Origin of the sequence: Flavobacterium sp. (assembly GCF_035195345.1) — a bacterium.
Classification (GTDB): Bacteria; Bacteroidota; Bacteroidia; order Flavobacteriales; family Flavobacteriaceae; genus Flavobacterium.
Genome location: NZ_CP136574.1, coordinates 57,672 through 173,014, shown reverse-complemented (window position 1 = coordinate 173,014; position 115,343 = coordinate 57,672). Strand labels below are relative to the sequence as shown.

The 115,343-nt window shown below is 31.9% G+C and carries 103 protein-coding genes, 1 other RNA gene and 2 pseudogenes (2 of these 106 cut by a window edge); 42 read left to right on the top strand and 64 right to left on the bottom strand.

What is annotated here, in order from left to right; genetic code table 11:
* The 23 genes from RSE15_RS00760 to RSE15_RS00650 form a co-directional block, all read right to left on the bottom strand.
* Positions 1 to 66, bottom strand: the 5' end (the start) of a protein-coding gene (locus tag RSE15_RS00760; RefSeq protein WP_324069087.1) for a hypothetical protein. It extends 495 nt beyond the left edge of the window; only the first 66 of its 561 coding nucleotides appear in the window; its start codon is at positions 64 to 66; the stop codon falls past the left edge of the window.
* A gap of 2 nt (positions 67 to 68) precedes the next feature.
* Positions 69 to 512: a hypothetical protein gene (locus RSE15_RS00755; protein WP_324069086.1), complete on the bottom strand. Its 444-nt coding sequence runs from the start codon at positions 510 to 512 to the stop codon at positions 69 to 71.
* Between the two features lie 12 nt (positions 513 to 524).
* A complete protein-coding gene (locus RSE15_RS00750; RefSeq protein ID WP_324069085.1) occupies positions 525 to 1,487 on the bottom strand; it encodes a hypothetical protein in 963 nt (320 codons plus the stop codon).
* Positions 1,488 to 1,512: 25 nt separating this feature from the next.
* On the bottom strand, positions 1,513 to 2,829 hold the full coding sequence (locus RSE15_RS00745; protein WP_324069084.1) for a S49 family peptidase: 1,317 nt from the start codon (positions 2,827 to 2,829) through the stop codon (positions 1,513 to 1,515).
* 76 nt (positions 2,830 to 2,905) lie between these two features.
* Positions 2,906 to 3,373 carry a hypothetical protein gene (locus RSE15_RS00740; protein WP_324069083.1) on the bottom strand — a complete coding sequence of 156 codons (468 nt, stop codon included), beginning with the start codon at positions 3,371 to 3,373 and terminating at the stop codon, positions 2,906 to 2,908.
* Positions 3,374 to 3,448: 75 nt separating this feature from the next.
* Positions 3,449 to 3,910 carry a hypothetical protein gene (locus RSE15_RS00735; protein ID WP_324069082.1) on the bottom strand — a complete coding sequence of 154 codons (462 nt, stop codon included), beginning with the start codon at positions 3,908 to 3,910 and terminating at the stop codon, positions 3,449 to 3,451.
* 624 nt (positions 3,911 to 4,534) lie between these two features.
* A complete protein-coding gene (locus RSE15_RS00730; protein WP_324069081.1) occupies positions 4,535 to 4,858 on the bottom strand; it encodes a hypothetical protein in 324 nt (107 codons plus the stop codon).
* A gap of 182 nt (positions 4,859 to 5,040) precedes the next feature.
* The gene (locus RSE15_RS00725; protein WP_324069080.1) at positions 5,041 to 5,253 is read right to left on the bottom strand and encodes a hypothetical protein; all 213 of its coding nucleotides are present in this window, start codon (positions 5,251 to 5,253) and stop codon (positions 5,041 to 5,043) included.
* Between the two features lie 180 nt (positions 5,254 to 5,433).
* On the bottom strand, positions 5,434 to 5,655 hold the full coding sequence (locus tag RSE15_RS00720; protein ID WP_324069079.1) for a hypothetical protein: 222 nt from the start codon (positions 5,653 to 5,655) through the stop codon (positions 5,434 to 5,436).
* 165 nt (positions 5,656 to 5,820) lie between these two features.
* Positions 5,821 to 6,357 carry a hypothetical protein gene (locus tag RSE15_RS00715; RefSeq protein WP_324069078.1) on the bottom strand — a complete coding sequence of 179 codons (537 nt, stop codon included), beginning with the start codon at positions 6,355 to 6,357 and terminating at the stop codon, positions 5,821 to 5,823.
* Positions 6,358 to 6,422: 65 nt separating this feature from the next.
* Positions 6,423 to 6,725 (bottom strand): hypothetical protein, encoded by a 303-nt coding sequence (locus RSE15_RS00710; RefSeq protein WP_324069077.1) that lies wholly within the window; start codon positions 6,723 to 6,725, stop codon positions 6,423 to 6,425.
* Between the two features lie 154 nt (positions 6,726 to 6,879).
* A complete protein-coding gene (locus RSE15_RS00705) occupies positions 6,880 to 7,065 on the bottom strand; it encodes a hypothetical protein (RefSeq protein ID WP_324069076.1) in 186 nt (61 codons plus the stop codon).
* A 17-nt stretch (positions 7,066 to 7,082) separates the two neighbouring features.
* Entirely contained in the window at positions 7,083 to 7,358 is a 276-nt protein-coding gene (locus RSE15_RS00700) for a DUF3127 domain-containing protein (RefSeq protein ID WP_324069075.1), read from the bottom strand.
* Positions 7,333 to 7,860 carry a hypothetical protein gene (locus RSE15_RS00695; RefSeq protein ID WP_324069074.1) on the bottom strand — a complete coding sequence of 176 codons (528 nt, stop codon included), beginning with the start codon at positions 7,858 to 7,860 and terminating at the stop codon, positions 7,333 to 7,335. Before RSE15_RS00695 ends, RSE15_RS00700 begins: the two co-directional genes overlap by 26 nt.
* A gap of 3 nt (positions 7,861 to 7,863) precedes the next feature.
* Positions 7,864 to 8,070 carry a hypothetical protein gene (locus RSE15_RS00690; protein WP_324069073.1) on the bottom strand — a complete coding sequence of 69 codons (207 nt, stop codon included), beginning with the start codon at positions 8,068 to 8,070 and terminating at the stop codon, positions 7,864 to 7,866.
* Between the two features lie 4 nt (positions 8,071 to 8,074).
* Positions 8,075 to 8,236: a hypothetical protein gene (locus tag RSE15_RS00685; protein ID WP_324069072.1), complete on the bottom strand. Its 162-nt coding sequence runs from the start codon at positions 8,234 to 8,236 to the stop codon at positions 8,075 to 8,077.
* A 126-nt stretch (positions 8,237 to 8,362) separates the two neighbouring features.
* Positions 8,363 to 8,632, bottom strand: coding sequence for a hypothetical protein (locus RSE15_RS00680; protein WP_324069071.1), 270 nt, complete (start codon positions 8,630 to 8,632; stop codon positions 8,363 to 8,365).
* A gap of 9 nt (positions 8,633 to 8,641) precedes the next feature.
* Positions 8,642 to 8,983 carry a hypothetical protein gene (locus tag RSE15_RS00675; protein WP_324069070.1) on the bottom strand — a complete coding sequence of 114 codons (342 nt, stop codon included), beginning with the start codon at positions 8,981 to 8,983 and terminating at the stop codon, positions 8,642 to 8,644.
* On the bottom strand, positions 8,928 to 9,242 hold the full coding sequence (locus tag RSE15_RS00670) for a hypothetical protein (protein ID WP_324069069.1): 315 nt from the start codon (positions 9,240 to 9,242) through the stop codon (positions 8,928 to 8,930). Before RSE15_RS00670 ends, RSE15_RS00675 begins: the two co-directional genes overlap by 56 nt.
* Before the next feature lie 2 nt (positions 9,243 to 9,244).
* On the bottom strand, positions 9,245 to 12,502 hold the full coding sequence (dnaG, locus tag RSE15_RS00665; RefSeq protein ID WP_324069068.1) for a DNA primase: 3,258 nt from the start codon (positions 12,500 to 12,502) through the stop codon (positions 9,245 to 9,247).
* 33 nt (positions 12,503 to 12,535) lie between these two features.
* The gene (locus RSE15_RS00660; RefSeq protein WP_324069067.1) at positions 12,536 to 13,030 is read right to left on the bottom strand and encodes a hypothetical protein; all 495 of its coding nucleotides are present in this window, start codon (positions 13,028 to 13,030) and stop codon (positions 12,536 to 12,538) included.
* A gap of 2 nt (positions 13,031 to 13,032) precedes the next feature.
* Positions 13,033 to 13,614, bottom strand: coding sequence for a response regulator transcription factor (locus tag RSE15_RS00655; RefSeq protein WP_324069066.1), 582 nt, complete (start codon positions 13,612 to 13,614; stop codon positions 13,033 to 13,035).
* A 164-nt stretch (positions 13,615 to 13,778) separates the two neighbouring features.
* The gene (locus RSE15_RS00650; RefSeq protein WP_324069065.1) at positions 13,779 to 14,033 is read right to left on the bottom strand and encodes a hypothetical protein; all 255 of its coding nucleotides are present in this window, start codon (positions 14,031 to 14,033) and stop codon (positions 13,779 to 13,781) included.
* A 247-nt stretch (positions 14,034 to 14,280) separates the two neighbouring features.
* Here RSE15_RS00650 and RSE15_RS00645 point away from each other — a divergent pair, with 247 nt between their 5' ends.
* A complete protein-coding gene (locus tag RSE15_RS00645; protein ID WP_324069064.1) occupies positions 14,281 to 14,541 on the top strand; it encodes a hypothetical protein in 261 nt (86 codons plus the stop codon).
* Entirely contained in the window at positions 14,507 to 14,659 is a 153-nt protein-coding gene (locus RSE15_RS00640) for a hypothetical protein (protein WP_324069063.1), read from the top strand. Before RSE15_RS00645 ends, RSE15_RS00640 begins: the two co-directional genes overlap by 35 nt.
* Before the next feature lie 742 nt (positions 14,660 to 15,401).
* Here the strand turns inward: RSE15_RS00640 and RSE15_RS00635 are convergent.
* From RSE15_RS00635 to RSE15_RS00595, 9 genes are all read right to left on the bottom strand, one after another.
* A complete protein-coding gene (locus tag RSE15_RS00635) occupies positions 15,402 to 16,421 on the bottom strand; it encodes a carboxypeptidase-like regulatory domain-containing protein (RefSeq protein ID WP_324069062.1) in 1,020 nt (339 codons plus the stop codon).
* An 8-nt stretch (positions 16,422 to 16,429) separates the two neighbouring features.
* The gene (locus RSE15_RS00630; RefSeq protein WP_324069061.1) at positions 16,430 to 17,050 is read right to left on the bottom strand and encodes an L-threonylcarbamoyladenylate synthase; all 621 of its coding nucleotides are present in this window, start codon (positions 17,048 to 17,050) and stop codon (positions 16,430 to 16,432) included.
* A gap of 79 nt (positions 17,051 to 17,129) precedes the next feature.
* Positions 17,130 to 19,457, bottom strand: a complete 2,328-nt coding sequence (locus RSE15_RS00625) for an ATP-dependent helicase (RefSeq protein WP_324070388.1) — start codon at positions 19,455 to 19,457, stop codon at positions 17,130 to 17,132.
* A gap of 701 nt (positions 19,458 to 20,158) precedes the next feature.
* Positions 20,159 to 21,199 (bottom strand): cysteate synthase, encoded by a 1,041-nt coding sequence (locus tag RSE15_RS00620; protein WP_324069060.1) that lies wholly within the window; start codon positions 21,197 to 21,199, stop codon positions 20,159 to 20,161.
* A 137-nt stretch (positions 21,200 to 21,336) separates the two neighbouring features.
* A complete protein-coding gene (locus RSE15_RS00615; protein WP_324069059.1) occupies positions 21,337 to 23,397 on the bottom strand; it encodes a S9 family peptidase in 2,061 nt (686 codons plus the stop codon).
* A 344-nt stretch (positions 23,398 to 23,741) separates the two neighbouring features.
* Positions 23,742 to 24,011 carry a preprotein translocase subunit YajC gene (gene yajC / locus RSE15_RS00610; protein WP_324069058.1) on the bottom strand — a complete coding sequence of 90 codons (270 nt, stop codon included), beginning with the start codon at positions 24,009 to 24,011 and terminating at the stop codon, positions 23,742 to 23,744.
* Positions 24,012 to 24,032: 21 nt separating this feature from the next.
* The gene (locus RSE15_RS00605; RefSeq protein WP_324069057.1) at positions 24,033 to 24,491 is read right to left on the bottom strand and encodes a DUF1573 domain-containing protein; all 459 of its coding nucleotides are present in this window, start codon (positions 24,489 to 24,491) and stop codon (positions 24,033 to 24,035) included.
* A gap of 12 nt (positions 24,492 to 24,503) precedes the next feature.
* A complete protein-coding gene (nusB, locus tag RSE15_RS00600) occupies positions 24,504 to 25,445 on the bottom strand; it encodes a transcription antitermination factor NusB (RefSeq protein WP_324069056.1) in 942 nt (313 codons plus the stop codon).
* Positions 25,446 to 25,528: 83 nt separating this feature from the next.
* Positions 25,529 to 26,632, bottom strand: coding sequence for a Glu/Leu/Phe/Val family dehydrogenase (locus RSE15_RS00595; protein WP_324069055.1), 1,104 nt, complete (start codon positions 26,630 to 26,632; stop codon positions 25,529 to 25,531).
* A gap of 193 nt (positions 26,633 to 26,825) precedes the next feature.
* Here RSE15_RS00595 and RSE15_RS00590 point away from each other — a divergent pair, with 193 nt between their 5' ends.
* On the top strand, positions 26,826 to 28,574 hold the full coding sequence (locus RSE15_RS00590) for an ABC transporter ATP-binding protein (RefSeq protein WP_324069054.1): 1,749 nt from the start codon (positions 26,826 to 26,828) through the stop codon (positions 28,572 to 28,574).
* A 71-nt stretch (positions 28,575 to 28,645) separates the two neighbouring features.
* On the top strand, positions 28,646 to 29,020 hold the full coding sequence (locus RSE15_RS00585) for a PUR family DNA/RNA-binding protein (protein WP_324070386.1): 375 nt from the start codon (positions 28,646 to 28,648) through the stop codon (positions 29,018 to 29,020).
* A gap of 50 nt (positions 29,021 to 29,070) precedes the next feature.
* Here RSE15_RS00585 and RSE15_RS00580 read toward each other — a convergent pair whose 3' ends face one another.
* The 4 genes from RSE15_RS00580 to trxA form a co-directional block, all read right to left on the bottom strand.
* Positions 29,071 to 29,403, bottom strand: coding sequence for a tRNA-binding protein (locus tag RSE15_RS00580; RefSeq protein ID WP_324069053.1), 333 nt, complete (start codon positions 29,401 to 29,403; stop codon positions 29,071 to 29,073).
* 44 nt (positions 29,404 to 29,447) lie between these two features.
* On the bottom strand, positions 29,448 to 29,588 hold the full coding sequence (locus RSE15_RS12855) for a YgaP family membrane protein (protein ID WP_416380762.1): 141 nt from the start codon (positions 29,586 to 29,588) through the stop codon (positions 29,448 to 29,450).
* 98 nt (positions 29,589 to 29,686) lie between these two features.
* Positions 29,687 to 30,076 (bottom strand): rhodanese-like domain-containing protein, encoded by a 390-nt coding sequence (locus RSE15_RS00575; protein WP_324069052.1) that lies wholly within the window; start codon positions 30,074 to 30,076, stop codon positions 29,687 to 29,689.
* 40 nt (positions 30,077 to 30,116) lie between these two features.
* Positions 30,117 to 30,419 carry a thioredoxin gene (trxA, locus tag RSE15_RS00570; RefSeq protein WP_324069051.1) on the bottom strand — a complete coding sequence of 101 codons (303 nt, stop codon included), beginning with the start codon at positions 30,417 to 30,419 and terminating at the stop codon, positions 30,117 to 30,119.
* A 141-nt stretch (positions 30,420 to 30,560) separates the two neighbouring features.
* On the opposite strand from trxA, the gene hemN reads away from it, so the two are divergent.
* The gene (hemN, locus tag RSE15_RS00565; protein ID WP_324069050.1) at positions 30,561 to 31,925 is read left to right on the top strand and encodes an oxygen-independent coproporphyrinogen III oxidase; all 1,365 of its coding nucleotides are present in this window, start codon (positions 30,561 to 30,563) and stop codon (positions 31,923 to 31,925) included.
* 34 nt (positions 31,926 to 31,959) lie between these two features.
* On the opposite strand, the gene RSE15_RS00560 is transcribed toward hemN, so the two are convergent.
* Positions 31,960 to 33,780 carry a hypothetical protein gene (locus RSE15_RS00560; RefSeq protein ID WP_324069049.1) on the bottom strand — a complete coding sequence of 607 codons (1,821 nt, stop codon included), beginning with the start codon at positions 33,778 to 33,780 and terminating at the stop codon, positions 31,960 to 31,962.
* Positions 33,781 to 33,934: 154 nt separating this feature from the next.
* Between RSE15_RS00560 and RSE15_RS00555 the strand changes: the two genes are divergently transcribed.
* The 12 genes and pseudogenes from RSE15_RS00555 to ribB all read left to right on the top strand — a co-directional run bounded on the left by RSE15_RS00555 (position 33,935) and on the right by ribB (position 47,628).
* Complete coding sequence (locus tag RSE15_RS00555) at positions 33,935 to 35,281, top strand: DEAD/DEAH box helicase (protein WP_324069048.1); 1,347 nt, start codon at positions 33,935 to 33,937, stop codon at positions 35,279 to 35,281.
* Positions 35,282 to 35,484: 203 nt separating this feature from the next.
* Positions 35,485 to 35,774: pseudogene (locus RSE15_RS00550) on the top strand (GIY-YIG nuclease family protein).
* Positions 35,775 to 36,007: 233 nt separating this feature from the next.
* Entirely contained in the window at positions 36,008 to 37,876 is a 1,869-nt protein-coding gene (locus tag RSE15_RS00545) for a vWA domain-containing protein (protein ID WP_324069047.1), read from the top strand.
* A complete protein-coding gene (locus RSE15_RS00540; RefSeq protein WP_324069046.1) occupies positions 37,873 to 39,135 on the top strand; it encodes a dihydroorotase in 1,263 nt (420 codons plus the stop codon). Before RSE15_RS00545 ends, RSE15_RS00540 begins: the two co-directional genes overlap by 4 nt.
* A gap of 18 nt (positions 39,136 to 39,153) precedes the next feature.
* A complete protein-coding gene (locus RSE15_RS00535) occupies positions 39,154 to 39,477 on the top strand; it encodes a hypothetical protein (RefSeq protein ID WP_324069045.1) in 324 nt (107 codons plus the stop codon).
* Positions 39,478 to 39,511: 34 nt separating this feature from the next.
* Positions 39,512 to 40,150 (top strand): alpha/beta hydrolase, encoded by a 639-nt coding sequence (locus RSE15_RS00530; RefSeq protein ID WP_324069044.1) that lies wholly within the window; start codon positions 39,512 to 39,514, stop codon positions 40,148 to 40,150.
* 74 nt (positions 40,151 to 40,224) lie between these two features.
* A complete protein-coding gene (gene tpx / locus RSE15_RS00525) occupies positions 40,225 to 40,722 on the top strand; it encodes a thiol peroxidase (RefSeq protein WP_324069043.1) in 498 nt (165 codons plus the stop codon).
* A 154-nt stretch (positions 40,723 to 40,876) separates the two neighbouring features.
* Complete coding sequence (locus tag RSE15_RS00520; RefSeq protein WP_324069042.1) at positions 40,877 to 41,251, top strand: diacylglycerol kinase; 375 nt, start codon at positions 40,877 to 40,879, stop codon at positions 41,249 to 41,251.
* Positions 41,252 to 41,284: 33 nt separating this feature from the next.
* A complete protein-coding gene (locus RSE15_RS00515) occupies positions 41,285 to 43,801 on the top strand; it encodes a DNA translocase FtsK (protein ID WP_324069041.1) in 2,517 nt (838 codons plus the stop codon).
* The gene (locus RSE15_RS00510) at positions 43,788 to 44,453 is read left to right on the top strand and encodes an outer membrane lipoprotein periplasmic chaperone LolA1 (protein WP_416380761.1); all 666 of its coding nucleotides are present in this window, start codon (positions 43,788 to 43,790) and stop codon (positions 44,451 to 44,453) included. The genes RSE15_RS00515 and RSE15_RS00510 overlap by 14 nt, the downstream gene beginning before the upstream one ends.
* Positions 44,454 to 44,463: 10 nt before the next feature.
* Positions 44,464 to 45,894: pseudogene (locus RSE15_RS00505) on the top strand (LptF/LptG family permease); the annotation flags it as partial.
* Between the two features lie 600 nt (positions 45,895 to 46,494).
* A complete protein-coding gene (ribB, locus tag RSE15_RS00500; RefSeq protein WP_324069039.1) occupies positions 46,495 to 47,628 on the top strand; it encodes a 3,4-dihydroxy-2-butanone-4-phosphate synthase in 1,134 nt (377 codons plus the stop codon).
* A 237-nt stretch (positions 47,629 to 47,865) separates the two neighbouring features.
* On the opposite strand, the gene RSE15_RS00495 is transcribed toward ribB, so the two are convergent.
* Positions 47,866 to 49,359: a hypothetical protein gene (locus RSE15_RS00495; RefSeq protein WP_324069038.1), complete on the bottom strand. Its 1,494-nt coding sequence runs from the start codon at positions 49,357 to 49,359 to the stop codon at positions 47,866 to 47,868.
* Between the two features lie 207 nt (positions 49,360 to 49,566).
* On the opposite strand from RSE15_RS00495, the gene RSE15_RS00490 reads away from it, so the two are divergent.
* Both RSE15_RS00490 and RSE15_RS00485 read left to right on the top strand, forming a co-directional pair.
* On the top strand, positions 49,567 to 49,800 hold the full coding sequence (locus tag RSE15_RS00490; RefSeq protein WP_324070382.1) for a TIGR03643 family protein: 234 nt from the start codon (positions 49,567 to 49,569) through the stop codon (positions 49,798 to 49,800).
* A 4-nt stretch (positions 49,801 to 49,804) separates the two neighbouring features.
* Positions 49,805 to 50,203 carry a DUF2452 domain-containing protein gene (locus RSE15_RS00485; protein ID WP_324069037.1) on the top strand — a complete coding sequence of 133 codons (399 nt, stop codon included), beginning with the start codon at positions 49,805 to 49,807 and terminating at the stop codon, positions 50,201 to 50,203.
* Positions 50,204 to 50,291: 88 nt separating this feature from the next.
* On the opposite strand, the gene RSE15_RS00480 is transcribed toward RSE15_RS00485, so the two are convergent.
* Complete coding sequence (locus RSE15_RS00480; RefSeq protein WP_324069036.1) at positions 50,292 to 50,498, bottom strand: exonuclease/endonuclease/phosphatase family protein; 207 nt, start codon at positions 50,496 to 50,498, stop codon at positions 50,292 to 50,294.
* A gap of 589 nt (positions 50,499 to 51,087) precedes the next feature.
* On the opposite strand from RSE15_RS00480, the gene RSE15_RS00475 reads away from it, so the two are divergent.
* Positions 51,088 to 61,224: a DUF8696 domain-containing protein gene (locus RSE15_RS00475; RefSeq protein ID WP_324069035.1), complete on the top strand. Its 10,137-nt coding sequence runs from the start codon at positions 51,088 to 51,090 to the stop codon at positions 61,222 to 61,224.
* A 13-nt stretch (positions 61,225 to 61,237) separates the two neighbouring features.
* A complete protein-coding gene (locus RSE15_RS00470) occupies positions 61,238 to 62,251 on the top strand; it encodes a PorP/SprF family type IX secretion system membrane protein (RefSeq protein ID WP_324069034.1) in 1,014 nt (337 codons plus the stop codon).
* Between the two features lie 82 nt (positions 62,252 to 62,333).
* Here the strand turns inward: RSE15_RS00470 and RSE15_RS00465 are convergent, their stop codons facing one another.
* Both RSE15_RS00465 and RSE15_RS00460 read right to left on the bottom strand, forming a co-directional pair.
* The gene (locus RSE15_RS00465; protein ID WP_324069033.1) at positions 62,334 to 62,579 is read right to left on the bottom strand and encodes a hypothetical protein; all 246 of its coding nucleotides are present in this window, start codon (positions 62,577 to 62,579) and stop codon (positions 62,334 to 62,336) included.
* Between the two features lie 18 nt (positions 62,580 to 62,597).
* Positions 62,598 to 63,026, bottom strand: a complete 429-nt coding sequence (locus RSE15_RS00460; protein WP_324069032.1) for an HNH endonuclease — start codon at positions 63,024 to 63,026, stop codon at positions 62,598 to 62,600.
* A gap of 360 nt (positions 63,027 to 63,386) precedes the next feature.
* Between RSE15_RS00460 and RSE15_RS00455 the strand changes: the two genes are divergently transcribed.
* Entirely contained in the window at positions 63,387 to 64,355 is a 969-nt protein-coding gene (locus RSE15_RS00455; protein WP_324068928.1) for an IS110 family RNA-guided transposase, read from the top strand.
* 94 nt (positions 64,356 to 64,449) lie between these two features.
* Here RSE15_RS00455 and RSE15_RS00450 read toward each other — a convergent pair whose 3' ends face one another.
* The 18 genes from RSE15_RS00450 to RSE15_RS00365 all read right to left on the bottom strand — a co-directional run bounded on the left by RSE15_RS00450 (position 64,450) and on the right by RSE15_RS00365 (position 86,560).
* Complete coding sequence (locus RSE15_RS00450) at positions 64,450 to 64,800, bottom strand: hypothetical protein (protein ID WP_324069031.1); 351 nt, start codon at positions 64,798 to 64,800, stop codon at positions 64,450 to 64,452.
* A 170-nt stretch (positions 64,801 to 64,970) separates the two neighbouring features.
* Positions 64,971 to 65,831 carry an HIT family protein gene (locus RSE15_RS00445; RefSeq protein WP_324069030.1) on the bottom strand — a complete coding sequence of 287 codons (861 nt, stop codon included), beginning with the start codon at positions 65,829 to 65,831 and terminating at the stop codon, positions 64,971 to 64,973.
* Positions 65,824 to 66,885, bottom strand: coding sequence for an HNH endonuclease domain-containing protein (locus tag RSE15_RS00440; RefSeq protein ID WP_324069029.1), 1,062 nt, complete (start codon positions 66,883 to 66,885; stop codon positions 65,824 to 65,826). Before RSE15_RS00440 ends, RSE15_RS00445 begins: the two co-directional genes overlap by 8 nt.
* A 45-nt stretch (positions 66,886 to 66,930) precedes the next feature.
* Entirely contained in the window at positions 66,931 to 69,306 is a 2,376-nt protein-coding gene (locus tag RSE15_RS00435; RefSeq protein WP_324069028.1) for an ATP-dependent helicase, read from the bottom strand.
* Between the two features lie 755 nt (positions 69,307 to 70,061).
* Positions 70,062 to 70,445, bottom strand: coding sequence for an HU family DNA-binding protein (locus RSE15_RS00430; RefSeq protein WP_324069027.1), 384 nt, complete (start codon positions 70,443 to 70,445; stop codon positions 70,062 to 70,064).
* A 914-nt stretch (positions 70,446 to 71,359) separates the two neighbouring features.
* The gene (locus RSE15_RS00425; protein ID WP_324069026.1) at positions 71,360 to 71,860 is read right to left on the bottom strand and encodes a hypothetical protein; all 501 of its coding nucleotides are present in this window, start codon (positions 71,858 to 71,860) and stop codon (positions 71,360 to 71,362) included.
* A gap of 12 nt (positions 71,861 to 71,872) precedes the next feature.
* Complete coding sequence (locus tag RSE15_RS00420) at positions 71,873 to 72,985, bottom strand: efflux RND transporter periplasmic adaptor subunit (protein WP_324069025.1); 1,113 nt, start codon at positions 72,983 to 72,985, stop codon at positions 71,873 to 71,875.
* Positions 72,986 to 72,992: 7 nt separating this feature from the next.
* Positions 72,993 to 77,330 (bottom strand): CusA/CzcA family heavy metal efflux RND transporter, encoded by a 4,338-nt coding sequence (locus tag RSE15_RS00415; RefSeq protein WP_324069024.1) that lies wholly within the window; start codon positions 77,328 to 77,330, stop codon positions 72,993 to 72,995.
* A gap of 92 nt (positions 77,331 to 77,422) precedes the next feature.
* Positions 77,423 to 77,797: a hypothetical protein gene (locus RSE15_RS00410; protein ID WP_324069023.1), complete on the bottom strand. Its 375-nt coding sequence runs from the start codon at positions 77,795 to 77,797 to the stop codon at positions 77,423 to 77,425.
* Between the two features lie 83 nt (positions 77,798 to 77,880).
* The gene (locus RSE15_RS00405; RefSeq protein ID WP_324069022.1) at positions 77,881 to 79,212 is read right to left on the bottom strand and encodes a sensor histidine kinase; all 1,332 of its coding nucleotides are present in this window, start codon (positions 79,210 to 79,212) and stop codon (positions 77,881 to 77,883) included.
* 62 nt (positions 79,213 to 79,274) lie between these two features.
* Complete coding sequence (locus RSE15_RS00400; protein WP_324069021.1) at positions 79,275 to 80,159, bottom strand: cation diffusion facilitator family transporter; 885 nt, start codon at positions 80,157 to 80,159, stop codon at positions 79,275 to 79,277.
* A gap of 1 nt (position 80,160) precedes the next feature.
* Positions 80,161 to 80,826: a response regulator transcription factor gene (locus RSE15_RS00395; RefSeq protein ID WP_324069020.1), complete on the bottom strand. Its 666-nt coding sequence runs from the start codon at positions 80,824 to 80,826 to the stop codon at positions 80,161 to 80,163.
* 11 nt (positions 80,827 to 80,837) lie between these two features.
* Positions 80,838 to 82,280, bottom strand: coding sequence for a DUF3570 domain-containing protein (locus RSE15_RS00390; RefSeq protein ID WP_324069019.1), 1,443 nt, complete (start codon positions 82,278 to 82,280; stop codon positions 80,838 to 80,840).
* Between the two features lie 9 nt (positions 82,281 to 82,289).
* Positions 82,290 to 82,499, bottom strand: a complete 210-nt coding sequence (locus RSE15_RS00385) for a DUF4266 domain-containing protein (protein WP_324069018.1) — start codon at positions 82,497 to 82,499, stop codon at positions 82,290 to 82,292.
* Positions 82,500 to 83,483, bottom strand: coding sequence for an FAD:protein FMN transferase (locus RSE15_RS00380; RefSeq protein ID WP_324069017.1), 984 nt, complete (start codon positions 83,481 to 83,483; stop codon positions 82,500 to 82,502).
* The gene (locus RSE15_RS00375; RefSeq protein ID WP_324069016.1) at positions 83,480 to 83,917 is read right to left on the bottom strand and encodes a thioredoxin family protein; all 438 of its coding nucleotides are present in this window, start codon (positions 83,915 to 83,917) and stop codon (positions 83,480 to 83,482) included. Before RSE15_RS00375 ends, RSE15_RS00380 begins: the two co-directional genes overlap by 4 nt.
* Before the next feature lie 222 nt (positions 83,918 to 84,139).
* Entirely contained in the window at positions 84,140 to 86,098 is a 1,959-nt protein-coding gene (locus tag RSE15_RS00370) for an LTA synthase family protein (RefSeq protein ID WP_324069015.1), read from the bottom strand.
* Positions 86,099 to 86,212: 114 nt separating this feature from the next.
* Entirely contained in the window at positions 86,213 to 86,560 is a 348-nt protein-coding gene (locus RSE15_RS00365) for a DUF1801 domain-containing protein (protein WP_324069014.1), read from the bottom strand.
* 86 nt (positions 86,561 to 86,646) lie between these two features.
* Here RSE15_RS00365 and RSE15_RS00360 point away from each other — a divergent pair, with 86 nt between their 5' ends.
* The 6 genes from RSE15_RS00360 to creD are packed head-to-tail and all read left to right on the top strand — an operon-like array spanning position 86,647 to position 90,348.
* Entirely contained in the window at positions 86,647 to 87,270 is a 624-nt protein-coding gene (locus RSE15_RS00360) for a hypothetical protein (RefSeq protein ID WP_324069013.1), read from the top strand.
* Position 87,271: 1 nt separating this feature from the next.
* Complete coding sequence (locus RSE15_RS00355; RefSeq protein ID WP_324069012.1) at positions 87,272 to 87,898, top strand: YiiX family permuted papain-like enzyme; 627 nt, start codon at positions 87,272 to 87,274, stop codon at positions 87,896 to 87,898.
* 18 nt (positions 87,899 to 87,916) lie between these two features.
* A complete protein-coding gene (locus RSE15_RS00350; protein WP_133606851.1) occupies positions 87,917 to 88,213 on the top strand; it encodes a winged helix-turn-helix domain-containing protein in 297 nt (98 codons plus the stop codon).
* Positions 88,214 to 88,267: 54 nt separating this feature from the next.
* A complete protein-coding gene (locus tag RSE15_RS00345) occupies positions 88,268 to 88,732 on the top strand; it encodes a hypothetical protein (protein WP_324069011.1) in 465 nt (154 codons plus the stop codon).
* Positions 88,732 to 89,025 carry a hypothetical protein gene (locus RSE15_RS00340; protein WP_324069010.1) on the top strand — a complete coding sequence of 98 codons (294 nt, stop codon included), beginning with the start codon at positions 88,732 to 88,734 and terminating at the stop codon, positions 89,023 to 89,025. The genes RSE15_RS00345 and RSE15_RS00340 overlap by 1 nt, the downstream gene beginning before the upstream one ends.
* Before the next feature lie 27 nt (positions 89,026 to 89,052).
* Positions 89,053 to 90,348, top strand: a complete 1,296-nt coding sequence (creD, locus tag RSE15_RS00335) for a cell envelope integrity protein CreD (protein ID WP_324069009.1) — start codon at positions 89,053 to 89,055, stop codon at positions 90,346 to 90,348.
* 62 nt (positions 90,349 to 90,410) lie between these two features.
* Here the strand turns inward: creD and RSE15_RS00330 are convergent, their stop codons facing one another.
* The gene (locus tag RSE15_RS00330; RefSeq protein ID WP_324069008.1) at positions 90,411 to 91,847 is read right to left on the bottom strand and encodes an MFS transporter; all 1,437 of its coding nucleotides are present in this window, start codon (positions 91,845 to 91,847) and stop codon (positions 90,411 to 90,413) included.
* A gap of 208 nt (positions 91,848 to 92,055) precedes the next feature.
* Positions 92,056 to 93,279 carry an NAD(P)-dependent oxidoreductase gene (locus tag RSE15_RS00325; RefSeq protein WP_324069007.1) on the bottom strand — a complete coding sequence of 408 codons (1,224 nt, stop codon included), beginning with the start codon at positions 93,277 to 93,279 and terminating at the stop codon, positions 92,056 to 92,058.
* Positions 93,280 to 93,447: 168 nt separating this feature from the next.
* Here RSE15_RS00325 and ssrA point away from each other — a divergent pair.
* The 5 genes from ssrA (at position 93,448) to RSE15_RS00300 (ending at position 98,283) form a co-directional block, all read left to right on the top strand.
* Positions 93,448 to 93,845: a transfer-messenger RNA gene (ssrA, locus tag RSE15_RS00320) on the top strand.
* A 248-nt stretch (positions 93,846 to 94,093) separates the two neighbouring features.
* Positions 94,094 to 95,329, top strand: a complete 1,236-nt coding sequence (locus RSE15_RS00315) for a site-specific integrase (RefSeq protein ID WP_324069006.1) — start codon at positions 94,094 to 94,096, stop codon at positions 95,327 to 95,329.
* A gap of 108 nt (positions 95,330 to 95,437) precedes the next feature.
* Positions 95,438 to 96,346: a helix-turn-helix domain-containing protein gene (locus RSE15_RS00310; RefSeq protein ID WP_324069005.1), complete on the top strand. Its 909-nt coding sequence runs from the start codon at positions 95,438 to 95,440 to the stop codon at positions 96,344 to 96,346.
* A 97-nt stretch (positions 96,347 to 96,443) separates the two neighbouring features.
* Entirely contained in the window at positions 96,444 to 97,931 is a 1,488-nt protein-coding gene (locus RSE15_RS00305) for a MauE/DoxX family redox-associated membrane protein (RefSeq protein ID WP_324069004.1), read from the top strand.
* Positions 97,932 to 98,010: 79 nt separating this feature from the next.
* On the top strand, positions 98,011 to 98,283 hold the full coding sequence (locus RSE15_RS00300) for a DUF6520 family protein (RefSeq protein ID WP_231843888.1): 273 nt from the start codon (positions 98,011 to 98,013) through the stop codon (positions 98,281 to 98,283).
* A 60-nt stretch (positions 98,284 to 98,343) separates the two neighbouring features.
* Here the strand turns inward: RSE15_RS00300 and RSE15_RS00295 are convergent, their stop codons facing one another.
* The 3 genes from RSE15_RS00295 to RSE15_RS00285 all read right to left on the bottom strand — a co-directional run bounded on the left by RSE15_RS00295 (position 98,344) and on the right by RSE15_RS00285 (position 105,438).
* Complete coding sequence (locus RSE15_RS00295) at positions 98,344 to 100,905, bottom strand: S9 family peptidase (RefSeq protein WP_324069003.1); 2,562 nt, start codon at positions 100,903 to 100,905, stop codon at positions 98,344 to 98,346.
* A gap of 112 nt (positions 100,906 to 101,017) precedes the next feature.
* Complete coding sequence (locus RSE15_RS00290; protein WP_324069002.1) at positions 101,018 to 102,409, bottom strand: RagB/SusD family nutrient uptake outer membrane protein; 1,392 nt, start codon at positions 102,407 to 102,409, stop codon at positions 101,018 to 101,020.
* Between the two features lie 17 nt (positions 102,410 to 102,426).
* Positions 102,427 to 105,438, bottom strand: coding sequence for a SusC/RagA family TonB-linked outer membrane protein (locus RSE15_RS00285; RefSeq protein WP_324069001.1), 3,012 nt, complete (start codon positions 105,436 to 105,438; stop codon positions 102,427 to 102,429).
* Between the two features lie 619 nt (positions 105,439 to 106,057).
* Between RSE15_RS00285 and RSE15_RS00280 the strand changes: the two genes are divergently transcribed.
* The 9 genes from RSE15_RS00280 to RSE15_RS00240 all read left to right on the top strand — a co-directional run.
* Positions 106,058 to 106,297, top strand: a complete 240-nt coding sequence (locus RSE15_RS00280; protein ID WP_231843884.1) for a helix-turn-helix domain-containing protein — start codon at positions 106,058 to 106,060, stop codon at positions 106,295 to 106,297.
* Positions 106,298 to 106,389: 92 nt separating this feature from the next.
* Complete coding sequence (locus RSE15_RS00275) at positions 106,390 to 107,346, top strand: HipA domain-containing protein (RefSeq protein ID WP_324069000.1); 957 nt, start codon at positions 106,390 to 106,392, stop codon at positions 107,344 to 107,346.
* Position 107,347: 1 nt separating this feature from the next.
* A complete protein-coding gene (locus RSE15_RS00270; protein ID WP_231843882.1) occupies positions 107,348 to 108,016 on the top strand; it encodes an HIRAN domain-containing protein in 669 nt (222 codons plus the stop codon).
* 610 nt (positions 108,017 to 108,626) lie between these two features.
* Complete coding sequence (locus tag RSE15_RS00265; RefSeq protein ID WP_324068999.1) at positions 108,627 to 109,301, top strand: hypothetical protein; 675 nt, start codon at positions 108,627 to 108,629, stop codon at positions 109,299 to 109,301.
* 171 nt (positions 109,302 to 109,472) lie between these two features.
* Complete coding sequence (locus tag RSE15_RS00260) at positions 109,473 to 110,129, top strand: hypothetical protein (RefSeq protein WP_324068998.1); 657 nt, start codon at positions 109,473 to 109,475, stop codon at positions 110,127 to 110,129.
* A gap of 796 nt (positions 110,130 to 110,925) precedes the next feature.
* Entirely contained in the window at positions 110,926 to 112,833 is a 1,908-nt protein-coding gene (locus tag RSE15_RS00255; protein ID WP_324068997.1) for a DUF262 domain-containing protein, read from the top strand.
* A 170-nt stretch (positions 112,834 to 113,003) separates the two neighbouring features.
* Positions 113,004 to 113,594, top strand: coding sequence for an anti-phage protein KwaA (gene kwaA / locus RSE15_RS00250; RefSeq protein ID WP_324068996.1), 591 nt, complete (start codon positions 113,004 to 113,006; stop codon positions 113,592 to 113,594).
* The gene (kwaB, locus tag RSE15_RS00245; RefSeq protein ID WP_324068995.1) at positions 113,575 to 114,531 is read left to right on the top strand and encodes an anti-phage protein KwaB; all 957 of its coding nucleotides are present in this window, start codon (positions 113,575 to 113,577) and stop codon (positions 114,529 to 114,531) included. Before kwaA ends, kwaB begins: the two co-directional genes overlap by 20 nt.
* A gap of 182 nt (positions 114,532 to 114,713) precedes the next feature.
* Positions 114,714 to 115,343: the 5' portion of a phospholipase D family protein gene (locus RSE15_RS00240; RefSeq protein ID WP_324068994.1), read on the top strand. The gene runs 228 nt beyond the window's last position; 630 of the gene's 858 nt are visible here — the first part of the coding sequence; its start codon is at positions 114,714 to 114,716; its stop codon lies off the right edge, out of view.

Genomic DNA, 115,343 nt, shown 5'->3' with positions numbered 1-115,343 from the left:
AAATACTTGCGACAAACCAGCAACTGGCTCGCAAACTTCTGCTCCGATATCTTCTAAAGCTACCATAGTTATACTTTTTTAAAGATGAATGATTTTCTTTCGTACAATTCCTGTAAACCTTCAGGAATTTCCGCTACAGCTTCTTCAACTGTATATTTTCTTTTTTTAAAGATGAAATGCTGAACAGCAAATTCAACTTCTGTTCCGTCTTCTGCAACAAAAATGTTTGAAGGAATTACTTCTGCTTCATTTGTTACCACTACTAATGGTTCCTGTATAACTTCAGGAGCAAATACTGGAGCTTCAACTACTTCTGTTTCTACAACAGCAGTTTCAACTACTTCTGGTTCTAAAACAGGAGTTTCAACTACTTCTGTTTCTACAACAGGAGTTTCAACTACTTCTGTTTCTACAACAGGAGTTTCAACTACTTCTGTTTCTACAACAGGAGTTTCAACTACTTCATTTGAAGTAGCTCCTTCCGTAGAAGGAGCGTTCTTATCTTTTGCCATAACTAAATTCAATTAAGCTGGTTTATAAGCGAAAACCAATTGGTTGTGCAAGAATCCAATTCCTTCATACCAGTCAAGTAAAACTTTAACTTGGCGATCAAACAATTGAACGTTTGGAGTTGTCATTCCGTTTACTTTTCGTAAATGAACCATATTGTCTGCTGGAGTTGCAAAAATATAGTTAGTTCCTTCCATAGATGGTAAAGCCACTAATTTGAAGTTTGGTGTGAAATCAATTGATTCCATTCCTGTACCTGTGTAATTAGTATCTGCACCATGCGTATTTCTTTTGTCTCTGAAATAAGCTCTCATCCAACTTGGAGAAACACACACATTCATTGGAATTCCTTCTAATGCTGGGTTAGCAGTTAACACATCATCAGCCACTTCTTCAATAATATCAAAGATATTTGAAGCACTTGGTGTAGCAGAAAGCGTTAATGCTTGAACTGTTCCAGCAGTTAATCCATCATCAATTAATTTTTTCAAACCATCTAATGAAGCAGATGCAGCACCAGCAGTTCCAGTTGTAGGAGCAGAATAAACACCTTTGAAATATGCAGCCGTTTCCATATCGTGTGGAATACGTGTTGCAATGTGTTTTTCAAGGATGTAACGAACAATAGGCCATTGCGTTCTATCTGCTTCAGTTAATGAAGCCAAGAAGCCTAACCATTTACCTTTTACATCATCTGGGTCGATAGTAATATCGGCTTTGATGTTTCTCAAACGAATTTCGTTTGGAGTAAAAGTAACATCACCTTTTGGTGTGAAACCTTTTTGAAAACCTTGAACAATTTCTCCTAACGAAACGTTAGCAGAACGATATACATCACTTTCTGTGATGATAGGAACACAAACTTCTGGAGTTACCGATTTTTGGCGCAAAGCATCCTTTAATCTATCCATGTTTTGTCCTTCTTCTAAGTAGTAAGCTCCGAATGCGGTAACTATTCCTGTAGCAATGATTGACATAATTTTTGTTTTTATGAATTAATAATTAACAATTTAAAGCTTCCGCCACATCAACTCCTGCAATGTTTAAACTTGCTGTTGATTTTTTTCCTTCTCCATCTACTCCAATTTTTGGAGCCGTTGGTGCTGCACCGTCTTTTTTACCTACTTCAATGCTTTTTGCATCAATAGCGGCTAATTTTTCGGTTAAAGTTCCTGCAACTGGTAAACCTAAGTTTTCCATAATTGCATTTACAGAAGTTTCCATTGCTGTTGCAGTGTTGGTTGCTTCTGTTAATTGTGCAGTGATTGCATTTACAGCCGTTTCTTTTTCGGTGTTTGCTTCACTTACTTGCGTTTGAAGTGTAGAATTTTCAGATTCTAAAGCATCAAAACGCGCTTCGATAGTATCTAACTGCTCTTCGTTTAAAAAGCTCCCATTCTCATTAAGAGCCAACGGAGCTTCTAAACTCAAAACAGCTTCCACTTTAGGTAGCGATTTTGTGTTCATATTTGTATTTGGTTTTTGATTATTAGAGTTCATGGATAATTCAAATACATGATTAATTGCATCTTGAATTGTTCCGTTTTCATCAACTAATCCCATTTCAACAGATTGTTCTCCAGTCCATGTTCCACCTTTGAAAGCTTCTTCTGAAATGTTTGGTCTGGATTCTTTCATATCTGTTATGAAAGTTTCCACAATAGGATCTAATTGATTTTTGATATATGGTTCGTAATTGGAGTTATCAATTACTTCTCTATACTCTGAATTTTTTTCAGTTGATTTTGTAGCATAAATAGTGTGAACCTTTGCACCGAAGTGTTCCCAAATTCCATTGCTATCTACAATTGTAGCATAAGCACCAATAGAACCAATTGCATCGGCTCTTTTATTTGCAAATATTCTTTGTGTTGCAGCTGCAATGTAGTAAGCACCTGAACACATATAACCATCTGTATAAGCAACAATAGGTTTTGGATAATTTGAAATGTAATCATAGAATTCAGGAGTTCCATAAACTTGTCCACCTCCAGAATCCATATTTAAAACAACACCAGCTACAGTATCATCATTTGCTAATTGATTTAAAATTTTGGTATAAGTTTTAGTACCTAACCAATAACCATAATCAAATTTTAATACAGGCTGATTGAAATCAACTACAACTACTTTATTAGCAGATGAATTAACAGAAGTTTTTTCGGTAGCTGATTGCTTTTCAATCATTAATTGTTCAATGGATTTATCTTCAATTGAATTGCCAATTAATGTTCTGTAAATAGAAGGAACCAAAGAAGCTCCATACATTTCATTAATGTAAAGAGGTCCAGCTAATAATGTGTGTAAGTTCTTGTTCACAAAAAAAAATATTGTATTGTTACTACTATTTCACAATACAATATTATTTTAATGCTGCTTCTTAAAATAGGACAGTTTATAAATCCGTATAAAACACTGGTCTTTTTGCGGTTCTTCCTTTTATTTCTATAGTGGTAGCACCGTCTCCATCTATTTTTGTTCCTGGTACATCTTCGTAAAGCAAATACAATGGTTCGATGTTGGTTCCATAAATTTTTTGGAATTCGTTATTGAATTTTCCTTTTACAACTCCTGGTTTATTTTCATATTGCTCCAATAGTTGTTCCAATGCTTCTGATCGGGTTAAGAATTCCATTTTTATGGAAATATCATTTACAATTCCTGATGCAGTAGTGGTTTTGTTCACGTTTACCGAAATACTATCGGGTTTAATGGAAGCTTCCACAGAATGAACCGAAGGCGAAAATACAATTTGTGCCGAATTTGCATCAGAAACAATTCGTGGCCAGTTGGAAGTTTCTTCTAATAGATAAAAATCTAAGCTTGCAACTCCGGAAAGTTGCTCATCGCAATTGAATGTCATATTTTTTAAAATTTATTTTTATAGAACTGTCGCTTTTTGCCAACACTATTTACAAGGCTTTCAGCGGTTTTTTAACTATATTTTTACTATATTTTGTTTTTTGTGTTTGATATTTTCACCGCAATAACGTTGGTAATTTCGGTACATCGAATCCAAATTCAAATCGTTTTCAGATAGATCATAAATGCTAAAAAATAGCTTTATCGATTTTTTTGCATTCATTTCACCCTTCATAAGCTCGTTATCAATGAAGGAATAGAAGTCTTCAATGAATAACTTCTCCAGGCAAATGCCTAAAAACTTCAATTTATGCTTGTCGATGCTGTAACCTTTGGTGTTAAAATAATATTCCGGAACCTCGATGTCGTATGTAAAATTTGTAGCGACTTCTTTTTCTGGCTTGTCAATCTTTTTTTCGAGTAGCTGGAGCAGAAACAAACCAATAAATGTCTTTTTGCTCACCTGATGCACGTTTCCATAACGCTTGATCAGGTATTTTTTTACGTGTGGCTTTACAGGAATTGAGATAACTATCATATTTTCAAAGGTTTAATAGTAAAAATACGCATTTTTTAGAATACAACAAACAAAAATGTTTGTAAAAACATAAAATATTGTAGCCTTTTTTTAAAAAAATAGTTCCACAATTCCACAACGTTGAAAATCAAGGTTTTAAAGTTCCACAAGTAGAAGGAACTTGTGGGAACATGGTGTTTTTTGTTGGAACTCAAAAAAATAGTTCCACAAATCCCACAAAAATCCCACAGAATTTTGAAAAGTTCCACAAATCTTATTTAGACTTAATATATTGATTATTAAATACATAGTATAGATTATATCTATAGTAAAGTAACTTTGTGGGAATGTGGAACTTTTGGAACTGAAAATCTCTATATTTTTTAGAAAAAAAAATTTTGAAAAAATTTTTATATTTTCGGGGGTGCGGGGGTGACGAAGTGGCGTTGTGTCGGTGGTGTGTTGGGTAGTGTTGCGAATTACTGCACTGTGTTCGATTTAAGCGGTTGTTATTTGAATTTGATAGTTCCATTTGTCCATCGTATTGGAATAAAAAAAACCGCCTTGTGTGGCGGTTTAAATTTAAGTTATAACAAATGATTGGCGAGATTAAAACCATCGCCAATCAGACTGTTAGTAGATAGCTTATGAACGACATTGCTTAAACTCTACTTTTGGAGCAAAGTATATACTTCCATCATCTAATCTAATTTGCATTGTTAAAGGTTTACCTGTTGGTCTGTATGTTTTAATAAATTCACCAGTATTTCCAGTTTCTATATGAGTAAATCTCAAACCTTCTCTCAAACCATAAAATTCATCGTTTCCACAATTTGGACATGTTAGTAGCTGATAAAAGCCATCCATTTTACGTTGACTTTTTGCATTATCAGTTCCTTGCCACTTACATTTTCTTTTAGTACACTCGTACTTTTTTGGAGTTTCTCCGTTTGTTGTATATTTTGACATAATTTTTGATATTTATTTATTTTTGAATATAAAGCCATCTACTAACACACGTTTGCAAATATGGCTTTGGTTGTTTTTTCCTTCGGAAAAAACTCTGTTGACTTCAATATTGGTTTTGTATTTGTAATGGTTCTCGCTCATTCACGCCACATCTGCAAGCGTGGAAAACGTTGGCAGTAATGCTACTCGAAAACGTCTAAATCTTTGTCTATAATTTCTTCAATTTTCGTTAGAAATTCTTCGTGAAAATCACTTCTAAAAGATTTTTCTATTTTTTCAAGTAGATACATATATCCACCACGCCAAGATTCTGAATGCTGTTCTAAATTACAATAACCAGCGTTTAAGGATTTAACCTCTTTTTTTGATAAGTCAATAAATTCATTCTGTTGCATAATATTGTTTTTTAATTGTTAATTTATAAAAGCACTACTGCCAACAAGTGTTTGTGTCAATAGCTTTGGTTGTTTTTTCCTGCGTAAAAAACTCTGACAACCTCAATCTAGTTTTGTACTTGCAAGGTTCAGTCTTGAATTTTCGCTACTGAACACAAGCACCAAACGTTAGCCGTCAGTTTAAGAACCGACAGCAACATCATAATTTTTAACCGATTGGTCAACTAAAATATTGTCACGGCTGGATAATTGAATCGGTCTTAAATTCATTGGAACACGAATATTATCGTAACCATTATTCAAGTTGTCAGTGTTATCTAAATCTTGAAAAGAAATGTGTGCAAATGTTCCTTTTTCTGTAATTTCGATGTTAAATACTTCGATGTTTGCTAAATTTTTCATTTTAATTTGTGTTTAAAAACCGAACGGCTAACAAGTGTTTTACGCCATTGTGGGTTTAGGTTTAATATTAAGTTTGTTTTGCATCAGTTTAATTTCGTGATAACAGGAAAGTTTAGTGCTTATTTAACCACAATGGCGTAAAGCACTCGAACGTTATAACTGATGCTATCCGAAAATGTGCTTAATTGCAACGTCAGTTAATTGAATATTATAAGGAATTAAATCTTCAATAGTTGTAAATCCATCACAAATGAAATTTTTATCGTGAGATTCGTTTTTTGAAGCAATATCTAATCCATCTTGGTTATTCAAATAAAGCGTATCTCTATTTGCTTGAATATATCCACTTTCAATAATGAATCCTTTAAATAAAACTTTTTCCATTGCTTCATTAAAAATTTTTAAATCATGCTTATAACATTCTTGAGGATATTTTTGACAACCAAAATTAGGTTGATAATAAATTTCTAAAGGAATTTCTAAAGGATTACCTTCTTCATCAAATGGGAAAAACATTTCTAATTTTAATGGTTGTTTTAAAAAGTAAGAGTAATTAACAACTTTTTTTACAAAATTAGGAGATGCTTCGTCACAAGTTAGGTAGTCATATTGCTTCAAAACATAATCTGTCATCGGAATTAAAGCACCAGTTATAACATCGGTTTTATTCAATGCCTTATCTTCTGTATTATCGTTTTTCATGTTATTTAATTTTTAAAAATTACGTTTAGTTTTCATAAGTCGGCACTAAACAAAGCCGAGAAACGTTAGCGGTCAGTTTCCATAACCTTACGTTCAATCCAAACATCTTCATTTGTTTCAGAAAAAAGAATATCGTGTATTGATTCATCATATTTTTCAATTGAATAATTGAAATTATCTTGATACTTTTCAGGATGCCAATTTATATCCACAGTTGATACATTTAATTCTTTAGCGACAATTTTTATTACTTCTTCAGTAACAATTTCCTTTCTAACTTTTTTTGATGAATATTCACACCAAATTCTACCAATGAAATTTTTCTCAATTCCATCATTTACTACTTTTAATTCTACAAAGTGATTCATAATTTATGATTTTTAAAAACCGAACGGATAACAAGTGTTTTACGCCATTGTGGGTTTAGGTTTAATATTAAGTTTGTTTTGCATCAGTTTAATTTCGTGATAACAGGAAAGGTTAGTGCTTATTTAACCACAACGGACGTAAAGCACTCAAGCGTTATTTAATTAATTCATCTGTCATTTTTACTAATGCTTTCCAATTTTCTACACTCATAGAAAGTTCATCGCCTTTGTGCATAACAACTATCCAAGGTTCTGGATCTCTTTTGTCTAAAGTTGCTGATTGCACAATTAAATCAGTATCATCTTTAAACTCCTTAACTCTTTGTTCTAATTCTTGCATGTTCTAATTTTAAAATATTACACCTTCTCAATCTTCCAACCTTGAATGGTATTGAAAACAACGGTTTCTCCTTTTTGGTTGGTGGCTTCTTTGCCTTTTAGGTTGATGTCGATTTTTGCTTTTTCTCCTGGTTTAAAGTTATCCAGGAGCGCGCATTTATCTTGCGTAAACTGAATGGCTAAACGTTGTGTGTATTGCTCTTCGGTGTCTGCGTGGATTTCTCTTACTTTGAATTGTTTCTCTCCGATTTCTTTGGTTTCTAAAATTCTAACGATTGTTACTTGTATTTGCATGATATTTTTGTTTTAATTGTTCTATACTTTGTCCTGGTTTAACTTCTATTCGGGTTTTTGCGTTTAAATAAAAATAGGATTTTGGTGGTGGTGGATTGTTCTTCGGATTTCTTTTACCAAAACAGCCATTGTCTCGGTTGCGTTCTTTGATTACAAACCAGTCTAGCTTTGTTCTTTTCAATCCTAAATAAGCCATTTTCTTTTGAATGTGTCTTGATGTCCAATTCTTATTTTTTGGAAAATGCTCATTGAATATTTTTGAAAGTTCTCGATCTCCTATTTTGTGGAAGTTTTCTTTTAAAAATTGTATTGCTGCTTCACTCCAGTATTCCAATTCCATTTTTTGTAATCCTAATTCGTAGGCTTTCATTCTAACAATTGTTATCTTCAAACCTAAAGCTTCGGCAATTTGCTTGTTTGTCATGCTTTGAAAATTAGCTTTCAAAAATTGTATTTCTTCATCAGAGAAAATCACCTTACCATATTTACCTATTGTTGCCAAAATTTATTCCGTTTTAGGTTTTAAAAACAATTCTTTCCATCTTGCTCCGTAAAAATTAGCTCCACCGTATAAGTAGCCATTGCCTTTTTTAATTTGATAAGTAATATCATCTTTCATTGATGCAATCATTCTTTGAAAGTCTTCATCTTCTTGCTTTTGTTTGATTTGCTTTGCTATTCTGTTTGCGCGTTGCTTTTGTGCTTTTCCCATGATGTTATTCGAAGTATTTATTAAAAATTAAATATCCAGATGCGTGTTTTGATAAAGCAATGTGTGCTGTTACAAAAGGAACTGTGATTAATATTTGGCCATATTCGTAGCTTATATTAAAACCGAATGACCATTTTGTGTAAATTGAAAATCTGTACTCTCCCATTTTGATAATTTGTTTGATAATGAATGAATTTTAAAAATAATCAGGCTACACTCTCAAACCTGATTGTTTGTTTGACTAAGGCGTTGGTCTATTTAAGAACGTTAGAGTTTTTCTTTTGAGATTTTACTATGCAGCTGCTTCTTCGCTTACGGCTTTTGAAGGTGCTACATACTCGGTTCCAGTAATGCGGTAGTTTTTATCGTATCTGCCTTTGATGTACAAATGCGAAACTTTAGCATTATGGTAAACCATTTTGATTTCGGGAAAGTTTTCGTTTTGCAACTTTGCTAATTTTTCAAGTGCATCTAAACGATCATTTGATTCCGCTTTTAATTCTGTGCCTACAAAAATTTGAATGCTTTTTGCTTTGGCTGGCTTTTCGACTTTCTGTGTCATATTTAAAATTTAATGGTTTACTTTTTCGAATAATGGATATTTTACTTTTTTTAATCTGCGTCTTCCGTTGATGGTGGCAAAAATGGTGGATTCTGTTATTCCTGTTTTTCTGGAACATTCTGCAACTGATTTGTAAACTATTTCTTTTCCTTTTTCATCAATCACTTTTACAGGTTGTGTTCCTACTCTATTGCCCGGAAGCTTTATGTTTTGATTGGAGTTGATTCCGTTTAACAAATTAGCTTCATCTTCTTCTGTCCATTTATTATATGGCACGTTCCACAAATAGTGTTTTTTATTCTGCATTAACAGCTCGTGCGCTTCTGTCCTGGTTAACTGATTCTTTTTCATAAATCATTTTATATAAGGTTCTTATTTGTTGCGATACTGAAGGTGTTACAATAGTCCTTTTTACTATTTTATTTCTTACAACTTCTTCAGTTACTTTTGCGATTGGTTTTTCATTAAAAATTAAATTTCCTTTACTTGCTTTTCCGTTTCGCTCCACTACAATGTGATAGTTTCCGGTATTGGATGCCGAAACTGGAACTGGATAAATTCTAATTCCATTTTCGGTACACCATTTAAAATGAATTTCTTCAGGCTTCATAATTAATACGGTAAATCATCCTCTTTGTCTTCTTGTGAAAGATTGAAATCTTCTTTATTTCGTATCAAATTCAATATTCCTGAAGCTTCCATCATGTCATAATCAAAAATGTAAGCCGATGTTGCTGTGTCGCTAAATCGGTGGCTTCTGACTGCTCCAATGAAGTATTTCTTTGATTTGAAATAATTACGAAGTGTATTTTCTCCAATCACATCCACGCCTTCACGTGTTGAAACTTCTTTGTGATACAATTGATGCACTGCGTTTAATCGTAAAAACAAAACTCGTTTTCGGTTGTCGTTTGTCCACTCGATTTCCTTTTCTCCTTTTCTGCCTTGAAGCTTTAAACTTGCTGGCTTGTCGATAATAAAATGAGTGTCTTTCACTAAAAGCGGATAAGGTTGTCGGTCCAATAAATACTCCAGCGTTTTCCAGAATTCTGCCAATCCTTCACTTTCCACAATTAAATCAGAAGAATCAATTATCGCATTTTTACACAATTGGTACAACTCTTCATATTCAAATGGAAAAGTGAAGTGTCTCCATAAAATCGTGATAGGTGTCATTATTACCACATAATTTTGCAACATACGTTCCTGGTAATCGTGACCTTTTAAATCCTTTTTGAATCGGTTAATGATGTCGGCATACGTTTTCACATAACCTTTTTCAACTTCTTCTCTGTGCTCCACGATGTCTAATACTAACGAAGTCAATCCTTCTTCTTCCCACGATTTTAGCAAGTTGTATTCGTTAATTTCTTGCTGAGTAAAGTTTTCCTGCGGTTTAATAAAATGCTGAATTACCGAACGCGAGGTGATGGCGTTATCATCCCAAGATGACAAATACTGCGAAAGCATTACTAAGAAGCAATTCACTTTTGCAACTTTGGTTCTGTTGTCTCCTGTTGCCATTCCCAATTCACGACCACGATTATCGTATGATCCTTTTATCGATTGTAAAATTTTCAAGTCGATATTGTCGTGAAACTCTTCTAAAAGTGTGATTGCGTTTCGGGTTCTTCCAATTCTTCGTGAAAATGCTACCAATGTGGAACCGTTCAAATCGAATGCTGGTTGCTTGTAAGTGAAAAGCGAAGCCAAAGATTCGGCATACTTTGATTTTCCAGAACCTTTTTCACCTGATAAGAAAAGCAAAGGCGATACAGCGTGCGTTTTCACAAACAAATCACGAAACAAGGAAAAGAAAACCGATGATATTCCAATGATTGCCTTTTCGTTGTACACTTTTTGCATTTGCTTCATCCACGTGTCCATTGTTACAGGTGATTTTTTGAAAACAAAGTAGCGGTCATTTTCGTAAGGATCATCATCATCACGTGTGTGCTTGTATATTTCAGAAAATGCAGGAGAATAGTAATGTTTTACTTCTTCAAAATATTCTGATTTGTCCGCTGCTTCGGTTTCTACTTGCACGATTCCGTATTCGTTTACGTTTTTTACATAACCTTTGTAATACACGCAGTTAGCAAAAGCGAAAAAGCCTTCACGTTGCCAGCCTAACGTTTTCAATTCGAATGCCATAATGAAATCCGACAAAATTCTGTTTCTCATTAGCGTGAAATGTTGAGCCGAGAAGCTTTCATTCTTCACAAAATAACCTTCGTTAATCAAAGCTTCATCGAATTTGTTTTGCGAAACGAAATCCGAAGAATCAAAGTCAATCAGTTTTTTAGAGCCGTTTTCGTTGACTACTTCGCACAAACGTTTGTTGTCATTTTTACCATACACGTGGAAAAGTGGCGTGATTCGGTAGTTTGTTCCTTTCAAAAAACTTCCGTTTCTACCTTGAAACCAGCAGGAGTTTCCAATAGTGCAAAAGCGATACTTTTTAAACTCTTCAAAGTCGGCACCAGGAGGCAAACCTAAATCAATGGAAGTGGTATCATCTGCCGTTCCTTTTTCTATTTTTTCAATGGCTTTTGATGCGAAGTCGTTAATTCTTTGTTTCAAAGAAGCCAATTGTGTTTTTAGAATTTTGTTGCAATCCTTAACGTAGGTGTTGTGCTTAATATCATCTTTAATTTGATACAACATTTCAGCCACCGAAGTAACCGCTTCCGAAAGTTTATCAGGGTCGTTTGCCGCTTGATTTTTCAAAAACGTAGTTTTCCAAAGCACAGCATCTTGTGCGTTTTCAAAAATGAAATCTTTGATGTTTTCGTGCTTTCTTGAATACGAATCAGGGTCTTCTCCTTCAGGGAAAATAACTACCGAAACTTTAAAGCCATTAGCCAATAATTTGTTGATGTCTTCCAGTGCGGCTTTTGTTCCTGCTTTTGGATTTCCTTGCGCATCAAAGCCGTCATTGTCTCGGCAGATGATTACGTGAGCTGCAAACTTTTTAAGCAATAAGCATTGTTCATTTGTCAAAGCCGTTCCGCCTGATGCTAATGCCATATCACAACCGTATTGATGCAATGCAGTTACATCAGTATAACCTTCCGTTAAAACAGCGGTTTTGGTTTGCACCATACTTCGTTTGGCTTGGAAAATTCCATACAACGAACGTGATTTTGAATATACAATCGATTCTTTCGAGTTGATGTACTTTCTTCCGTTGTCTTTTGCTGGGTCATCATCGGCACATCGGCCACCAAAACCAATAACATTTCCGTTTACATCTTCAATTGGAAACATTAATCGGTTTTTGAAGAAGTCAAACGAATTGCCGTCTTTCACATTTACCAATCCTGAAGTTTTTCCAAGTTCTAATTTGGCAGTTTCAATAATTGGATTCGTTAAAGTTTTCCAATCATCAGGCGCAAAACCAATACCGAAAGTCAAAAGTGTTTCTTCTGAAATTTCACGTGCTGCAATCATTTTTTTAGTCCAATGATCAGCAGGCATTTGTTGCAATGCTTTTTGGTATTTTTTAGCTGCCCAATCCATCAAACGAAACAATTCTTCTTTCTCTGAGCGTTTCTTTTGTGCTTCTTCGGTTTCTTCTTCACGCTCCAGGACAATACCACAGATATGCGCTATTTTTTGAATGGCTTCATAAAACGTGCAGCTTTCTTTTTCCATTACGAACTTGATACCGTCACCTTTCTTTTGCGTGCTGTAACAAACAAAATTATTTTTAGCAGGCGACACTTTAAAACTTGGTGATTTTTCGTTTGGATTAAAAGGAGATTTACATTCGTATAGCGAACCACGACGTTGTAAATCAGCATAACGTGAAATTATGGTAATGATGTCGGCTTCTCTTACTTGATCTATTGAGGATTGTTTATACATACATTGTTTGCTATAAATTTTTCATGATATTCTTTAATTGTTAATTCCTGCGTCAAACAATCCGGGTTGGTGGATGATGAGTTGTGGCTCAATAACTTCGAAGGACTTAATGAGTTCGTCAATTTCTTGGCTTGTTTCTTGTTGAAGTCGTGAGTAATACCCACTCAACATTTTTTTATCTTCATAACTTATTGTATTTGAAATACTTTCTAAACCAATGATTTGTTGGATAACTTGTTCTCTTTTGGCTTCTAATGCTAAAACTCTTTCGCTTTTTTCTTTAGGTTGCATTTTATTCATTTTGATTAATTCAGAAAGAGCTGCAAAAAACACAATGGATTCTTCCTGTTCTGCTCTTGGTAGAATGAATTTCTTATAGGCTTTTTCAATAGAAACTTTGTGTACACTAGAAAGCTTGATTAATTTTTGTTTTTTGCTTTCAATACGTTGTTTGTAGTCATTTGGATAGTAGGTTTTTAAGATTTCTACTGCTTCTGTTCCTGTATATTGTAGTTTAATCGTTCCCATGATTATTGAATGATTTTATTAGAAATTGCTTTTGTTATTAATCCCGATTTTGAAAGCACATGAAACTTATCGAATAAGTGTTTTTTGTGGGTGTTCAAAGTAGATTCTGTAATTCCTAATTCATCAGCAATTAGTTTATCTGGTTTGTCAGAAGCTAAAAGCGTAACAATTTCAAATTCACGTGGAGTTAGTTTATTTCCGTCAATCGAAATACTTTTTGAAAGCCATTTAAGGCATTGGCAGTTATTTGAGCAGATGAAGTTATCGGCTTGTTTTAAATTACCGTTGGCATCAAAATCAGGTTCATGATCTGCTGCACCATAAATGCAAAAAGCAAAACGCTCTATTGCTTCGGATTGTGGTAAATTTTTTAAATCTTGGATAGCCACATCATCTGTAAGTAATTTTTCAAAAATGAGTGCTCTTTTGGTAGGGCTCAAATCTTCAAACTTGATAGTTTGTCCATTTGAAAGCGCATACACACGTTTTGTTTCAATACAACCAAAAAGTTCAGTTGATTTATCACCAATCATCAATCCTGCTGGAATTTGGTGAATTCTTTGATTTGTTGTACATTTGTCCATGATAATTTGTTAATCTTTTAAAGGTTAATGAGTGAATTTTAAACCCGAAGTGACCGCTTCGGGTTTTTTTATTTTAGTAAAAGCAGTTGTCCCAGATTTCGAGTTACACATTTTCATGCTTTGTACTATTCCCTACTTCTCACGATAGTAGGCAACTGCTTTTATTATTTTTCTAATTGTTTTCTTTTTTCTACATACATTTTTTGTTGTTCTAATCTTAAATTATAGACTTCCATAATAGCTAATTCAATGTCTATGTTTTCATTTTTTCCATTAAAAACTAATGAAATATACATTTTAGAAAAAGGTTCGCCTTTTTTATTAAAAACATTATCGTCATTAAGTTTTTTTAAAACATCCGCTATAAATGAGTGTTTTAAGACTTTTTTTAACTTTCTTCTTCTAGTTTTATTAATCATATATAAGTGCTATTTTATTAAGATTTTTAGTTTCGTATATTTACTTTATAATTGCTTTACAAATGCTTTACAAATGCTTTACAAACTTAACATACTTTTTTGTAAGTTACAAAACAATTTGTATGTTTTTTTAATAAATTTTATGGGACAAGGAAAAAGGCTGACTTATTATGTTGAAAAACAAGGTTTTACAAAAAAGAGTTTTTGTGAAATATATTCTCTTGAGTATAATAGTATGATAATGATAATGGCAGAAAAAAGAGGTTTAGGAATTAATGTATTGAATAGAATACATGAGATATTACCAAAATTGAATGTTCATTGGTTATTATATGGAGAAGGACCAGAAGAATTATTAGATGAACATGTTCATTTAATAAACGAATCACCTGAAATGTACATTACAAAAAATGATGCGTTTGAATATATGCTTTTGAAGTATATGGACAATCCAAAAATTAAAAATAAAATATATGAAATCATCCAACAAAAAAAAATTGGAAAATGAAAATGAATTAGTACTTGAAATAAGTATTTCAGAAGAAGACAGTGCACTTTTTAAAAGATTAAAAAAAATTGCTACTACTCACAAACTACCCAATAACTCAGGGAAAATAATAAAATAAAGGAATGTCTGATTACAGTCGAGGTCACTTTTTAAAAGCTTAACTAATTGAAAATAAATAAGTTAAGCTTTTTTATTTCTACTATTTAGTCTACATTGCTACTCAAAAACTAACCAATACGCCTTATTTTCCAGCCCACTCAGTAATAATTATCAATTTCCTGAATAAAAAAGGCATGCTTAACTTGCTTATGCTTCATAAATAATAAAGTTCAAATCCTTAAATCTAACCACGCAACAGATACATGCTTCGCTTTCGTGTATTTAACAACATGTCCGAAGTCAGATTGGTCGGAATTTTTAAAAAAATAATGCTTTAAGCTATTTTGGAGTGATTTTTTTAAAAATTGAGTAGGCTATTTCTAAGACTTCGTTGGTAAACAAAGTTAATTGGTGCTATATTGATTATAGTTCCGACTAACTCTTAAACTGAAACATTTTCTATTTCAACTATTTTTTTGTTTGCCATTGCTTAAATAATTATTTACACAATTCCTCTCATCCAAATTTAACTTCATACCTAATTCATTTCGATAAAATTTGAGTATTTTTCAAATAATACTTTTAATATCGCAACAAATTGATTTCAGCTTCAATAATATTTAAACTATAATTCATAATAAATGAATATATAAAATTGAAAAATCAAAAATTATTTTTGACAAAATTACTTTAAAAAAACAAATAGAAGTAAATATAAATTAAAAGAAGTCGTTTCAATAGTTATATTTTGAAACGGTTTTTTATTTTAAAAAATTGGTAGGAAGTAAATCGCCTATTCGTTTTGAAACGATAGCACCAGAAAATATAATGCTTTCATAATTAGTAAATACTCCATATGAATCTACATAAAATTCTGAGGTATAAAACTGAATTTTAGATTGTTCATTGTTATCAAACAACATATTAAATTGATTAACAAATTTTGTTTTTATTCCAATGCTTTTTTTAGGAACTACTTCTATTTTATACATCCCATTTTCTATTTGGGTTTGCTTAAAATGTAATTGAGGATTGGTAATAAAACTACCTTCGTAAAGAGTAAATTCTTTTTTATTCCAATTATTAGATATTAGATTTCTAAAAAAATGTAAAGTAGAACCGTTGTATGATTTTTGTCTTCTTTTATTTATTTTGCTCGAAGAATCAATCTCTGTAAACAATGAATTACCCGCATACTGAAACTGTGTAACGAATTCAGAATTCATACTAAACTTTCCAAAATTACATTGAAAATCAATCAATTGGTATTCAATTTTATAACCTAAATAGTTATTAATAATGATTAATGGTTGGTCAGAATAAGCAATTAAAGTCAACGTTTTTCTATCATAATCAAAATAAATCTCATCTTCATTTTCTATTATACAATTTTTTCCAGCAACATTAATTCCTAAAAATTGTTCTCTAAATAATTTTAGCATTTGCTTTCTTGAAAAAAAGTTTTGTCCTACAACAACCTCTTTCAATTCTTTTACTTCTTCTTTTAATATAACATTAAAAGAAGAAGTAATTTTATTGATCTGATAGAACTCTGATTTAAAACCAATGTTTCTAAAGACTAAAATTGAATTACTTTCTGATGAAATTAATAAAGAAAAATATCCGTTTTCATCTGTAATTGTTCCTATAGTAGAGCCATCAACATAAACTGAAACACCAAAAATAGGTTCTCCTTTTTCATCTTTAACAAAACCATCTATTTTGGATTGTGAAAATAAGAATAAGGGGAAAAGTAATAATACTTGAAGAAAAATTTTCATATAAACATTTATAAAACATCCAAACTTCCTTTTCCTTCACGAATGACTTCGGGTTCGTAACCTGTTAAATCGATAATTGTTGAAGCTACATTGTCTCCGTAACCACCATCGATAACCAAATCCACTTTGTTATTCCATTTTTCGAAAATTAATTCGGGATCGGTTGAATATTCAATTACCTCATCTTCATCATGAATAGATGTAGAAACGATAGGATTTCCAAGCATTTCTACAATCTGCAAAGCAATAATATTAGCTGGTACACGAATACCGACCGTTTTTTTCTTTCTGAATTCTTTTGGTAAATCGTTATTTCCTGGTAAAATGAATGTGTACGGTCCAGGCAAAGCGCGTTTTAAAATTTTAAAAGTCGATGTATCAATTTGTTTCACATAATCAGAAAGATTACTTAAACTCGAACAAACGAAAGAAAAATTTGCTTTTTCTAACTTAATTCCTTTGATTTTAGCCAATTTTTCAAGTGCACGAGAATTAGTAATATCGCAGCCTAAACCATAAACCGTATCGGTTGGATAAATCACTAAACCCCCATCTTTCAAAACGGCAACAACTTTTTTAATAGCCGCTTCGCTGGGTTTGTCTTCGTATATTTTTATAATTTCTGACATCTTAATTTTTGTTTAAAATTATTTTGTTTCACGTTTCAAGTTAACAAAAAGAACTTGAAACCTTAAACTTAAAACTTTCCTACCCAATCACCTCTAACTTAGCAAATCTCAATAACAATTTTTTCAATCCACCCACATCAAAACGAATTTCTGCTTTTTTATCGGCTCCAATTCCTTCAATGTTTACAATTTGTCCTTTTCCAAATCGTTCGTGCATTACGATATTTCCAACGTTTAAATTCGCATCTACGACATTAGAACTTCCTGAATTGCTCGAAACCGGTTTTAATCTTCTAATATTGGCTGAAGAAATAGGTTCATCTCGCGTTAAATATTTTGGTGGTGTTCCTGCGGTTGGTTTTGCTAAACGTAACTTCGATTTATCAATATCACCAAAAACATCAATATCCATAACCGGTTTATAACGATAACCTGAATCTACTGGATTCAAATATTCTAAGTATTCATCATTGATTTCTTCAATAAAACGTGAAGGTTCACTATCTACCAATTTCCCCCAACGGTAACGCGATTGTGCATACGTTAAATACGCTTGATGTTCGGCACGAGTTAAGGCTACGTAGAATAAACGTCGCTCTTCTTCTAATTCACTTCGTGTGTTCAAACTCATCGCACTTGGAAATAAATCTTCTTCTAAGCCTACAATAAACACATGGGGAAATTCTAATCCTTTGGCTAAGTGAATCGTCATCAGTGCTACCCTATCATCATCTCCAGTATCTTTATCTAAATCAGTGGCTAAAGCTACGTCTTCCATAAATTCGGATAACGCACCTCTAGCACCGTCGATTTCAATTTGTCCTTCAGTAAAATCTTTAATACCGTTCAATAATTCTTCGATATTTTCAATTTTGGCGATTCCTTCAGGCGTTCCGTCTTTCTTAAGCTCTTGAACCAATCCCGTTTTCTTCGTTACATGATCGGTTAAGAAAAAAGCATCTTGATTTTCGTTAATGACTTGAAAACTTTTAATCATCGTGACAAAATCATTCAATTTGGCTTTTGTTCCCGAATTCAGTTTCAAATCAATTTTATCAATGTGTTCCATTACTTCAAAAATAGAACGCTTGTAATGATTGGCCGCAACCGTTAATTTCTCAACCGTTGTGTCACCAATTCCTCTTGCCGGATAATTAATCACACGCACTAAGGCTTCTTCATCTTTCGGATTAATCACCAAACGCAAATACGCTAGAACATCTTTGATTTCCTTACGTTGATAAAACGACAAGCCTCCATAAATTCGGTACGGAATGTCGCGTTTACGCAAGGCATCTTCCATAGCACGCGATTGCGCATTCGTTCGATACAAAATAGCAAATTGCCCGTTCAACATTTGGTTTTGCATCTTTTGTTCAAAAATAGTTGCCGCTACAAAACGACCTTCTTCTCCATCGGTTAAACTGCGGTGGACTTTAATTTTTGGCCCATCATCGTTAGACGTCCAAACAATTTTATCTAACTTGGTTTTATTCTTGTCGATTACGTTATTTGCTGCTTCTACAATGTTTTTAGAAGAACGATAATTTTGTTCCAAACGATACAATTGTACATTTTCGTAATCTTTCTGGAAATTTAAAATATTATTGATATTCGCACCACGAAATGCATAAATACTTTGCGCATCGTCTCCCACCACGCAAATATTTTGAAATCTATCCGACAATGCACGAACAATTAAATACTGCGAGTGATTTGTATCTTGGTACTCATCTACTAAAATGTATCGAAAACGATCTTGATATTTCGCTAGTACATCTGGATAAAGATTTAATAATTCATTGGTTTTCAACAACAAATCATCAAAATCCATTGCACCCGATTTAAAACAACGCTCCACATATTGCTGGTAAATTTCACCCATACGTGGTTTTTTACTCATCGCATCGGCTTCTTGTAGTTCTGGATTATTGAAATAAGCTTTTACTGTAATTAAAGAGTTTTTATACGATGAAATTCTGCCTAAAATTTGTTTTGGTTTGTATATTTCTTTGTCTAATTGCATTTCTTTGATAATACCTCCCAAACAACGCAAAGAATCTTGCGAATCGTAAATAGTAAAATTAGAGGGATAACCTAATTTATCAGCTTCACTACGTAAAATTTTAGCGAAAACGGAATGAAAAGTTCCCATCCAAAGATTCTTAGCTTCGTTAGTGCCTACAATATCTGCAATACGCTTTTTCATTTCACGCGCAGCTTTGTTAGTAAAAGTTAAGGCTAAAATATTAAATGCATCAACTCCTTGACTCATTAAATTAGCTATACGAACCGTTAACACCCGAGTTTTACCAGAACCTGCGCCCGCAATAACAATCATGGGGCCATCTTTCTGCAAAACAGGTGCTTGCTGTGCTTCATTTAATTGGCTGATATAACGGTGCATTTCTTTCATAGGATAAATAACTTTTAACTAATTTACAAAAATACATTATGAAAAGGGTTAATACAAAAGAAGTTATTAACTCTTATTAAAACAACTAGAATAAATTGAAAATAAAATAAGTTTATATAAATAAATAATTTACTCAGCCAACTCTAAATTACTTTATATGACTAAAACATAAGTAACAAAAAAGACAAATAATTAGTGGGATATTTGACATATACATATGTAGTGGTTAAGTGAATTCCCATTGCAAAAAAACCAAGGACCACCGCTGACACTTAAGGATTAAAAGTAAAGCCAAGGCCAACACATAATGAAAGTACAAATCCTATTGAACTTACTAACATTGTAACTATACGCTTTCCAAAGGAAGCATTAGGTTGATAATACAAAATAACCAATCCTCTTAAACTAGCTTTTAAACCCATGGCCAATGCATCAAAGTACCTACCGTAAAAGAGTGGAATTCCTACACAAAATGAAGCTATAAAAGGAATATGGCGCGATCATTTACTCTTTTTTAATTCAAAAAATGCTTTTATAGTATTTACAATTGTGCTTTGCATAATTACATAGTGATTCGTCTTTATTGCGAAATACTAAATTCCTTAATCTCGTTAAGTTTGTTTTTAATGTGCTAATACAAAAAAATCCCAATCATTAGACTGGGATTCTTCTCTATATGTTATAAAAGGAAATTACTTAATAATTTCAATTTTTAATGCTTCTTCTTGGTTAACCGAATCAAAGAACCCTTGTTCGTTCATCCAATCATCGCTAAATACTTTACTCATGTATCTTGAACCATGATCTGGGAAAATGATAACCACATTACTGTTTTCATCAAACTCGCCTTCTTCAGCGTATTGTTTCACCGCTTGAAAAGCAGCTCCAGAAGTATATCCTACAAACAAACCTTCTTTTTTAGCTAATTCTCTAGTGGTATGAGCACTTTCTTCATCGGATACTTTGATAAATTTATCAATGATATCAAAATCAGTAGCTGTTGGAATTAAATTTTTACCTAAACCTTCAATACGGTATGGATAAATTTCAGCGTTATCAAACTCTTTCGTTTCGTGATATTTTTTCAAAACCGAACCAAAAGCATCAACTCCTAAAATTTTAATGTTTGGATTTTTCTCTTTTAAGTATCTAGCAGTGCCTGAAATAGTTCCTCCTGTTCCGCTACAAGCTACTAAATGCGTAATTTGTCCACGAGTTTGTTCCCAAATTTCTGGTCCTGTAGATTTGTAATGAGCATCCACATTCAAATCGTTGAAATATTGGTTAATATAAACCGAACCTTTAGTTTCTTCGTGTAATCTTTTAGCAACATTGTAGTAAGAACGTTCGTCATCTGCAGAAACATGAGCGGGACAAACATAAACTTTTGCTCCCATAGAACGCAACATATCTATCTTATCCTTAGATGATTTTGAACTAACAGCTAAAATACAATCATATCCTTTAATTATACTTACCATTGCCAAACTAAAACCAGTGTTTCCTGAAGTAGTTTCAACAATTGTATCACCAGGCTTTAAAATTCCTCTCTTTTCTGCTTCTTCAATAATATATAATGCGATACGATCTTTTGTAGAATGTCCTGGATTAAAGGCTTCAACTTTTGCATAGAAATTACCTGTTATATCAGCTGAAACTTTACTCAGTTTGATTAATGGTGTATTTCCAATTAATTCTAATACACTATTATAGGCTTTTATTTCTTCTTTCATATGAAGATATTGTTTTTTTAATGTTTCCAAAATACTATGCTTTACTAGCATTACCGTATTTTATACTATATTTTATGTTCTAAATTAGTCCAAATGACACTAATAAAACCTTGCAAATTTAACAAAAAAAAGTTTAACTACTTCTTAATTTTTTCTAAATCTAATAAAAATGCAAATTCTTTAGCTAATTCTTTTAAAGCTTCAAATCTACCCGATGCACCTCCATGGCCAGCATCCATATTCGTATCTAAAAACAATTGTTTATCATTTGTTTTCATTACTCTTAATTTTGCTACCCATTTTGCAGGTTCAAAATATTGCACTTGTGAATCGTGAAGTCCTGTTGAAACGTACATATTTGGATAAGCTTGAGCCTTAACTTGATCGTATGGTGAATACGAAAGCATGTAATCATAATATTTTTTTTCATTCGGATTTCCCCACTCATCATACTCTCCAGTTGTCAAAGGAATGGTATCGTCTAACATAGTTGTAATAACATCTACGAAAGGAACTTGAGCTATAACCCCATTGTATAATTCTGGCGCCATATTCACAATTGCTCCCATCAATAAACCACCTGCCGATCCACCTTCAGCATATAAATGTGCTGCCGAAGTGTATTTTTGTGCAATCACAAATTTTGAACAGTCAATGAAATCGGTAAACGTGTTTTTCTTTTTCAACAATTTTCCGTTTTCATACCATTCTCTTCCTAAATCTTCGCCTCCTCTAATGTGTGCAATAGCATAGATAAAACCTCTATCTAATAAACTCAAACGAGTTGATGAAAAATAAGGATCCATGGTAGCACCATACGAACCATAAGCATATAACAACAATGGATTGTTACCATCTTTTTGAATTCCTTTTCTATACACAATCGAAATTGGCACTTTCGTTCCATCAGTTGCGGTAGCCCAAACTCTTTCTTCGATGTAATTGTTCTTATCAAATTTACCACCTAAAACTTGTTGTTCTTTCAACACTTTTTTCTCCTGAGTTCTCATATTGAAATCAATAATAGAAGATGGAGTTGCTAAAGATTGGTAACCATAACGAAGGATTTCTGTATCAAAATCAACATTTGTAGTGGTATAAGCTGTATAAGTTTCGCTTGAAAATGGCAAATAGTACTCCCCTTTTCCGTTCCAAGGACGAATTTGAATTCTGTTCAATCCATTTGAACGTTCTTCCACTACTAAATAATCTTTGAAAATTTCGATACCTTCTAATAAAACATCTTTTCTGTGTCCGATTAAATCTTTCCAGTTTTCAGCAGAAGTGGTTGTTTCTGGTGTTTTCATTAATTTGAAGTTGGTTGCTTTGTCTTTATTAGTAACAATATAAAAGCTATCTCCAAAATGTGAAATCGAATATTCTAATCCACGTGTACGTTTTTGAAAAATTCTAAAAGCACCATTTGGGTTTTTAGCTTCTAAGATTTGATATTCAGAAGTTAAAGTACTTGATGAGCCAATTACCAAATATTTCTTTGATTTTTCTTTGTAAACAAATGTACCAAATGTATCGTCTTTTTCATGAAAAACAACAACATCTGCAGTAGCTTCTGTACCTAAAGTATGTTTATAAATTTTATCTGAGCGTAAAGTTTGAAGATCATTACGTGTGTAAAATAAGGTTTTGTTATCGCCTGCCCAAGTAGAACCTCCAGTAGTGTTTTCTAATTTTACAGGAAGAATTTCGCCTGTTTCTAAATTTTTAATTTGAATCGTATATTGTCTTCTTGAAACCAAATCCACTCCAAAAGCGGCCCATTTGTTATCTTCACTAATATTTAATCCACCTAAACTAAAATACGAATGCCCTTTAGCCATTTCATTACAATCGAATAAAATTTCTTCCTGAGCTTCTAAAGTTCCTTTTTTACGCGAATAAATAGGATAATCTTTTCCTGTTTCATAACGGGTAATATAGTAATAGCCATTGTAGAAATAAGGCACCGAACTATCGTCTTCTTTAATTCTGCTTTTCATTTCCGTAAACAAATCATCTTGCAACGGTTTTGTGTGAGCAGTAGATTTTTTGTAATATTCGTTTTCTTTATTTAAGTAATCAATAACTTCCGGATTTTCTCTTTCGTTTAACCAATAATAGTTATCAATTCGCTTATCACCATGCTTTTCTAAAGTTTTAGGAATAATTTTAGCAACCGGTGGCTGTAATTTATCAGACATTTTATTTGTTTTATTTTGACTGTGAATTGGAGCAAAAATAACACACCCCAAAAGGAAATAAGTTAATTTTTTCATGAAGTTTTACAATAATTATTAACCGCTAATTTACTATTTTTTAATGAAATTAAAATAATCATAATCGAAAAACTTTTTTTAAGCTATAGATAAAAAAATCGATGATAAATATAAAATTAATTCATACACCCTTTAAAAGTAGTATTTTATATTAAATAGTAAATTAATAAAGAATTTAATATAATGATTTATGAAGTCGTCTTGGTAAAATATGTAAAAAGGGCGAATTTCTATACCGAAATTCGCCCTTTTTTATAGATTTAAAAATATTATTTGGCAGCTAATTTTGCACTTAATTCAGATGAAATCGCTGATTTTTCCATTTTAATTTTTCCTGCCATAGTTTCTACTACGATAGTATCTTCATTCATTTCAGCAATTTTTCCGTGAATTCCAGATTTAGTAATGATTTTATCTCCTACTTTTAATCCTGATTCAAATGCTTTTTCTTTTTTGGCTCTTTGTTGTTGTGGTCTTATTAATAAAAAATAAAACACAGCAATCATTAATACAATTTGTATTGCTAAACTTGGATTCATAATTTGATTATTATTTAGCTACTACTTGGCAGCTGGTGTTACATTTGCTTTAATTTTGAACATTTCGTGTCCGTTAACTGTATTGGTTTTTAAAGTAACCGATTTTTCTTGTTCTCCTGGTTTACCTTTAGAATCAAACGATACTTTTATAGGCGCAGAATCTCCTGGTTTAATTGGCTCTTTTGGAGGTTGTGGCACAGTACAACCGCAACTCCCTTTAGCTTCATGAATTATTAAATCTGAATCGCCAATATTTGTAACCATAAATTCAGTTTCTACAATAGCACCTTCTGCAATGGTTCCAAAATCGTGAACTTCTTTATCAAATTTCACTTTTGCTAATTTTCCAGCTATAGCATTTTCAGTTTGAATAGCTTTCATATCAGCATCAGTAATTTTGTCTGCAACACTTTCTTTTTTACAAGCTACTGTTAACATCAATAACGAAAGGGTGAATAACCCTACTGATTTTCTTTTCATATTTTAAAATTTTTATAATAAACCTCTACCCGCTTTATTTAATTTTCCATCTCGGTCAAATTCTTTCACCAAGTTGTCTAAAATTCCGTTGATAAAAATACTACTTTTTGGTGTAGAATATTCTTTTGCAATTTCTAAATATTCGTTAATTGTTACTTTGGTTGGAATGGAAGGGAATTTTAATAATTCACAAATAGCCATTTTTAAAATAATAGTATCAATTTCCGCAATACGTTCTACATCCCAATTTGGCGTTTTATCAATATATTCTTTAGATAATTCTACCTCATTTAAAACAGTTCTTGTAAACAATTTTTTTACGAATTCTTTATCATCTCCATCTTTGTACACTTTAGGAATTACTAGAGTATCTTTATCCGATTTTAATTGCTTAATTTGTTTCACAATTAAAGTGTTAATTCCAGGTAAATCATCTACCCAAGTTAATTTATAATCTTCTAAATAGTCATACAATCTATCACTTGGAGCAATAACTTCAGTATATAAATCAATTAAAAAATGTTTGTCTTCTTCAAAACTAGTGGTTGACTTACTCATGTGATTTTTATACAAATCACTTTCCTTTACAGCCTCGATTAAAGCCAAAATAATATCGTCGTTTAATTTCCAGTTATTAATTTTATTATCTTCTAAAGCAGTTTCAAGCGCTTCCGATTCTGTTAATAAAACAAGAATTTTATTGTTTATAAAATTTAAATTTGGATTGCGTTCTTCTTTAGTTGCTAAATGCTTTTTTGAAGCCAAATCAATGTATTCTGATTCTTTCTTTTTGATTTCAACAAGTACTGAAAGCAATAATAGATACAAATTTTGGGTATTTTCAATACTTTGAAAAAGAAATTTTTCTTCTTTATCCAAATTATCTGATTGATGTTGATGCATGGCATAAATACTTTGCATCACTTTTACTCGGATATGTCTTCTGTTTAACATACTAATTAAGAACTTTATAAAATTAAGAGAGCGAAAGAATAACTCCTTTCGCTCTGCAAAAATACAATTTTATTTAAAATGAATTACTTCTTTAATTCATTTTTTGCATCATCAATACGTTTTTGTGCCATTGAAAAGGCTGCTTGATGCGTAGTAATGTTGTTATCATCTGCAAATTTGAAAATCTCTAATGCAGTATTATAGATGTTTTCTGTTTTTTCCATCACCTGAGCATTCGTCCATTTTACTAATTCAGAATACACATTGATTACACCACCTGCATTAATTAAGAAATCTGGCGCATATAAAATGCCTTTTTCTTTTAAAATTTTTCCGTGAATTGCTTCATTTGCCAATTGGTTATTAGCCGCTCCAGCAATAATAGACGCTTTAATATTGTTAATAGTAGCATCATTAATTGTTGCTCCTAAAGCACAAGGTGCATAAATATCTACTGCTGCACTATATAAATCATCACCTGAATAAATAGCAGCTCCGTATTTTGTTGCCACTTGATTTACTCTTTCTTCATTGATATCTGTTATAGTTACAAGGGCACCATTTTCTGTTAAGTGTTGTACCAATACTTCTCCAACGTGTCCAATTCCTTGTACCAATACTTTTTTACCCTCTAAAGAATCTGAACCGTATTTATATTTAGCGGCCGCTTTCATTCCCATGTAAACTCCGTAAGCAGTTACAGGTGAAGGATTTCCAGAACCTCCTCTATCTACTGAAATTCCAGCAACATATTTTGTAACTTCATTTACAGTATCCATGTCTTTGGTTTCCATTCCTACATCTTCAGCAGTAATATATTTTCCTGATAAAGAATCCACAAACTGACCAAAACGACGCATTAACTCAGGTGTTTTCTGTGTTTTAGCATCGCCAATAATTACAGCTTTACCACCACCTAAATTTAATCCTGAAATCGAATTTTTATAGGTCATTCCTCTTGACAAACGCAAAACATCATTTAATGCTTCCCATTCGTTTGTATAATTCCACATTCTAGTACCACCTAATGCAGGTCCTAAAACTGTGTTATGAATTCCAATAATTGCTTTTAATCCTGTATCTTTGTCGTTACAAAATACAACTTGTTCATGACCATCAAAAGAAACCTGACCAAATACTGGGTCTACTTTATGAAGCTCATTGGCTTTTAATAATTCTGTTGTCATGTGATATTAGTTGGTTTGAAAATTATTCACTATTCAATTACAATATTACGAATAATTTTAAATTGATTCAAAAAATTATATTTATTTTAATAATTTAGCAATAAAATGCCATAAAAAAAGATAATCATTCATTATCAATTGAGAACCATTTTAATCAATTTAATGATGAATAATTATCTCACATAAAAATATTATGAAAGAACTGCAATATTTAAACAAATACTTTGTCAAATATAAATATCGTTTCCTTTTAGGAATTATTATAACGATTGTTGCTCAAATATTTAAACTTTATGTTCCAAAGTTTTTTGGTGATTCTATTAGAGCAATTGAAAATACAGCAATTCCAAAAGATGAAGCGTATTCTATATTATTTAACAACTTTATCTATACTTTAATTGTTGCTTTAATTGGAGGATTTTTAACCTTTTTAATGCGACAAACACTAATTGTTATGTCGAGACATATTGAGTTTGATTTAAAAAATGATATCTACCAACATTATCAGACACTTACTCAAAGATTTTACAAACAAAATAGAACCGGTGATTTAATGAACCGAATTAGTGAAGATGTTAGTAAAGTAAGAATGTATGTAGGACCTTCTGTAATGTATTCCATCAATACGCTCATCATATTTATTGTAGTCATCATTCAAATGGTGTTAATTTCTCCTGAATTAACATTTTATTCTTTACTTCCCTTACCGTTATTGTCATACGGTATATTTAAAATTAGCTCTCAAATCCACAAAAAAAGTGGTTTATTCCAACAAAATCTTTCAACATTATCCTCTTTTACACAAGAAATATTTTCGGGAATTAGAGTCATAAAAGCGTATGCCATTGAAGTTAAAAAACAAAATGAATTCAATGCCTTAACAAACGATAGCCGAGAGAAAGCGATGGATCTTGCAAAAACGAACGCTTTATTTGGACCACTTTTAATATTACTAATTGGTCTTAGTAATTTAATTGTAATTTATGTGGGTGGAAACATGTATATCAATGGAACCATTCCAGATTTTGGTGTTATTGCTCAGTTTGTATTGTATATCAATATGCTTACTTGGCCAGTGGCATCATTAGGATGGGTATCTTCGTTAGTGCAAGAAGCAGAGGCTTCACAAAAACGTATTAATGAATTTTTAAAAGAAGAACCAGAAATTAAAAACACAAACCAGAACCATACTTCAATTGAAGGAACTATTAAATTTGACCAAGTTTCATTTGAATACGATGACACCAACATTAAAGCTTTAGACAACATTTCTTTTGAAGTAAAGAAAGGAAAAACTTTAGCAATCTTAGGAAAAACAGGTTCAGGAAAATCAACTCTTTTAACCCTTATAAGTCGTTTGTATGATACCAATTCTGGTACAGTTTACATCGACAACAAAGATATCAAAGATTTAAATTTATTTGATTTGCGCAATCAAATTAGTGTAGTACCACAAGATGCTTTTTTATTCTCAGATAGCATTAAAAACAACATCAAGTTTGGTAATGAAATGGCTACCGATGAAGAAGTAATTGAAGCGGCTAAAAAAGGGGTAGTTCATGATAATATTATGACGTTCAATCATCAATATGAAACCGTTTTAGGAGAACGTGGAATTACTTTATCTGGCGGACAAAAACAACGCGTTTCTATTGCTAGAGCTTTAATTAAAAACGCTCCTGTTTTACTTTTAGACGATTGCCTTAGTGCTGTGGATACTGAAACAGAAGAAACAATTTTAAACAATTTACTTACGTATTGTAAAGATAAAACTACCATTATTGTTAGTCATCGAATTTCTTCAGCTAAAAATGCAGATTCTATCATTATCTTAGATGAAGGTAAAATTGTGGAACAAGGCACTCATTCTCAACTAGTAGAACTTAATGGTTACTACAAAGAGTTGTACTTAAAACAACTTTCGGAAAAAGAAATTGATTAAATTTTTGTTTAATCCATTTTTTTTTTAGATTTTTGAGACGCTATAAACTAATTAATTTGAAAGAAAGAATTATGAGAGAAAATGACATGTTAGAAAAAGAAGAAATTTTTTCTAAAGTATTGCGTGCAGGAAGAAGAACGTATTTCTTTGATGTAAGAGCTACAAAAGCAGATGATTACTACATTACCATTACTGAAAGTAAAAAATTCACAGAAGAAGATGGTTCTTTTCATTTTAAAAAACACAAAATTTATTTGTACAAAGAAGATTTTGCTGCTTTTAGAGAAATTTTAGACGAAATGACCGATTTTGTTTTAGATCAAAAAGGAGAAGAAGTGATTTCAGAAAGACATCAAAAAGATTTTAAAAGAGAAACCTATGGTGACGAAAGCGATGATGTAAAAACATCTGAAAGCTTTACCAATATTGACTTCGACGATATTTAAATTATAGATTACATAATAAATCCCAAACTCAACTGAATTTGGGATTTTTTTTATCCAATGCGCAAACCATTTGCTACAGGAATATCTGAAGTCAGCAATACAATATCATTCTCCTCGCCTACTGAACCCAAAACTAAACATTCGCTCATAAAATCAGCAATTTGCTTTTTTGGAAAATTGACAACTGCAATAATCTGTTTGCCAAGTAATGCTTCTTTAGTGTAACGCTTTGTAATTTGGGCAGATGTTTTTTTAATTCCTAATTCCGAACCAAAATCAATCGTTAATTGATAGGCTGGTTTATTTGCTTTAGGAAAATCTTGTACTTCTAAGATAGTTCCTACTCGCATCTCAACCTTTTCAAAATCGTGCCAAGTTATCATATTTATAAAATAAAAAAGTACAATTTACAATCGTAAATCATACTTTAGTTGATGTGTAATTTGGGCTTTACTTTACAAGTATTAACTCCTAACAAAGTATAAAGTGGACAAAACTGCACTGAAGAGATAAAAATCACAACAGCACCAACACCTAAGGCAACCCATTTAAATATACCTTCTAACATGCCTGAAAGTCCAAAATTAGCGCAATCACACCGAGCATAACTCGCAAAAAGCGATTACCTGTTCCTATATTTTTTTTCATAATCTAAGCGTATTAAGTTTATTTTACCGTTGGTTTATCAGCGCTATTCCAATTAGAAATTCCGCCTTCTAAATCTGTAATATTTTTAAATCCTAATTCTTTCAATCTTGCAGAAGCTTTAGCACTTCTTCCACCCGATTTGCAATAAACCATAACAGGTTTTTCTTTATCTAAATTAGCAACATTAGCTTCAAAATCATCCGCCAAAAAATTAATATTGACAGCGTTGGCTATATGTCCCTCGTTAAATTCTTCGGGTGTACGAACATCAATTAACTGAATATTTGGCTCAGTAATTTTTTTCTCATACTTAGCCACATCTAATACTTGAATCCCATCGGTATGATTCTTTAAACAAGAAGTCAATCCTAAAAACAGGAACAATAAACTCATTACTTTTATCTTCATAAATCTAATTTTTAATTTGAATTAAATATACAAAAAAAAATTAATTCAAATGAGAACTAATAATTTGTATTAAATCTTTTGTGCTCAACAAACCTGATTGACGCCAAAGCATTTTCCCTGTTTTAAACAGCATAAAAGTTGGTACTCCACGCACCATAAAATGATTCGCCAAATCTTGATGTTGGTCAACATTTACTTTTATAATTTTAACTGAATCTTTTAGATTTACTTTAACTTCTTGCAATATGGGCGACATCATTTTACAAGGCCCACACCATTCGGCATAAAAATCTACTAAAACCAAATCATTACCGTTAATTATTTCATTAAATTTTGCATTCATAACTTCTATTTTAGCTTCTCAAAGGTACATCATAGCCTTTTGCTTATATGTAATAATTGTTACATAAGTCTAACATGATAAATATCATTTTTTATTATTTTCAATCAAAGTAAGTTTGTATTGTGCTAAAATTCTATAATTATGTCAGTCTCTATAGTCCAAAAATACAATGTACCCGGACCCCGTTATACCAGTTACCCAACAGTTCCTTACTGGGAGGAAGAAAAATTCCATTTAGAAGATTGGAAACGAACTTTATTACAATCGTTCAAAGAAACAAATCATACGGAAGGAATAAGTTTGTACATTCACCTACCTTTTTGTGAAAGTTTGTGTACATTTTGTGGTTGTAATAAAAGAATCACTAAACGTCATGAAGTTGAAGACCCTTATATTACGGCAGTCATTAAAGAATGGAAATTGTATTGTGATTTATTTCCAAGAAAACCTATAATTCGAGAAATTCATTTAGGAGGTGGAACGCCAACCTTTTTTTCTCCAGAAAATTTAGAGCGACTTATAAATGGTATTCTCCAATTTGCAACAATTGCTCCAGAACACGAATTTAGTTTTGAAGGTCACCCAAACAATACAACCAAAAAACATTTACAATCGCTATACGACTTAGGATTTAGAAGAGTTAGTTTTGGCGTGCAAGATTATTCAACAACAGTTCAAGAAGCCATACATCGCATTCAACCTTTCCATAATGTGGCAAAAGTTACGTTTTGGGCAAAAGAAATTGGATATACATCAATTGGGCACGACTTAATATTTGGTCTTCCCTTTCAAACAATTACAGAAGTTAAAGACACTATTGATAAAACAAAATCATTATTTCCTGACCGATTAGCATTTTATAGTTATGCCCATGTGCCATGGATTAAAGGCAATGGTCAACGCGGTTTTAATGACGAAGATTTACCTAAAGATGATGAAAAACGTATGTTGTATGAAGAAGGTAAAAAACAATTAGCTCAAAATGGTTACCACGAAATTGGAATGGATCATTTTGCGTTAGATAAAGACAGCTTATATACTTCTTTCAATGAAGGTAAGTTACATCGTAATTTCATGGGCTACACCGCATCTAAAACACAACTGATGATTGGATTAGGTGTTTCTTCTATAAGTGATAGTTGGTACAGTTTTGCACAAAACGAAAAAACATTAGAAGATTATTATACCCATTTAGAAGAAAATCAATTGCCTATTTTTAGAGGACATTTACTTACTCCTGAAGATTTAATTATTAGAAAACATATTTTGAATTTAATGTGTCAATTCACTACTTCATGGAAAGACAACAGCTTAGATTTTCCAGAACTTTCAACAGTGCTAAATAGTTTAGAAGAAATGCGAGAAGATGGTTTACTTACCATTCAAAACGATACCATTACAGTAACCGAAAAAGGGAAGCCTTTTGTTCGAAATATTTGCATGGCTTTTGATTTACGTCTTATTAGAAATGCACCAGAAACCAAGCTGTTTTCAATGACAATATAATGAAACTTGAAACCTGAAACCTAAAATATAGAAACTATTCATAACGTATATAAGCTGGCTTAGACAACTGAAAATCGTATAAAGTCAAATTATTATTTTCAAAGGAGTTGATTTTCATGATGTTGTCGCCTTCGAACGGAATGGTGGGATAATATGAAAATGAAATTTGAAAACTATTGAAAATTAAAAAATCATTATTGATTAAGGCTCCAATACTAAATTTTGAATATACTTTACTTGAAAGTAACGCATTTTCACCAGCAATAGAACCTAATGTTGCATTAAAATAAGGGCTAAAGCGGAAACCATACCAACTTCCAGGAATATACGATTGCGTTTGAAAAGAAACACTCCATTTTTGAACACCATTTAAACGACTATTAAACCCTGGCAAACCATCACTTTCTAATAGATTTAAACGATCTTTAAAAGAAGCGTCACGATTATTTCCACAAATAAAAGTTGGTTTAATAAACTGTCTGAATCGCCAACTTCCAACATGCAAAAGCGGACTAAAATAATTTAATCCTAATTTAAAAGTAGTTTGCTCAGTTGAACCCGAATTATAGAAACTTCCCCACTCGGCAACTCCACTAAAGTAACCCATTTTAAATTTTTTACCATACGAAACACTAATACCTGAATACATTCTTGAAGTGCTGTTCTTTTCTTGGTGCCCAATAATCAATGCAATATTTTCTCCATACGGAATATCCTCCTCAATTTCAAAATTGAATAAAAAGGTATCTTGATAGAATTTTTGTTTTGAAAAACCAATCATTCCCACCCAATTTTTCTCTTTTGAAAAATATAAACTTGGGTCTAAAACAACATCGGGTTGACGTCCAAAATTTTTCTGATTGTAGGTTAGTGCCAAAACCAAATTATTAAAATAACGATTAGGATTAGATTTAGAGTTAATCTTAAAAGCTCTTCCATACCAATATTCCTGCAAATCATATGAAATAACTTGCGGATTAAGCAAATCATCCACTGGAAATTGTTCGGTTTGCATACGGTTTTCAAAAAAAACACCGCCCGCATTTTTAGCAATAACAGAGTAAAATGGTCGATTAATGTTTATACTTCTTCTACTATCATTATTATATTCATTAGCATAATCCAAATCCAATTTAATATAAGTATTTTTAATGTTATTGATAGAATATTGTCCATAAACAGCACTTTCATTTGTATTAAATCGATTTTTAATATTGCCACTTATTAAATGTCCAAAACCTAAAATATTTCGCTCGGTTATTTTAACACTGCTTTCATTTGAAGATAAACTACCCGTAGGAATTAAAGTCCAAGAATCTAAAGCTCGAATTGTAACATCTACAGAATCAACACTATTAGGAATATCTATCGCAACAATATCAACTTCACGAACATAACGTTGACTTCTTATTAAACGTTCCGATTCTTGTAATAGTTTTGAGTCTAACTTATCATATTTTTTAAAGAGCATAATATTGCGAATGGTAATCTCTTTTGTCTTGATATGAACGGCATTTCCAAAATTTTCTAACTTGCGCTTAGGTTTCTTTTTCACATTTGAAACAGAAAAACCAAACGGATCCAACGTTTCAATGGTGATATTTCGAATAATTTTACCTTCCTGATGTTCTCCAACCCCATTTTCATGCTTTTTTGTGGGAACAGGAATTATATTTTCAACTTTTAATGCCGATTCTCTAAAAAGCAACTTATAAATAAAGCGCGAAAATTTACTCCTTCTCGAAAAATCATTAATATCCTTATATATTGAAACACTATCCTTCTCTTGAATAATTTCCTGAGCTTGTACTCCCAAAGAACTTAAACAAAAGATAAAAACAAATATGAATAGCATTCTTTTTTTCACCCAACAAAAATAGTTCTATAAAATTAAAAATTTGTTATATAATTGACCTAATATGTTATAAAAATACTCTTTATTTTAGAATTCACTATCAAAATTCAATCCAAAAAGTTTATGTACCTTTGCAAACAATTTTATTTACATTATGAAGACGTTCCAAGAATTCGATTTACCAAAATCACTACAAAAAGCATTAGACGAATTAGGTTTTGTTCACGCTACACCTATTCAAGAAAAATCGCATGCAGTTATTCTTTCAGGAAGAGACATGATGGGAATTGCACAAACAGGTACAGGGAAAACCTTTGCTTATTTATTACCTATCCTTAAGCAATGGAAGTTTCAAAATAACGAATCAGCCAGAATTGTTATTTTAGTTCCAACGCGTGAATTAGTAGTACAAGTTGCAGAAGAAGTTGAGAAATTGACTAAATACATGAGTGTACGAACGCTTGGAATTTATGGAGGTGTCAACATCAATACCCAAAGAAAAGCACTAGCACAAGGTGTAGATATTTTAGTAGGAACACCGGGTCGTGTAATGGATTTAGGTTTAGATGGTGTATTGCGTTTCGACGAATTACAAAAATTAGTCATTGACGAATTTGATGAAATCTTAAACTTAGGATTCCGTGCACAATTGACATCCATTTTATCCATGATGCGTGGCAAAAAACAAAACATCTTATTCTCGGCTACTATGACTGAAGAAGTAGATGCAATGTTAGACGAATATTTCGAATTTCCCGTAGAAGTTTCTTTAGCACAAAGCGGAACGCCGTTAGAACAAATTGAACAAATCGTATATCAAGTTCCAAACTTTTTGACCAAATTAAATATGTTAAAACATTTGGTTCGCGAAACCGAAACCATGGAACGTGTGTTGATTTTTGTCAACAACAAACGTATTGTTGATTTGGTTTTTGAAACCTTAGACGAAGAATTTTCAGAGCAATTTGGAGTAATTCACTCCAATAAATCGCAAAATTACCGTTTAAATACGATGGCTTCTTTTCAAGCAGGCGAATTAAGAGGCTTGGTTACAACCGATATTATGGCGCGTGGTTTAGATATTTCGGATATCACACACGTCATCAATTTACAATTCACAGACGAACCAGAAAAATACATGCACCGTATTGGTAGAACGGGTCGTGCCGATAAAACCGGTATTGCCATCAGTTTGGTTTCGCCAAGTGAAGTAGAAAGTAAAATTGAGGTTGAATTGTTAATGAATACCGAGATTAAAGAATTTCCACTTCCCGAAGATTTAAAAATCGAAGAACGCTATTTAGACTTCGAAAAGGAAAAGAAAAAAATGAAATTCTTGTTGAAAACCCCTAAAAAAGAAGGGGGCGAAGCTTTTCACAAGAAAAAAGATAAAAATGCCAAAGTAAACCTTGGCGGCCCAGGAAAACGTAAACCCCGCAAAACCGAATCAAGAAATAGAAACATCGAACGTAAAAGAGACGAGAAGAGAAAGAAAAAATAGTATCAAAACTAGAAATTCAATCTTCGTCACTTCGAGTGATTTTAAAAAGAAAAAATATTGTTTTTTTTTTTTAAATTATATCGAGAACTTAAAAAACGATATAAAACCACCGTCACTTCGAGTGATTTTATATTTTAAAAACCCAAGTTTTTGAAATATAAAATTGTATCGAGAACAACTGAAATCTTTTCTATTTTTACAAGATGCAAATCTCATACGTCTATATACTAAAATGTGCTGATGATTCTTACTATACAGGAGTAACAAGTAATTTAATACAACGTATGTACCAACATCAGCTTTTTATCCAGATTGTTACACTGCTTCAAAAAGACCAGTAGAATTAGTCTTTTATGCTGAATTTACCGATATTAGATTCGCAATAGATAAAGAAAAACAAATTAAAAAATGGTCAAGAGTAAAAAAAGAAGCTTTAATAAATAGTGACTATGATGAACTTCCAAATCTTGCAAAGAAAAGGTTTGAAAAATAATAGTTTTCATTAGTTCTCGATACATTTTGCATTTGTAAATCTTTGGCTTTACAAATACAAAACAGTCGAAGTGACGAAGGTGGAATTAAGTTTCCATAAATCTTCACAGCATTTTCTGAATTCTAAATTCTAAATTCTAAATTGAATTTCGTAGTTTTGACAAATTCTAATCGTAAATGCAATTTAAACATCCCGAAATCCTCTATTTTCTTTTGCTGTTGGTTATACCAATATTGGTACATTTATTTCAATTACGTCGCTTTAAAAAAGAATATTTTACCAACGTAAAACTGCTGAAAGAACTTCAAATTCAAACCCGAAAAAGTTCTAAAATCAAGAAATGGTTGTTGTTAGCGACACGTTTGTTATTGTTAACTTGTTTAATTTTAGCATTTGCCCAACCTTTTTTTGATGCCAAAGACAATACCAACAAAGGAAACGAGTTAATTATCTTGTTAGATAATTCTTTTTCTATGCAAGCTAAAGGCACCAAAGGTGAATTACTGAAACGAAGCATTCAAGAATTGTTAGAAGAATTACCCGAAAACCAACAATTTTCATTGCTTACCAATTCCGAAGTGTTTTGGGATACGGATATCAAATCGATTCAAAAAGAATTGCAAAATTTAAAGTATTCGGCAATGCCATTTCAGTTGGATTACTTGATCAATCAAGTCGAAACCAAAAAGAAAAATACGAAAAAAGACTACGTTATCATCACTGATGCCGTTCAATCCGAAAGCAAAAAAGCATCGGATTTGGTAGAAAATAATATAGTCTATTTCATCCATCCCGAAGCGCAAAACAAAACCAACATCAGTATTGATAAAGTAGTAATTTCTCAAGTGTTAGACCAATTTTATGAATTGAAAATCACGCTACAAGCCTTTGGAGAAACCGAAAACGAAGTACCTCTTTCCGTGTTTAGTAATAATAAAGCGGTAGCCAAAACTATGGCGAAATTTGAAAATCAGAAAACGGAAATTTTAATCACCATTCCTAAAAACGATTTCCACGGAATCATTAGTATTGAAGATAATAGTTTAAGCTATGACAACGATTACTTCTTAAGCATTTCAAAACCGGAGAAAGCGAATATAATCGCCATTGGAAATTCTGATAAAAACAACTTTTTAAGTCGCATTTTTACAACTGATGAATTCAATTTTAAAAGCACCGAATTAGCGACTTTAGATTACAATCAAATCGAAAATCAAGAGGCAATTGTGTTGAATGAATTGGAAGATTTGCCTGTTGCTTTGGGAACAACTTTAAAATCATTTTATGAAAAAGGCGGTAATATTGTTTTGATTCCGAATGCAAAAAATACTCCAAGTCAATTAAATGCTTTTGCAAAAAACTTCGGTGGATTGAATTATACCCAACTTTCCGCTTCAACAAAACAAATCACGAAAATCAACTTTAGCCATCCGCTATTTCAAACTGTATTTGAGAAAAAAGTGACTAATTTTCAATATCCAAATGTAAAAGAAAGCTTTGGTCTATCAGGAATTACGAATATTTTGCAATACGAAGACAACGCAGTTTTTGTGGGTTCAACCACCAATCGCTTAGGAACTTTTTATGCATTTTCGGCACCTATAAACAAACAAAATAGTAACTTCCAAAATGCGCCATTGATAGTTCCCACCTTTTATAATATGGGACAAAATCAAGGCAAAACGGGAATTAACGCTTACACCATCGGAGAAAACGAAAACCTGATTTTAGAAACGATTTTAGCTAAAGACGAAGTAGTTTCGATTCAAAAAGAAGGATACAGTTTCATTCCGATGCAACAAATTTTGAATACCAAATGTAAACTGTCTTTTGGCGATTATCCTGAAGAAGCTGGAAATTTTGATGTCATCAAAGCAAATAATTCGCTAAAGAAAATCAGTTTCAACTATCCAAGAACCGAAAGTGACTTAACACAAGTTACAACTTCCAATTTTGAAAATTTCACGAAAGTAAACAACATAACCACTGTTCTAAACGACATTGCTTCCGAACGCACGAGCAATGAAATTTGGAAATGGTTTATTATTGCAACACTACTATTATTACTCACAGAACTACTAATCCAAAAATTTGTAAAATGACGCAAGTTATTCTAAAACAAGCCAAAATCATCGACGCTTCAAGTCCGTTTCATAACCAAACTATGGACATCAAAATTGAAAACGGAACGATAACGCAAATAGAAAAAGAAATCGCAACTACTTCTGGTTTTGAAGTAGTGACTGTTCCTAATTTACATATTTCACAAGGTTGGATGGATAGCTCGGTTTCGTTTGGAGAACCAGGCTATGAAGACCGTGAAACCATAGAAAACGGTTTAAAAGTTGCAGCTAAAAGCGGATTTACAGCGGTAGCCTTACAACCGAACTCAAACCCAACCATTGATAATCAAGCGCAAGTACGATTTGTATTGGACAGAGCTAAAAACCAAGCGACAACATTATATCCAATCGGAGCTTTAACCAAAGGAAGCGAAGGAACCGATTTAGCCGAATTATTCGACATGAAAAACGCTGGAGCCATTGCGTTTGGTGATTACAAGAAAGCATTACAAAATGCCAATTTACAAAAAATAGCCTTACAATATGTACAAGATTTCGACGGAATGGTGATCGCATTTTGTCAAGACAGCACGTTAAAAGGAATTGGAATTGCTAATGAAGGCATAGTAAGTACAAAACTAGGCATGAAAGGAATTCCAGCTTTAGCAGAAGAATTGCAAGTCGCACGTAACTTATTTTTATTAGAATATACCGGTGGAAAATTACACATTCCAACAGTTTCTACTCAAGGAAGTATCCAATTAATCAAAGAAGCCAAAGCAAAAGGATTACAAGTTACTTGTAGCGTTGCCGTTCACAATTTAGTCTTAAACGACGAGATTTTATTGGAATTTGATTCGAGATACAAAGTATTGCCTCCATTACGCGAAGAAGCTACTCGTAAAGCTTTAGTAGAAGCAGTATTAGACGGAACAATAGATTGTATCACATCCGATCATAATCCATTAGACATCGAACATAAAAAATTAGAATTCGATTTAGCCAAAGATGGAACCATCGGATTAGAAAGTTCTTTTGGAGTTTTACAAACAATTTTACCACTTGAAGTAATAGTTAATAAATTAGTTGCTAATAAACTGGTTTTCAATGTTAATAACCCTTCAATTATTATTGGAAACAAAGCCGATATTTCACTCTTTACAACAGCTAACGAATGGATTTTTGGAAAAGAAAACATCCAATCTAAATCAAAAAATTCAGCTTTCTTAGGACAAAAAATGAAAGGAAAAGCCATCGGAATTTACAACAATGGACAACTGATAATTGATAATGAATAATTGATAATTTTTTAGAATATGAACGAAATAGAAAAAGGCAAGCAAACGGCAATTGTAAGCTATTTAACCATTATAGGTTCGGTAATTGCAATATTTATGAACCAAGAAGAAAACCGTAATGAATTTGCTAGTTTTCATATTCGACAAGCATTAGGTATTTTCTTGACCTTCTTTTTATTAGGATATCCAATAGGGTATTTTGATAATTGGATGGTTTCAGCTTCTTTTTGGATTTTTATTTTTATTTTATGGGTTTATGGATTTATAACGTGTTTAAATAATGAGACAAAAATGGTTCCTTTTTTAGGAGAACTCTTCCAAAAAGTATTCAAATCCTTTTAAACTTTTAAACACCCAAACTTTTAACCTTTTTTAAATGAACTTACACTATCTAATTCAAGAACCTAAAATTATACACGAAAAAAATCCAGTATTAATATTACTACATGGCTATGGCAGTAACGAAGAAGATTTATTTTCTTTTGCTCCTGAATTACCAAACGATAGTTACGTGATATCGGTTCGTGCGCCTTATGATTTACAACCGTATGGTCATGCTTGGTATGCCATTCATTTTGACGCAGACGAAAATAAATTTTCTGATAACGAACAAGCCAAAGAATCAGTAGCGCTAATTGCTAGTTTTATTGAAGAGATTGTTAAACAATATCCTATCGACACTAAAAATGTAACTTTAATAGGCTTTAGTCAAGGTGCCATTTTAAGTTATGCTACTGCCCTAACCTATCCTGAAAAAATAGCAAAAGTGGTTGCATTAAGCGGTTATTTCAATCAAGACATCTTACCAGAAGTTATTGATACCAAAGCCATTTCACATTTGAAATTCTTTGTTTCCCATGGTACGGTTGACCAAGTAATCCCAGTTGACTGGGCTCGAAAAGCAAAACCTGCGTTAGAAAATTTAGGTTTGAAAGTAGCTTATCATGAATATCCTATTGGACATGGTGTAGCACCTCAAAATTTCTTTGATTTTAAGAATTGGTTATTACGCTAAGTAATCTTAAGCAAAATATAAGTGTTTCTTTAACTAATTATTCTTTACTTTTGTACTTTAAATAAAACAAAGGTATGGCATCAATTACACTAGGAGGAAATCCAATTCACACAAATGGCGAATTGCCAAAAGTAGGTTCAAAAGCAACCGATTTTAATTTAGTTAAAACCGATTTAGGAACAGCAACCTTAGCTGATTTTGCTGGTTCAAGAGTGGTTTTAAATATTTTTCCAAGCATTGATACGGGAACTTGTGCAACTTCGGTTAGAAAATTTAACGAAAACGCAAGTACGTTAGAAAACACAAAAGTTTTATGTATTTCAAGAGATTTACCTTTTGCTCAAAAACGTTTTTGTGGTGCTGAAGGTATAGAAAACGTAATCAATCTTTCTGATTTTAAAGAAGGTAGCTTTGGTAAAAACTTTGGTTTAGAAATTACCGATGGTCCTTTAGCAGGTTTACATTCGCGTGTAGTAATTGTTTTAGATGAAAACGGAACAATTCTTCATACCGAACAAGTTAGCGAAATTGCAAACGAACCAAATTATGAAGCAGCTTTGGCTGTATTATAATTGATTATAAACTAGATTTGTCAGGCTGAACCCGTTTCAGCTTCTTTCAAAGAAGTTTTAGAATCCATAAAGTAATTCTAAAACGTGTTCAGCATGACAAAATTCTTATTTTGATTGCCTTATACAATCAAAAAAAAAAATTAAAACATAGTAAATGAAATTCGAAAAAGACGAAACCCTTTTTACAGGCCGATTAAAAAGTATGGTGTATGCCCTTAAAGGAGCATTCAAATTAATAACAACAGAGCACAGTGTTATGGTGCAATCGTCTTTGGCGGTGCTCATGACATTTGCTGGATTTTATGTAGGCATTAACCGATATGAATGGATGATGCAAATTCTTGTATTTGGCTTAGTTTTAGGAATCGAAGGCTTAAATACTGCAGTAGAAAAAATTGCCGATTTTATTCACCCAGATTTTCACGAACGCATTGGTTTTATTAAAGATATTGCCGCTGGTGCTGTATTTTTTGCAGCTTTAACTGCAATTGCAATCGGATGTATTATTTATTTTCCGTATTTGTTTTAATTTAGCTACTTTTGTAAAAATTGTTACTTTTACATGGCAAAAAAAACAAGCAAAGACTCCGTTAATAACCCTACTGAAACCAAAGAAAAATTCTCTTGGCGTTTAAGTCGTCAGCAGAAATTTATTTTAGGTATTTCGCTAATTTTCTTTTCATTAGCCTTATTACTTTCTTTTATTTCGTATTTCATTACAGGTAATAACGACCAAGATTTGGTAACTCAATTAATGAACAGAGATGCTAAAGCTGAAAACTGGTTGGGTAAATTTGGAGCTTACTTGGCCGACTTCTTTTTGTACAAAGGATTTGGAGTAGCCTCGTTTATATTTGTTAGAATATTATTTTTACTGGGCGCTTATGGTGTGTTAGACATACCGATATCTAAACTTAATAAAAGTTTTTTTTGGGACTTTTATTTAATCATTTTCGTTTCTGTAATCTTAGGCTTTTTCTGGGACTATATTCCGCAACTTGGAGGAACTGTTGGGTATGAAATGAATCTATACATTCAAGATTATATCGGAAAAACAGGAACCCTTTTAGTACTGCTATTTGGTATTCTAATTTTCTTAATTTTTAAAATTAAAATATCACCAGATAGCTTCACCAAAGTTTTTGAAAAGCCACAAACAGCATTTAACGAAGACATTAGCGCAGCTGTAATTCCTGTTCCTCTGAAAGAAGATACTGAAGAAGATGAGGAGGAGATCAATACTGATTTACCTTTAACTACTCCTTACAACGCTAAAGAAGACTTCGTTTTAACGGAAGACGAAGAAGAAATGGGCAATTTCGAATTAAAAACCTACCCTTCTTCTTTTGAAATTGATAAAGAAGCTCTAAAACCAACAATTGCTTCAGCATCGGAATTAAATTTAGATCCTAAGCCAAAAGTAGAAACACCAGAAATAACTAACTTTTCTATCGAAGACCGAAGCATTCCCAAAGAAGATTTTGTAAATGAAGATGCTTTTGTTATTGAAAAAGTGGAAGAAGAAGAATTGGTTGAAGAAAATTTAGCCGCTAAATTGGTGCAAGATTTTGGGCTATTTGACCCGACATTAGAATTATCGCACTACCAATTTCCTTCGATTGACTTACTAAAAGAATATTCTTCCGGTGGTATTACAATCAATCAAGCAGAATTAGAAGAAAATAAAAATAAAATTGTAGATACCTTAAAAAATTACAGCATCGGTATTTCGCAAATAAAAGCAACAGTAGGTCCTACGGTTACTTTATACGAAATTGTCCCAGAAGCAGGAATTCGTATCTCCAAAATTAAAAACTTAGAAGACGATATTGCGTTATCGTTAGCCGCATTAGGAATCCGTATTATCGCACCTATTCCTGGAAAAGGAACTATAGGTATTGAAGTACCAAACAACAATCCAACTATGGTTTCCATGAAGAGTGTTATTTCTTCACCTAAATTCCAAACCGCTGAAATGGAATTACCTATTGCTTTAGGGAAAACCATTTCGAATGAAACATTTGTAGTAGATTTAGCTAAAATGCCTCACTTACTGATGGCAGGTGCTACAGGACAAGGAAAATCGGTAGGATTAAATGCTGTATTGACTTCCCTACTTTACAAAAAACATCCAGCCGAAGTGAAATTCGTTCTGGTGGATCCGAAAAAGGTTGAATTAACCCTTTTCAATAAAATTGAACGCCATTATTTAGCTAAACTACCTGATGGTGGCGATGCTATTATTACAGATAATACTAAGGTTATCAATACCTTAAACTCGTTGTGTATTGAAATGGACAACCGTTATTCTTTATTAAAAGATGCCATGGTACGTAACATTAAAGAATACAACGAAAAATTCAAAAACCGAAAATTAAATCCTGAAAACGGACACCGTTTTTTACCTTACATCGTATTAGTGGTCGACGAGTTTGCCGATTTAATTATGACCGCTGGTAAAGAAGTGGAAACACCTATTGCGCGTTTGGCACAATTAGCCCGTGCTATTGGTATTCATTTGATTATTGCCACGCAACGTCCGTCAGTAAACGTAATTACAGGAATGATTAAGGCCAACTTCCCTGCGCGTATTGCGTTTAGAGTAACCTCTAAAATTGATTCAAGAACCATTTTAGATTCAGGTGGTGCTGATCAGTTAATTGGACGAGGTGATTTACTTTACACACAAGGTAACGAAATCGTCAGAGTGCAATGTGCTTTTGTTGACACGCCTGAAGTAGATAAAATTTGTGATTTCATCGGTTCGCAAAAAGCATATCCCGAAGCTTACTTACTTCCAGAATATGTGGGAGAAGATAGTGGCATAAAACTTGATATAGATATCTCCGAAAGAGATTCTTTGTTTAGAGATGCTGCTGAAGTTATCGTAACTGCACAACAAGGAAGTGCTTCGCTAATTCAAAGAAAATTGAAACTAGGTTACAACAGAGCTGGCCGCTTAATTGATCAATTAGAAGCCGCTGGTATTGTAGGACCATTTGAAGGAAGTAAAGCCCGTTCCGTTTTAATTCCTGATTTAGTTGCTCTGGAACATTTTTTAAACAATGAACAAAATTAATATCCAAATGACACGTTTTTTACAAGTTGCAATCGCATTACTTATTGGTTTTTCATTACAAGCACAAGATGCTAAAAAAGCAAAAGAATTATTAGACGAAGTATCTGACAAAGTAAAATCGTATAATAACATTGTGATTGACTTTAAATACTCTTTAAACAATCCAAAAGAGAACATAAACCAAGAAAGTAAAGGAAACGTTACACTTCAAGGAAATTTATACAACCTAAATTTCATGGGAGTAAGCAAAATTTTTGATGGAAAAAAAGTATATACTATTGTTCCTGAAGATGAAGAAGTTACTATTGCTAATTTTGATGCGAAAGACGATAATGCCATCACTCCAAATAAAATGTTGACATTCTTTAATTCAGGCTATAAATACGCTTGGGACATTCCTCAGAATCTAAAAGGACGAAAAATTCAATTCATAAAATTAACCCCTATTAGCAACAAAGACCAACGAAAAGAAATCTTAATTGGAATTGATGTACAAACCAAACACATCTACACGATTATTGAAGTAGGCAAAAATGGGACAAAAACAACTTTAACTGTTAATTCTTTTAAAACAAATCAGCCATTATCGAAAAATCATTTTACCTTTACCAAATCAAAATATCCTAATTATTACATCAATAAATTAGACTAATTCGGTTCGGGTGAAAATATTAGATAAATACATTATTAAATCTTTCATGATTACATTTACTACGGTATTTGTAATCTTGTTTTTTATATTCGTTTTACAAGGAATTTGGCTCTTCATTGCTGAATTAGCGGGTAAAGATTTGGACTTCTTTACTATTATTAAATTCCTTTCGTTCTATGCACCAACCATCGTTCCTTTAGTTTTACCACTTTCGGTATTATTAGCGGCTATTATGACCTTTGGTAGTTTTGCAGAAAACTATGAGTTTGCGGCTATGAAATCCTCTGGAATTTCGTTGCAACGCGCCATGAAAATGCTTACCATTACAATTGGAATTTTGGCCTTTGTATCTTTCTTTTTTGCCAACAACGTAATTCCAGACGCTCAATACAAATTCATCAACCTTAGAAAAACGATTGTACAGCAAAAACCAGCTATGGCAATTGCAGAAGGACAATTTAATACCATTGGTACATCAAACATCAAAGTAGAAAAAAAATCGGGTGAAAATGGTGAGTTTTTAGAAGGCATTACCATGCATGTAAAAAACAACAGTATGGGATTGGGTGCTAATACCGTAATTAAAGCCAAAACCGGTATATTAACTAGTGAAGACGATTCCAATTACTTACAATTAGAATTATACGATGGCTATTACTACGAAGACCTGCATCCTAAAAAATTTGAAGAACGCAAGCGACTTCCATTTACAAAAAGTAGTTTTAAAAAATATGTAATAAACATTGATTTAACCAAGTTAAACCAAGCAGAAATAGACGATGGAAATATTACATCAGAAAAAATGCTGACGGTTCCTGAATTAAAATATACCATAGATTCGTTGCAAAAAAATTACAACAAAGACGTAATTTCTTATGCCGAAAATATCATTATGCGTACGGAAAATATTTTCAGAAGAAAAAACAATTCCACCACAGCTAAAGACACATTACCTAAAAAAGAAGTTCCAAAAGAATTACTGTCTATTTTTAACGAAATGGAACGTAAACAAATTTTGGAAACAGCCAAAAGCAATACTACTAGTAGTGAATTTAGCATACAAAGCAATAAAATAGATTTAGAAATTAAATCGAAAAACATCAACAATCACTGGTTAGCCATACATGAAAAATTTGTAATTGCTTACTCCTGCTTATTAATGTTTTTCATCGGTGCTCCACTGGGTGCAATCATCAGAAAAGGTGGACTAGGTTTACCAATCGTTTTTGCGATGTTAATTTTTATTTCGTTCCATTTCATCAATACTTTTGGTAGAAAAATTGCACAAGAAGATTCCATTCCTCCCTTTTTAGGTGCTTGGATGGCCTCAATAATAATGACTCCTTTTGCAGTGCTACTAACGTATCGCGCAACTAATGATATTGGAATGTCTATTAACTTTGATTGGTTAACAGAACCTCTTATAAAATTGTTTTCTAAAAAAGAAGATAAAGAAACAATCGAAATGCAATTCAAACGCCAAATTGTTTCATTAGACAGCTTAAGTATTGACTTATCTAACGAAGAATATACATCGTTAAACGCAATGGAAACCAATGTAATCAAAGGAATTGTAAAAAATTCAGATCAATTTGGGTATACTACCGATTACCGTTTAAAAGCACTAAAAATATTAGAAAATCGAGGCGTTCATCAAGAAGAATTATTACAAACAAATAGTTTATACAACGGCGATTATTTAAAATTAAACTACTACTATACTTTATATCAAAAACAAAGTGGCTTAGCCTTAACTTTTAGTCTTTTATCAATTGTATTTGCTACTTTATCAACTTCAGGAAATGTTATCCTGATGGTTGTTGGTTTAGTTAATTTAGTTCTAATGTATACCACCATACATAAATCGTCAGAGAGTTTACAAGAAATCAAAGCCATTACAAATCGGGATAATTTTACAAACATTTATTTGGCTTTCTTTTTAGGATTCCCATTTTTTATTTTTATCTATTTATATAACAAAATACAATTAAAAGAGGCAGTAGCCGAATATACAGAATAACCTACAACAACAACTAACACCATGTCAAAGAACATACAACTAAACACTATAGAAGAAGCTATTGAAGACATCCGTCAAGGGAAAGTAATCATAGTAGTAGACGATGAAGACAGAGAAAACGAAGGTGACTTTTTAGCTGCGGCTGAAAAAGTAACACCCGAAATGATAAACTTTATGGCAACTCACGGTAGAGGACTTATTTGTGCTCCTTTAACCGAATCGCGTTGTAAAGAACTTGAGCTTCATGCTATGGTGCGTAACAATACAGACCACATGGAAACTGCTTTTACAGTTTCTGTCGATTTAAAAGGGAAAGGTGTAAGTACAGGAATATCAGCTTCTGACCGCGCATTAACCATACAAGCTTTAATTGATACAGAAACAAAACCATACGATTTAGCACGTCCAGGACATATATTCCCATTAATTGCCAAACAAGGCGGTGTATTAAGAAGAACAGGACACACTGAAGCAGCTATCGACTTTGCACGTTTAGCAGGTTTTAAACCAGCTGGTGTGATTGTTGAAATCATGAACGAAGACGGAACCATGGCACGTTTACCGGAATTGGTAGAAGTAGCTAAAAAGTTTGACTTAAAACTAGTTTCTATCGAAGACTTAGTGGCTTATAGAATGCAACACGACAGTTTAATTCAAAAGAAAGAAGATTTTGATATTGAAACGCGTTTTGGAACCTTCAGAATGCGTGCCTATTTACAAACTACCAACAAACAAGTTCACATTGCATTAACAAAAGGAACTTGGAATGCTGGCGATACCGTAGTTACAAGAATTAATACCACCCAAGTAAACAACGATATATTAGGTACTTTAACCAACGATAACGACAAAAAGCTTGAAGATATCTTCAGAAAAATTAATGAAGCGGAAAAAGGTGCTATCATTTTTATTAACCAAGAAGTAAAATCATTAGAGTTACTAGATCGTATCGCTGAATTAAAAGTATTACAAAGCGCTGGCGAAATGAAAGCGCCTCAAATTAAAATGGATGCTAAAGATTTTGGAATTGGCGCACAAATATTACACGACCTAGACATCACAAAAATCAAATTACTTTCTAACGGCTCTGCTCCTACCAAACGTGTTGGAATGATTGGCTACGGTTTAGAAATTATGGAATATATAAATTACTAAAAAAAGTAAAACATTTTATACAAAAACGCTCAAGATAATCTTGAGCGTTTTTGTATTTGTATTTCCCATAGTATAAATATCTTTTGTAATAGAATAATAAAGCTTAAATTCAACCTTCATTAATTAACATTAACCATTCCCCCTCAACTATAATTACTCCGAAGTAGTAATATACTAACTAAAGCCAGACACTTTGTGCGATGAAGAAAACCACTTTTAAAAGAGAAAACCGTAACTCTATAACCTCTTCATTTCCAAATCGGACACCACATTAATTTTCATTCCCATAGTATTGATGCTAGTATTCATAACCCCTTTCACTAAAGAAAACATTCCTAAATTGCAATCAAAAAAACTGTCTAAATCCATACTAATTGAAGGCATCATTTGATTAGTTAAAGCAATACCTTGCTGTTCTTCTGGACTCAAGTCGCTCATCATTTGATTCATATTTGGCATTTCCATAGACATCGAAGAATTCTCAGATTGAATGGTAGTAGACGACCCAAACGTACTTTTGGATTTATCCGACTCCATTTTATAATTCAGTTGTGCTACACCATTACTAATATTTTTTGCCAAAATAGCAATGGTATAAATACTCACGGTAGATTGTGACCTATCACCTTGACTTACTGTTCCTTCTGGTAAAACCAACAGCTCCAAATAATCATAAGGCAATACATCAACAAGATCCGTATTCTCATCTACTTTAATTTTAATTTGTTTAACGGGTTGCGTTGCTTTAATAGAATATCCTGCTTTAATCGCACCTGTTTTAGTATCAAATTCGGCATAAGCATCAACGCTAACATCGCCTGCTTCGCCACCTACATGCAATGAAGAGTCGTTAGCTTTAGAATATACAAGCACATTCCCTTGAGCTGTAGTAACTAATGTTAACCTTTTCAAAAACGTAAAATTTCCTTTGGCATCAACTTTAAAATCACTTTTAATAGCAGTTGCTGGCAAATTAACTAACGATGCCAAAACCCTACCTTTAGAATCCACCACTTTATAATCTAGTAAGTACAAAGTACCAGATGCAGTTCCTTTGGCATCAACATTAGTAATCGCCATTAAGAATTTAGTAGTACCTTTAAACTTGTCTTTCATTTGCATACCCAATACAGAAGTAGTCACCTGATCGTTTTGATTGGCAACAAAAGTATATTTTTTTCCAGCTACCCATTTGTAATTCATTGTAACCGCTCCAGAAGATACACTAGAAGAACCATTAGTACTCTTAGGAGCTGGAGTTGCAATTAGTTCTTTTGGTGTTGAAGTAATTGCAGTAGATGGTGCTACAGGAACTACTTCCTCAATAGGTGCTGATGGCGTTTCGGCATCTACATTTTGAAAGCTTGTAGCGTATTGATTAGCACTAGGAATAGCCTCTTCTATAGGCACTTCTCCAAAATAGCGCAATTTATATCCTTTTGAAGTTTTCGTTATTTTGGTTGTAGCTTCAACACCCATTTCTGGAAAGTAAAAATTCTGTTTTACCGTACCCAATGCCTTATCCTGAAAAATCACCATCAATGCATTATCAGGTGTTTTTATGTTGGTAACTTTAACATTAGTTTCAGGTGTCGCATTTTGCTTAATCCCATTAACAACCAAATAAAATGGATTCAAATCCTCTGAAAACACAACCAAATTGGATGTCTGAGACCAAGAATTCATTACAAAAACGATAGAAATACTGAAGAGTAGAATTAATTTTTTCATATTTTTTTTAATAATTTTAAGCTAAACTACAAAAAAAATATCAAATCTAACCCCTCACCTCTCACCCAAAAAAAACATTTTTTATATCCAAAATTTTACTTACTTTTGTTTAATAATTTATTTAAAAAGATAAACAAAGTGAAACCCATAAGCCCACCCAATACCAACGAAGCGCTAACCGAAAGTCAAATTGATCGCATTATTGAAATGGCATGGGAAGACCGAACCCCTTTTGATGCGATTACTTTCCAATTTGGATTGGCGGAAGCCGACGTAAAAGCCTTGATGAAAAAGGAACTCAAATGGAGCAGTTACAAATTGTGGCGCACACGAGTAGAAAATTGCAAAACCAAGCACAGCGCTAAACGCAATGCAGACATTGACCGATTTAAATGCACAAGACAACGCAACATCTCCAACAATAAAATTTCTAAAAGGTAAATTCATGGAAGCAAAAAAACCAGACAATGTGGTGTATTCTGAAACAGAAGGCTACAATGCCAAATTAATGACCTATGCTACCAATGTGGGCGCACCCGTAATTCAAATTGAAGATGTAGCTGCCTTTAAGAGCAGAGGCATTAGAAGTGTCAACAAAGAATTTGAAAACAAATTCAACGAGCTCAAAATACAATATGAAAATTTAATGAAAGAGTTTGAATACAATGAATTGGTTTACAATGCCAAATTCTCATTTGAACCTGTTATTGGAGAAATATACCACCTGTACCGTGGCACCGATGGTCTTAACTTTTTATCGCTAATTGCACCCACAGAATGTGCAAGAGAACACCTGGGCTCCTTCAGACTCAACAGTGATAAAAAATGGATATTTATTGGATAAAGGAACCAATAACAGGAAGTACACTAGATAAATGCAGGCCTTTATTTTAAAACGTAAAACAATAAGGCTCTCTGTTATTTTCAAAATGTTATTTATTCTCTAACCAAGCCTCTCCTATTTTTTTAACCTTACTGGTTTTCCATAAAAAAGCATAGCGTTCCGTTTTATACGCACTACTGCTTGTTGGGTCACTAACAACATAATCCCATTTAAAACCCATTCTATTTAAAGCCTCTGCTAACTTTGCTAGTGCTTGTGAACCTCCGGATCCTGCTACAACTTCTTGCAAAGCCACAACATCATAATCCTTTAGAATATTAACTAAGTATAATAAATCAGATTGTGACTTAGAACTTCCTAAATTCTCTACATTTCAAGAAAGAAGTTTTACTTGGGAAAATAAAGCGGTAGAAAAGAGTATTAAAAAAAACAGTCGTTTTTCATAGCACTAATCTTCCCAACCACATAGAGTTAGTCCCATTCCTTTAGCTTCATTTAAAGTTACTTTTTTAATTGTATGCTTACAATTACTTAAACCTTTACAAGTTTTCGTAAAATGATAACTTTTAGCACCTTTAGAAACGCAGATATAAACATCAGATTCTAAACTAGTAAATGATGTAAATACAAAGATGAATAGAAGTAAAATATTTTTTTTTCATTTTTAACTTATTTCATCTAAATTAGAGAAAAAAAATAAAAAAACAATTGTTAATAATTAAATATTATATTTTTGTGAAATTAGGTGCATATATGTATTTCCGCATTAAATATTCCCTAAATAAGCATATTTTTACAAAAACTAATTTTTTGGTAAAGAAGTTTATTGTTGTTTTATTTCAATAACTTCAATGTCAGATTATTTTTGAATTAATTCATATATTATGGGGAAATTTTACAAGATTTTACTTTTAAGTTGCTTTTTTGCTTTAACTAGCTTAAATCTTTATTCGCAACAAATCAATCTTATTCGTTTTAACAACTCGGCAAATTACACTCCAGGTTCTGGAGTTTCTGTAATAATTAATCCAACTGGTGTATTTGATTTAAATAACCAGTTTGTGCTAGAATTATCCAATCCTGGTGGTGCATTTACTTCTCCAACAGTTTTAAATACTTTAGATGAGTTTTATGTACCAGTAATTAATGGAGTATTACCTACTGGATTGACATCAGGAACATACAAATTAAGAGTTAGGACTACCACTATTAACGTTTTACCTGAAGAAACATTAAATTTTACAGTTGTTAATGGTATTGATAATGGAATACCAAAAATAACGTCTCTTTTAGCGTCTCCAAATCCAAATACAAATTTTTTTAATTGTATAAATTGTAGCGGAGATTTTGTATCATTTGGTAGCTTGAATAGAAGTGATGTAGCTACCGTAAACAATAGTGTTACTTCTATATCACAAAGAGATTTAACGATTTGTAATTATGATAGTAACTATAATTATACAATTAGACTAATTAGTAAAATTGATGTGCCCACATTTTCTATTTTAGGGCCTAATATCATTCCACAAAATAATGGAGTTTTTACAATTCCAGGTTCATTAGCAATTGGAACTCACATATTTGAAATTGAAAAAAAATCTACCAATTCAATATCTGTATTTAGTGTAACTTTCTTATTCCATGGAAATGCTACTAGTCTTGGAAACTCCTCAAGTGAGCAAATCTGTGTTAATGAAAATGTAACATTTGCAATAGATAAAACAATAACTGGAATTGGAAGAAATTACTATGGATCAAAATATAAAATTGATTTTGGAGATGGTGTAATTAATGAATATACTCATGCGCAATTACTTCAATTTAGTACTTTAAATCATATCTATACCGCTGTTTCGTGTAATCGCCCTACAAGTTATTTTATTATAAAAAAAGAGCTATTTAATAAAGGAATAAACAATGTATGTAGTACTTATTCTGTAAATGGAAATGGTGTAACAAAGAATGTAAATACTAGTACACCTCCAACAGCTGACTTCAATTTACAAATCAAACAATGTATAAATACTCAAATATTTGCAGATAATACTTCAACTCCTGGATCTTATGGAAATAATGGGTGTTTAAATTTAGTAGATTATTATTGGTATTATAAAAAACCTGGTGATTCAAATTATACAAATGTACCCTCAAATAGTTCATGGATTAATTCAACCTTTGATTTAACAATACCATCTAGTTTCGTAACTATAGCTGGATGTTGGGAAATTAAATTAGAAGCTAAAAATCCAGATTTTTGTCAAACTTTATCTGAAAAAATAAAAACCATCAAAATTGAAGCGGTACCAACACCATCTTTTACCAATACACCTCAATCTCCTATTTGTGCTGGTACATCGGTTTTATTTACCAATACTTCAAATGTTTTAAATATCCCTTGTCAAGAACCTGTTTACTCTTGGACAATTACACCTATAAACGGAACACCTGCTACAAGTTCAGGCTATCAATTTGTTGCTCTTTCTAGTGCAACATCTCAAAACGCTAATATATTATTTACCCAACCTGGATCCTATTCTGTAGTTTTAAATGTTACTAATTCTTGTGGAACTTTTCCCTCGACTCCAAAAATTATTGAAGTTTTTGGAGACCCTACCGTTAGTTTTAATCCTAACTCTTTAACTATTTGTGATGCAACACCTGCTGGTTATACTATTAATTTTAGTCAAGTAGGCACTAGCCCTACTTACAGTGTTGCACCTTATGCACCAACTAGTTTTGTGTGGACGATTACTGGTTCTGGTGTAACTCCTGCAGATTATTCTTTTGTAGGTGGAACAAATACCAACAGTCAGTACCCACAAATCAATTTTACTGCATACAAAACTTATATTATTACTGTTCAAGTAAATGGAAATTGTGCTGGTTCTAATCAAGCCTCATTTACTTTTACATTAAAAGAAATGCCCGTTATTACCAACTCCAACTTGACACAATCGATTTGTACAGGAGCAACAACTTCTCCTATAAATCTAACTTCAAGTATGGTTTCTGGGACTCTTTTTAATTGGGTTGTGGTTGCTACTAATGGTATAACAGGTTTTACTACTCCTGGTAATGGAAACACAATTCCAGCAAGCACACTTATTAATCCTAGTAATACATCGGGAACAGTAACTTATACGGTTACGCCTACTAATAATGGTTGTGTTGGTACTCCAATAAATTTTGTAATAACAGTAAACCCAGCTCCACTAGTTCCAGCACAAGCATTAACGGTATGTTCTGGTAACGCTTTTACGGTTTCCTTAATCAATAATCCACCGAGTGTTATTTTGCCTACAGGTACTACTTTTACATGGACTGTTTCAAGTCCAGTTGGAATAAGTGGTGCTTCTAATCAAAGTACACCTATTACTTCTATTGGTCAAACACTAGTTAATACAACTAATGCTCCAATTGATGTAATATATACAATAACTGCAACTACAGGAACCGCACCCAACACCTGTAGTAGTATCTTTGCTTTAACTGTTACTGTAAACCCTAAACCACAAATAACAAGTCAAAATTTATCAATTTGTTCAGGAAATCCTTTTAATCTTTCCTTGGTAAATACACCTCCAAGTATAATCCTGCCAGCTGGAACTACTTACACATGGACCGTTTCTGTTCCTGTAGGAATAACAGGAGCTTCTAATCAAAATACACCTGTTTCTACTATAAGTCAAACATTACTTAATTCAACAAGTAATCCTATAAATGTAATTTATACAATTACAGCAACTTCTGGATCAGGCATAAATACTTGTAGTAGTAATTTTATACTGACTGTAACAGTAAACCCTGCTCCAAGTGCAACTATTTCAGGGAATGCAAGTGTTTGTCAAAACTCTAATGCTGCCGTGATTACATTTACGGGGCTTAATGGGGTAGCTCCCTATACTTTTACCTATTCGATAAATAGTGGTACAAACCAAACTATAAGTACTACCTCAGGAAGTTCTGTTACTTTAACTGCACCTACTTCAACATTAGGAACATTTAATTATTGTTTACTAAGTGTTGTGGATTCAAGTACTTCCTCATGTTTAAATACTAGTAATTCATGTGTCACTATTATAGTTAATCCATTACCAACGGTATCTACTCAACCAACTACAACACAATCTATTTGTGTGGGTGGAACTATTGCTCCTTTAACGGTAGCTTATACTGGTGGTGTGGGAACCGCGACCTATCAATGGTATAGCAATACTACTAACTCTAACTCAGGTGGAACACTTATTGCTGGTGCTACTAATGCAAGTTATACACCTACTGCCTTTGCTACTGCTGGAACCTATTACTTCTACGCAACAATTACTCTTAATGGTAATGGTTGTGGTAGCACTACTTCAAATACGGCTCAAGTAATTGTGGTAACAGACCCTATTGTAGATACGCAAGCTTTAGCTACTCAAACACTTTGTCAAAGTAGTACGCCAACTGATTTAACTATTAGTGTGTCTGGTGGTATTGGAACTTTTGCGTACCAATGGTACAGCAATACAAGCAATAGCACTACTGGTGGAACAATTATTCCTAGTGCTACAAACGTAATATTTACTCCTCCTACTGCAACTGTAGGTACTCAATACTATTACTGTGTGGTTACTCAAAGTGGTGTGGGATGTAATGTTACTAGTGCGGTAAGTACTGTAATCATTGTAGCTGCACCAGCTATTACTACACAACCTACTTCTAGCTCGGTTTGTGAGAATGGAACTCCTACTCTTCTAACTGTAGCTTACACCAACGGAACTGGAACTCCTGCTTATCAATGGTTTAGTAATACTACTAATAGTACTACTGGTGGAACAATTATTCCTAGTGCTACAACTGCTTCTTATAGTCCGCCTGCTACAACAGTGGGTACTTTATACTACTACTGTCAGATTACTTTCTCTTCGGGTGGTTGTACAAGCGTGCTTTCTAATACAGCGGAAGTAGTGATTAATCCATTACCAACGGTATCTACTCAACCAACTACAACACAATCTATTTGTGTGGGTGGAACTATTGCTCCTTTAACGGTAGCTTATACTGGTGGTGTGGGAACTGCAACCTATCAATGGTATAGTAACACTACTAACTCTAACTCAGGTGGTACTCTTATTGCTAGTGCTACTAATGCAAGTTATACACCTGCTGCCTTTGCTACTGCTGGAACCTATTACTTCTACGCAACAATTACTCTTAGTGGTAATGGTTGTGGTAGCACTACTTCAAATACGGCTCAAGTAATTGTGGTAACAGACCCTATTGTAGATACGCAAGCTTTAGCTACTCAAACACTTTGTCAAAGTAGTACGCCAACTGATTTAACTATTAGTGTGTCTGGTGGTATTGGAACTTTTGCGTACCAATGGTACAGCAATACAAGCAATAGCACTACTGGTGGAACAATTATTCCTAGTGCTACAAACGCAATATTTACTCCTCCTACTGCAACTGTAGGTACTCAATACTATTACTGTGTGGTTACTCAAAGTGGTGTGGGATGTAATGTAACTAGTGCGGTAAGTACTGTAATCATTGTAGCTGCGCCTGCTATTACTTCACAACCTACTTCTAGCTCGGTTTGTGAGAATGGAACTCCTACTCTTCTAACTGTAGCTTACACCAACGGAACTGGAACTCCTGCTTATCAATGGTTTAGTAATACTACTAATAGTACTACTGGTGGAACAATTATTCCTAGTGCTACAACTGCTTCTTATAGTCCGCCTGCTACAACAGTGGGTACTTTATACTACTATTGTGAGATTACTTTCTCTTCCGGTGGTTGTACAAGCGTGCTTTCTAATACCGCTCAAGTGGTGATTAATCCACTTCCAACGGTATCTACTCAACCAACTACAACACAATCTATTTGTGTGGGTGGAACTATTGCTCCTTTAACGGTAGCTTATACTGGTGGTGTGGGAACCGCGACCTATCAATGGTATAGCAATACTACTAACTCTAACTCAGGTGGAACACTTATTACTGGTGCTACTAATGCAACTTATACGCCTACTGCCTTTGCTACTGCTGGAACCTATTACTTCTACGCAACAATTACTCTTAATGGTAATGGTTGTGGTAGCACTACTTCAAATACGGCTCAAGTAATTGTGGTAACAGACCCTATTGTAGATACGCAAGCTTTAGCTACTCAAACACTTTGTCAAAGTAGTACGCCAACTGATTTAACTATTAGTGTGTCTGGTGGTATTGGAACTTTTGCGTACCAATGGTACAGCAATACAAGCAATAGCAATACTGGTGGAACAATTATTCCTAGTGCTACAAACGTAATATTTACTCCTCCTACTGCAACTGTAGGTACTCAATACTATTACTGTGTGGTTACTCAAAGTGGTGTGGGATGTAATGTTACTAGTGCGGTAAGTACTGTAATCATTGTAGCTGCACCAGCTATTACTACACAACCTACTTCTAGCTCGGTTTGTGAGAATGGAACTCCTACTCTTCTAACTGTAGCTTACACCAACGGAACTGGAACTCCTGCTTATCAATGGTTTAGTAATACTACTAATAGTACTACTGGTGGAACAATTATTCCTAGTGCTACAACTGCTTCTTATAGTCCGCCTGCTACAACAGTGGGTACTTTATACTACTACTGTCAGATTACTTTCTCTTCGGGTGGTTGTACAAGCGTGCTTTCTAATACAGCGGAAGTAGTGATTAATCCATTACCAACGGTATCTACTCAACCAACTACAACACAATCTATTTGTGTGGGTGGAACTATTGCTCCTTTAACGGTAGCTTATACTGGTGGTGTGGGAACTGCAACCTATCAATGGTATAGTAACACTACTAACTCTAACTCAGGTGGTACTCTTATTGCTAGTGCTACTAATGCAAGTTATACACCTGCTGCCTTTGCTACTGCTGGAACCTATTACTTCTACGCAACAATTACTCTTAGTGGTAATGGTTGTGGTAGCACTACTTCAAATACGGCTCAAGTAATTGTGGTAACAGACCCTATTGTAGATACGCAAGCTTTAGCTACTCAAACACTTTGTCAAAGTAGTACGCCAACTGATTTAACTATTAGTGTGTCTGGTGGTATTGGAACTTTTGCGTACCAATGGTACAGCAATACAAGCAATAGCACTACTGGTGGAACAATTATTCCTAGTGCTACAAACGCAATATTTACTCCTCCTACTGCAACTGTAGGTACTCAATACTATTACTGTGTGGTTACTCAAAGTGGTGTGGGATGTAATGTAACTAGTGCGGTAAGTACTGTAATCATTGTAGCTGCGCCTGCTATTACTTCACAACCTACTTCTAGCTCGGTTTGTGAGAATGGAACTCCTACTCTTCTAACTGTAGCTTACACCAACGGAACTGGAACTCCTGCTTATCAATGGTTTAGTAATACTACTAATAGTACTACTGGTGGAACAATTATTCCTAGTGCTACAACTGCTTCTTATAGTCCGCCTGCTACAACAGTGGGTACTTTATACTACTATTGTGAGATTACTTTCTCTTCCGGTGGTTGTACAAGCGTGCTTTCTAATACCGCTCAAGTGGTGATTAATCCACTTCCAACGGTATCTACTCAACCAACTACAACACAATCTATTTGTGTGGGTGGAACTATTGCTCCTTTAACGGTAGCTTATACTGGTGGTGTGGGAACCGCGACCTATCAATGGTATAGCAATACTACTAACTCTAACTCAGGTGGAACACTTATTACTGGTGCTACTAATGCAACTTATACGCCTGCTGCCTTTGCTACTGCTGGAACCTATTACTTCTACGCAACAATTACTCTTAGTGGTAATGGTTGTGGTAGCACTACTTCGAACACGGCTCAAGTAATTGTGGTAACAGACCCTATTGTAGATACGCAAGCTTTAGCTACTCAAACACTTTGTCAAAGTAGTACGCCAACTGATTTAACTATTAGTGTGTCTGGTGGTATTGGAACTTTTGCGTACCAATGGTACAGCAATACAAGCAATAGCACTACTGGTGGAACAATTATTCCTAGTGCTACAAACGCAATATTTACTCCTCCTACTGCAACTGTAGGTACTCAATACTATTACTGTGTGGTTACTCAAAGTGGTGTGGGATGTAATGTAACTAGTGCGGTAAGTACTGTAATCATTGTAGCTGCGCCTGCTATTACTTCACAACCTACTTCTAGCTCGGTTTGTGAGAATGGAACTCCTACTCTTCTAACTGTAGCTTACACCAACGGAACTGGAACTCCTGCTTATCAATGGTTTAGTAATACTACTAATAGTACTACTGGTGGAACAATTATTCCTAATGCTACAACTGCTTCTTATAGTCCGCCTGCTACAACAGTGGGTACTTTATACTACTATTGTGAGATTACTTTCTCTTCCGGTGGTTGTACAAGCGTGCTTTCTAATACCGCTCAAGTGGTGATTAATCAAATCCCAGTCATAAATAATGTTACTGCAATTATTTGTAGTGGCGAACAATATATTTTTAATTCAATAAATTCAAATGATGTATTACCTCCTGGTTTACAATATAGTTGGAATTTAGTTTCAATGACTCCTACTGGAACAGTATCAGGTTCGGTAAATAATGGAACTTTACAAAATCAATTTATTCAACAATTAGTGAATAATTCTAATGCAATTACAACTCTAGTATATGAAGTTACACCTATTGCAGGTATTTGTACAGGTATTCCATTTACCATCACTGTAGATGTTTATCCTAAACCTGATGTTACTTTTGACCTTCCAATTCAAACAATTTGTAACGAAACCAATACATCTTTGGTAACTTTAAATTCATCAATACCAGGCAACATTACATATAATTGGAATGCTACAATTCCAGCAGGAATTACAGGTGCTATAAGTAGTGGAACAAATACAATACCTATACAAACTTTAGTAAATAATACACCTGATCCATTAACAATTACATATGAAGCAACTGCAACCTTTAATAATAATGGTTCATCTTGTATTGGTAATGTATACAACTATTCAATATCAGTTAATCCTACGTTATCATCTTCTGGAATTTTATCTAATTATAACGGATATAACATTAGTGTATTTGGAGCTAACGATGGAAGTATAAATTTAACTACAATAGGAGGTTCAGGAACCTATACTTATAGTTGGACAGGTCCTAATGGCTATACATCAATAAATGAAGATATATCAGGATTATTTGCAGGAACATATACCGTAACTATAAACGATGGTTATTGTAATCCATTAGTTTTAACTTTTACACTTACAGAACCACCTGAATTACTTATTCAACAAGATTTAAATCTTACTATAAACTTAAGATGTTTTGGAGACAATAATGGAGCAGTAGGTGTTTTAATTACTCAAGAATCTGTTCCACCTTATGATTATGAATTATACAACAGTAGTGGTAACTTAGTGACTTCAATTACAGATTCAACTAACTTAAATCCTCAATTTACAGGATTAGTTGCAGATACCTATTCACTAACTGTTATCGATGCTAATGGGGGTAGAAAAACTGTAACAGGACTAACTGTTGCTCAACCAGACGATATTGTAATAACGGCAACTACAACACCAATAACATGCTATGGTGCCAACAATGCCTCAATAACATTGTTAGTAACAGGTGGAACTGGACCTTATCAAGCACAATGGGATAATTTAGCCACTGGTTTCTATCAAAATAACTTAGCTGCTGGAGATTATACTATATTGATAACTGATAGCGTTGGTTGTACAAAATCAATTGTAGTTAATATTCCTGAGGCTCCGATATTTACAATTAATCCTGTAGTAGTAAATATCTCTTGTTATGGGGCAAATGACGGTAGCATTAATTTAAATTTAGTAGGTGGTATTGCTCCTATTAACTTGACTTGGAGCGATGGTAGTAATGCTGGTTTAGTTAGAAATAATCTACCGCCAGGTATATATACGGTAACAATTGTTGACTCAAAACCTTGTACCATAACTAGAAGTTTTACAATTGTTGAGCCACAACCCTTAGTTTTAAGTGCTAATCTTCAAAATGCATTAGATTGTAATGATGCCAATAGCGGTTCTATAAATCTTTTAGTTTCAGGTGGTACTCCGCCTTTTACTTACAGTTGGTCTAATGGTACAATAACTGAAGATTTAAATAATATACCAGCAGGAAATTATGCTGTTTTGGTAACCGATTCGAGAGGATGTACAAAATCTGCACAATATAGTATTAATCGACCTCAACCTTTAGCCTTGAATGTACAAACTAACACTGATGTTAACTGTGAAACAAGAGAAATAAGTCAGGTTTTTGAAGCACAAGTTTCTGGAGGTGTACCACCTGTACTTTTAAATTGGTCAAGCGGAACTGTAAGTGGTGCAAATAATGAATTCATGACTACAGAGCAAGACGGATTGGTTATATTGACAGCAACGGACGCTTTAGGCTGTTCAACAACATATAGTTTAAATGTAGATATTCCAGTTATTGGAAACGCAGATTTTAATCAATCTTCTTATGGATATACAGCTTATGGTATTTATTCTATATTAGATCCAATTCAGTTTACAAATACCGCAACAGGTGATTATGTTAGTATTCTTTGGGATTTTGGAGATGGAACATTTTCTAACGAAGAGAATCCTATTCACACTTACATTTTAGAAGGTGATTATGTAGTTACACAAACAGTAACTTACCCTTTTGGCTGTGTGTATGTGCATACAATTAGTTTAATAATTGAAAAAGGGTATGTATTGGTTGTACCAACAGCATTTACACCTAATAATGACACTCTAAATGATACCTTCAGACCCGTTACAAGAGGATTGAAAAATGTAAGAATGGATGTATATGATACATGGGGTTCATTAATTTATTCTGAAACAGGAGATGTTTTAAGAGGATGGGATGGTACCATTAGAGGAATTCAATCAGAAAACGGTAATTACAATTGTAAAGTAAGTGCAGAAACGTTTTACGGAAAAATAATAACCGCCGAGGAAACCTTTGTTTTAATCAAATAAAAGTTAGAAGAAAATGAAAATTAAAATATATATTGTACTGCTTTTTATTACGTTTTTCAATGAAGTTAAAGCACAAGATCCTGTATTCACGCAATCTTTAATCATTCCAGAAACATTAAATCCAGGATTTACAGGTGCTGCTAGTTCTTGGAACGCGGGTATTATTCATCGAAGACAATGGCCTGAGGGCAATAGACGAATCGACACCCAATATGCATTTGCCAATAACTTAGTAACCGATAATTTGGGATTGGGAATAACAATTTTGAATCAAAGAGAAACTTTCACAGATTACAATTATTTTCAATTTAATGGCGTTGCCTCCTATCGAATTGATTTGAATTATAGATGGAGACTAAGACTTGGTTTAGAAGGTGGTTTTGGTCGAAAAGATTTTAACTTTAGAAATTTATTATTAGAAGACCAAATTAATGTCAATGATGGCTCAATTTCAGGAAGTAGTATTGACCCAGGATTTTTAAGATACAATAGTCAAATTAATTTTGTTGATTTTTCATTTGGGGTTTTGGTAGATGAAGAAAATGCATGGTTTGGAGCAAGTTTAAAACACTTAACACGTCCCGATATTACATTTCTTGAAAATGGAAATGCCCCTTTAGATTTATTTTTAAGTGTACATGGGGGATACTATTTTACATTAGACAATTCACCATCTATGCTCCTGCCTGCAGATACCGATTTATTAGTTTCCATTAACTATATGCGTCAATCGCAATTTAATAGATTAGACATAGGAACTTCTGTTGAAATGAATATGTTTTCATTTGGTGTTATTGCAGCTACTAATCCAGAAGGTAGAAATACCAATAGCCATTTAATAACTTCACTAAATCCTTATGTAACTATGAGAGCTGGAGAGTTTAAATTTGGCTATTCCTATGACGTTAATACCTCAAAATTTGGCCATAATCAAGGCGTACATGAATTAACTTTAACTTGGCAATCAAGCTATACCTGTAGAGATTGCGATAATTATAGAATGAAATTAAAAGATATTAAATGGTAAAAAAGGGCTAAGAAATTTCTTAGCCCTTTTAAATTATTCTACTAGCACATCCTGTTTACACCTACTCAAAAAACAACCACTATTACATTCTTTCTTTATATTGGTTATACAACATTTGGCAAACTTTATCCATTGCTTTAAAAATTGCAACTTCAAAATTTGGAGCTTTAGAAATGCTGGTTAAAGTCAAAGTCGCATTATAGAGCGTTTCACTGTCGTTACGTCCTATGCGTTCAATGAAATTAATTTTGGTACTTCCTTTAGGTGAATCAGATACGATTACTTCTTGTGTATTGGTATCTACGGCAAATAATAAATTTTTATTCATTTTCTACTTAATTAATAATTAATGTAAGTGACACCGTCCGTTTGAATTGGTGGTTCTTTTCTTACATCTTGTTCCTTTTTTTGTAGTTCCAGAGCATTGTTGTGAATAAGTTGATGCCTTTTTTGTTGTTTTACCATCGCAACAATTTGAGCCAACTGTTTTTTCATGAATTTTACATACACAACTGTTTGATTTGCTGCGATTGCATTTCATACAAAGCAATTGAATATTTGAAACATCACTACTTCCGCCACAAGAATAGGGTATTATATGGTCATATTCAATATTTTCAGAACTTCCACAACATTGGCATACACCACCATCTCTAGTAAAAACAATTTTTTTTGTTGTAGTAGATATATACCTACTTTGTGAAAAACCACAAATACTGACCAAAAGCAGCAGGACTATTAGATACCTTTTTTTTAATCTTAAAACTTTTTTCATAGTATTTTATTCTATTTATTTAAACCTGAAACAATCCCAAAACTTCAGGATAAGTTGACAAGCCGTACGTTCAGGTTCTATTATCTATCTTGTTGCACTCGTTTCAGCATCTCTCCTTTTGTCATCCTATGTTTGCAAAAGGAAGTTCTTTGAAAATTTTATAAATTTATTTCAACAGAAGAAAGAGAAAGATAAAAGCTATATTTTGTCATTGGTCAATTAAGACTGTTCAGCATGCTAGTTCCTTTCTCTCTCTGCTTTTGAACTTGGACAGTTCATTGGTCATAAAGACCGTATTTAGGATTGATAAGTCTCAAGCAGATTTCTTCCGTTTACTTTAATTTCCTTAAAAACAAATGTATGAAAAAAAGTAACAATTATGTTGGAATTGACATCTCAAAATTAACTTTTGATGTCGCTATTTCTAGTTATGATGACAAGTACAAGTATTTTAAATTTGCTAACAATCATGAAGGTTTTATGATGTTTTTAGAACATTTAAAGGTCTCTGAATCAATTTGTGTGATGGAAGCTAGTGGTCCATATTATTTAAAATTAGCCACTTTTTTGTCAGAGCAAGCAATAGATGTTTGTGTGATAAATCCATTGGTAATTAGGAGGTTTTCTCAAATGCGAATGAGTAGAGCAAAAACAGATAAAAAAGATGCTATGCTTATTGCAGAATATGGAAAAACCGAAAATCCAGGTATATGGAAACCTGAAGCAAATCATGTTCTAGAGCTTAAGCAAATGCAAGCCTATCTAGAACAATTAAATAAAAACAGAACTGGATTTGTAGTTCAAAAAGAAGCATTTAATCAAAATCCTATTAAGAGTGAAACACTTGAAAAAAGTATCAATTCTGTTTTAGAAACCATAGAACAAGAGATGAAAAACATTGAGAAAAAAATGGAGTTAATAATTAAAACACATCATCAAGAAATGTTTAGTCAACTAAAAAGTATACCAGGAATGGGAACTAAAACATCTTTGCTATTGATTGTAATATCTGGAGGCTTTAGTAAGTTTAATAATCATAAGCAACTTGCTTCATATGTTGGAATATCGCCAAGAATATTTGAATCAGGAACAAGTGTTAAGGGTAGATCGAAAATTTGTAAAATGGGAATGAGTAAAATAAGAGCAATGCTTTATGTATGTGCATGGTCAGCAAAAAAATGTAATAAGAGTTGTAAAGAATTATACGATAGATTAGTAGAAAAAGGAAAATCAAAAAAGCTAGCTTTAATTGCAGTAGTAAACAAATTATTAAAACAAGCTTTTGCAATTGCAACAAAAAAAGAATATTATTCAGTAAAAATTAACTAAAATAAATTTGGAAATAAACACAGTTCATGCTGAACTCGTTTCAGCATCTCCTACCCAGTAAGCTTCTGTTTTACACAGTAAAACCCACCCTTTCTCAATCCACAACCTTCAAATCTTTTTCATCATACAAAACAATCTGCGGTTTTTCTTTATATAAAATTACCTTACCTGTGATACAAACCTGTTTGCCTTTCAAAGTAAGCGGGTCATAACTAAACGTTTTCAACACCTTTTCAAAAAATACCACTGTAAACGAATGATCGGGATAGGCTTTGCCAAAGTTCAAATACGTAACTTTTCGTTCTCCTTTGGTTTGATAAGTACCGGTAATGGGCGCACAAAACGTAACGATTTTACCTTCAAACGTACCAATGTTTTCGAGTGTAACCTCTTGCGACCAAAGCGAAGCCGACAAGCAACATAAAAATAAAATTAGTGTTTTCAAATGTAAATTTCAAGTAGCTAATATAAAAAAACATTTACAAAAACAGTATATCACTATTGCAAGTAGTAATATAGCCTATTGGGCTAATTTATGAAATAATTGAAGTTAATTTAAACAATATTAAAAATTATTTTTACAACGAACGTAAAAGGGATTCTCACACGAGCGAGCTAATAATCTTTCATTTTTGGAATAACACCACGAATGCCTCCTCTTGGGTTTTCAACATCTCCTTTATATCTGGGTATAATATGAATATGACAATGCCAAATCGTTTGTCCTGCTGCTTCATTAATATTGATACCAATCGTAAAACCATCAGGATTATATTTTTCTTGAAGAATCGCTTTTACTTTATTTACAACAATCCAGCAAGCAGTTTGTTCTTTTATAGTCAATTCAAAATAATTAGAAACCAAACGTTTAGGAACAATTAATGCATGTCCCTTTGAAACTGGAAATTTATCATAAAAAGAAAAGATAGTTGCAGTTTCAACAATTAATTCTCTTGTTTCATCTCCAATCAAAAACGGACTTAAATAAATATTACCCTTGTTTAAAGTTGTGTAATGCTCGTATTCATATATTTCGCAATTCTCATTCTTAAAAATAGACAAATAACCTAATTTAATCAAACATTGATAAGTTTCTTTTTTGTGTACTTTATGAATTCTAAATCCTTCATATTGAATATCTCTACGAACCGCAAAATAGGCTTTTCCGTTTGGTTTTAAAAGATTTGAAACATTCATTAAAACTTGTGCTTGTTCCTCTGGTAACAAAACATTTAAAACATAAAAACACAGGATTGTATCATATTTTTCGGTTGGAAATTCTGGAAAATAAAATGGATCATATCCATTAATATCAAATCCTTTAATTTTTAATAATTCTACATCTTTGCCAATTCCACAACCAAAATCCAAAACTTTACCTTTTATCTTTTTTTGATTTAGTAAAATTCTTGCTGGATATGAAAGAGAGGTTCTTTCTATTGCTGTTAAATGACTATTTTGGTTTTGATTACTCATTCATAAATAAAAATCCGTTATTACTAGCAATTGTTATCAAAGGCTGAATTGTATTTGAAAATTTATCTTTTTCAAAAGAATCAATATTTGGAAAAATAGTTAGAAACTCATCCATATATTTACTTTTAGAATTATGATGTTTATTGATTTCAAAAGCTAATTTTTGCAAATCATAAAATTTATCAAAATGCCTATCAAATAATGGAAGTTTATCACTTTTAGAAGAATTGAATTTCTTTTCAATTGGTAACAAATTCCAAATCAAATCATGTGAAACAAAAGCATGAGGAACGAAATGGTCTAACGCATAATTCTTTTCATCAAAATACAATTTAGTATCAGTAAAAATGCAATTTACCGAACCTAATTCTTTGAAAACTAATTTCCAATATTCATTTGTTTGTTTGGTCAAACCATTTCTAATTGCTGGCTTAATTAACTTATTTGGAATATCAGGAACGTTTGGATTTCTTGTTTGAAGAAATAATGCCAAATTCCAATAGCAGTAATCTTTTAAAACTTTTGCATTAGTTTTTAAATAAGAAACCCAAATAGGGTTAATAGTAATAAAATTTTTATGCAAAGCATACATACTATCATTAACAAATGATTGCGAATCTAAATATATTCTACTTTTTTGTTGATTATCGGTTTCATTGTTGATTTTTGGAAACCAAGGAGATAAAAACCAATGAGGTACATTTTTATCAAAATGAAACAATTGATTTATCGTTTCTTTATTTGTAGAATTCTCTAAACAAGTTTCAAGTTTACTTTTCTTTTCGTCAATGGTTAAATTTTCTTCTTTTAAAATTAGTTCTACTGCAATTTGTAAATTGTCTTGCTTACCAAATGAAATATGAAAGTAATTTATAGTATACCAAGAATTACTTATCATTCTCGAAAATATTTTTCTCTTTGGAATTTCAATGTTGCCCTCTTCTACTAATTCAATTAAAGCGATTAACCAATAAAATTTATAGGTAGCCGAAGTGCTTCCAAATACAGATGCAAGTTTATTAATTGGTAAATTATTTGATATTGGTAAGTTCATAAATAATATTCTAATTAGGATAAACTTTGTTTTTTTATTAATAGATTATTTTAAATTATACTTTTTTTCCAATTCTAGTTTTTGGATTCGAGCATTAATAGCACCTGAATTTCTACCAAAAAACTTACAAAGTTCCGCTTTAGATTTACCTTGTTTATAAAGTTCTTCAAGTTTTGTATCATCTTCAGTAGTCCAAGGCATATAGGCATTTTTATTTATTATTCTTGCAGTTTGAATATAACTAGGTACTTTTTTTTCTTCAGAATTATATAAATTGTCTTTAGAAAGTTTACTTCCACAATTTCTACAAAATTTATCAAATTCATTCACTGTAGCTCTACACTCTTCACAAACAATAATTTGTGTTTCTATGTTTTTGATTACCGGCTTATTTACTTGGTAAAAATGTTGTGGAATTTCATCAACAAATGATGACTCGTTTCCTAATTCAGTTATAAGAAATAATTCATCTTTTGCTCTTGTGATGGCTACATAAAATAATCGTCTTTCTTCTTCAAGCAAAATATCATATTTTATATCTTTTACAACTCTAAAAATAGCATCATCAAGCCAAATATCTGGAAAACCTCCATTACCTTCGGTTAACCCAATAATAAAAACAGCTTTAGCTTCTAATCCTTTAGAAGCATGAATAGTTTTTGAGGAAACAAAAAGTCTATTCTGTTTTAAAGCTTCTAAATATGGACTAAACATTTTAGATCTTCTATATAAAACAAGAATATCATCTTTACCCAAGCCACTATCATAAAGATGTCGAACTTTATCAATTAAAAATTCTACACCATCATCTTCAGTGATTTTGGCTCTGTATATTTGAATCTTACTTGGCATTTCGTTGAATGCTCTTACATCTTTACTAATCTGATTTTTATTGTGCTTTATTACTTCATTACTTGCGCCTACAATTGTTTGTGTACTCCTATAATTAACATCCAACTTATGTATTTCGCAATCTTTGTAATGTGTTTCAAAATTAACTATGTAATCTACGTTAGAACCTCTAAAACCATAGATACTTTGCCAATCATCACCAACACAAAATAATTGATTATCTGGTTTCAATAATAAGTCTAATAATTTTACTTGTAATCCATTTACATCTTGAAATTCATCAACCATTAAATACTTAAATTTACTTCTGTAAAGTTCTCTAACATCTTCATTCTCCTTAAGAAGTTTTACGGTTAAAATTATTAAATCATCAAAATCTACATAGGATTTATTTGTACAATAATTTTTGTACTCTTGGATAATTGGAATAGCAAGTTCATAAAAAACTCTTATTCTTTCATGCTCGCTTTTTAATGATTTCTCTAATAAACTTGAAGGTTCAATATCTTCCCCTTTCATCATAGACTGCAAACGCATAACCGTTTTTAAAAACTCATCTATTTTATTATGATATCGATTAAATTCTTCTTCATAATTCAGAGAAACTTCTTCAGAAATTGTTTCAGAAATTTTTCCCTTTACAATTCTTTCCATCGCTAAATTGAAAAGGATTGAGTTATTCATTATGGATTCGTAAGTTACAACACAATTTTTTCCGCCTTCAATAAATTGTCTTTCTTTATCAGCCATTTTATAGCTTTTATCAGTAACATGTTCCAGATAAAGATTGGCTTGGGGAATGAAAAAATCTGGTTTAAAATTGAAATCTTTGAAGTTGGTTACTTTTTCATAAACATATTTTATATTGTGCCTATACAGCCAATCTGCAATATCTCGCTCTGACTTCGATTTTACCGTTTCCCCTTTTAAAGTAGTATATGTTTTTTGTCCTTCGTTAGTATAAATTTTTATTTCCTTATCAATAGAAACCTTTTCAACATAATAGTCTAATATATATCGTTTTAATTTCAATAAATAATCTCGGTCTTTACAAGCAAGAATTAATATTTTACTTATAATATCTTTAGGTTTCTCATTCGCAAGAATATCTTTCGCTTTTAAATCCACCTCTTCAGCCGAATTATCTGTAATTAGTTTGAATTTGTTATCAAAAACAGGATTGCCATTATCACGAAGAATTTTATAACATAAAGAATGAAATGTTCTAATTGTTAAATTTGAAATCCAAGGCTGCTCTAAAACTCTCTTTCTTCTTTCAGATTCTTTTTGTAGCGATGTAGTTGATTTATTTTGAATATATGATTCATATGTATTTGTTGTATCACTGGAAATAATTAACCTATCAATCATCTCATTTGCAGCATTTTTAGTAAATGTTATTGCTAATATTGAAGAAGATTTTACACCTTTTTCTGCAACCAAATAAAGAAGTTTAGATATTACAGTTTTAGTTTTTCCTGAACCAGCACCCGCAAGTACTAATACTCTTTTTGCTTCTGAAAGTACAGAAGCTTTTTGTTTATCATTTAAATGTTCAATTACATTCATATATTTATAAAGCTAACAATCCTAATTATTTTCACAAATCACTAAAGCTTTAATTTTATCAAAAAAATCACTTGTATCATTATCTTAAAATCATTGAAATATGAAAATATAACTTCATGAACTCTTGAAACAACTTTTACAGTGCTTTTGTTATCGAAATAGCTTTTATTTATGATTTACTTTACCCCAAACATAGCGAAAAAAAAGCACCCATACAACCCATAAGAATACCTATTTTAAACTAGGTAAAATATAAAGAAACTTCCTTGGTTAAAGTATACAAAGGTGTGGAGAAAAAAATGTAGAAAACCGTTCAGGAAGTGTAAAAAAATAAACAGAACAATGGCAAGTTCAAGGGCAATACTGAAACTTTGAGGCATAAATCAAGAAGTAGTAAGTTGTTTTTCCTGTGTTAATTTTTTTAAATAGTGCAATCAAAATAAAATTATCTATTATATTTACAACTTATTACGACGGAGTAGCTGGAACTGCTCGAGGTCTTATTATAAATTTACGCTCAAAAAGTGGGGTTCTAGCCAGTTTTTTTGAGCTTTTTTTATGCCTTTTTGGGAGTAAAAATATAATTTTTTGATTCGTCAGTACTAAACAAACAATTCATCAGGACGAAAGAAATGGTTCGTCAGGACGAAACAAAAGTTTCATCAGGACGAAATTGTTACATATATAACAAAAAAAAACCTCGAGTACTGGAATACTCGAGGTCTTACTATAAGCTTACACTTACAGTGGGGATTCTAGCCCGCTTTTCTAAATGATAAATCATTTAATAATGAACGTAATCTTTTTCCTGGTCGGAATAAAATACGCGTTTTGGTAATTGCACCTGAAGTTACTTCTTCAGCGGTATCTCTACCTTCAGAGCTTACTCCAATTTGAAAATTACCTAATCGTCCTAATTTGACAATTCTGCCTTGCTCTAACTCGCTAATAATATTGCGCTCTAACGATAGTAATACAGCATAGCAATCGGATTCGGTTACCGTACATTGATACGAAATTTGCTCAGCTAATTTGTCTAAATCGGTTTCTCCATCTGCAATTGCAGCGGCATAAAATTTTTCTGGTGCAGCCATGTCCTGCGGGTTTCTTCTTGGAAGAACTTTGTACTTAACGCTCATTTTCATGTGTTTTATGTGAAAAAAAATAAATTAGTCATAGTACACAACCTTCGGAAATCATGTCTAACTGACTAATGCAAAGTTTATAAATTGAGATGAGAAATGAAAGGCAAAGTTATTCACAAATTGTAGGATTTTTAAACAAACCTGCTTGTTTTTAGTAAAACAATATAGGTTTTTAATTGATTGAATATCAAGTATTTGAAAAATAAAACACATTGTTTTTTTAATTATAAGCATCTGAAAATCAAGCTGTTCACTACCGCATTGTAGAATAAATATTTTTAACTTTTTTCTAACTTTTTTGCCATTCTTTTTATGAAAGTTATACAATTGATTACATGTTTTTATAAAGTGTTGAAAAGTGTAAAAAGTGAAGGCTAGTAGCATAACCAACGATACGTGTAGCATTATCTGAACTATGAAAAGCGCAACGTCCGAAGCTTCTTACTCTGTCTAGCTCTCTCAACACAATCCACTTCCAATAAAACTCCGTGTAGCTCTGTGTAAAAACTATGTGTGTAGCCTATTGTGAACTATGAAAAGTGTAACGCCTCTGTGTAGCTCTCTCAACACAATCCACTTCCAATAAAACTCCGTGTAGCTCTGTGTAAAAACTATGTACCTATGTGTTAAAAATCCGCCCCAATCAGCGTTCCGCCCAGTCGGACCCGTAACATCCGCGTGCTAAATTTAAGCGCACCATCTGAAACTTCAGCCCATAACTTCGAACGCTGTGGAAAGCTCAAAACACCAATCAATGAAAATCAAGTTTGACAAATGAAATCTAAAAAGAGAAACGTGTAGAAACGATGATTAGTAATTGACTGGCCACAATAGAAATAAAAAACCGCTTGAAAATATCAAACGGTTTAATAATTAAAATGGAATCGATTTGAAAACTATTTTTTTGACTAGTCATCCTCCTCTGATGATTCGTTTTCATGATTAGCTTCAGAAGTATTGCTCAAGTTAGCATTGTCTCTAATTTCAGTATGGCGAATTTCACCACCCGAAGTTCCAACAGACTTAGACAACACCGCTGAACCTATTGCTAAAAATAATATTACATACGAAACAACTGATGCTTTTCCATGTTTTTTATAATTAGCAACTAAGCCTAAAATGGAAACAAGTCCTAAACCATAAAGTACTTTCATGAAGGTTTCTGCTAATTCTTCGTGCTCATGAATAATGTCATGTGAAATGCTTAATTCTTCTACAATTTCTTCAGCCCCTTCACCAGTCATCATCGTAGCTTTTGCCATTAGCATGCAAAAAATGAAGATTACATAAGCCGTATTGACTAATATGGTTTGTTTTTTAACAATACCATAGGCTAAAATTCCTATTCCAAAGAATAATCCAATAATTGGAAAATGGTTAAAAACCATGTGTAAATGTGCTTGATTCATAATTTCTATCATTTAATTGGTTACATCAAAAACACCTTTTGTCAATATTTTTGAATTTTGTTTAATTGTTTCATCTAATAAAATTTCAACAAATTCTGTTGATTGTTCTCCTACCGAAACCAATGTTTTTTTGAAAACATAACTGCCTTTATTTTCTTGTAATAAAAGTACAAAACTTTTGTTATTTTCTTTAATTAAAGCATCTACAGGGATACCGAAGCCTTTTTTAGAATCAATTACAATTCCTGCTTCCACAAACATTCCTGATAATAATTTTGATTTGTCCTTTGGATTTAAAGTTCCAAAAACCGAAATAGTTCTTTCTTTACTTTCTATTGATTTTCCTACCAATTGTACTTTAGAACTGAATTGTTCTTTACTAGCTTCTGGAATCGTAAAACTAATATTTTGTCCTTGTTTTACATGCAAAATGTCTTTTTCAAAAATGCTTAAATTCAAATGCAAATAATTGGTGTCTACAATTTCTAATATTACATCTGATGGCGACATAAACATGCCCACATTTGCATTCATTACTGTTACATCTCCCGAAATAGGTGCCGAAATAGTGATTTGTGAAGTAAATTTTCCACGTTCTACATTAGCTGGATTGATGTTTAACAGTAGTAGTTTTTCACGTAAGCCTTGATACATTCCTTTTGCTTGGCGGTATTCGCTTTCAGCTTTTAGATAGTTTTTTTGCGAAGTTATTTTTTCACTATACAAGGTTTTCTGACGTTCAAATTCTGATTTTAAATAGTTAATTTGTTCAGCAACTTCAACATAATCCTTTTGTAAATCCAAATAATCTGTGTTTTCTAAGGTAATTAAAGCTTGCCCTTTTGCTACTTTATCTCCTACTAATAATTTGGTAGCTTTTACATAACCTCCTAAAAATGTGGTTACTTTAGCTCGATATTGTGGTGGAACATCTATTTTTCCAGATGACTTAATCGTGACTTCAAAATCTTGTTCAACTGGAGCGCCTATTTCCATTTTGGAAGATTCAAATTGCGCAGCTGTTACCGTTATTAATCCGTCATCAACTATTTTTTCTTCTGCAACTTCTTGTTTGCATGAAAACATGAGGGTTGCTATTATTGCTATGTATACTACTTTTTTCATTGGTATGTTATTGTATATTAATATATTGTAAGTCTAATTGTGTCTGGTTGTATTGGTTAACAGCATCTAAATAATCCACCTGTATTGTAGTGGCATTCTCTAAACTTTGGATGAATTGGAAAAAATCAATTTCCCCTTGTTTGTAACTCATGTTGGCCACTTTAATAATTTCTTGAGACACTTTTTTTCCGTATTGGTTATAGTAATCAATTGCTTGATTGTGTTGTTCTAATTCGCTGTTTTTCTGTTTTATGTGCGCATCAATTTTAATTAATTCGTGTTGCTTTTGTTGTTCCCAAGCTTGAGATTCCAACTTAGCCACTTTTGATTTTGCCACATTGCCATTGAATAATAAAGGAACAGCCACTCCTACTTGAAATCCATATAAAGATTGCGTAATGCCACTATTTCTACCTTGAAAATACTCGATATTTACATCAGGTAACCAGTTTTGTTTTTGAAGTTGTTCGTTTGATTTGTACTTACTAGTAATACTTTCAAAATAAGTTCCATACAATGCTTTACTTGAAGTATCTAATATATTATTAATAGGTTTGACTTCATTCGCTTTTATGGTAATTATTTCCTCTGATTGAATCAAAGCTTGCAATACTTCTAATTGTGCTTTTTTCTCTTTATCCAGTTGCGAAAGTTTGGTACTAATTTGTCTAAACTTAGCTTCAGCAGTTATTTTTTCCAAATAATTGGTTTCCCCTAATTCAAATCTTCTGTTGCTTGCTTTGGAAAAATTTTGATACAAACTATCCAAATAGCGATACAATTTTTCTTGGTGTTGCAAATACACAATTTGATGATAAAGTTTTGAAACTTCTAATTTGAGTTTGTTTTTTTGCAATTCGAAAGAAGCTTTTTGACTTTCTAACTCGGCTTTATACACCTTTCTTTGAGCACCATAAACCGTTGGAAATGCAAAGGATTGTTGTACTCCGAATACTTTTAAAGGTTCGTTATTTAGGGCTAAATTATTTTGGTCATAACTGTAATACACATTGGTTTTATCAAAAGAATAAGCCGTTTTAATGTTAGCGTTGGCTTTGTCGATTTGCAATTGCCCCGCTTTCACTAATTTATTGTTTTGTAAAGCTTTAGACATCATTGAATCTAATTCAGTAGTATTTTCTTGTGCAAAACCAAAGCTGGTTCCAAATAAAAATAGCAAAATATAAGTTCCACTTACGTGTTTTTTGAATTTTGGTTTTTTAAATTCTTTCTCATCAAAGATTTTGAACAAAATAGGTAAAACAATCATGGTTAAAAGTGTTGCTGTAAACAATCCACCAATAACTACAGTGGCTAATGGTCGTTGCACCTCTGCTCCTGCTCCAGATGAAATAGCCATAGGTAAAAATCCTAAAGCAGCGGCTGCAGCAGTTAATAAAACTGGTCGAAGTCTATCGGTGGTTCCTTTTAAAATAAGCTCGTTCATATCTTTCATACCACTGTGTTTTAATTCTTTAAAATGTTCAATCAACACAATACCATTCAATACAGCTATACCAAATAATGCTATAAATCCAACCCCAGCCGAAATACTAAAAGGCAAATCGCGTATCCATAAAAATAAAACACCACCTACAGCAGACAATGGAATTGCAGAATAAACCATTAAGGCTTCTTTGATTGATCCAAAGGCAAAATGTAACAATATAAAAATTAAAAATAAGGCAATAGGTACAGCAATAAGTAATCGGGCTTTTGCACTTTGCAAATTTTCAAATTGCCCACCATACGTAACACGATATCCTGAAGGTAACTTAATTTCAGTATCGATAATTTTTTTAACATCATCAACAACACTTTGTAAATCGCGGTTTCTTACGTTGATTCCTACGATGATTCTTCGGTTGGTATTATCTCTTGAAATTTTTGCAGGCCCTTCGGTATATTCGATAGAAGCTAATTCTCGTAACGGAATTTGCTCACCATTTGGAGTGGAAACATATAAGTTTCGTAAGTCTTCAATATCCGTTCTGTTGGTTTTATCTAAGCGAATGACCATATCAAAACGTTTTTCACCTTCAAAAACATTTCCAACTGTTTTTCCTGCAAAACCAAGAGCAATCATTTCGTTTAAATCAGCAATATTTAAGCCATAACGAGCAATTTTACTTCGGTCGTATTGCACAAACATTTGAGGCAAACCTTCTGTTTTTTCAATGATAATATCCGAAGCCCCTTCTACATTTTTAATTGCTTTTTCAATTTCATGGGCTTTTTTGGCTAAAATATCTAAATCTTCCCCAAAAATTTTAATCGCCACATCGGAACGAGAACCCGAAATTAATTCATTAAAACGCATTTCAATAGGTTGCGTAAATTCGATTTCCATATTTGGAATTTTCTCTTCAAGTGCCGCTTTGATTTTATCAGCCAATTCATCTTTTGTATCGGCAGAAACCCATTCTGATTTAGGTTTTAATTTTACAATAATATCACTTTCCTCCATACTCATGGGATCCGTTGGCACTTCGGCAGCACCAATTCTACTTACCACTTGCGTTACTTCAGGGAAATTCTTAAGAATTATTTGCTCGATTTTTGTAGTAGTTTCAATGGTTTTAGACAAGGAAGTCCCCGTTTTTAAAACCGGTTGAATTACGAAATCGCCTTCATCTAATGTTGGGATAAATTCCCCTCCCATGGTTGCAAACAATCCAACGGCTAAAAACAATAAGCCAACAGCACCATATAGTACTTTTTTAGTATTGCCTAAAGCCCAAGTGATTACAGGTAAATACCACGAATTCAATTTGTTAATTAACCGATTAGAGATGGATTTTGGGTTTTCTTCTTGCGGTTTTAAAAACAAGGAAGCTGCCACTGGAACATAAGTAAAACAGAACAACATGGCGCCAATTAATGCAAAACTAAATGTCATTGCCATAGGTTTGAACATTTTTCCTTCCACACCCGATAAAGAAAGAATTGGAATAAATACGATAAGAATGATTAACTGACCAAAAATAGCCGAATTCATCATTTTAGAAGCACTTTTATAAGTAATTTGGTCAATTTCTAACTGACGTTCTTCTTTAGCCATGCCAACTAAATGTCGGGATTTATGCGCAATTTGGAAAGCGATGAACTCGACAATAATTACGGCTCCATCGATGATGATACCGAAGTCGATAGCACCTAAACTCATTAAATTGGCATCAATTCCGAAAATATTCATAAAGGAAATCGCAAACAGCAAACAAAGTGGAATAACAGAAGCTACTACCAATCCTGAACGCCAATTTCCAAGCAATAAAACCACTACAAAAATTACGATTAAACAACCTAAGATTAAGTTTTCGGCAACAGTAAATGTTGTTTTTCCAACTAACTCACTTCGTTCTAAAAATCCGTTGATGTAAACACCTTCAGGTAATGTTTTTTCAATTTCAGCTACTCGATGTTTTACATCATCAATTACTTGTTTTGAATTGCCTCCTTTTAACATCATTACTTGACCTAAAACCTTCTCGCCTTCTCCATTTCCTGTAATGGCTCCAAAACGATTCGCATGACCAAATTGTACTTTAGCAATGTCTTTAATATAAATTGGTAATCCCGAATCATTTTTAACAACAATATTTTCAATATCTTGAGCAGAATTTACTTTTCCTTCGCCACGAATGAAATAGCTTTGATTGGTTTTTTCAATATACGAACCACCAGCAATGCTATTGTTTTTCTCTAAAGCTGTAAAAATAGCAGCAGTAGAAATGTTCATTGCTTTTAAACTGGCAGGATTGATAGCAATTTCATATTGTTTTAAATAGCCACCCCAAGTATTGATTTCAACTACACCTTTGATTCCAGACAATTGTCTTTTTACTACCCAATCTTGAATAGTTCGTAAATCGGTAACAGAATATTGATTTTTAAATTCAGGCTTAACTTCTAACGTATATTGATAAATTTCACCTAAACCTGTAGTAATTGGTCCCATTTCTGGAGTACCAAAACCTTCAGGGATTTTTTCTGCTGCTGTTTTAATTTTTTCAGCAATTAGTTGTCGCGGTAAATACGTTCCAATTTCATCTTCAAAAACAATAGTTACTACTGATAATCCGAATTTTGAAATAGAACGAATTTCTTTTACACTGGGTAAATTAGCCATTTCAATTTCAACAGGATAGGTAATATATTGTTCGATATCTTGTGTAGATAAATTACGAGAAGTAGTAATTACCTGCACTTGATTATTAGTAACATCTGGGACAGCCCCAATGGATATTTGAAAAACAGAAAACAAACCAAAACCCAAGACTCCTAGTGTAAATAAAAGGACAATAAGTTTGTTTTTTAAACTAAAAGCAATAATTTTTTCTAACATTTTAATACATTTTTAAAATAAATAAATATCATTTATCTTTTAAGATAATTAGAATTGAAACCTTAATAATGAATCAATTATAAAAGAATATATTAGAATATTTTAGGCGGTAACCAAATTGAAATAATCAAATTGGATGTAAATGATTTATTGTAGAAAAATTTCTTTGTTATCGCAATAATAGGATTAACTAATTGTAACTGAAACGTCATTAAAGGGAAAACAAATAACACACTTATCGAATTATCAAGTGTTTTAAAAGGTAAATTTTGATGGTCTTGATTGTTGTCAACATTTTTAGCATAGTGTAACTTAATGTATTCTATGAATGATATGGAATTAGAAGACAATTCATTTTTATGAGCTTTGTAATGCTCAACAAGATTAGGTAATTTTACTAATTGCCCAAGTGATGTGTTAGCACATAGGAAAACAAAAACTAAGAAATAGACAATTAACTTGTTCATTTTATACTATTTTAATCAGTATATAAATATACTAAAAACTATAGTACAAATGTATAGCAAATGTATAAGAAATACCTTAAGAACTACTTAAGTTTGGCTAAAGAAAAACTTAAACTAAAAGTGGTACCAACGTTTAATTTACTATCAACTGAAATTTCAAATTTCAATAAATCACAAAGCCTTTTTACAATAGATAAACCAAGTCCAGTTCCTTTTATTTGCGCATGATTAATAACATCTGAACGGTAAAACGAATTGAAAATTTTATTCATATCGTCAGGAGCAATTCCTATTCCGTTATCGGATATTGAAAAAGTAATATGGTGTTCATTTTGCGATAGTTTAATTCGAATTTCCCCAGTACTATCTGAATATTTTATAGCATTTGAAAGTAAATTACTTATTATAATTGAAACGAGATAATTGTCGGATTGAATATAATAATCATCTGAAAAAGAAGTGATAATTTTTATTTTTTTACTTTCAATCTTCTCTGAAAAACGCGTTAGATTGTCTAAAATAATGGCATTTAAATAAATGGTTTCATTTTTAATATTTTGCTTTTGATTTTCAAATCGAGCCAAAAGCAATAATTGATCCACCATGTGGTTCAATCGATTCACTTCTGAAATACAAAAATTTATTTTCTCTTCATATTCGTGCTGATTTCTTGGTTTTCGTATTAAAACTTCCATGGTGCCTTTTATGACTGCCAAAGGAGTTCTTAATTCGTGGGAAGCATCAGAAGTAAATTGTTTTTCGCGTTCAATGGCATTTTCAACCCTATCCAAAAGGTTATTAATATTATGCGATAACACAAATAATTCATCTTTATTGATGGGAAGCGGAATACGTGATTTTAAATTGTCTTTTGTAATTTGACTCGATGTATCAATTATGGTACTAACAGGTTTAATGCTTCTTCCCGCTAAAAAACGAGCAATTAAAAAGAGTAAAATTAAAATTAACGGATATGAAATTAATAAGATGTTTTTAAGAATTTGAACAATTTCAAAGTCTTCTAAAGACATGGCAACTACTAGGTAACCAACAACTTGATCTTTATTTATAATACCCGTTTGAATTTGACGAATAGGAATTCCATTAAGCTTGGTATCAGTAAACTTATTATTTTGATTAGCAGCTAATAATTGAATATTAGAATTTTTTAAATTCGGAGATTTATCAATGAGTTGCTTATTTGTATCATAAAACTCAACAAACACTGGATTCACACTAATTGAATTATGCTCTCTAGCACGCCATTGATCTACCTGAATTAAATAAGTGTCATTTGAATCGGTAGAAACATCGTCTAAGTGTTTGTATAATTCCTCTTGTATTTCCTCATTAATGTGTTGATTTACACTATATTTTACAATCGTAAAAATGGATAGAAAAACTATTGCAATCAATATTGAACTACTCAAAATGTAGTTAAAAGCAATTCTGTTTTTAAATGAAAAGGATAACATAATTAACGTACAATAGTTTCAAAATTAGGCTCAATATGAATTAAAACATGACCTAAATCCATTAATTTATTTCGTAGTGTATCTTTTAAAATATGCGCAATATCATGGCCTTCTTTAACCGATTTATTGCCATCTACCATTACATGCAAATCTACATGATATTTCATTCCTGCTTTTCTAATAAAGCATTTTTCAATACATATAACCCCTGAAACCGTTTGAGAAATGGTTTTAATCTCGGCTTCTAAATCGTGGTATAAATGTTCGTCCATGATTTCACCTAAAGCAGGTCTAAATATTTTATAGGAATTGTATAATATTAAAAATGAAGCCAATAAAGCAGCCCAATCATCAGCCGATTCGTAACCTTTTCCAAAATACAATGCAATAGAAATACCAATAAATGCTGCAACTGATGTTATAGCGTCGCTTCTGTGATGCCAAGCGTCGGCTTTTAGCGAACTGCTATTGGATTCGATGCTTTTTTTCATGACAATTTGGAACGAAATTTCTTTCCATAGAATGATAGCTCCTAGCACATAAAGTGTGAAAGGTTTTGGAAGTTCATGAGGTGTTCCAATATTATAAAAACTTTCATAAGCTATAACCGTAGCCGAAGTAATTAAAAAACCAACCACTAAAAACGTAATCAAAGGTTCTGCTCTTCCATGGCCATACGGATGATTTTCGTCGGCAGGACGATTGGAATATTTGATTCCAAAAAGCACTAAAAAAGAGGCAAAAATATCAGCTGTTGATTCTATGGCATCGGCAATCATGGCATATGAATTACCAAAATAGCCTGTTATTCCTTTTATTAAAGCTAATAAAGTATTTCCTATAATGCTAAAATAAGTGGCTTTTACAGCTGTTTCGGTTTTTGACATGCTAATTATCGTTTGCAATATATCCTACTCCTCTAATGGTTTTGATTAAATCTTGGTCTTTGGTTAAATTCAGTTTTTTTCGAATGGCATTCATAAAAACATCAATGACACCCGTATCATATTCAAAATGAATATCCCAAACATCTTCAATAATTTTGTTTCTAGTGCAAACGTTTCCTTTATTTTTTATAAGATATTCTAATAATTCGTATTCACGATGCGTTAATGAAACTTCGTTATTATCAACAAAGACTTGAAATTTAGATTTATCAATTGTAATGTTACCCAAAGTTACAATTTTTGCTTCGTCTTTTGCTCTAAAATGAATTTTAATTCGTTCCAAAAGCTCTTCAAAAGAAAATGGTTTTTTGATGTAATCATTAGCACCAGCTTTTAGTCCTTCAATAGTCTCTTGTACCGTGTCTTTAGCCGTTAAAAATAAAATCGGTATCGTTATATTTTGATTTCTAATACTACGACACACTTCAATTCCTTGCATTTTTGGCAACATCCAATCTAGCAAAATTAAATCCACAGGAAGTTCTAATGCTTTTTGCAATCCATCAACACCATCAAAGGCTGTAGAAACAGTATAATTTTCTTCTTCTAAACCTTGCTTCAGAAAATCAACAATCCCTTTTTCATCTTCAATTATTAAAATGTGCATAACAACTATAATTATTGTTCGACAAATTTGATTCCGAAAGAGACAATATTTGCATTTAATCCATCATTTCTATCATAATGACTGTATCTAAAATCGATATTTTTTAGACCAAATTTCCAAATTTTAGCATTCGTAAAAATATCTGTATATCCTACTCCAAAACCATATTGGTTGGCATTAAAAGTAGATAAATCATAATCTGAAGTATAATATTTTTCTGTTGAAAGATGGGTTTCAAACGGTGCAAAATATTTTGCTTTTCCTTGCGTATAATATCTATACGAAGGGTAAATAGTAAATTTATCTGATAGTTTAACTGGTAGTTCAATACTTGCAGTATGGGATGTTACTCCCCAATCATCCCAATAATATCTGTAATAACTTCTAAGGGTTACTCTTTCATTTAAATAATAATTCAATCGGGCTCCAACAGGTATTTTAAAACGAGTTCCAGGTAAACGCTCAATATCATCGGCTAATTGATAAACCCCTTGATTTTGACTAGTCTGATATATTGATATTGGATAAGTAATATACTGAGCTTCTCCAATATAATAATTATCTTTATCGGCAAAATAAACTCTTTGATAGGGTGTAGATAACATTCCTGTTTGTGATAATACATCAAAAAAGACAGAGAATTGGAGTTTTTTAGTGGCTACTTGAGAAAAACCAAAAGAGGCAGAATATGAATTTCTATTTGTGCTTTCCCAATTTTTATATGCGGATGGAAGATAGGCAGTAGAAGCATTTCCAAATTTATCTAAAATAGTAACTCCACTAAAATAGCCATTGGATTGAAAACCTGAACCATAACTAGCATATTCATGTAATTCTGTAGGATAAATAGGTCGCCATTGATCTAAATAAGCATTAACTTTTAAGGATACTTCTGAATTTTTGTCATTAAATAATTTTGCGATTCCTCCACCAAATCCAATAGAAGTATAATCATATTCATTTGAAAAGGCAACATCAGCATTCCAAACTAAAGTTCTATCATCACTTGAATGACTATAATTTGCTACAACAGAGGCATAAACATCTTGAGCAGAAGCTCCTGAAGAAGCTTGCCAAGGGGTTCCAGATGGCCCCGCTGCTACTCTATCATCGTCATCGCCACCACCACCCGACGCTCCTGAAGCATTAAATGGATTAATATTACTTGAAGATGCTGATGTATAAGCAGAAATCCCTGCATCAATAGTTAAAACATCGTCATCATTTAAAGGCATGGCAACTACGATGTTTGAAGTTAAATCGGTTAATTTTTCAGAACCAATTCCTCCAGAAACAGCCGAATGAATACCATTTTGCTTGTAATAACTCATTAAATAATCTACTTCAATAGATTCTAAAACGCGTTTTTTATAAGTTACTTCTGTGGAATCTTTTACTTGAGAAAAACCAAGTAAAGAACAGAATATAAATAGTAGGCTTATTTTATTTTTCATTTTTCTCAATTAATTACATCCACAACCACCACCTGTTTTTCCTCCATTTGCACCAGAAGCGGCTTCACGATATACTTGAAAAGTAGTTTCATAACGTTCTGAACTTCTGGCTGAAAGTTTCATATCAGGATCATTGATATATTGCTTATCATATTCTTTTACTGAATTGCATGAAATTGCAGAAATAACTACAACTAAAGCTAAAATGATTTTTCTCATTTACTGATATTTTTTAATGTCTATATTTTTTGATACGTGAATAGCGCCTTTATCATCAACAATAATGCAACCTATTCCTTTTAATTGATTTACTAAATCTAATCCTACTTCTACTCCTAGTACAAATATTCCAGTGGCTAAAGCATCTGCTAATTCTGTTTGTTTTGCAAAAACAGATACACTTATAATTCCAGAAGCAGGATATCCAGTTCTTGGATCAATGATGTGTGAATAACGCTTACCGTTAAAAGTAACATACTTTTCATAGCTTCCAGAAGTTTCTACAGCACTTTCATCTAATGGAAATGTTGCAAAAACTTTATTCTTATTTAGTGGATTCACAATTCCAACAGTCCAAAGCTTGCCATCCGGTTGTTTTCCCCAAGTATTGATATCTCCTGAAACATTTACCAAACCCGATTTACATCCTTTTTCTTGTAACAAGACTTTAATTTTATCTGCAATATAGCCTTGACCAATACCACCTAATCCTAATTTCATTCCTTGATTTTTCAGAAAAATAGTTACTTCTTTGGGATTTAAAATAATATTTTGGTACCCAACTCTTTCTACAGATTTTTTTATCACTTCGGGTGTTGGCATGGTTGTCATACTTCCATCAAATTTCCATATTTTATCCATAGAAGCATAACTTATATCAAAAGCTCCTGATGTTAGGGAAGAAATTTTTATAGCTCTTTCAACCAAATCAAATACTTCTTGATCTACTTTTACTGGAGCAATTCCTGCATTTTGATTTACTTTAGAAATTTGCGTAGTAGGAATCCAATCAGAAATTAAATTTTCAATTCGTTTTACTTCTGCAATAGCTAAATCAGTGTAATAATATCCTTGTATTGAATCTGAAGCAACTACTGTAATTTCAAAAGGACTTCCCAACAAATTTTGTTTTTTCTTAAAAATTTGTTGAGAAAATAAAGTCGAAGTTGCTAATGCAAATAAAAGGATTATTGCTGCTTTCATTTTATCTCTAATGAATGAATCATCTTGATATATTCTTCAGGCGATACGTTTTTAAATCCCATTTTACCTATAACTTTTCCTGTATTATCTAAAACTACAACTAATGGAAAACTACCATCATTATTATATTTTTCAGCTAATTTTCTGTTCTGTTCAGTTTGCTCTTTTGTTAATAAATTGGCTTTTTTTCTTGGAAAATCTGCTTTTACAATTATCCATTCTTTTTCAGACTCTTTTTTAAAGGCTTCTGATTGCCAAATACTTTTATCTAATTTAATACAAGGCGCACACCAATCGGAACCTGAAAAAACAAGTATAATATTTTTATTTTGTGCAGAAGCTATTTTTTTTGCTTCTTCAAAATTAGTTTGCCAATCTTGTGCAAAACTAAAACTGGATAGTAAAACGAAACATAGTAATGCAATTTTTTTCATATATGTAAAATTTATTTTTAAGCGGTCATATATGGTATCGCCTTTTTATTTATTGGTGTTTGCTTACGCAAACTTATTGTTAATGGCAATTTCATAATTATAATATTTTTTCAATCCGTATTTTTATAGCTTCTCTAAATTAGAACTTAAATCCTTATACAAAATAACACCAAAAAAGGTTACAAATTGTCTTCTTGTTCTGGGTTTAAGTAAATATTAAGTTTACTTTAATTTGTTATTCAAATGTAAATAATCTGCTGTTTGATACCATGCAATTGTCTCAAAAAGTTTTGATTTATTTTCAGGTAACAAAAGTAAATGATTTGAAATAGGATTCCACTTATAATTAGCATTCTTTTTTTGATTCGATAAAATGCAAACATTCTCGTTTGTTTTATGAGCTAACTTAAGGTACGTACCTATCAAAGCACGTTCTTTGTAAGCTTTTTTTAATACATTAGTCCCAAAAAAGTTAGAAGTATAACTCCAATGCAACTGTCCAAAAAGAGTTGGAAAAACATCTATCTGACTGCATAACTTGGTTACTTTTTGAGGCTGAATTAAATTTTGTCCATAAATAATTGCTGGAATTTGATAATTTTTTACATCAATTTCATCTTTTCCAGCACTACTTGCGCAATGATCTGCTATAAAAACAAATATTGTGTTTTTAAACCATGGCTTGTTTTTTGCCACAGCAAACATTTGTTGCAAGGCATAATCAGAATATTTAACTGCTCCCTCTCTACCTGAACCCGAAGGAATATCTATTTTATTACTTGGATAAGTATAAGGCCTATGGTTTGAAGTTGTCATGATAAAATTTAAAAAAGGTTTATTTTTCTTATAATTTTCATCGGCAACTTTAACCATTTTGTTATAAATATCCTCATCACAAATACCCCATGCATTTTCAAAAGTTACTTCGTTATCATCTATATTATAGCGTTTTGTTTTAATAGCATCGCTTAAAATACTACCTCTACCTCTATCATAAATATCAAAGCCATTTCCTCCATAAAAAGCATTCATGTTGTCAAAATAACCATCACCTCCATAAAAGAAATTGCATTGATAATTCTTACTTTTAAACACATTTGATATGGTATATAAATTGGCATTATTAGGTCTTTTAACGATGCTTTGCCCAGGGGTTGGAGGAATTGACAAAGTAACAGCCTCCATACCTCTAACTGTTCGGTTACCGGTTGCATATAAGTTTTTGAAGAATAAACTTTGATTTGCAATACTGTCTAAAAAAGGGGTAATATTCTCTTGGTTCCCAAATTCAGTCATAAAACTTGCACTCATACTTTCGATTAAAACAAACACCACATTTGGCTTTGAATTTGCATTTAAACTGTCCGAAATCTTGCGTTTAATCGAAAAATCATTAGTTAAAAACGCTGCGTTATCTTCTTTTAAATTAGCTCTGATAATTTTAAATGCTTCTTCATCAGCTATTGAATTGTAAAAGGTTTTAAAGTCTAACTTATTATTTCTTAACTCCGCAAAGAAAGAATAGATGCCAGCTTTAGAAATTTCATTACTATACCTGTTTTTTGACCATTCGGCAGCAGAATTAGTAACAAAAACAACATAAAACAACATTAATAGTATCGAAACTAGAAAATTTACTAAGCGAAATCGAAAAGCAGTTTTATTTTGAAATGTTTCCTCAAAAAAATGCTTTTTCCAGAAATAATAAAAAATAATTCCAGTAATTAAAAACATAGAGGGAATTAATACATACAATGGATAAGATTCATGAATGTTTTGAACCACTTCAAAGGTGTAGATTAAATAATCTACTGCCACAAAATTAAAGCGACATTTAAATTCTTCCCAAAACGTAATTTCTGCAAAAAAAGTAAAAACAAAAATTAAGAGCGTCAGCGAAAAACCCAAATATACTATCACTTTATCCAACTTACTTCCAATCAACTTTTGAGGAATTAGCAATAGATAAAAAGTACTAATTACAAACAAAAATGATAACACGCCAATATCAAAAGCAAGACCAGTACATAATATTCTAATTAAACTAAATATTGAAAGATCTAAATCATTTAATTGCCAAATTAAAAAAAATAATCTTAAGAGGAGAGAAAACAAGAAAAACCAACCTGAAAACCCAAGTAAAAGTGAATATCTTTTTGAAATATAAGACTTAATTTGCATAATTGTATTTTTATACAAATCTCTTAATAGCCAACTTAAAAAGGCTTAAGTATAACTTAATTACATCTTAATATTTGCTTAAGTTGATTAATTAAATCTTCTCAATTCTTATGTTTAGTAGCGTAATTTTGCTTCTGAAATAACATCTATTAGAAGGGTATGATCTATTGTTTCAATTGAAAAATAACGAAGTGATTTCACTGTGTTTCTTTTTTCATCTACCAAGACTTCTTGATTTCTTTTCAGTTCAAATCCTTTGGCAAAACCAACATCCAAAAATCCTTTTTTGTGATTAGGAGCGAAATAACAAAAAGGTTTGTTCTTAAAATACACATACGGAATACCCCATTTAAAAAGCAATTCCGATTGAGGCAACTCCTGCTCTACTACTGCTAATACATGCAATATCATAGCTTGATAAGGTTGTGGTTGGCGGAGAATAAATTCTTCTGTGGGTTTCATAGTTATTTATTTCTTCAAAAATAATTCAAAAAATGTTTGGTCAACAAATTTTTTATTATTTACTTTGTAATTCAAAGTACTTTAAAATGAAAAACGAAAAATATCTAAATGACATTAGTGAAATTAAAAATTTGATGAACAAATCATCACGTTTTATTTCTTTGAGTGGTTTATCAGGAATTTTGGCTGGGGTGTATGCTTTGGTGGGTGCTTGGTTAGCCTATAAAACAATTTACTTTGACACTTCCACTATGGGCGCTTATCGTGATTTAATTATTTCGGAGGCAGCTGTAATTCGATTATTAGTTATAGCAACTTCAGTATTAGTATTGTCGATTGTAACGGGTATCGTTCTAAGTATCAGTAAAGCAAGAAAAAGCAATGAAAATGTTTGGAATACGGCTTCAAAACGACTGGTTATCAATTTCATGATTCCCTTAGCAACGGGTGGCTTTTTGATTATCTTTTTAATCGAAAAAAACATATTTCAATTAATCGCTCCCCTCACCTTAATATTTTATGGTTTAGCTTGTGTAAATGCTAGCAAATATACATTAGGAGATGTTCGTTATTTAGGAATTACAATGATTGCGTTGGGATTATTATCAACTTGGTTCTTAGGCTATGGCTTATTATTTTGGGCATTAGGTTTTGGAGGTTGCCACATTTTATATGGAAGTTTAATGTATTTTAAATACGAGAGAAAGTAATATGAAAAAGTTTATAGTATCACTTTTTATAGGCTTAATTTTTACTTCATTCAATTGCAAAAATATTGAAAACAAAAGTGTGTCTTATCAAAATGGCGATATCATTTTTCAATCATCACAATCAAAACAATGTGAAGCCGTTAAAATTGCAACCAATTCCAAATTTTCTCATTGCGGAATAATATTCATTGAAAATGGCAAAACATACGTATATGAAGCTGTCCAACCAGTTAAAATGACCTTATTAGAAGATTGGATATCACATGGAAAAGAGTCAAAATATGTAGTTCAAAGAATCAAAAACGCTAATAAAATTCTAACAAAAGAAGTAGTAGCAAAAATGAAAGATTACGGAAAATCACTCAACAACAAAGACTATGATTTATATTTTGAATGGAGTGATGAAAAAATTTATTGTTCTGAATTAGTATGGAAAATATACAAATATGGAGCTAATATAGAATTGTGTAAAACAAAAAAACTAAAAGATTTTAATCTTAATAGTCCAATTGTAAAAAATATTATGAAGGAAAGATATGGTAATAAAATTCCATATAATGAAGCTGTAGTTGCTCCTTCTCAATTATATGAATCTGAAATGGTTGAAACTATTTTCAACAACTTTTAACCTTTTAAACTCTTAAAAATGCTCAACATCATCCAAAATATCAACAAGGCCTTTGATCACCGAATTCGTTTGGGGATTATGTCGGTATTGATGGTGAATGAAAGTGCCGATTTTAATATGCTAAAGGAACTTTTAGGTGTAACCGATGGCAACTTAGCTTCGCACACCAAAGCATTAGAATTAGAAAATTATATTCAAATTGAAAAGCAGTTTATTGGTAAAAAACCCAACACAAAATACAGTGCCACAAAAGAAGGCAGAATCGCCTTTACTTCACATATTGAAGCGCTTGAAAAATTAATTAAGAAAAGTTAAACCTATTTTTTTATCTATTTACTTTGAAATTCAAAGTACTTTTAAATACTAATTATGAAAGATTTATTCATCGAAAAAATGTACGAACTCAGTAAGAAACCGTATCAAAAGTTTATCAAAAAAGGAAAAGCTTGGGATATAAACCTATCAAAACTAATTCAACTTCCTACTGACAGTTTAGGGTATCATTTAGGTTGTTTTTTATTGAAATACAATTTTGAAATCCAACCCAAATTAGAAGACCACGATGTCATTCACGTGTTAACCAATACCGGAATCTCAGTGGAGGAAGAAATAGGAATGCAGTATTATCTATTAGGAAACGGAAAACGAAGCTTGTATTTACTAATGGTAATTCTTTCGGGAACGCTCTTCTATCCTACCCGATTTAGGTATTTCATAAGGCAATATCAAAAAGGAAAAACAGCACATCAATTTTATGGATTGGATTTTTTGAACATGCTCTCGGTTCCTCTAATAACTATTCAACAAAGCTTTAATATAAAAACAAATGAATAATGGAAAATAAGATTTTAAAACTACCCTTTTCAATAAAAATGGCCATTCTATCTTTTCTTATGGGAACCACCCTTTTCATAGGCTATTTTGTTGCTGATGATAAACTAATATTTTTAATTCTTGGATTTATGTTTGTAATTATAGCACTGATTAGTAACTTATTTATGTTAATAATTCTACTTTTTGACTGGATAGAAAATCCAAATGAAAAAAAACAAATTTCAAGAAAAGTCTTAATTCTTATAGCCAATATTCCAATTGCAATTATCTATTTAGCCATAATAATGTATTAATAACCTCACCTTTTTAAATCAAAAATCATGGAAACACAAATGCAACAAGAACCAAAAGTATCGTTCTTTCAAACCGCTACCGCAAAAATGATCATGGTAGGAATTTTAACTTTAGTCTTATTAATTCCTTTAGCCTTAGTTCAAGAATTAATTGTAGAGAGAAGCCAACGTCAAAAAGAAGTCATTACCGAAACCACTTCTAAATGGGGAAGTTCGGTCTATTTTTATGGTCCCATTTTAAAAGTACCTTACAAAGACCCAATGACGGGTGCCAACAACTACGCTTATTTCTTTCCAGAAGAATTAAATAATAAATCGGAAGTAACCATGGTAAAACCTTTGGAAAGAAGCATTTACAAATCAAATGTGTTTACAACCAAAATGCAATTTGATGGAAAATACAGCACGCCAAATTTTGCTTCCAAAGGAATTCCTGCCGAGAATATTTATTGGAACCGTGCCAAAATTATGATTCGAACTTCCAACTTAAAAAGCCTGAAAGACGAAGTAAAAATGAAAATTGGAAAGCAACAATTAACTTTTGAATCGGTAGCCAATACAGTAAACGATAGTGTTGAAAGTTTAGAAACCAACTATTTTGATTTTCAATCATTACAAAACAACACTCAATTCAATTTTGATATTTCGTTCAACGGAAGCAAACAAATTAAAATGGTTCCAATTGGAAAAACAACCGACGCGAAAATAACTTCTAATTGGAATTCACCCAACTTCAACGGAAACTTCTCCCCTGTTTCAAGAGAAATAACAGATAAAGGTTTTGCAGCTAATTGGAAAATATTACACTTCAATCGTCCGTTTGCACAACAATATTTTGATGTTTTACCCGAATTAGGGAAATATGCATTTGCGGTTGATTTTATCACTCCAGTAGATGAATACCAACAAAACGAACGCGCTTCAAAATATGGTTTTCTAGTCATTGGCTTAACCTTTTTAATCTTCTTTTTAATTCAGTCGATAAGTAAAATTAACATTCATATTTTTCAATATTCGATGATTGGAATTGCACTAATCATGTTTTACACTTTATTGATTTCAATTACCGAACACAGTAGCTTTTCATTTGCGTATTTAGTAGCGGGTGCTTCGGTGATTATAATGATATCTCTTTACTCAATTTCTATTTTAAAAGATAGAAAATTCCCAACCTTTATCGGTATTTCACTAAGTGTTTTATATACTTTTATCTATGTGATTATTCAATTAGAAGATTATGCATTATTAGTAGGAAGCATCGGCTTGTTCCTGATTTTAGCAGCCGTAATGTATTTTTCACGTAAAATTGAGTGGAATAGATAAATAACAAAAACTCCGTCAGAATTTTATCTCTGACGGAGTTTTATATTTACTATTTTTTATACTTAATGATTACCCGCAACTTTTTTATCAAAATTAATTCCTTGATTTTTAAGAATTCCACTTACTTTCCATGCATAAAAAGCCAAATAAGCAAAACATAAAACACCAATGATATAACTGGAATGAATGGTGGTTTCATCAGCTACAAAGCCTTGTAACCAACTAATTATTCCTCCTCCCATAATCATCATGATTAGGAAACTACTTCCTTGACTAGTATTTTTTCCAAGTCCACTTACTGCTAAAGTAAAAATACAAGGCCAAAGTGTACTACAGAATAAACCAACAGAAGTAAATGCATACACGCTAGTCATACCAGAAGTTGCCATTCCGATAAGTAATGCTAAAATGCCTAATCCGGAAAAGATTAATAACATTCTGGCAGGATTACCTTTACTTGCTATATCGGCAGCAATTAAAACTAAAATAATAAATGCATAAATGTAAAATGGTGTTAAATCATGTTTAGCAATTGCATTAACCAAAAGAAATACACCAAAAGCTAAATAAGGAGCTACAAAGCGAAGAATTTTTTGTAAACTCATTTTATCGGTAAAGGCTTCAATAGCACCTGTCCATCTTCCAATCATTAAACTTGCCCAATATAATGATATGTAAGGTGCAATATCCTTAGTTAAAAAGCCTAAGTCTTTTTCCATATAGGCTGGTAAATTACTTGCTGTTGAAACTTCTACTCCAACATAAACAAAAATAGCAATCATACCCAAAATTAATTGTGGATATTTTAAAGCACTACCCCTGTCGTTAGCAATACTTTCATCCGATTCAACCACCGCTTGAGGTTTATCTGGTAATGATGAAAATTTCAACAACACTGCAACTAATAAAAAAGCAGCTCCTAAAATTAAATATGGAATTTTTACGCTTTCAATATCTAACGTAGTATTACTCGAGGTAGCTGAACCAAAAATAGCAAAACTGACAATTAATGGACCAATAGTAGTTCCCAAATTGTTAATTCCACCGGCTAATGTTAATCGTTGTGAACCAGTTGTAATTGGTCCTAAAGCAATTGCTAACGGATTTGCAACTGTTTGTTGAAGTGAGAAACCTAAACCTACTATAAATAAACCAGATAGCATTAATGGAAATGAACCTGAATTGGCAGCTGGATAAAACAATAAAGTTCCCATAGCCGAAACAACTAAACCTAATGCTAAAGAATTTTTATATCCTATTTTATTAATTAAATCCCCTTTCATAAGGTACGATATAATCATATAAATAATCGAGCCGATTGTATAAGCAACATAAAAGGCTACAGATACCAATTGACTTTGGCCTTGTGTTAAATCAAAAGCTTCTTTAAAAACAGGAATTAAAATATCGTTACTAGCTGCAACAAATCCCCAAAAAAAGAAAACTGTTACTAAGGGAATAAATTGTGCCCAATTCGTTTTAATTTGGTTTGTACTCATAGTTTTTTAAATTAGTTAGTTTAATAGAATTTCATCTATAGCAATAAACAACTTGCTTATTAATAGAATCAAACGCTAAATATACATTCATTAATGCTTTTATTTTAAACAATGAAATAATTTTATTAACGAAAACGTTTTCGTGTTAATTAAAATATTATGGTACTAAATTCACATAAAAAAAACCCGATTTTCATCGGGTTATCAGTTATTTTGATGCTAAAGTTTCCTGTTTTTCATCAACATATTCTTGTAAATAAGCAAATCGTGGCGTTAATTTTCCGTCCTCTGTCATTTTTGCTCTTCCTAAGATGCCATCTTTATCACCATTAAAAAAAGCGGGAATAACATACTTCATAAACATTTCACCAAATCCCTCACTGGCATCTTTGGGTAATTCACAAGGTAAATTATCAACTGACATCACCATGATGGATGCTGGATGAGTATACGGAACTTCTATATGCTCACTTGGTAAATAGCCAAAGAACGGTTCTGCAATTGTAGATGCTTTTAGGGTACAAGCAATAGGACCATCAACATCACAAGAAATATCGGCTACAACTTGAATTTTATTATCGGCAGCCTGTAACATTTCTCTTGTCAAGATATCTGGCGCTCCGTTACCGTGAAAATGCCCAGCCATAAATATATCAGCCACTTTAGAAAAACGACCAAAATCGGAAGTATATTCATGTGGGTTTTTATAAAAATCAGATTTAGTTGAAATCGAACCATCAATACGCTTGTTGTAATCTAAAACATCAATTTGAGTATAAACAGGTTCTGAATATTGTTTAGATAAGAAATCTTCTATGGCAACTTGCTTAATTTTCATTCCATCTAAAATTTCCTTTGCTCCCATTCCAACCTTTCCATGACCTGTAAGTACAATTTTAATATTAGGAAGTGTTTGTCTTTTTAAACGGGCAATTAATTCATCTTTACACGTTAAGGTTTCGGCTTTTGCTAATGTAAATAAATCATATTTAATTCCGAAAGCTCTAAAACCGTTATATGCCCCAACAATTCCTGCATAACGACCAAAACCAATTAATCTTTTGTTATTAGCATCAACAATGGTTTCATGATCGTACAATTCTATATTTTTATTCAGAATCGCTTGCAGTAATTTTCTATTGTAAGACTGCTTTTTTATGGTATGTGAAAAGAAAAAATACTTTTTATTAGGGATTAAAGCATCAACTGGAACTTCTTTTACTCCAAAAAGCACATCACAATCCGAAAGATCTGCAGTTACTTCAATTCCCAAATCAGCATACTGTTCATCTGAAAACACTCTAATATCTGAAGTTTCAACTTTAATTTTAGCTTCTGAATGTTCTGACTGTAAACGAACTAATTCTTCTGGTGTGAAAACTACTCTTCTATCAGGTGGATTTTTTCGTTCTTTAATTATACCGAATTTCATATTTTATATATATTATAACCAAACGTTGTGTTTATGTTACAAATATAACATTTTACTACTCTTTATACAAACACTTTTTTTATTGAAAAAATGATAGTACTTTTGGCTCACTTTTTGATTACAAATGAAGGATTGCAGACTGAAAACTGCGACTGAAAACTCAATATTGGGGTCGACTGGTTTTGACAGCGAGTGGAATTGATTAGTAAGCACGTCGAGCATTGTATGTTTAGCTCGTAAATCCAAATGTACAAACCTATAAACGGCGAAAATAATTACGCTTTAGCTGCTTAATCTGAATTATAGTAAGATTTGCCAAGTTCCTACTAGGTAGGAAAGCTGGATTCTCCTCAAAAGCCTTGGTTTATGGCGGTTGGTTTAGGAGAACCGTAAATGTAAACCTAGGAACGGTAATGTTTTAAATCCGTTCTGACACTGATAAAGCTAAGCAAAGAGTGGCGGTTTCTAGCCTTGCTCTTTGTCGAAAATCCAAGAAGAAACTAAGCGTGTAGAAAGCTATTTGATTGCTTGTTTGGACGAGAGTTCGATTCTCTCCGACTCCACTTATTACTTTTCAAAGTAAACTAAAAGCCCATAAATCTTAGGATTTATGGGCTTTTTCGTTTTACATACTATCAAAAAATAGCATTAAATCATAAAGCATTAGGGTGCAAATTCGGGGACAAAATAAAATGTAAAAAAATGTCCCCGATTTTTTCCTTAAAGCCCATGAACAAAGGCAGTTCAAAAAATGAACATCTTGTGTGTTTCTAAATCAAAACATATTTTTAGTAAACATCAAAGTCACCACATCATGTCAAACAAAATTTCAATCCTATTTCATGCTAAGAGCTCAAGAGCCCTAAAAAATGGCTTAGTGCCAATTTATTTAAGAATCACTATTAATGGTGAAAGATTAGAAATCACAACAGGCAAATACAGTGAAAAATCAAAATGGATACCTTCAGCTGGCAAAATAAAAGGCAATTCAGAAGAGACTAGACTGATAAATAGTTATCTTGATATTCTTAGAAACAAAGTCTATGAAACCGAAAAATGGATGGTAAACAACAACCAGGAAATTAATGCACAAACCTTCAAAAATAAATTTTTAGGTATTGAAGAAAGACAACGCAAACTTATCATGATTTTTGAAGAACATAACAAAAGAATGAAAGAGTTAATTGGAAAAGAATTCTCAATTAATACTTATAAAAAGTATGAGACCGCATTGAGCCACACAAAAAAATTTTTACAACATCAATATTCATTAAATGATATCTCAATTAAACAAGTAGATATAGCTTTCATTAACGATTTTGATTTTTACTTACGTAACACCAAAAACTGCAATAACAATTCAACCATAAAATACATTAGAAACTTTGGTAAAATAGTTAAGCAGTGTTATGTAAATGGATGGATTGATAAAGACCCTTTCTTAAACTATAAAGGTAAAGTAAAAGAGATAGAAAGAACTTATTTATCAGAAGATGAAATTGAATCTTTACTTAATAAAGAATTTAAAATAAAACGATTAGAGTTAGTTCGCGATATGTTTATTTTTTCATGTTTCACTGGTCTTGCGTATATTGATGTCTTCAATTTAACAAAATCTAATGTTGTGATTGGCATAGATGGTGAAAAATGGATTTCAACTCACAGACAAAAGACAGAATCAGCTTCAAAAATTCCAATCCTACCTATTACACAAATGATTATCGATAAATACGAGAATCATCCACTATGTATCAATGAAAATAGACTTATCCCTATTCTATCAAATCAAAAAATGAATGCATATCTCAAAGAACTAGCAGATATTTGTGAAATTGAAAAAGAACTAACTTTCCATATTGCCCGGCATACATTTGCAACTACTGTAACGCTTACAAATGGCGTTCCAATTGAATCAGTAAGCAAAATGCTAGGACACAAAAACTTAAGAACCACGCAACACTATGCCAAAGTATTGGATAAAAAGGTGAGTGAAGATATGCAAATTTTAAAAGAGAAATTTTCGAATAAATTGGTATTAAAAAGTTCTTAATTCATTTGTTAACTTTCTAAATAGTTTAGTATTTAATTCTTGAATTGAATACTAAACTATTTGATTCCTTTTAAAAGCTTATATAGTTTTGTTACAGAAAAACAAATCATGTCAGAGCAAAATAAGCAAGAACGAATTAGAAAAATATACCAAATGCTATTTGAAATGGCTTCTGGAAATCTTCAATTTCAAATTGCTAATTTAGATGAAGAAGATGAAATTGATCAAATCGCTCATAAGCTTAATGAGATTGCTAGTAATATTAAAAATACCTTTCATAAAATCGGTCATGTAATTCCTCAATTTACATATCAAAACTTAGTACAGCATACTTTCATTCTAGATAAAGAATTTTACATTTTGAGCTTTTCATCGAGTGTACTAGACACTTTAAAGTTAAGTCAACAAGAGCTTTCAAAACTTAAATTTTCAAAAATAATTGCAAAACAATCTATTAATGATTGGAAAACAATAGAAAATGAAATTGTTACTAACAACATATTTCATATTACACTTCAATTACACTTATTAGATAAAAACAATCAAATCTACCCCTCCTATTTTACAATTTCATCTTTATTAAACTCTAAAAAAATTGTAATTTCTGGAATCACTACAAATATCGAAGATTATACAAATTATAATATTGCTAATAATAATTTAGCTTCCTCAAAAAAAATTGATAGTAATACTATAGTTCAAAATGTTTATGATTATATAATGAATCATCTTGAAGAACCTCTACCTTCTGTAAATGAACTAGCAAAAATGTTTGGAACAAACGATTTTAGATTAAAAGCTGAATTTAGAAAGCATTTCAATATTAGTATTTATAAATGTTATACAAATGAACGATTAAAAAGAGCAACTTATCTCATTAAAAGAACGAACATTCCATTGAAAGAAATTGCTTTTATAAGCGGATTCAATGATTACAATAATTTTTCCAAAGCATTCAAAAAAAAGTACAATTATGTGCCTAGTGAATTGCAAAGAAGTCTACATGAAGAAGATTAGCATTTATTAAGCCATACTTTTTCAACTAAACTAAATCCCGATTTAACTACTTACAATTATTTGTTTTTCAAAACTTTACACAACAAAAAAAAGTATTATGGAGAACAAATTAAAAAATATCTTAGTTATCATCATCAGCTACTTGTATGTCTTTTTATTTGTGTATGCTGCAATTAGTAAAATACTAGATTTCGAAACATTTATTGTCCAATTGGGACAATCACCATTGTTAAGTGCCTATGCAAAATGGATTGGAATCCTAGTCCCAACAATTGAAATAGTAATTTCGATTCTACTATTAGTTCCTAGAATTAGATATATTGGACTATTTCTAGCCTTTGGATTAATGATGATGTTTTCCACCTACATAATCATAATTTTAAATTATAGTGATTTTATTCCATGTTCCTGCGGCGGTGTACTCTCGGAAATGGATTGGAACGAACATCTTATTTTTAATTTTACTTTCGTTGCTATTGGTGGAATAGGAATTATTCTCGATACGCATTTAAAATTTTCAATAAAAAAGCAATTCGTTCAATTAATGAGTGTAAGCCTTTTAAGTGCTTTTTCTGTTACGGGATTATATCTTTTATCAGAGAATGAAATGCATAGAAACAATAGCTTCGTAAGAAGATATCCTCATCATCCTGTTGACGATTTAAAAGGAATTCCTCTAAAATACAATTCCTACTATATTGCAGGATTTGACAAAGGAAAAATAATTCTTGGAAATAGTACTGCGCCTTTACATTTGCTAGAAATTGATACCACATTAAAAAGTATCAAGGAGGTAAAAATAACTATTTCTGACAACAAAGATTTTCAGTTCTCATCTATTCAATTAAAAATAAAATCACCTAACTTTTATCTGGTAGATGGATCAGTCCCAATAATTTATAAAGGTGTTACTTCAAATTGGAATGCCAAAATATTAACTACCAAATCCAGCAATTTTTCTCTTTTAGAACCTATTACGCCTATCGACTTCATAATAAGAGGAAGTCATTCAAAATCGGGTGAACATATATTAGGACAATTAAGTAAATCCAAAAATTACAAAATAATTGAAACAAATAATGTATTAGAAAAAAGAATAGACGGCATATTTGATACAGATGGTTTACTACTTTACAATGAGCAACTTAATAAAATTATTTACACTTATTACTATAGAAATCAATTCATCATCACAGATTCTCATTTAAACAAAACTAAAACAATTAAAACAATCGATACTGTAAGTCAATCCAATCTTGAATTTGCCTACACAAAGAAAAACACAGAAAAAAAATTAGCTAAGCAACCTAATACAATTAACATATACGCTGCAACATCTGGCAAATACATATTTATCAAATCTGACAGACTTGGAAAGTATGAATCCGAAATCATTGCCAAACAAGCTAGTATTATAGATGTATATGATATTGAAAAAAGAACTTACGAATTCAGTTTTTACTTCTACCACTACAACAATGAAGAAATAAAAACATTTAAAATTTATAATAACCTCCTAATTGGTTTAACCAATAAGCATCTTATTGTTACAAAATTAAAACCAAAATACTTCAAAATAAAATAATAAAAACATACTTGGCCAGTTTCAGGGGAAGATCGAAAACCTGTTAACAGAGTAGATCACAACTATAATTTTATACATTATGAGAACTAAGTTTTTAAAATTCGGTTTGCCAATTGCTGTTTTTGCTTTGGCAATTGTGGGAGCTTTTGCATCGCAAAAAGCAGACAACAAAGTTTTAGCTCCTGAAACAGGTTGGATTAATTATCCAACACCTTGTAATGTTTCAGTTTCTTGTAGAACTGAAATAGGACCTGTGTGCACAATGTTCCACTTAGGACAAGAAAGACAAGCGTATGGAAAAGTAAATCCAAACGATCTTACTTGTTCTAAGGTACTTTACAAAATACCTTAATCATTAATAAAGGTGTCGCTTTTGCGACACCTTTACCTTAACTAACATCAAGTAAAACACCTACTCCATCCAGCTCGCTTTACTTTTACCTTTCAAATAATAATCCAGCCAATCCTTGACTTTATTTGACAAATCTTCTTGATTCTTTTTATCCGCTAATACATGACCTTCATCCGGATATAGTAGTAAAGTACTCTTTTTATCCAAACGCCATAATGCATTATGCAATTTCATTCCATTTTTCCAATCCAATTGTAAATCACCACTACCCGTCCAAGTTAGAATGGGAGAAGAAATATGCTGCACATTTTTTAAAGGCGAATTCCTTTCAAATTCATTACTATAAAAAGGTATAGGCATTCGCATTTGATCATGCTCAAAACGCCACATATTAGATTTTCCATGACCATCAATTGTCAAATAATGATCGAGCAAATCAATAAGAGGAGCACCTATAATTGCTGTTTTAAAAAGTTTCGATTTTCCCATAATGTAAGCCGTTTCATATCCCCCAAAAGAATGACCTAGCAATGCTATAGCATCAGAAGCTATAGGATATTGTTGTACAACAGAATTAACAGCAGCACTAACACAATCCAATGCATCATCACCAGGTGAATTTAACCCATAAGCTATATCTGGTAATAATACAAAATAGCCCGAACTTACGTAATTAGAAATAGTAAAACCCCAATCACTTAAAACCGTCGGGTATGAATAATCAAAAACCTCTTTCGATTTTTTCTCATATATGACTACCAACAAAGGATATTTTTTTTCGGCATCATAATTTTTAGGATAAAACAAAGCTCCTTTCAATGGTTTTTCTTTTGAATTGGTATAGGTTACTAATCTTGATTTACCCCATTCAAATGTCTCTTGTTGTGTATTCGATTGATGTATTAATTGTTCACTTCCATCACTATTCACAACAAACAACCTTGGTGGTAAACTGAAATTTTGCTCTAAAAACAAAAAAGATGTAAAATCCTTTGTTGTTGATACTAAATGAAATTTACTCTCTCGTTTAAACAATGTTTTAATAACACCGTTCGGATACAATAAGACAAAACCTTGTGCAAAGGTTTCTTCGTCTACAGTTTGTAATAAAAGTGGACGCTTAAGGTCATGAACTGTTGACAAAAACCCAAAAGAATAGTAATTAGGTGAAGCAGGTGAATACGGCTCATAAACGCGATAAATAGTTTTTGTAACTGCACCATTTGTCAAACGCTTTTTGGAAGTACCATTTGGCGCTATCAACCAAACATCATATTGGTCATGTATAATAACTTTAGAACCATCCATTGTCCACGATGTCCTATATGTTGGAGGAAACTGCCCAGCACGATCATAGGTAATTTGATGAACAGGGTAAGATAAATTACATGTTAAACACAAATGTGTTTTTTTATAAATATCATAAATCCACCAAGCCTTGTCTTTAAAATAAGTAATGTATTTTCCCGTAGGTGAAATAAGAACCTGATTTTCTAATGTGGTCTGACGGTCAGATAATAAATCTTTCTCTCCAGTAGCTATATTTTTTACATATAGTGCCACCAACTCATTACTACATTTATAAATGGGTGCCAACTCATCAGGATGGTATACCAAAGCATGTTTTGTATCTCCAGTTAATATCGAATTCGGATGTATGGAATCTTCAATCTCATATACCCTATTCGACTTGATATCCCATTTGTACCACTTCAACGAACGATAATAAGCATCATTATTACTTTTTGGCGGAATTGTCAAATCTCCCGACTTCCATATTTGAACCTCCTGATTGGATACAGCTGCTAAATTTTCCAGTGGTTGCTGTAAAGTAAACAATACTGCATCACTTTGTTCAGGTAAATACAAATTTATAGTGGTCAAATCATAACCTTTAGGTAGCAAAGTCTCCGAAGCTTCTAAAGTAAATTTATTAACCTTTTTATCGAATCCTGTACTCCAACAAATCGCAACAGGTTTTTTCAAGTCATTAGATAGATTTCGTTCAAATTTAAAAAAAGCCAAGCGAGTTCCTGAAACATCCCAAGTGAGAAAACTATATAAGTAAGAAGAATCCTTTACAACTATTACCTCAGCAAGGGTTGATTTCAATGCAACAACTTTAACGCTTTGTGATGAGCCTTCTTTAGTAACTAGAGCAATGCGTTTGGCATCGGGACTTACTTTATAAGAAACTATATCATGAATGTAAACCGAACTTTGGTTTTTCAAGTTTAATATCCGCAAATTAATAGTCGCATCTTCTTTTTTAAAAACTAACAAATAAGTTCCATCACCCGAATACAAATAATCAACAATCATTTTATCTATAAATAGCTTTCGTTCCTGTTTTAAATCAAACAAGTACAAACTATCCTTTTGATAATAGGAAAACCAATCACTTTTTGATGAAAAAGTAGCCCAATTTGCCTTTGGAAAACAAAACGATTTTTTGAAAGTAGTATTTTTTAAAAAAAGAGTATCGGCTTTTTCATACTCCAACCCATAACTTACCCAACGACCATCTAAACTCATTAAAGTTTGATTAAACTTACTCCACAAACTATAATCCGTTGCTGTTAATTGTTTTTTATGCTGCGAAAATACGGTCGTTATCAACATAAAAAATAATAATATAAAATACCGCATAATTATTATTTTAAAATTCCCCTAACCCACCCCTTTTTACCTTTTACATACCAGCCCCCCTTAATTATCTAAGGTAGTAACTGCATTAATAACCTGGATTCTGTGGTAATAAATTGGAATTCAATAGTAGTTCTGAAGCGGGTAAAGGCCAAAGTAAATCTTTTGCATCCCAACCCGGTTTAACACTCAAAACACTAGATGCAAATCCAGTACGCTTCAAATCAAACCAACGATGTCCTAATTCGGTAAAAAATTCTCTATTTCGCTCTTCCAAAATTGCATTCAATAAAGTTGCTTGAGTAACAGCTGTTGTGTTAGGTAGTCCTGCTCTATTTCGTATCACATTCAAATCATCCTGCGCTCCTACTAAATCACCCAATTGCGCTTTAGCTTCGGCACGAATTAAATAAAGCTCCTCTATTCGAAATAAAATTGAGTATTCAACTGAAGAACCTGTATTGCCTTGTTCTTTGTATTTATTAGCATAATACCAACTATCTGCACCATCGGTAACCGTTCCAATCCAATTCGCACGACGCAAATCACCTGTTTCAAACGATGCAAGTAATGATGAAGTCAACGCAAAAGAAGGTGGCGGACCACTACTAAATATAAATGTTTGGGCTTCTAAAGTGTTGGAACCTGAAAATTGTGGCAATAACTGCCACAAAGTCCCTGCACTATTCTTTAAGAAAACAGAATTCAAATCGGTTTCAATTGTGTAAAGCGAAGTATTATTTAAAACCTCATCTGCATACAAAACTGCTTGTGACCAATTCTCACTGTAAAGTTTTATTCGCGATAACAAAGCGTAAGCTACACTTCTGTTAGGTCTAATTCGCTCAGGTACAAAATAGGATTCTGGTAACAAAGTCACAGCCTGTTGCAAATCAGTAGTCAATGCAGCATAAACATCCATTACAGCTAGTTTTTCTATATCACTATTTAATTGATAATCAGTTGTTAAAACGTAAGGTATCTCACCATATAAATTAACTAAATAAAAATGCAAATAAGCCCTAATAAAATAGGCCTCTCCTAATAAACGCTCCTTAGAATTCAAACTAATTCCTGTTGAATTAGAAACTCCTTCAATAATAGAATTAGTTGCATAAATCAAATTATAGGTAGCATTCCATGTGAGCGTTACTGTTGAATTAGATGGAAGTAAATTATTCTGATAAAACTCAAATGCGGGCAAACCTCCTATTCCATAATAATCCAATTCATCAGCATAATTCCCTAGTAAACAACTTAATCCATTAGACGTTCCCGTAACTAACTGCTCACTTCGCAACTTGGTGTAAATGTGAATCAAAGCTGCATCAGCAGTAGCTTCATCTTCAAAAACTATAGGTCCCGTCAATTGATTTGAAGGCAAATCTACAGCTACAAATTCTTCACAACTTTGCGAAGCAAATCCTATAAAAAGGAAACAAATCCAAAAGGATAGTTTATTTTGAATAACTATTTTCATAATTGTTTTTTTTAAAATTAAAAAGTCAATTGCATCCCTAAAGTCAATACACGTAATGTAGGTAACTGACCTCTAGATTGATTTTCAGGGTCTGCTCCGTTAAATCGTGTGAAAGTCAATAAATTCTGTCCTTGAAAGTAAAGTTTACATTTAAAATTTTTCAAAATAGAATTTGGCAATGTATACGAAAAGGATAGATTTTTCAAACGTACATAAGAAGCATCACTATAAGCCGCATCACTTCGTGTATAATAAGAATAAAAAGCATTTACAGCCGCACCATTAAAACCAGCCGTGTAGAGTTGTGTGGGGCCTGTATCGCCTACTTGTTGCCAATGATTTAATACAGAGTTAGGCATATTACTTGAAGACCCTGGTAAAGCAGAAATTGCATTGCTATTAACCCCAATCTGTTTTACAAACTGAAATAGAAAATCCAATTCCCAGTTTTTATAACGCAAATTATTTTGCAATCCTCCAAAATAATCGGGTGAGGTATCTACAATCTTTTGACGATCTTCTAAATCAGTCAATAATCCATCACCATTAAAATCTCTAAATTCATAAATTCCAGTAGTTGGGTTAACCCCAGCAAATTCATAGACCTTATAAATTCCTAAAGGCTGACCTATAACATATTGATTCGCATAGACCGAACCCTCTAAATCAGGGAAAGCTATCAACTCATTCTTAGGTAATGTTAAATTGACAGAAGTAGTCCAATTGAAATTTTTCTTTGAAAAATTTACACTTCGAAAAATCAACTCTAAACCTCTATTTTCAACAGTGGCATCTAAATTAGCTTGCATGGAATTAAAACCTGTTGTACCGGGTAAAGGAATCCCAACTAACTGATTCGAAGAACGATTTTTAAAATAAGCTGCAGTTATAAAAATAGCGTCATTTAAAAATCCAGTTTCTAATGCTACTTCAAATTTTTTATTTACTTCCCAACTAAAATCAGGATTAAACAAACGGTCAGGTACCAAACCTATTACACCATTATAACCAATACCACTGGGTGTGTAGGTATTTAAAAACTGATAATCCCCTATTTGATCACTGCCCGTAGTACCGTAACTAGCTCGTAATTTTCCAAAACTTATAAACGGAAGTTGTTTTTCAAAAAAGTCGGTTTTACTAAACAACCAAGCAGCACCTACAGCTCCAAATGTAGCAAAACGGTTACCAGGTCCAAAACGGCTTGAACCATCTCTACGCCCTGTTAAATTAAAAAAATATTTGTCTTGTAAGCTATAATTCAAACGACCAAATAATGCCATATAACGGTAATTGATTTCGGAATCGTTCATGATTTGAGTAAATGAAGCAGCCGACAAATTGTCTAACAAAGCATTACTCGAAAATCCTGCACCATAAACCGCTAACTGAGTCGCACTTCGCTCTTGAAAAGTACTCCCAAGCAACATACTAACTTTCCCATTACCTAAGGTCTTTTGCCAATGTATTTGGGGTTCTATACTCCAAGAATTCTGTTGAGATTGATTAACCATGGTAGACGAAATAGCACTGGTTAATCCATAAGCGGGATTATAAATAGTCGACGGACTTGTACTAGACTCTGCTACTCGGGTATCACTATAACCAAAAGATGATTTCAATTCTAAATCGGGAAGTATAGCATAAGAAAGGGTACTTCCAACGGTTAAACCTTTAGTAGTTGTTAAATATCTTCCATTCAACAAACTCAAAGGATTATCCCAAGTGCCGTTTTCCCAATTCAAATTCCCATCAGCATCATATAAGGCAGGTGCGTTGGGTGCTATAGTTGTTGCCAATCGAGTCAAATCGGTACTAAACAAGTTGTTTTTATCCGCAACATAATTACCCGACATATTCATTTGAAACTTTTGGTTATCAGACTGATGGGCAATATTGAAATGAACGGCACTTTTACCATAACTAAAATCACCTGGAAATACCGTGGTCTCATTAAAGTGTGTCCCTCTCACCATAAACTGAGTATTTCCTGTTCCTCCTGAAACACCTAACGAAATATTTCTCGTTAGAGCAGTTCCTCCTATCAATTCTTTTTGCCAATCAGTATAACGGTTACGATCCCAAGTACCATTAACATCATACGCCCAAAACGGATAACTACTTATGCCATCATTAGCAAAGGCTTCTTCACGCATGGCTAAATATTGTGGAGTATTCAATAAATCCAGTCTTCGGCTGATTGTACCTGCCCCAGTATAAGTGTCAACAGTAAATTGTGTCTTGCCTTTTTTTCCTTTCTTAGTGGTAATCAGCACTACTCCATTGGCGCCTCTAGAACCATAAATGGCTGTAGCATCCGCATCTTTTAATACTTCAACGCTTTCAATATCGGAAGGATTAATAGCATTCAAAGGATTTAAAACTCCTCCCATAATAGAACCTGATATAGCAGCATTTCCCATACTCTCCGTTGAAAATGGCATACCATCAACCAAATACAAAGGCTGATTGCCTTCGGTTCGAATACTATTCACTCCGCGAATTTGTATACTAAATCCACCGCCTGGAACACCCGTAGCCTGCGTAATATTTACCCCAGCCATTCGTCCTTGCAATGTAGCCAAAACATTGGTTACGGGTTGTTGTTCAATAGCTGCAGCTTTTACAGTTGCAATACTACCTGTACCCTCCTTGTCTTTTACATTATAATAACCTGCATTTACAATCACTTCTTTAAGTGTTGTTGTGTCTTCTTGTAGATTAATTTTAATTATAGTCCTGTTGTTAATTGGTACTTCTTGTGTTTGATATCCTAAATAGGAAAACACTAAGACATCACTGGGTTGAGCAGTAATTTGAAAGTTACCATCAATATCGGTTAACGTTCCGGTTGTGGTTCCTTTGATAACAACGGTAACACCCGAAAGCGTACCCACGTTATCGGAAACAGTTCCTTTGATAACCGTATTTTGTGCTTGTAGTATAGCTGTTGAAAATACAGCTAATGTGAGAATAAGTTTGGGCAATAGTTGTGATGCCCAATAACTAAAGAATGCATTTTTATTCATACTTTTGTGTTGGTTAAATGAAACATTGGTTTTGTTTGCTTTAGTCCTCTAGCTAGTTTGCCGACGGTTTAGGGGACTTTTTTGTTAGCCACGAATGGCATTGATTATCATGTTTGAATTCATGTAATCATTTGACATACTATTTTGTTTTACATCATAGGCATTTATTTTTTAAGGTTTCTAAGTTGAAAAGTGATACTGCCGTTGCTTAAAAAAGTACAGCGCAGGCAGTGCCCTTCCAAACTAACTAAAATGTTAAATGAGTTATTTGCGAAACTTTGTAATGAAAGCAGTGCTAAGAATGATGTTGAGTAGTGACTTTTAGGCATAAAAAAAAGGCATGGAACTCAACAAATCCGCTATCAAGGTACTGGTATACCGAACACACGAATAAGTGAGCCCACGCCAGTATTGACGTGAGCATCTGACTTATCATCTCGTGTGTTTAAAAATTACCAGTTTTTGATGACGAGATTCTAAGCGAATGCTTCAATTTTTTTTTGAAGAATCGCAAATTTATTAAAAATATTAAACAAATATAAGTAAAAAAACTAAATGTGGTTTTATAAACCTACAATATTTTTTCAAAATGTAATGAAATTGCCATTAAAAATGAGTAATGATTGATAAAGATGAATTTTTAATTCTTTTTGGAAAGATTATAGAAAAGCATAGAATTGAACAAAATCTAAGCTACAGACAATTAGCTCAAAGATGCGATATTGATCATAGTAACATTAGCAAGATTGAAAAGGGTGAAATCAATATCACCTTAAATACTATTCTTGAATTATCAAAAGGATTAAAATTACAACCAAACCAGCTATTTGATTTCAAAATTGATTTAGACAAGGAATAATTTTATTTATTTAAGATTCAAAGGTATTATTAAAATACAAAATGTATATAAAAGACTTTTGAAAGTCAAACTCAGCCAAGAACTTTTAATATATGAAATTAATTGATATATCACAATGGCCTTCTGGCGATCAAAGGTTCGTTCCTATTGGGAAGAGAATTAAAAAAGTGGTATTACATCCCGAAACTTATGATTTGTTTTATTTTAAAGAACCAAAAGAAAAATATCCATGGGAATTTTGGAATGAAATTATTGCATATGAAGTTGGAAATAAGTTAGGTTTTAATGTATTAAAATATGAAGTTGCTACTTTAGACGGTATCGGCGGATGTCTTTCAAAATCAATGACAGAAGATTTCACTCAAGAATTAATTCATGGACAACAAGTCCTTTTAAGAATTTATCCAGAGTTTGAAACAAAAAGAGGAACAGACCATACTTTTCAACTAGTTGAGAGTTTCTTTAAGTCATTAAAAAAAGAAGAGGAAAAATTAATTATAAACGATTTTATAAATATGCTTGTTTTTGATTCAGTTATAGGAAATAGGGACAGACATCAACAAAATTGGGCAATTATAAGAGAAATCAAAATACAAATTAGACCAAATAAATATTTCGGGTTAAAAAAAGATACAAACTCACCTATTATTACTAGAACTGTTCGATTTTCTCCACTTTTTGATAATGGCAATTGTTTAGCTTATAATATTATTGAAGAAAATTTAGATAGTTTTATAAATGATGATTATAAATTAGAAAAGTATTTATTTGGAGAGAAAGCTGTATCCCATCTAAAATGGTTTGGTGCTGCAATGCCACATATAGAATTACTAAAGCACATATCAAAAATCTATCCGGATGTTGTATTTAATTCTATAAAAAAAGTTAATGAGAGTTTTAACGAAAATATAATTAACGATATTGTTTTAAACATAGATAATGGTATTATCTTTGCAAATGAAAAATACTTCCTTTCACCAAAAAGGAAGGAATTAATAAGTAAATTAATAACAATCAGAACAAAAAAACTTTTACAGGAATTCTTGTAATATGATATTAAAAAAAATCTATTTAAGTTGGAGACCAGGCAAAGGAGATGGTCGATTTTTAGTAGGTGTCTTTTCAAGAGAAAATTCATCAGGGGACGATATTGTATTTAAATATCAATCCGATGAAGTCAAGAAAGCTAGTAACAAAGGATTTTATAACTATCCCGAGTTTCCAGACTTTGACAAAGAATATCGTACCAATCTAAAAACAGCTTTATCTTTAAGATTGATGCCAAAAACTAGAGCGGATCGAAACAATTATTTATCTTTTTGGAACGCTAACATTGAAGGTCTAGATTGGTTTGATGAATTAGGGTTTACACAAGGAGAGTTAGCAACTGACACCTTTGAATTTCTTGCTGAATATCCAAAAAAACACAATGGTGTAGGAGTTAATTTTGTTTCAGACATTGCTGCCCTATCCCATTTAAAATTAGATTCAGATTGCGTAAACATAGGTGATAAATTAAGATTTGAACTTGAGCCAGAAAATCAAGTTGATAAATCAGCGGTAAAGATTTTCAAAAATTCTGAATGTATAGGTTACGTTAAAAGAGGTCATAACTTATTCTTTCATAAAGTCAAAAACGAAGAAATTGACATAAGGGTAACGAATCTTGAAAAAAATGGAAAAATGAAACAAATATATTTTTCAGTAAGAGTAATATAACTTTATTACAATCAATATTAAAAGATGCCAATTGGCATCTTTTTTTTATTATACAAAAACAAGAAATACTATATCATTTCGTTTTTGCATAGTAAAATTCCAAAAATACATACTAAAAAAGAATTGAGGTAACTAATTTACCTTAGTTTTTAAATGAACATGTTATATTGATAATAGAAATAATTAGTTGAGTTATTAATGGTTTGCTGACATTTATATGAGAGTTAAAATATAGAAAACTAAGGAATATTTTAAGGTCATGATAATTGGAAAGAAAACTATTAAAACAAAGTTGATTTTTTTAACAATATAGATGTTTTAATGATTTAAAATAAATAATAAAAGTTTTGAAAAATATGAAAAAATGGGATAGTTCAAGAACGTATGCTTTAATCATGTTCATTGGTTTAGTTATTCTTATTTTACAGTTGATTTATATCTATTTTGATATTAAGAGTTAAATGTTTAGGCAACTTTTTTTATTAATAAATTTTAAAAGCTGTATATATTTGATTATATAAACAAGTTAGCAGTAACCCTAAAAAAACTCAAAAACAATATGAAACTTCCAAACTGGTTTAAAATATTATGGTGGATTTTACTAATCGGATTGACAGGAATAATTCTATTTAACCGTTTTGACGAAATAATTTCAGGACAATCTGTTCTATTTGATATTTTTATTTTTTTAATTTTTGTGGCGCTAATGCTTGTACCCATTTTTTCAGAAATTGATTTTTTTGGCATTAAGCTAAAAAAAGAAATTGAAGACCTTAAACAAGATATTAGGATTAAACTAGGAGACATAAAAAACGAAATTCGCAGCAGTCAAACTCAAACTGTACATCAAACCGTTCAGACATTTGGACCTCCACCACCTGACAATAAATTACCTGAGCTACAATACGAAATTGAAAGGATTTTAAGTGCCAAACTAAAAGAACACGGTATCACACCAGACATCAAAATAGCTAGACGTATTGATGTTCCACAAGGCAATTTATTAATGTTCCAAGTACGTTTTAACATTGAAAAACAATTAAGACGGATTTGGGTACAACGATTTGATAGTGGTAATTTTGACCCTAGACATCAGCCATTAACTCGAATTATTCAAGACTTAGCCAAATTTGAAATTATTGATAACAACTTTTTTGTTATACTAAGAGAAATACTTTCAATTTGTAATTATGCGATTCACGGTGAAAAAGTAACGGAAAATCAAGTTTCGTTTGTGACCAAAAACGCTAAACAAATTTTAGATTATTTAAGCCAAGTAAAATAATATGTACTCATTTGAATTTGCGCGATTCCTTTCACCTTTCATGAAAGCAATATAATCAAAAAGATGCATAGGCATTTTTTTTGAACAAATTTTAAAAGTTTTATTTATTTAATAATATAATATAGTAATTGTAACGCAGAATCAAAATTATAACTCAATTTTAAATCAAAAATGAAAAAAGTAATGTACTTAAAAGTATTAATAAATCCTTTAGACGACGAAACAAAGCTTGTCGAAAAATTGTCGGAAATAAAAGATGTTGAATTCTTTCATTATTTTCCAGAAAACAATGAAATTAACATCGAAAAAGAAAAAGAATGGCTACTTGATGTTGGAATAACAGAAGCTTTTAATACTTCTCAATACCTTGAAGCTCTTGGAACAACCAGCCATCGTCCTGGTGATATCAAATTACTCATTCAAAAATATCTCGACAGAACAATAAAAACAAATAAACTCATTATAATTGATAGATATTTTTTTCCAAATAATCACGATGCAACTTATCCAAATTTTGTAGTAGATATTTTAGATAAATATTTATCAATTATAGATGAAATAACATTTATTACTTCGCCAAGATATAATTCTGTTGCTGCAAACTCAATTAAAAGTCTGCTATTTAGTAAAAAAGAAACATTAACCATCAACATAAAACATACAGATGACTTTCACGACAGATTTTGGATAAGTAACTATAATGGTAAAGGACTTTTCTTGGGAACTTCTCTAAATGGCTTCGGGAGAAAATATGCATTAATTGATTATATAAATACCGCAGACGTTCGATTAATTATAGCAGAACTTAACACTCAAGGATTGATTTAAATAAAGATAACTGCTGATTACACATGTTACTATTGCACTTCTTCCTTTAATTTAAACTATTTTTCGAAAAAAAATACCCCCCTTACTGGTGGGCAAATCCTTTCGCGTAACCATATAAATTAGCACAAAAAAAATAAAAATAACTAATTATTTTATCATTTCGTTTTTGCATAGTAAAATTCCAAAAATACTTACCAATAAAGAATTGAGGTAACTAATTTAGCTTAGTTTTTAAATGAACATGTTATATTGATAATAGAAATAATTAGTTGAGTTATTAATGGTTTGCTGACATTTATATGAGAGTTAAAATATATAAAACTAAGGAATATTTTATGGTCATGATAATTGGAAAGAAAACTATTAAAACAAAGTTGAATTTTTTAACAATATCGATGTTTTAATGATTTTAAATAAATAATAAAAGTTTTGAAAAATATGAAAAAATGGGATAGTTCAAGAACGTATGCTTTAATCATGTTCATTGGTTTAGTTATTCTTATTTTACAGTTGATTTATATCTATTTTGATATTAAGGATGGAGATTAGGCATTTATAACTATTAATTACTTAACAAAAAAGACCGTAATATTTTTACCCAAAACACCGTAACAATATCATTTAATATTTTATTTAATTGCCAAAAATTTTAAACAATGAAAGCTTTGAGTTTAAATGTTAATATATCTAAAAATTATTATAAATAAATTATTTAGTTATATAGATTTGATGATATAAACAAGTTACAACAAGTGTAAAACAAAAACCAAACAGACAAAAAAACACATCTAAAAAAATGGCATATAAAAGTAAAAGCATACTACAAATTGTAAAAGAAATTGAAGGTAGCAAAGTTTTCCTACCAGCTTTACAAAGAAAATTTGTTTGGGGAAAACCTCAAATTGAACTTCTTTTTGATTCATTAATGAGAAACTTCCCTATTGGAACTTTTCTCTTTTGGAATTTAAATAGAGAAGTTGCTAACAACTATGTTTTTTATGAGTTTTTGAGGGAATACGACCAAAGAAATCCATACAATAAAAAGAAAGATGGTAGTTTATTAAATCCTGAAATAATTGGTGTGCTTGATGGACAGCAAAGACTCAGTTCGATGTATATTGGACTTCAAGGTACACACACAGAAAAAGCACCATATATGCGTTGGGCAGATGATAATGCTTATCGTAAGTCAAAACTATTTCTAAACTTACTTTCGCTACCTTACAGAGTAAATTCTGAAAATATCATTGAAACTATTGAGGAACAGAATTTCGAATTTAGATTTCTTACTGAAAAAGAAAGTGAAGACTGGGTATATAGAAAAATCAGACAACAAGATGAAAATGGAGCAGAAAGGGTAAATGAAGACAATATGTTTTGGTTTAAAGTTGGAGACGTATTATCGTGGAATGCCGACCCAGAATTTGATATTATTATAGACTCATTTATAAAAAAATGTAAGAACCAAAAACAAAAAGATATTATCAATGAGAAAAGAAGGTTAGTAAAAAAAACGCTTGAAACTTTACATAAACGAATATCAACTGACCAACTTATCAACTATTTTGAAATTGACAAGCAAGATCTAGAAGATATACTAAAAATATTTATTCGTGTTAATAGTGGTGGAACACAATTAAATAAAACTGACTTGTTATTTTCTACAATAGTCGCTACCTGGGACAGCGGCAGAGATGAAATTGAAGGGCTACTACAAAAAATCAATAGAAAAGGAGATGGTTTTGGCTTCTCAAACGAATTTTTAATGCGTTCTTGTTTGGTATTAACAGACGCCCCAGTTCTTTATAAGGTCAATTCATTTAAATCTGAAAATGTTCAAAAAATCAAAAATGAATGGAAAAATATTGCAAATGCAATTGAACAAACTGTTGAACTTTTAGTAGAGTTTGGATTTAATCAAAGCTTATTAACTTCTCAAAATGCAACCATAATTATCGCTTATTACATATACAAAAATGGAGTAATTAATGATACAACTAAGCTTGATATCAAGAAGTATTTAATACACTCCTTACTAAATGGTATTTATGGTAGTTCTCAAGATCAATTGATTGCATTTTTGAGAAATGCATTCCGTGCACAATCAAAAGATGAAAATGGTAAAATAATATTCAAACTAAAAAGCAATCATTTTTCTTTTGAGGAAATTTTAAAATTTGAACTTCCTTCACGAAAATCTCTATACATAACAGAAATTGAATTAGACAATTTTATGTCATACCGAAAGGGTGCTTCATCATTCTTTGTTTTATCATTACTATACCCTAACTTAAAATACAAAGAGGTTCAATTTCATCAAGATCACATACACCCAGCATCTAAATTTGATGTTGACAATTTTAACAAAATAGGACTATCTAAAGAAATGCAAGATGAATGGTTAAAACTTAGGGATACAGTTCCTAATTTACAGCTTTTAGAGGGAAGACAAAATGAATCAAAGAATGCAACTGCATTTAAAGTTTGGCTAGATAAAAAAGATGAATCAGTAAGGACTTATTTTAAAATTAGCAATTTTATACCCGAGGACATCAGTTTAGATTTCTTAGACTTTCTTGAGTTTTACGAAAAAAGAAAGTCAGTATTAATAGAAGAGCTCAAAAAAGTACTAGCTATAAACAATAACGCCCAATTAACAAACCAAGAATATTTAGAAAAAGAAACAATTGCAGACGAGGACTAAAACAGTAAAAACACAACTGGCATCAGCTGTTTTGTAATAAGGAGGGGGTACTACTAAATTGTAAATTTTATCTCGTATTAAACTTTGTGCTAGGTTGACAGTTTAGTGCTTCCAAATCCGCTTACCAAAACGTTGGTAGTAATTTTACCGAAAAAAAAGGAAAATAAAATATGAAATTAAAAATTCAACTTTACATATTATCATTGTGGCTATTGTTTATTTTATTATTTATCAATAAAGTAAAAATCCCTCTTTGCTTTTTTGATTGTGAATTTGTAGGCTGGAAGAAACTGCTTTTAGACAACATAATTCCAACTATTTCAATAGTTATTGTTGTTCTTGGATTTATATTTTATTTCAGATTTAAATATATTGTAAGCGGTAATAAATCTTTACCAGAAAAAGTAACAAATATTGAAAATATAAATTGGGAACATTTAACATTCTTAGTAACTTATGTTATTCCACTTTTAAGTTTTGATCTAGATTTTAACTTAGATGAAGATAGAAATAGTCTAATGTTCTTTTTAGTCTTAATAATTATTGGATTGATTTATGTTAAAACAAATATGTTTTATACAAATCCAACTCTTGCAATTTTAGGATACCACATTTATAAAATTTCTACAACGAAAAGGAATAACGTTATATTCATTTCAAGAGATATAATTTCTGAAAATGATTGGATTGAATATAAATTATTAAGTGATAACATTTACATAGCAAATAAATCTAAACCAAATGAATTTACAAGAACTTAGAGATCAATTGAGTATTATAAATGATGAAGTTAATCCTATTGGAATAAATGTTCATCTTATTAAAAAAAATGATGATGAAACAGAAACAATTTTAAAAGCTGATATTTCGGTTGAGCTAGCTGATGAATTAAAAGAAATTTTCAGAGCTACAATAAATAATAAATTCTTCGATAATCAAGAATTAGTTTTAAGAGAAATCTCAAGTTCAATTGAAACTTTTAATTCAATTTTCTACTATGATTTGGAAGAGTTTCCAGAGAAATTAGCATCAGCTAACAATTTTGACCCATTCTCCGAGTATGAAGATTTTTCTTTTAACAATGACGATATAGAAAGTATAAAAGCTATATTAATAACTGTTGGGAATGTTGAAAATCATTTTACAATTTACAAGCATGTTTATCCTGTTACAATTGTAAGACAAGATAGAATGCTTGGCTTTCTTCCTATTGGAGATAGATTTGAAAAACTAAGTTCAAACATTTTGCAAATCAACAACTCAATAGATTTCCTTTTCGCAAACGATAATTTATTTGTAAACAATATTAAAACATTATCATCGGCTTATGGTTATAATGAAATTATAAAAAATCAGGCAAGACAAAATATAACGTTAATTCAAGATTTAGATTTAATAGCCAACATTGGTGAATTAACCGCTTTCGTTAATAATATAAAATATGCAAAACGAGTTCTGCGAATAAATGCAAATTCTCCTGTGTTACAATTAGCAAAATTGAGAGTTATAGAGTTTATAACAAATCATCCTAAACTAAGTACAAAAATTAGACTGAATGCAACTAATGACAGAATTATGCTTGATACTGACATATCAAAAATAATTACAATCGGTATATTAAATGATGACTATCTGAAATCTAACTTAACCGATCTTGATTATGAAAGTGAAAACAAATCCGAAATAGAAGAAGATTAAAGAAACTACCACCAACAGACGAAAACAATGCAGAATCTTCAAAATTCATGGAAAAATTAAACGCATTAATTCCAGATTTGTTTAAATATTAAAACAAATGATCAGAACAAAGAATCAAATTAAAATTCACTTTAAATTTTAAGATTTACAATCGTTTATTTTTATCTGAAAATTATAAAAAAATGAACAAATTTATTACTGGTGAAAACCTTGAAAATGCAGTTTATGAAATAATATGGGAGGCAAAAAAAAACCTTATAATTGTGTCTCCATTTATAAAACTTGATGACTATTTCAAAAGATTATTTAATAATCATATCAACAACCCAAAATTACATATATTAATTGTATTTGGTAAAAATGAAAACGAAAAAAACAAAAGTTTAAGTAATGAAGATTTTAACTATTTTAAAAAGTTTCTCAATATAAGTATTGTTTATGTTCCTAATTTACATGCTAAATACTACGGAAATGAGAAAAAAGGAGTAATTACATCTATAAACTTATACGATTATTCTTTTAAAAATAATATAGAATTTGGTGTTTACTCTGAACTTAATCTTTTAAGTAAATATAGAAAGAATGCCGATAATGACGCATGGCAAACATGCTATAATCTTGCAGAAAAAAGTGAAGCAATTTTTATTAAACGACCTGTATACGAAAAGAAAATACTCAGCCCTATTTTAGGAAAAAATTATGTGAAATCGGACATTTTACATGACATTACGTCAATCTTTTTTTCTTCATTTGATAGTATCAAACAATATCAAATAAAAACTTTGAATGATTTTGATTCTGAATTAGATTTA

Excerpts from the sequence above, each read along its gene's own strand:
- RSE15_RS00755 (WP_324069086.1), bottom strand. The coding sequence starts at position 512 with ATGGCAAAAGATAAGAACGCTCCTTCTACGGAAGGAGCTACTTCAAAT.
- RSE15_RS00750 (WP_324069085.1), bottom strand. The coding sequence starts at position 1,487 with ATGTCAATCATTGCTACAGGAATAGTTACCGCATTCGGAGCTTACTAC.
- RSE15_RS00740 (WP_324069083.1), bottom strand. The coding sequence starts at position 3,373 with ATGACATTCAATTGCGATGAGCAACTTTCCGGAGTTGCAAGCTTAGAT.
- RSE15_RS00735 (WP_324069082.1), bottom strand. The coding sequence starts at position 3,910 with ATGATAGTTATCTCAATTCCTGTAAAGCCACACGTAAAAAAATACCTG.
- RSE15_RS00730 (WP_324069081.1), bottom strand. The coding sequence starts at position 4,858 with ATGTCAAAATATACAACAAACGGAGAAACTCCAAAAAAGTACGAGTGT.
- RSE15_RS00725 (WP_324069080.1), bottom strand. The coding sequence starts at position 5,253 with ATGCAACAGAATGAATTTATTGACTTATCAAAAAAAGAGGTTAAATCC.
- RSE15_RS00720 (WP_324069079.1), bottom strand. The coding sequence starts at position 5,655 with ATGAAAAATTTAGCAAACATCGAAGTATTTAACATCGAAATTACAGAA.
- RSE15_RS00715 (WP_324069078.1), bottom strand. The coding sequence starts at position 6,357 with ATGAAAAACGATAATACAGAAGATAAGGCATTGAATAAAACCGATGTT.
- RSE15_RS00710 (WP_324069077.1), bottom strand. The coding sequence starts at position 6,725 with ATGAATCACTTTGTAGAATTAAAAGTAGTAAATGATGGAATTGAGAAA.
- RSE15_RS00705 (WP_324069076.1), bottom strand. The coding sequence starts at position 7,065 with ATGCAAGAATTAGAACAAAGAGTTAAGGAGTTTAAAGATGATACTGAT.
- RSE15_RS00700 (WP_324069075.1), bottom strand. The coding sequence starts at position 7,358 with ATGCAAATACAAGTAACAATCGTTAGAATTTTAGAAACCAAAGAAATC.
- RSE15_RS00690 (WP_324069073.1), bottom strand. The coding sequence starts at position 8,070 with ATGGGAAAAGCACAAAAGCAACGCGCAAACAGAATAGCAAAGCAAATC.
- RSE15_RS00685 (WP_324069072.1), bottom strand. The coding sequence starts at position 8,236 with ATGGGAGAGTACAGATTTTCAATTTACACAAAATGGTCATTCGGTTTT.
- RSE15_RS00680 (WP_324069071.1), bottom strand. The coding sequence starts at position 8,632 with ATGACACAGAAAGTCGAAAAGCCAGCCAAAGCAAAAAGCATTCAAATT.
- RSE15_RS00675 (WP_324069070.1), bottom strand. The coding sequence starts at position 8,983 with ATGAAAAAGAATCAGTTAACCAGGACAGAAGCGCACGAGCTGTTAATG.
- RSE15_RS00670 (WP_324069069.1), bottom strand. The coding sequence starts at position 9,242 with ATGAAGCCTGAAGAAATTCATTTTAAATGGTGTACCGAAAATGGAATT.
- dnaG (WP_324069068.1), bottom strand. The coding sequence starts at position 12,502 with ATGTATAAACAATCCTCAATAGATCAAGTAAGAGAAGCCGACATCATT.
- RSE15_RS00660 (WP_324069067.1), bottom strand. The coding sequence starts at position 13,030 with ATGGGAACGATTAAACTACAATATACAGGAACAGAAGCAGTAGAAATC.
- RSE15_RS00655 (WP_324069066.1), bottom strand. The coding sequence starts at position 13,614 with ATGGACAAATGTACAACAAATCAAAGAATTCACCAAATTCCAGCAGGA.
- RSE15_RS00650 (WP_324069065.1), bottom strand. The coding sequence starts at position 14,033 with ATGATTAATAAAACTAGAAGAAGAAAGTTAAAAAAAGTCTTAAAACAC.
- RSE15_RS00645 (WP_324069064.1), top strand. The coding sequence starts at position 14,281 with ATGGCAGAAAAAAGAGGTTTAGGAATTAATGTATTGAATAGAATACAT.
- RSE15_RS00640 (WP_324069063.1), top strand. The coding sequence starts at position 14,507 with ATGAAATCATCCAACAAAAAAAAATTGGAAAATGAAAATGAATTAGTA.
- RSE15_RS00635 (WP_324069062.1), bottom strand. The coding sequence starts at position 16,421 with ATGAAAATTTTTCTTCAAGTATTATTACTTTTCCCCTTATTCTTATTT.
- RSE15_RS00630 (WP_324069061.1), bottom strand. The coding sequence starts at position 17,050 with ATGTCAGAAATTATAAAAATATACGAAGACAAACCCAGCGAAGCGGCT.
- RSE15_RS00625 (WP_324070388.1), bottom strand. The coding sequence starts at position 19,457 with ATGCACCGTTATATCAGCCAATTAAATGAAGCACAGCAAGCACCTGTT.
- RSE15_RS00620 (WP_324069060.1), bottom strand. The coding sequence starts at position 21,199 with ATGAAAGAAGAAATAAAAGCCTATAATAGTGTATTAGAATTAATTGGA.
- RSE15_RS00615 (WP_324069059.1), bottom strand. The coding sequence starts at position 23,397 with ATGTCTGATAAATTACAGCCACCGGTTGCTAAAATTATTCCTAAAACT.
- yajC (WP_324069058.1), bottom strand. The coding sequence starts at position 24,011 with ATGAATCCAAGTTTAGCAATACAAATTGTATTAATGATTGCTGTGTTT.
- RSE15_RS00605 (WP_324069057.1), bottom strand. The coding sequence starts at position 24,491 with ATGAAAAGAAAATCAGTAGGGTTATTCACCCTTTCGTTATTGATGTTA.
- nusB (WP_324069056.1), bottom strand. The coding sequence starts at position 25,445 with ATGTTAAACAGAAGACATATCCGAGTAAAAGTGATGCAAAGTATTTAT.
- RSE15_RS00595 (WP_324069055.1), bottom strand. The coding sequence starts at position 26,632 with ATGACAACAGAATTATTAAAAGCCAATGAGCTTCATAAAGTAGACCCA.
- RSE15_RS00590 (WP_324069054.1), top strand. The coding sequence starts at position 26,826 with ATGAAAGAACTGCAATATTTAAACAAATACTTTGTCAAATATAAATAT.
- RSE15_RS00585 (WP_324070386.1), top strand. The coding sequence starts at position 28,646 with ATGAGAGAAAATGACATGTTAGAAAAAGAAGAAATTTTTTCTAAAGTA.
- RSE15_RS00580 (WP_324069053.1), bottom strand. The coding sequence starts at position 29,403 with ATGATAACTTGGCACGATTTTGAAAAGGTTGAGATGCGAGTAGGAACT.
- RSE15_RS12855 (WP_416380762.1), bottom strand. The coding sequence starts at position 29,588 with ATGTTAGAAGGTATATTTAAATGGGTTGCCTTAGGTGTTGGTGCTGTT.
- RSE15_RS00575 (WP_324069052.1), bottom strand. The coding sequence starts at position 30,076 with ATGAAGATAAAAGTAATGAGTTTATTGTTCCTGTTTTTAGGATTGACT.
- trxA (WP_324069051.1), bottom strand. The coding sequence starts at position 30,419 with ATGAATGCAAAATTTAATGAAATAATTAACGGTAATGATTTGGTTTTA.
- hemN (WP_324069050.1), top strand. The coding sequence starts at position 30,561 with ATGTCAGTCTCTATAGTCCAAAAATACAATGTACCCGGACCCCGTTAT.
- RSE15_RS00560 (WP_324069049.1), bottom strand. The coding sequence starts at position 33,780 with ATGCTATTCATATTTGTTTTTATCTTTTGTTTAAGTTCTTTGGGAGTA.
- RSE15_RS00555 (WP_324069048.1), top strand. The coding sequence starts at position 33,935 with ATGAAGACGTTCCAAGAATTCGATTTACCAAAATCACTACAAAAAGCA.
- RSE15_RS00540 (WP_324069046.1), top strand. The coding sequence starts at position 37,873 with ATGACGCAAGTTATTCTAAAACAAGCCAAAATCATCGACGCTTCAAGT.
- RSE15_RS00535 (WP_324069045.1), top strand. The coding sequence starts at position 39,154 with ATGAACGAAATAGAAAAAGGCAAGCAAACGGCAATTGTAAGCTATTTA.
- RSE15_RS00530 (WP_324069044.1), top strand. The coding sequence starts at position 39,512 with ATGAACTTACACTATCTAATTCAAGAACCTAAAATTATACACGAAAAA.
- tpx (WP_324069043.1), top strand. The coding sequence starts at position 40,225 with ATGGCATCAATTACACTAGGAGGAAATCCAATTCACACAAATGGCGAA.
- RSE15_RS00520 (WP_324069042.1), top strand. The coding sequence starts at position 40,877 with ATGAAATTCGAAAAAGACGAAACCCTTTTTACAGGCCGATTAAAAAGT.
- RSE15_RS00515 (WP_324069041.1), top strand. The coding sequence starts at position 41,285 with ATGGCAAAAAAAACAAGCAAAGACTCCGTTAATAACCCTACTGAAACC.
- RSE15_RS00510 (WP_416380761.1), top strand. The coding sequence starts at position 43,788 with ATGAACAAAATTAATATCCAAATGACACGTTTTTTACAAGTTGCAATC.
- ribB (WP_324069039.1), top strand. The coding sequence starts at position 46,495 with ATGTCAAAGAACATACAACTAAACACTATAGAAGAAGCTATTGAAGAC.
- RSE15_RS00495 (WP_324069038.1), bottom strand. The coding sequence starts at position 49,359 with ATGAAAAAATTAATTCTACTCTTCAGTATTTCTATCGTTTTTGTAATG.
- RSE15_RS00490 (WP_324070382.1), top strand. The coding sequence starts at position 49,567 with ATGGCATGGGAAGACCGAACCCCTTTTGATGCGATTACTTTCCAATTT.
- RSE15_RS00485 (WP_324069037.1), top strand. The coding sequence starts at position 49,805 with ATGGAAGCAAAAAAACCAGACAATGTGGTGTATTCTGAAACAGAAGGC.
- RSE15_RS00475 (WP_324069035.1), top strand. The coding sequence starts at position 51,088 with ATGGGGAAATTTTACAAGATTTTACTTTTAAGTTGCTTTTTTGCTTTA.
- RSE15_RS00470 (WP_324069034.1), top strand. The coding sequence starts at position 61,238 with ATGAAAATTAAAATATATATTGTACTGCTTTTTATTACGTTTTTCAAT.
- RSE15_RS00465 (WP_324069033.1), bottom strand. The coding sequence starts at position 62,579 with ATGAATAAAAATTTATTATTTGCCGTAGATACCAATACACAAGAAGTA.
- RSE15_RS00460 (WP_324069032.1), bottom strand. The coding sequence starts at position 63,026 with ATGAAAAAAGTTTTAAGATTAAAAAAAAGGTATCTAATAGTCCTGCTG.
- RSE15_RS00455 (WP_324068928.1), top strand. The coding sequence starts at position 63,387 with ATGAAAAAAAGTAACAATTATGTTGGAATTGACATCTCAAAATTAACT.
- RSE15_RS00445 (WP_324069030.1), bottom strand. The coding sequence starts at position 65,831 with ATGAGTAATCAAAACCAAAATAGTCATTTAACAGCAATAGAAAGAACC.
- RSE15_RS00440 (WP_324069029.1), bottom strand. The coding sequence starts at position 66,885 with ATGAACTTACCAATATCAAATAATTTACCAATTAATAAACTTGCATCT.
- RSE15_RS00435 (WP_324069028.1), bottom strand. The coding sequence starts at position 69,306 with ATGAATGTAATTGAACATTTAAATGATAAACAAAAAGCTTCTGTACTT.
- RSE15_RS00430 (WP_324069027.1), bottom strand. The coding sequence starts at position 70,445 with ATGAGCGTTAAGTACAAAGTTCTTCCAAGAAGAAACCCGCAGGACATG.
- RSE15_RS00425 (WP_324069026.1), bottom strand. The coding sequence starts at position 71,860 with ATGAATCAAGCACATTTACACATGGTTTTTAACCATTTTCCAATTATT.
- RSE15_RS00420 (WP_324069025.1), bottom strand. The coding sequence starts at position 72,985 with ATGAAAAAAGTAGTATACATAGCAATAATAGCAACCCTCATGTTTTCA.
- RSE15_RS00415 (WP_324069024.1), bottom strand. The coding sequence starts at position 77,330 with ATGTTAGAAAAAATTATTGCTTTTAGTTTAAAAAACAAACTTATTGTC.
- RSE15_RS00410 (WP_324069023.1), bottom strand. The coding sequence starts at position 77,797 with ATGAACAAGTTAATTGTCTATTTCTTAGTTTTTGTTTTCCTATGTGCT.
- RSE15_RS00400 (WP_324069021.1), bottom strand. The coding sequence starts at position 80,159 with ATGTCAAAAACCGAAACAGCTGTAAAAGCCACTTATTTTAGCATTATA.
- RSE15_RS00395 (WP_324069020.1), bottom strand. The coding sequence starts at position 80,826 with ATGCACATTTTAATAATTGAAGATGAAAAAGGGATTGTTGATTTTCTG.
- RSE15_RS00390 (WP_324069019.1), bottom strand. The coding sequence starts at position 82,280 with ATGAAAAATAAAATAAGCCTACTATTTATATTCTGTTCTTTACTTGGT.
- RSE15_RS00385 (WP_324069018.1), bottom strand. The coding sequence starts at position 82,499 with ATGAGAAAAATCATTTTAGCTTTAGTTGTAGTTATTTCTGCAATTTCA.
- RSE15_RS00380 (WP_324069017.1), bottom strand. The coding sequence starts at position 83,483 with ATGAAAGCAGCAATAATCCTTTTATTTGCATTAGCAACTTCGACTTTA.
- RSE15_RS00375 (WP_324069016.1), bottom strand. The coding sequence starts at position 83,917 with ATGAAAAAAATTGCATTACTATGTTTCGTTTTACTATCCAGTTTTAGT.
- RSE15_RS00370 (WP_324069015.1), bottom strand. The coding sequence starts at position 86,098 with ATGCAAATTAAGTCTTATATTTCAAAAAGATATTCACTTTTACTTGGG.
- RSE15_RS00365 (WP_324069014.1), bottom strand. The coding sequence starts at position 86,560 with ATGAAACCCACAGAAGAATTTATTCTCCGCCAACCACAACCTTATCAA.
- RSE15_RS00360 (WP_324069013.1), top strand. The coding sequence starts at position 86,647 with ATGAAAAACGAAAAATATCTAAATGACATTAGTGAAATTAAAAATTTG.
- RSE15_RS00355 (WP_324069012.1), top strand. The coding sequence starts at position 87,272 with ATGAAAAAGTTTATAGTATCACTTTTTATAGGCTTAATTTTTACTTCA.
- RSE15_RS00350 (WP_133606851.1), top strand. The coding sequence starts at position 87,917 with ATGCTCAACATCATCCAAAATATCAACAAGGCCTTTGATCACCGAATT.
- RSE15_RS00345 (WP_324069011.1), top strand. The coding sequence starts at position 88,268 with ATGAAAGATTTATTCATCGAAAAAATGTACGAACTCAGTAAGAAACCG.
- RSE15_RS00340 (WP_324069010.1), top strand. The coding sequence starts at position 88,732 with ATGGAAAATAAGATTTTAAAACTACCCTTTTCAATAAAAATGGCCATT.
- creD (WP_324069009.1), top strand. The coding sequence starts at position 89,053 with ATGGAAACACAAATGCAACAAGAACCAAAAGTATCGTTCTTTCAAACC.
- RSE15_RS00330 (WP_324069008.1), bottom strand. The coding sequence starts at position 91,847 with ATGAGTACAAACCAAATTAAAACGAATTGGGCACAATTTATTCCCTTA.
- RSE15_RS00325 (WP_324069007.1), bottom strand. The coding sequence starts at position 93,279 with ATGAAATTCGGTATAATTAAAGAACGAAAAAATCCACCTGATAGAAGA.
- RSE15_RS00315 (WP_324069006.1), top strand. The coding sequence starts at position 94,094 with ATGTCAAACAAAATTTCAATCCTATTTCATGCTAAGAGCTCAAGAGCC.
- RSE15_RS00310 (WP_324069005.1), top strand. The coding sequence starts at position 95,438 with ATGTCAGAGCAAAATAAGCAAGAACGAATTAGAAAAATATACCAAATG.
- RSE15_RS00305 (WP_324069004.1), top strand. The coding sequence starts at position 96,444 with ATGGAGAACAAATTAAAAAATATCTTAGTTATCATCATCAGCTACTTG.
- RSE15_RS00300 (WP_231843888.1), top strand. The coding sequence starts at position 98,011 with ATGAGAACTAAGTTTTTAAAATTCGGTTTGCCAATTGCTGTTTTTGCT.
- RSE15_RS00295 (WP_324069003.1), bottom strand. The coding sequence starts at position 100,905 with ATGTTGATAACGACCGTATTTTCGCAGCATAAAAAACAATTAACAGCA.
- RSE15_RS00290 (WP_324069002.1), bottom strand. The coding sequence starts at position 102,409 with ATGAAAATAGTTATTCAAAATAAACTATCCTTTTGGATTTGTTTCCTT.
- RSE15_RS00285 (WP_324069001.1), bottom strand. The coding sequence starts at position 105,438 with ATGAATAAAAATGCATTCTTTAGTTATTGGGCATCACAACTATTGCCC.
- RSE15_RS00280 (WP_231843884.1), top strand. The coding sequence starts at position 106,058 with ATGATTGATAAAGATGAATTTTTAATTCTTTTTGGAAAGATTATAGAA.
- RSE15_RS00275 (WP_324069000.1), top strand. The coding sequence starts at position 106,390 with ATGAAATTAATTGATATATCACAATGGCCTTCTGGCGATCAAAGGTTC.
- RSE15_RS00270 (WP_231843882.1), top strand. The coding sequence starts at position 107,348 with ATGATATTAAAAAAAATCTATTTAAGTTGGAGACCAGGCAAAGGAGAT.
- RSE15_RS00260 (WP_324068998.1), top strand. The coding sequence starts at position 109,473 with ATGAAAAAAGTAATGTACTTAAAAGTATTAATAAATCCTTTAGACGAC.
- RSE15_RS00255 (WP_324068997.1), top strand. The coding sequence starts at position 110,926 with ATGGCATATAAAAGTAAAAGCATACTACAAATTGTAAAAGAAATTGAA.
- kwaA (WP_324068996.1), top strand. The coding sequence starts at position 113,004 with ATGAAATTAAAAATTCAACTTTACATATTATCATTGTGGCTATTGTTT.
- kwaB (WP_324068995.1), top strand. The coding sequence starts at position 113,575 with ATGAATTTACAAGAACTTAGAGATCAATTGAGTATTATAAATGATGAA.